Origin of the sequence: Pseudomonas poae RE*1-1-14 (genome assembly GCF_000336465.1) — a bacterium.
GTDB lineage: Bacteria > Pseudomonadota > Gammaproteobacteria > Pseudomonadales > Pseudomonadaceae > Aquipseudomonas > Aquipseudomonas poae.
Genome location: NC_020209.1, coordinates 1 through 115,343 on the forward strand (window position 1 = coordinate 1; position 115,343 = coordinate 115,343).

The 115,343-nt window shown below is 58.3% G+C and carries 100 protein-coding genes, 2 tRNA genes and 6 pseudogenes (1 of these 108 running past the window's edge); 53 read left to right on the top strand and 55 right to left on the bottom strand.

What is annotated here, in order from left to right:
- Nucleotides 1-5 precede the first annotated feature (5 nt).
- The 3 genes from H045_RS00005 to H045_RS00015 are packed head-to-tail and all read left to right on the top strand — an operon-like array spanning nucleotide 6 to nucleotide 3,571.
- On the top strand, nucleotides 6-665 hold the full coding sequence (locus H045_RS00005; protein ID WP_015371053.1) for a paraquat-inducible protein A: 660 nt from the start codon (nucleotides 6-8) through the stop codon (nucleotides 663-665).
- Nucleotides 652-1,275: a paraquat-inducible protein A gene (locus tag H045_RS00010; protein ID WP_003232853.1), complete on the top strand. Its 624-nt coding sequence runs from the start codon at nucleotides 652-654 to the stop codon at nucleotides 1,273-1,275. The genes H045_RS00005 and H045_RS00010 overlap by 14 nt, the downstream gene beginning before the upstream one ends.
- Nucleotides 1,268-3,571 carry a PqiB family protein gene (locus H045_RS00015; protein ID WP_015371054.1) on the top strand — a complete coding sequence of 768 codons (2,304 nt, stop codon included), beginning with the start codon at nucleotides 1,268-1,270 and terminating at the stop codon, nucleotides 3,569-3,571. Before H045_RS00010 ends, H045_RS00015 begins: the two co-directional genes overlap by 8 nt.
- A gap of 156 nt (nucleotides 3,572-3,727) precedes the next feature.
- Here H045_RS00015 and mksF read toward each other — a convergent pair whose 3' ends face one another.
- The 3 genes from mksF to mksB are packed head-to-tail and all read right to left on the bottom strand — an operon-like array spanning nucleotide 3,728 to nucleotide 8,530.
- Nucleotides 3,728-6,559 carry an Mks condensin complex protein MksF gene (mksF, locus tag H045_RS00020; RefSeq protein ID WP_003232856.1) on the bottom strand — a complete coding sequence of 944 codons (2,832 nt, stop codon included), beginning with the start codon at nucleotides 6,557-6,559 and terminating at the stop codon, nucleotides 3,728-3,730.
- Nucleotides 6,556-7,263 (bottom strand): Mks condensin complex protein MksE, encoded by a 708-nt coding sequence (mksE, locus tag H045_RS00025; protein WP_003232858.1) that lies wholly within the window; start codon nucleotides 7,261-7,263, stop codon nucleotides 6,556-6,558. Before mksE ends, mksF begins: the two co-directional genes overlap by 4 nt.
- Entirely contained in the window at nucleotides 7,253-8,530 is a 1,278-nt protein-coding gene (gene mksB, locus H045_RS00030; RefSeq protein WP_015371055.1) for an Mks condensin complex protein MksB, read from the bottom strand. The genes mksE and mksB overlap by 11 nt, the downstream gene beginning before the upstream one ends.
- 187 nt (nucleotides 8,531-8,717) lie before the next feature.
- Here mksB and H045_RS00035 point away from each other — a divergent pair, with 187 nt between their 5' ends.
- Nucleotides 8,718-9,461, top strand: a complete 744-nt coding sequence (locus H045_RS00035) for a hypothetical protein (RefSeq protein ID WP_049818449.1) — start codon at nucleotides 8,718-8,720, stop codon at nucleotides 9,459-9,461.
- Nucleotides 9,454-9,906: a ribosomal protein S18-alanine N-acetyltransferase gene (gene rimI, locus H045_RS00040; protein WP_003188286.1), complete on the top strand. Its 453-nt coding sequence runs from the start codon at nucleotides 9,454-9,456 to the stop codon at nucleotides 9,904-9,906. Before H045_RS00035 ends, rimI begins: the two co-directional genes overlap by 8 nt.
- Nucleotides 9,907-9,962: 56 nt before the next feature.
- On the opposite strand, the gene H045_RS00045 is transcribed toward rimI, so the two are convergent.
- Entirely contained in the window at nucleotides 9,963-10,367 is a 405-nt protein-coding gene (locus tag H045_RS00045; protein WP_003232865.1) for a hypothetical protein, read from the bottom strand.
- A gap of 139 nt (nucleotides 10,368-10,506) precedes the next feature.
- Here H045_RS00045 and can point away from each other — a divergent pair, with 139 nt between their 5' ends.
- Complete coding sequence (can, locus tag H045_RS00050) at nucleotides 10,507-11,151, top strand: carbonate dehydratase (protein WP_003232867.1); 645 nt, start codon at nucleotides 10,507-10,509, stop codon at nucleotides 11,149-11,151.
- A 2-nt stretch (nucleotides 11,152-11,153) separates the two neighbouring features.
- Here the strand turns inward: can and H045_RS00055 are convergent, their stop codons facing one another.
- The 4 genes from H045_RS00055 to H045_RS00070 form a co-directional block, all read right to left on the bottom strand.
- Complete coding sequence (locus tag H045_RS00055) at nucleotides 11,154-11,678, bottom strand: SET domain-containing protein (protein ID WP_015371056.1); 525 nt, start codon at nucleotides 11,676-11,678, stop codon at nucleotides 11,154-11,156.
- Nucleotides 11,679-11,825: 147 nt separating this feature from the next.
- Nucleotides 11,826-12,995, bottom strand: a complete 1,170-nt coding sequence (locus H045_RS00060) for a P-loop NTPase family protein (RefSeq protein ID WP_003232871.1) — start codon at nucleotides 12,993-12,995, stop codon at nucleotides 11,826-11,828.
- A gap of 121 nt (nucleotides 12,996-13,116) precedes the next feature.
- Nucleotides 13,117-14,817 (bottom strand): acid phosphatase, encoded by a 1,701-nt coding sequence (locus tag H045_RS00065; protein WP_015371057.1) that lies wholly within the window; start codon nucleotides 14,815-14,817, stop codon nucleotides 13,117-13,119.
- 137 nt (nucleotides 14,818-14,954) lie between these two features.
- Nucleotides 14,955-16,373 carry a short-chain fatty acid transporter gene (locus H045_RS00070; protein WP_015371058.1) on the bottom strand — a complete coding sequence of 473 codons (1,419 nt, stop codon included), beginning with the start codon at nucleotides 16,371-16,373 and terminating at the stop codon, nucleotides 14,955-14,957.
- A 184-nt stretch (nucleotides 16,374-16,557) separates the two neighbouring features.
- On the opposite strand from H045_RS00070, the gene H045_RS00075 reads away from it, so the two are divergent.
- Nucleotides 16,558-17,847, top strand: coding sequence for an MFS transporter (locus H045_RS00075; RefSeq protein ID WP_003232876.1), 1,290 nt, complete (start codon nucleotides 16,558-16,560; stop codon nucleotides 17,845-17,847).
- 3 nt (nucleotides 17,848-17,850) lie between these two features.
- Here the strand turns inward: H045_RS00075 and H045_RS00080 are convergent, their stop codons facing one another.
- Nucleotides 17,851-19,221, bottom strand: a complete 1,371-nt coding sequence (locus H045_RS00080) for a GntT/GntP/DsdX family permease (RefSeq protein WP_015371059.1) — start codon at nucleotides 19,219-19,221, stop codon at nucleotides 17,851-17,853.
- A 213-nt stretch (nucleotides 19,222-19,434) separates the two neighbouring features.
- On the opposite strand from H045_RS00080, the gene H045_RS00085 reads away from it, so the two are divergent.
- The 4 genes from H045_RS00085 (at nucleotide 19,435) to H045_RS00100 (ending at nucleotide 25,976) form a co-directional block, all read left to right on the top strand.
- The gene (locus H045_RS00085) at nucleotides 19,435-20,340 is read left to right on the top strand and encodes a cation diffusion facilitator family transporter (RefSeq protein WP_015371060.1); all 906 of its coding nucleotides are present in this window, start codon (nucleotides 19,435-19,437) and stop codon (nucleotides 20,338-20,340) included.
- Between the two features lie 111 nt (nucleotides 20,341-20,451).
- Nucleotides 20,452-21,672, top strand: a complete 1,221-nt coding sequence (locus H045_RS00090) for a TolC family protein (protein ID WP_032870248.1) — start codon at nucleotides 20,452-20,454, stop codon at nucleotides 21,670-21,672.
- A 17-nt stretch (nucleotides 21,673-21,689) separates the two neighbouring features.
- Nucleotides 21,690-22,802: an efflux RND transporter periplasmic adaptor subunit gene (locus H045_RS00095; protein ID WP_015371061.1), complete on the top strand. Its 1,113-nt coding sequence runs from the start codon at nucleotides 21,690-21,692 to the stop codon at nucleotides 22,800-22,802.
- A gap of 18 nt (nucleotides 22,803-22,820) precedes the next feature.
- On the top strand, nucleotides 22,821-25,976 hold the full coding sequence (locus H045_RS00100; protein ID WP_015371062.1) for a CusA/CzcA family heavy metal efflux RND transporter: 3,156 nt from the start codon (nucleotides 22,821-22,823) through the stop codon (nucleotides 25,974-25,976).
- Here H045_RS00100 and H045_RS00105 read toward each other — a convergent pair.
- The 3 genes from H045_RS00105 to H045_RS00115 form a co-directional block, all read right to left on the bottom strand.
- Nucleotides 25,882-27,327, bottom strand: coding sequence for a heavy metal sensor histidine kinase (locus H045_RS00105; RefSeq protein ID WP_003232887.1), 1,446 nt, complete (start codon nucleotides 27,325-27,327; stop codon nucleotides 25,882-25,884). The genes H045_RS00100 and H045_RS00105 overlap by 95 nt on opposite strands.
- Entirely contained in the window at nucleotides 27,324-27,998 is a 675-nt protein-coding gene (locus tag H045_RS00110) for a heavy metal response regulator transcription factor (protein WP_003232889.1), read from the bottom strand. Before H045_RS00110 ends, H045_RS00105 begins: the two co-directional genes overlap by 4 nt.
- Nucleotides 27,999-28,341: 343 nt before the next feature.
- Nucleotides 28,342-29,661, bottom strand: coding sequence for an OprD family porin (locus tag H045_RS00115; RefSeq protein ID WP_015371063.1), 1,320 nt, complete (start codon nucleotides 29,659-29,661; stop codon nucleotides 28,342-28,344).
- A 221-nt stretch (nucleotides 29,662-29,882) separates the two neighbouring features.
- On the opposite strand from H045_RS00115, the gene H045_RS00120 reads away from it, so the two are divergent.
- A complete protein-coding gene (locus H045_RS00120; RefSeq protein ID WP_003232893.1) occupies nucleotides 29,883-30,203 on the top strand; it encodes a DUF2790 domain-containing protein in 321 nt (106 codons plus the stop codon).
- A gap of 12 nt (nucleotides 30,204-30,215) precedes the next feature.
- Here H045_RS00120 and H045_RS00125 read toward each other — a convergent pair whose 3' ends face one another.
- Nucleotides 30,216-31,025 (bottom strand): AraC family transcriptional regulator, encoded by an 810-nt coding sequence (locus H045_RS00125; RefSeq protein ID WP_015371064.1) that lies wholly within the window; start codon nucleotides 31,023-31,025, stop codon nucleotides 30,216-30,218.
- 133 nt (nucleotides 31,026-31,158) lie between these two features.
- Here H045_RS00125 and H045_RS00130 point away from each other — a divergent pair, with 133 nt between their 5' ends.
- The gene (locus tag H045_RS00130; protein WP_015371065.1) at nucleotides 31,159-31,797 is read left to right on the top strand and encodes a LysE family translocator; all 639 of its coding nucleotides are present in this window, start codon (nucleotides 31,159-31,161) and stop codon (nucleotides 31,795-31,797) included.
- Between the two features lie 44 nt (nucleotides 31,798-31,841).
- Entirely contained in the window at nucleotides 31,842-32,936 is a 1,095-nt protein-coding gene (gene ddlA / locus H045_RS00135; protein ID WP_003232899.1) for a D-alanine--D-alanine ligase, read from the top strand.
- 179 nt (nucleotides 32,937-33,115) lie between these two features.
- On the opposite strand, the gene ggt is transcribed toward ddlA, so the two are convergent.
- The 4 genes from ggt to H045_RS00155 form a co-directional block, all read right to left on the bottom strand.
- Nucleotides 33,116-34,945 (bottom strand): gamma-glutamyltransferase, encoded by a 1,830-nt coding sequence (ggt, locus tag H045_RS00140; RefSeq protein WP_049818453.1) that lies wholly within the window; start codon nucleotides 34,943-34,945, stop codon nucleotides 33,116-33,118.
- 36 nt (nucleotides 34,946-34,981) lie between these two features.
- On the bottom strand, nucleotides 34,982-35,761 hold the full coding sequence (locus H045_RS00145) for a PhzF family phenazine biosynthesis protein (RefSeq protein ID WP_015371066.1): 780 nt from the start codon (nucleotides 35,759-35,761) through the stop codon (nucleotides 34,982-34,984).
- Between the two features lie 146 nt (nucleotides 35,762-35,907).
- Nucleotides 35,908-35,984: transfer RNA gene (locus H045_RS00150), tRNA-Met, on the bottom strand.
- A 299-nt stretch (nucleotides 35,985-36,283) separates the two neighbouring features.
- Nucleotides 36,284-36,835 carry an RNA polymerase sigma factor gene (locus tag H045_RS00155; protein ID WP_015371067.1) on the bottom strand — a complete coding sequence of 184 codons (552 nt, stop codon included), beginning with the start codon at nucleotides 36,833-36,835 and terminating at the stop codon, nucleotides 36,284-36,286.
- A gap of 263 nt (nucleotides 36,836-37,098) precedes the next feature.
- Here H045_RS00155 and H045_RS00160 point away from each other — a divergent pair, with 263 nt between their 5' ends.
- Genes H045_RS00160 through sctU form a run of 11 tightly spaced genes read left to right on the top strand, consistent with a single transcriptional unit; the run spans nucleotide 37,099 to nucleotide 47,220 of the window.
- Nucleotides 37,099-38,154, top strand: coding sequence for a TyeA family type III secretion system gatekeeper subunit (locus H045_RS00160; protein WP_041931405.1), 1,056 nt, complete (start codon nucleotides 37,099-37,101; stop codon nucleotides 38,152-38,154).
- Entirely contained in the window at nucleotides 38,151-40,244 is a 2,094-nt protein-coding gene (gene sctV / locus H045_RS00165) for a type III secretion system export apparatus subunit SctV (RefSeq protein ID WP_003232925.1), read from the top strand. Before H045_RS00160 ends, sctV begins: the two co-directional genes overlap by 4 nt.
- A 36-nt stretch (nucleotides 40,245-40,280) precedes the next feature.
- Nucleotides 40,281-41,186 carry an FHA domain-containing protein gene (locus H045_RS00170; RefSeq protein WP_032870263.1) on the top strand — a complete coding sequence of 302 codons (906 nt, stop codon included), beginning with the start codon at nucleotides 40,281-40,283 and terminating at the stop codon, nucleotides 41,184-41,186.
- A complete protein-coding gene (locus H045_RS00175; RefSeq protein ID WP_015371069.1) occupies nucleotides 41,183-42,541 on the top strand; it encodes a FliI/YscN family ATPase in 1,359 nt (452 codons plus the stop codon). The genes H045_RS00170 and H045_RS00175 overlap by 4 nt, the downstream gene beginning before the upstream one ends.
- On the top strand, nucleotides 42,528-42,941 hold the full coding sequence (gene sctO / locus H045_RS00180) for a type III secretion system stalk subunit SctO (RefSeq protein WP_003232930.1): 414 nt from the start codon (nucleotides 42,528-42,530) through the stop codon (nucleotides 42,939-42,941). The genes H045_RS00175 and sctO overlap by 14 nt, the downstream gene beginning before the upstream one ends.
- Complete coding sequence (locus tag H045_RS00185) at nucleotides 42,938-43,396, top strand: type III secretion system HrpP C-terminal domain-containing protein (protein ID WP_015371070.1); 459 nt, start codon at nucleotides 42,938-42,940, stop codon at nucleotides 43,394-43,396. The genes sctO and H045_RS00185 overlap by 4 nt, the downstream gene beginning before the upstream one ends.
- On the top strand, nucleotides 43,393-44,406 hold the full coding sequence (locus H045_RS00190; RefSeq protein WP_015371071.1) for a FliM/FliN family flagellar motor switch protein: 1,014 nt from the start codon (nucleotides 43,393-43,395) through the stop codon (nucleotides 44,404-44,406). The genes H045_RS00185 and H045_RS00190 overlap by 4 nt, the downstream gene beginning before the upstream one ends.
- Nucleotides 44,403-45,056 carry a type III secretion system export apparatus subunit SctR gene (gene sctR, locus H045_RS00195; protein WP_003232937.1) on the top strand — a complete coding sequence of 218 codons (654 nt, stop codon included), beginning with the start codon at nucleotides 44,403-44,405 and terminating at the stop codon, nucleotides 45,054-45,056. The genes H045_RS00190 and sctR overlap by 4 nt, the downstream gene beginning before the upstream one ends.
- 7 nt (nucleotides 45,057-45,063) lie before the next feature.
- Nucleotides 45,064-45,327 (top strand): type III secretion system export apparatus subunit SctS, encoded by a 264-nt coding sequence (sctS, locus tag H045_RS00200; protein WP_015371072.1) that lies wholly within the window; start codon nucleotides 45,064-45,066, stop codon nucleotides 45,325-45,327.
- A 10-nt stretch (nucleotides 45,328-45,337) separates the two neighbouring features.
- Complete coding sequence (sctT, locus tag H045_RS00205; RefSeq protein ID WP_015371073.1) at nucleotides 45,338-46,126, top strand: type III secretion system export apparatus subunit SctT; 789 nt, start codon at nucleotides 45,338-45,340, stop codon at nucleotides 46,124-46,126.
- On the top strand, nucleotides 46,123-47,220 hold the full coding sequence (sctU, locus tag H045_RS00210; RefSeq protein WP_003232943.1) for a type III secretion system export apparatus subunit SctU: 1,098 nt from the start codon (nucleotides 46,123-46,125) through the stop codon (nucleotides 47,218-47,220). The genes sctT and sctU overlap by 4 nt, the downstream gene beginning before the upstream one ends.
- Nucleotides 47,221-47,303: 83 nt before the next feature.
- On the opposite strand, the gene hrpT is transcribed toward sctU, so the two are convergent.
- From hrpT to H045_RS24180, 7 genes and pseudogenes are all read right to left on the bottom strand, one after another.
- A complete protein-coding gene (gene hrpT / locus H045_RS00215) occupies nucleotides 47,304-47,507 on the bottom strand; it encodes an HrpT family type III secretion system protein (protein WP_003232945.1) in 204 nt (67 codons plus the stop codon).
- Nucleotides 47,504-49,636: a type III secretion system outer membrane ring subunit SctC gene (sctC, locus tag H045_RS00220; protein WP_003232947.1), complete on the bottom strand. Its 2,133-nt coding sequence runs from the start codon at nucleotides 49,634-49,636 to the stop codon at nucleotides 47,504-47,506. Before sctC ends, hrpT begins: the two co-directional genes overlap by 4 nt.
- Before the next feature lie 266 nt (nucleotides 49,637-49,902).
- On the bottom strand, nucleotides 49,903-50,136 hold the full coding sequence (locus H045_RS00225; protein ID WP_003232948.1) for a hypothetical protein: 234 nt from the start codon (nucleotides 50,134-50,136) through the stop codon (nucleotides 49,903-49,905).
- Between the two features lie 89 nt (nucleotides 50,137-50,225).
- Nucleotides 50,226-50,816, bottom strand: coding sequence for a type III secretion system stator protein SctL (sctL, locus tag H045_RS00230; protein WP_003232950.1), 591 nt, complete (start codon nucleotides 50,814-50,816; stop codon nucleotides 50,226-50,228).
- Nucleotides 50,794-51,375 carry a hypothetical protein gene (locus H045_RS00235; protein WP_003232953.1) on the bottom strand — a complete coding sequence of 194 codons (582 nt, stop codon included), beginning with the start codon at nucleotides 51,373-51,375 and terminating at the stop codon, nucleotides 50,794-50,796. Before H045_RS00235 ends, sctL begins: the two co-directional genes overlap by 23 nt.
- Nucleotides 51,368-51,772: pseudogene (locus H045_RS00240) on the bottom strand (type III secretion system inner membrane ring lipoprotein SctJ); the annotation flags it as partial. The pseudogene H045_RS00240 and the gene H045_RS00235, both read right to left, overlap by 8 nt.
- A gap of 605 nt (nucleotides 51,773-52,377) precedes the next feature.
- On the bottom strand, nucleotides 52,378-53,157 hold the full coding sequence (locus tag H045_RS24180) for an AraC family transcriptional regulator (protein WP_236277616.1): 780 nt from the start codon (nucleotides 53,155-53,157) through the stop codon (nucleotides 52,378-52,380).
- 87 nt (nucleotides 53,158-53,244) lie between these two features.
- On the opposite strand from H045_RS24180, the gene H045_RS00245 reads away from it, so the two are divergent.
- Nucleotides 53,245-53,850, top strand: coding sequence for a VOC family protein (locus tag H045_RS00245; protein WP_236277617.1), 606 nt, complete (start codon nucleotides 53,245-53,247; stop codon nucleotides 53,848-53,850).
- Between the two features lie 224 nt (nucleotides 53,851-54,074).
- Here the strand turns inward: H045_RS00245 and H045_RS00250 are convergent, their stop codons facing one another.
- A complete protein-coding gene (locus H045_RS00250) occupies nucleotides 54,075-54,845 on the bottom strand; it encodes an ArsR/SmtB family transcription factor (RefSeq protein WP_015371077.1) in 771 nt (256 codons plus the stop codon).
- Nucleotides 54,846-54,919: 74 nt separating this feature from the next.
- On the opposite strand from H045_RS00250, the gene H045_RS00255 reads away from it, so the two are divergent.
- The 4 genes from H045_RS00255 (at nucleotide 54,920) to H045_RS00270 (ending at nucleotide 60,255) form a co-directional block, all read left to right on the top strand.
- On the top strand, nucleotides 54,920-56,080 hold the full coding sequence (locus H045_RS00255; protein ID WP_167325113.1) for a cytochrome P450: 1,161 nt from the start codon (nucleotides 54,920-54,922) through the stop codon (nucleotides 56,078-56,080).
- On the top strand, nucleotides 56,077-56,421 hold the full coding sequence (locus H045_RS00260) for an antibiotic biosynthesis monooxygenase family protein (protein ID WP_015371079.1): 345 nt from the start codon (nucleotides 56,077-56,079) through the stop codon (nucleotides 56,419-56,421). Before H045_RS00255 ends, H045_RS00260 begins: the two co-directional genes overlap by 4 nt.
- A 253-nt stretch (nucleotides 56,422-56,674) precedes the next feature.
- On the top strand, nucleotides 56,675-58,546 hold the full coding sequence (locus H045_RS00265) for an ATP-dependent nuclease (protein ID WP_015371080.1): 1,872 nt from the start codon (nucleotides 56,675-56,677) through the stop codon (nucleotides 58,544-58,546).
- Nucleotides 58,543-60,255, top strand: a complete 1,713-nt coding sequence (locus H045_RS00270) for a UvrD-helicase domain-containing protein (RefSeq protein ID WP_015371081.1) — start codon at nucleotides 58,543-58,545, stop codon at nucleotides 60,253-60,255. Before H045_RS00265 ends, H045_RS00270 begins: the two co-directional genes overlap by 4 nt.
- A 181-nt stretch (nucleotides 60,256-60,436) precedes the next feature.
- On the opposite strand, the gene H045_RS00275 is transcribed toward H045_RS00270, so the two are convergent.
- Nucleotides 60,437-61,057 (bottom strand): tyrosine-type recombinase/integrase, encoded by a 621-nt coding sequence (locus H045_RS00275; protein ID WP_015371082.1) that lies wholly within the window; start codon nucleotides 61,055-61,057, stop codon nucleotides 60,437-60,439.
- 353 nt (nucleotides 61,058-61,410) lie between these two features.
- On the opposite strand from H045_RS00275, the gene H045_RS00280 reads away from it, so the two are divergent.
- From H045_RS00280 to H045_RS00305, 6 genes are all read left to right on the top strand, one after another.
- Nucleotides 61,411-63,087 carry a ShlB/FhaC/HecB family hemolysin secretion/activation protein gene (locus H045_RS00280; RefSeq protein ID WP_236277619.1) on the top strand — a complete coding sequence of 559 codons (1,677 nt, stop codon included), beginning with the start codon at nucleotides 61,411-61,413 and terminating at the stop codon, nucleotides 63,085-63,087.
- A 9-nt stretch (nucleotides 63,088-63,096) separates the two neighbouring features.
- On the top strand, nucleotides 63,097-63,603 hold the full coding sequence (locus tag H045_RS00285) for a toxin-activating lysine-acyltransferase (protein ID WP_015371084.1): 507 nt from the start codon (nucleotides 63,097-63,099) through the stop codon (nucleotides 63,601-63,603).
- Nucleotides 63,604-63,645: 42 nt separating this feature from the next.
- Nucleotides 63,646-71,880 (top strand): two-partner secretion domain-containing protein, encoded by an 8,235-nt coding sequence (locus H045_RS00290; protein ID WP_015371085.1) that lies wholly within the window; start codon nucleotides 63,646-63,648, stop codon nucleotides 71,878-71,880.
- Between the two features lie 11 nt (nucleotides 71,881-71,891).
- Complete coding sequence (locus H045_RS00295) at nucleotides 71,892-72,206, top strand: hypothetical protein (protein ID WP_015371086.1); 315 nt, start codon at nucleotides 71,892-71,894, stop codon at nucleotides 72,204-72,206.
- A 62-nt stretch (nucleotides 72,207-72,268) separates the two neighbouring features.
- On the top strand, nucleotides 72,269-72,523 hold the full coding sequence (locus H045_RS00300; protein ID WP_015371087.1) for a hypothetical protein: 255 nt from the start codon (nucleotides 72,269-72,271) through the stop codon (nucleotides 72,521-72,523).
- A gap of 19 nt (nucleotides 72,524-72,542) precedes the next feature.
- Nucleotides 72,543-73,091 carry a hypothetical protein gene (locus H045_RS00305; protein ID WP_015371088.1) on the top strand — a complete coding sequence of 183 codons (549 nt, stop codon included), beginning with the start codon at nucleotides 72,543-72,545 and terminating at the stop codon, nucleotides 73,089-73,091.
- A gap of 271 nt (nucleotides 73,092-73,362) precedes the next feature.
- Here the strand turns inward: H045_RS00305 and H045_RS25680 are convergent, their stop codons facing one another.
- The 4 genes from H045_RS25680 to H045_RS00325 are packed head-to-tail and all read right to left on the bottom strand — an operon-like array spanning nucleotide 73,363 to nucleotide 76,645.
- Entirely contained in the window at nucleotides 73,363-73,854 is a 492-nt protein-coding gene (locus tag H045_RS25680; protein ID WP_081602861.1) for an NUDIX domain-containing protein, read from the bottom strand.
- Complete coding sequence (locus tag H045_RS00315; protein ID WP_015371090.1) at nucleotides 73,775-74,425, bottom strand: DUF7002 family protein; 651 nt, start codon at nucleotides 74,423-74,425, stop codon at nucleotides 73,775-73,777. Before H045_RS00315 ends, H045_RS25680 begins: the two co-directional genes overlap by 80 nt.
- 3 nt (nucleotides 74,426-74,428) lie before the next feature.
- The gene (locus tag H045_RS00320; RefSeq protein ID WP_015371091.1) at nucleotides 74,429-76,102 is read right to left on the bottom strand and encodes an adenylosuccinate synthetase; all 1,674 of its coding nucleotides are present in this window, start codon (nucleotides 76,100-76,102) and stop codon (nucleotides 74,429-74,431) included.
- Nucleotides 76,103-76,105: 3 nt separating this feature from the next.
- Nucleotides 76,106-76,645 (bottom strand): AAA family ATPase, encoded by a 540-nt coding sequence (locus H045_RS00325; RefSeq protein ID WP_015371092.1) that lies wholly within the window; start codon nucleotides 76,643-76,645, stop codon nucleotides 76,106-76,108.
- Nucleotides 76,646-76,919: 274 nt separating this feature from the next.
- Between H045_RS00325 and H045_RS00330 the strand changes: the two genes are divergently transcribed.
- From H045_RS00330 to H045_RS00345, 4 genes and pseudogenes are all read left to right on the top strand, one after another.
- Nucleotides 76,920-77,315: a hypothetical protein gene (locus H045_RS00330; protein WP_015371093.1), complete on the top strand. Its 396-nt coding sequence runs from the start codon at nucleotides 76,920-76,922 to the stop codon at nucleotides 77,313-77,315.
- A 117-nt stretch (nucleotides 77,316-77,432) separates the two neighbouring features.
- Nucleotides 77,433-77,614, top strand: a pseudogene (locus tag H045_RS00335) (hypothetical protein).
- A 475-nt stretch (nucleotides 77,615-78,089) separates the two neighbouring features.
- Nucleotides 78,090-78,737, top strand: coding sequence for a hypothetical protein (locus H045_RS00340; RefSeq protein ID WP_015371095.1), 648 nt, complete (start codon nucleotides 78,090-78,092; stop codon nucleotides 78,735-78,737).
- Nucleotides 78,734-79,213 carry a surface-adhesin E family protein gene (locus H045_RS00345; RefSeq protein WP_015371096.1) on the top strand — a complete coding sequence of 160 codons (480 nt, stop codon included), beginning with the start codon at nucleotides 78,734-78,736 and terminating at the stop codon, nucleotides 79,211-79,213. The genes H045_RS00340 and H045_RS00345 overlap by 4 nt, the downstream gene beginning before the upstream one ends.
- A gap of 415 nt (nucleotides 79,214-79,628) precedes the next feature.
- Here H045_RS00345 and H045_RS00350 read toward each other — a convergent pair whose 3' ends face one another.
- A complete protein-coding gene (locus H045_RS00350) occupies nucleotides 79,629-80,636 on the bottom strand; it encodes an AraC family transcriptional regulator (RefSeq protein ID WP_015371097.1) in 1,008 nt (335 codons plus the stop codon).
- Between the two features lie 209 nt (nucleotides 80,637-80,845).
- Here H045_RS00350 and H045_RS00355 point away from each other — a divergent pair, with 209 nt between their 5' ends.
- Genes H045_RS00355 through H045_RS00365 form a run of 3 tightly spaced genes read left to right on the top strand, consistent with a single transcriptional unit; the run spans nucleotide 80,846 to nucleotide 85,768 of the window.
- Complete coding sequence (locus tag H045_RS00355; protein WP_003192627.1) at nucleotides 80,846-82,507, top strand: GMC family oxidoreductase; 1,662 nt, start codon at nucleotides 80,846-80,848, stop codon at nucleotides 82,505-82,507.
- Nucleotides 82,494-84,926 carry a flavin-containing monooxygenase gene (locus tag H045_RS00360; protein WP_015371098.1) on the top strand — a complete coding sequence of 811 codons (2,433 nt, stop codon included), beginning with the start codon at nucleotides 82,494-82,496 and terminating at the stop codon, nucleotides 84,924-84,926. The genes H045_RS00355 and H045_RS00360 overlap by 14 nt, the downstream gene beginning before the upstream one ends.
- The gene (locus H045_RS00365; protein WP_015371099.1) at nucleotides 84,923-85,768 is read left to right on the top strand and encodes an SDR family NAD(P)-dependent oxidoreductase; all 846 of its coding nucleotides are present in this window, start codon (nucleotides 84,923-84,925) and stop codon (nucleotides 85,766-85,768) included. The genes H045_RS00360 and H045_RS00365 overlap by 4 nt, the downstream gene beginning before the upstream one ends.
- Nucleotides 85,769-85,867: 99 nt before the next feature.
- Here H045_RS00365 and H045_RS00370 read toward each other — a convergent pair whose 3' ends face one another.
- The 4 genes and pseudogenes from H045_RS00370 to H045_RS00385 form a co-directional block, all read right to left on the bottom strand.
- Nucleotides 85,868-86,488, bottom strand: coding sequence for a tyrosine-type recombinase/integrase (locus H045_RS00370; RefSeq protein WP_015371100.1), 621 nt, complete (start codon nucleotides 86,486-86,488; stop codon nucleotides 85,868-85,870).
- Between the two features lie 132 nt (nucleotides 86,489-86,620).
- Nucleotides 86,621-87,480: pseudogene (locus H045_RS00375) on the bottom strand (SMP-30/gluconolactonase/LRE family protein).
- 39 nt (nucleotides 87,481-87,519) lie between these two features.
- Nucleotides 87,520-87,993 carry a DMT family transporter gene (locus H045_RS00380; protein ID WP_015371102.1) on the bottom strand — a complete coding sequence of 158 codons (474 nt, stop codon included), beginning with the start codon at nucleotides 87,991-87,993 and terminating at the stop codon, nucleotides 87,520-87,522.
- Nucleotides 87,994-88,004: 11 nt separating this feature from the next.
- Complete coding sequence (locus H045_RS00385; protein WP_015371103.1) at nucleotides 88,005-89,402, bottom strand: amidohydrolase family protein; 1,398 nt, start codon at nucleotides 89,400-89,402, stop codon at nucleotides 88,005-88,007.
- 145 nt (nucleotides 89,403-89,547) lie between these two features.
- Between H045_RS00385 and H045_RS00390 the strand changes: the two genes are divergently transcribed.
- A complete protein-coding gene (locus tag H045_RS00390) occupies nucleotides 89,548-90,459 on the top strand; it encodes a LysR family transcriptional regulator (protein WP_015371104.1) in 912 nt (303 codons plus the stop codon).
- Here the strand turns inward: H045_RS00390 and H045_RS00395 are convergent.
- On the bottom strand, nucleotides 90,372-91,619 hold the full coding sequence (locus H045_RS00395) for an MFS transporter (protein WP_015371105.1): 1,248 nt from the start codon (nucleotides 91,617-91,619) through the stop codon (nucleotides 90,372-90,374). The two genes, H045_RS00390 and H045_RS00395, sit on opposite strands and share 88 nt — an antisense overlap.
- Nucleotides 91,620-91,707: 88 nt before the next feature.
- On the opposite strand from H045_RS00395, the gene H045_RS00400 reads away from it, so the two are divergent.
- From H045_RS00400 to H045_RS00430, 7 genes are all read left to right on the top strand, one after another.
- Nucleotides 91,708-92,502, top strand: coding sequence for an AraC family transcriptional regulator (locus H045_RS00400; RefSeq protein WP_041931406.1), 795 nt, complete (start codon nucleotides 91,708-91,710; stop codon nucleotides 92,500-92,502).
- A 222-nt stretch (nucleotides 92,503-92,724) separates the two neighbouring features.
- Nucleotides 92,725-93,327 (top strand): hypothetical protein, encoded by a 603-nt coding sequence (locus H045_RS00405; RefSeq protein ID WP_015371108.1) that lies wholly within the window; start codon nucleotides 92,725-92,727, stop codon nucleotides 93,325-93,327.
- A 29-nt stretch (nucleotides 93,328-93,356) separates the two neighbouring features.
- A complete protein-coding gene (locus tag H045_RS00410; protein WP_015371109.1) occupies nucleotides 93,357-93,671 on the top strand; it encodes a hypothetical protein in 315 nt (104 codons plus the stop codon).
- Between the two features lie 99 nt (nucleotides 93,672-93,770).
- Nucleotides 93,771-93,977 carry a hypothetical protein gene (locus H045_RS00415; RefSeq protein WP_032883549.1) on the top strand — a complete coding sequence of 69 codons (207 nt, stop codon included), beginning with the start codon at nucleotides 93,771-93,773 and terminating at the stop codon, nucleotides 93,975-93,977.
- Between the two features lie 413 nt (nucleotides 93,978-94,390).
- The gene (locus tag H045_RS00420; protein ID WP_174556999.1) at nucleotides 94,391-94,846 is read left to right on the top strand and encodes a hypothetical protein; all 456 of its coding nucleotides are present in this window, start codon (nucleotides 94,391-94,393) and stop codon (nucleotides 94,844-94,846) included.
- 144 nt (nucleotides 94,847-94,990) lie between these two features.
- A complete protein-coding gene (locus H045_RS00425) occupies nucleotides 94,991-95,389 on the top strand; it encodes a hypothetical protein (RefSeq protein ID WP_015371112.1) in 399 nt (132 codons plus the stop codon).
- Between the two features lie 738 nt (nucleotides 95,390-96,127).
- A complete protein-coding gene (locus tag H045_RS00430; protein WP_081602916.1) occupies nucleotides 96,128-97,171 on the top strand; it encodes a DUF4062 domain-containing protein in 1,044 nt (347 codons plus the stop codon).
- Between the two features lie 67 nt (nucleotides 97,172-97,238).
- Here the strand turns inward: H045_RS00430 and H045_RS24190 are convergent, their stop codons facing one another.
- From H045_RS24190 to H045_RS00505, 19 genes and pseudogenes are all read right to left on the bottom strand, one after another.
- On the bottom strand, nucleotides 97,239-97,556 hold the full coding sequence (locus H045_RS24190) for a hypothetical protein (RefSeq protein ID WP_236277624.1): 318 nt from the start codon (nucleotides 97,554-97,556) through the stop codon (nucleotides 97,239-97,241).
- A gap of 196 nt (nucleotides 97,557-97,752) precedes the next feature.
- Nucleotides 97,753-98,628, bottom strand: coding sequence for a methyl-accepting chemotaxis protein (locus tag H045_RS25685; protein WP_370661146.1), 876 nt, complete (start codon nucleotides 98,626-98,628; stop codon nucleotides 97,753-97,755).
- Between the two features lie 45 nt (nucleotides 98,629-98,673).
- Nucleotides 98,674-99,789: pseudogene (locus tag H045_RS25690) on the bottom strand (methyl-accepting chemotaxis protein); the annotation flags it as partial.
- 286 nt (nucleotides 99,790-100,075) lie between these two features.
- Nucleotides 100,076-100,927 (bottom strand): annotated as a pseudogene (locus H045_RS00440) (IS66-like element ISPsy43 family transposase); the annotation flags it as partial.
- Entirely contained in the window at nucleotides 100,876-101,535 is a 660-nt protein-coding gene (locus tag H045_RS24195; protein ID WP_244159687.1) for a hypothetical protein, read from the bottom strand. The pseudogene H045_RS00440 and the gene H045_RS24195, both read right to left, overlap by 52 nt.
- A gap of 98 nt (nucleotides 101,536-101,633) precedes the next feature.
- Nucleotides 101,634-103,244: a hypothetical protein gene (locus H045_RS00445; RefSeq protein WP_041931407.1), complete on the bottom strand. Its 1,611-nt coding sequence runs from the start codon at nucleotides 103,242-103,244 to the stop codon at nucleotides 101,634-101,636.
- Between the two features lie 10 nt (nucleotides 103,245-103,254).
- Nucleotides 103,255-104,412 carry a tyrosine-type recombinase/integrase gene (locus tag H045_RS00450; RefSeq protein WP_041931408.1) on the bottom strand — a complete coding sequence of 386 codons (1,158 nt, stop codon included), beginning with the start codon at nucleotides 104,410-104,412 and terminating at the stop codon, nucleotides 103,255-103,257.
- A gap of 119 nt (nucleotides 104,413-104,531) precedes the next feature.
- Nucleotides 104,532-104,900 (bottom strand): annotated as a pseudogene (locus tag H045_RS24200) (type III secretion system inner membrane ring lipoprotein SctJ); the annotation flags it as partial.
- A gap of 4 nt (nucleotides 104,901-104,904) precedes the next feature.
- Nucleotides 104,905-105,270 carry a hypothetical protein gene (locus tag H045_RS00460; protein WP_015371118.1) on the bottom strand — a complete coding sequence of 122 codons (366 nt, stop codon included), beginning with the start codon at nucleotides 105,268-105,270 and terminating at the stop codon, nucleotides 104,905-104,907.
- Nucleotides 105,271-105,356: 86 nt separating this feature from the next.
- The gene (locus tag H045_RS24960; RefSeq protein WP_157169944.1) at nucleotides 105,357-105,512 is read right to left on the bottom strand and encodes a hypothetical protein; all 156 of its coding nucleotides are present in this window, start codon (nucleotides 105,510-105,512) and stop codon (nucleotides 105,357-105,359) included.
- 212 nt (nucleotides 105,513-105,724) lie between these two features.
- On the bottom strand, nucleotides 105,725-106,639 hold the full coding sequence (locus tag H045_RS00465) for a sigma 54-interacting transcriptional regulator (RefSeq protein ID WP_081602863.1): 915 nt from the start codon (nucleotides 106,637-106,639) through the stop codon (nucleotides 105,725-105,727).
- 256 nt (nucleotides 106,640-106,895) lie between these two features.
- The gene (gene ychF / locus H045_RS00470) at nucleotides 106,896-107,996 is read right to left on the bottom strand and encodes a redox-regulated ATPase YchF (RefSeq protein ID WP_004372498.1); all 1,101 of its coding nucleotides are present in this window, start codon (nucleotides 107,994-107,996) and stop codon (nucleotides 106,896-106,898) included.
- A gap of 21 nt (nucleotides 107,997-108,017) precedes the next feature.
- Nucleotides 108,018-108,602, bottom strand: a complete 585-nt coding sequence (gene pth / locus H045_RS00475; protein WP_003171596.1) for an aminoacyl-tRNA hydrolase — start codon at nucleotides 108,600-108,602, stop codon at nucleotides 108,018-108,020.
- Between the two features lie 168 nt (nucleotides 108,603-108,770).
- Nucleotides 108,771-109,382 carry a 50S ribosomal protein L25/general stress protein Ctc gene (locus H045_RS00480; RefSeq protein ID WP_004372493.1) on the bottom strand — a complete coding sequence of 204 codons (612 nt, stop codon included), beginning with the start codon at nucleotides 109,380-109,382 and terminating at the stop codon, nucleotides 108,771-108,773.
- 138 nt (nucleotides 109,383-109,520) lie between these two features.
- A complete protein-coding gene (locus H045_RS00485; protein WP_003171603.1) occupies nucleotides 109,521-110,462 on the bottom strand; it encodes a ribose-phosphate pyrophosphokinase in 942 nt (313 codons plus the stop codon).
- 46 nt (nucleotides 110,463-110,508) lie between these two features.
- A tRNA-Gln gene (locus H045_RS00490) sits at nucleotides 110,509-110,583 on the bottom strand.
- A gap of 37 nt (nucleotides 110,584-110,620) precedes the next feature.
- Entirely contained in the window at nucleotides 110,621-111,469 is an 849-nt protein-coding gene (gene ispE / locus H045_RS00495) for a 4-(cytidine 5'-diphospho)-2-C-methyl-D-erythritol kinase (RefSeq protein WP_015371120.1), read from the bottom strand.
- A gap of 1 nt (nucleotide 111,470) precedes the next feature.
- Entirely contained in the window at nucleotides 111,471-112,088 is a 618-nt protein-coding gene (gene lolB, locus H045_RS00500; RefSeq protein ID WP_015371121.1) for a lipoprotein insertase outer membrane protein LolB, read from the bottom strand.
- A gap of 4 nt (nucleotides 112,089-112,092) precedes the next feature.
- Nucleotides 112,093-113,817, bottom strand: coding sequence for a tetratricopeptide repeat protein (locus tag H045_RS00505; RefSeq protein WP_015371122.1), 1,725 nt, complete (start codon nucleotides 113,815-113,817; stop codon nucleotides 112,093-112,095).
- 182 nt (nucleotides 113,818-113,999) lie between these two features.
- Between H045_RS00505 and hemA the strand changes: the two genes are divergently transcribed.
- A complete protein-coding gene (hemA, locus tag H045_RS00510) occupies nucleotides 114,000-115,289 on the top strand; it encodes a glutamyl-tRNA reductase (protein ID WP_015371123.1) in 1,290 nt (429 codons plus the stop codon).
- Nucleotides 115,286-115,343, top strand: the 5' end (the start) of a protein-coding gene (gene prfA, locus H045_RS00515; protein WP_004372454.1) for a peptide chain release factor 1. It continues 1,025 nt past the right edge of the window; 58 of the gene's 1,083 nt are visible here — the first part of the coding sequence; it begins with the start codon at nucleotides 115,286-115,288; its stop codon lies beyond the right edge, outside the window. Before hemA ends, prfA begins: the two co-directional genes overlap by 4 nt.

Below are 115,343 nucleotides of genomic sequence, written 5' to 3' on the forward strand. Positions count from 1 at the left end.
TATCCATGCCCGAGCCGGTTGATGCCCCACAGGTGTCTGACTTACCACTGGACGATCTGGTGGCATGCCATGAGTGCGACTTGCTGATGCGCAAACCTGTGCTCGCCCGAGGCGAAAAAGCCCAATGCCCACGCTGCGGTTATGAGCTGTACGCTCATCGCCACAATGTCATTGAGCGCAGCCTCGCGTTGGTGATCGCCGCACTATTGCTGTACATCCCCGCGAACTTTCTGCCCATCATGCAGCTCAATCTACTCGGGCAGACCTCAGAGGACACCGTGTGGACTGGTGTCGTCGGCCTGTTCGATACGGGCATGCAAGGCGTCGCAATCGTGGTCTTCCTGTGCAGCATGGGCATTCCGTTGCTCAAGCTGCTCTGCCAATTGACCGTGCTGCTCAGCATCCGCTGGAAGATCGGCCGCAATTACGGCCTGCTGCTGTATCGCATCTACCATCACATGAAAGATTGGGGGATGTTGGAGGTCTATCTGATGGGCGTGCTGGTTGCGATCGTCAAGCTCGCCGACATGGCTTCCATCACGGTTGGCGTGGGTCTCGTTTGTTTTATCAGTTTATTAGTGGTTCAGGTTCTGCTTGAGGTGGTGATGTCGCCCCACCAGATCTGGCAGGCGTTGTCAGGAGAGGATGATCATGCGGGCGATTGATGCGGGCATTCTGGTGTGTACCGAATGCCATGAGCTGAACACACAAGAGCCGGACACCGATGAGCAAACGTGCACCCGCTGCGGTGCGTTGATTCATCCACGTCGGCCCAACAGCCTCACCCGTACATGGGCACTGCTTGTCACGGCGGCGATCCTCTATATCCCCGCCAACCTGTTGCCCATCATGACCGTCAACTCACTCGGCCAGGGCGAGCCCAGTACCATCATGGCCGGTGTAATCCAACTGGTGCAGCATGGGATGTTTCCTATTGCTGCGGTGGTGTTCATTGCCAGTATTCTGGTGCCGACGTTCAAGCTCGTGGGCATTGGTCTGCTACTGTTCTCGGTGCAGCGCCACCAACCGCTGTCCGCGCAACAACGTATTGTCATGTACCGCTTTATCGAATTCATTGGCCGCTGGTCCATGCTGGATATCTTCGTGATCGCCATCCTGGTGGCAGTCGTAAACTTTGGACGGCTCGCCAGCGTCGAGGCCAATATCGGCGCTGCGGCGTTCGCCAGTGTGGTGATTTTGACGATGCTTGCCGCTGTAACTTTCGATCCCCGACTGATTTGGGATAACACGGAGTCGGACGACGACCATGAGTGATTTGCCTAAAGCTAAAACCCGCCCTGCCTCCAACTGGTCGGCCATTTGGGTGTTGCCCCTGATTGCGCTGATCATCGGCGGCTGGCTCGGATGGCGCGCCTATTCCCAGCAGGGCATCGAGATCCAGGTGCGCTTTGAAAGCGGTGAAGGCATCCAGGTCAACAAGACCGAGGTGGTCTACAAAGGCATGCCTGTGGGCAAGGTCAAAGCCTTGGCGCTCGATGACGAGGGCAACAATCGCGGGGTGATCGCCACCATCGAGATGGGCAAGGATGTCGAGCAGTACCTCAAAACCAACACCCGCTTCTGGCTGGTCAAACCCAGCGTAACGCTGGCCGGCATCACCGGTCTGGAAACCCTGGTGTCGGGCAACTACATAGCCGCCAGCCCCGGTGACGGCGAGCCCACACGCAAATTCAAGGCGCTCTCCGAAGAGCCGCCGCTGTCCGACGCCAAGCCCGGCCTGCACATCACCGTCAAGGCTGATCGCCTCGGCTCGCTCAACCGTGGCAGCCCGGTGTTCTACAAGCAGATCCAGGTCGGCCAGGTTAAAAGCTACCTGTTGTCCGAAGACCAGAGCACCGTCGAGATCAAACTCTATATCGAACCGACCTACGCCCATCTGGTGCGCAAACACACGCGTTTCTGGAACGCCAGCGGCATCAGCATCGACGCCAATCTGTCCGGCGTGAAGGTGCGCAGCGAGTCGCTTTCCAGCATCGTCGCCGGTGGCATCGCTTTTGCCACCCCCGAGAATCGCAAGGACAGTCCGCCCACCGATCCTAGCCTGCCATTCCGGTTGTACGAAGATTTCGATGCCGCCGCTGCTGGCATCCGAGTCAAGGTCAAGCTCACCGACTTCGAAGGCCTGCAGGCCGGCCGCACGCCGGTGATGTACAAAGGCATCCAGGTCGGCAGCCTGAAAACCCTGAAGATCGACCCGGACCTGTCCAGTGCCAGCGCCGAGCTGACCCTCGACCCATTGGCCGAAGACTATCTGGTCCAGGACACTCAGTTCTGGGTGGTCAAGCCGTCCATCTCCCTCGCCGGCATCACCGGCCTGGAAGCTCTGGTCAAAGGTAACTACATCGCCATCCGTCCAGGCGACAAAGGCACTGCGCCCCAGCGCGAATATGTCGCCCGTGCGAAAGCGCCCCCCCTGGACCTGCGTTCTCCCGGTTTGCACATGGTGTTGTTCACCGACAACCTCGGCTCCCTGGATGTCGGCAGCCCGATTCTCTACAAACAGGTCAAGGTTGGCTCGGTGCAGAGCTACCAGTTCTCGCGCAAGAACAAGCAGTTGGTGATTGGCGTACACATCGAGAAAGAATACGAAAACCTGGTCAACGGCTCGACGCGTTTCTGGAATGCCAGCGGCGTCACCCTGACCGGTGGCCTCACCAGCGGCATCCAGGTCAAGAGCGAATCCCTGGCCAGCCTGATGGCCGGCGGTATTGCCTTCGAAACACCTGAGCCGAATGTACCGCTGAAAAAACACATCCCGCGTTTCCGTCTGTACCCTGATCGCGATGCCGCCAATCAGCACGGCACCTTGGTGACCATCAAGGTTGATCGCGCCGATGGTCTGCGTCCTGGCACGGCGGTGCGTTTCAAAGGGTTGGACGTGGGCAAGATCGAAAGCGTAGACCTGAGTGCCGACATGCAGTCGGTGCTGCTCAGCGCCCGCATCACCCAAGTGGCCGACCGTATCGCGCGCGCTGGCAGCCAGTTCTGGGTGGTCAAGCCGGAGCTGGGCCTGATGAAAACCGCCAATCTGGAAACCCTGGTGACCGGGCAATACATCGAAGTGCAGCCAGCCGCCAAAAACACTGGCCCGCAAAAAAGCTTCGTCGCCCTGGCACAGCCGCCGGAAGCTGCGCGCCAGGAGCAAGGCTTGAGTCTGGTACTCAGTGCCGCGCGCCGTGGCTCGCTGAAGGAAGGCGTGCCAGTGACCTATCGCGAAGTCACCGTGGGCAAGGTCACCGGCTACGAGCTGGGCCAGACCGCCGACCGCGTGCTGGTGCACATCCTGATCGAGCCCAAGTACGCACCGTTGGTCCGCAGCGGCAGCCGCTTCTGGAACACCAGTGGTTTTGGTGTGGATTTCGGCTTGTTCAAGGGCGCTACAGTGCGCACCGAATCCCTGGAGACGCTGGTCGCCGGCGGTATCGCCTTCGCTACGCCAGACGGCGAGCGGATGGGCAATGCAGCTCGGCCGCAGCAGACGTTTCCGTTGTTCGACAAGTTTGAGGATGAGTGGCTGACCTGGGCGCCCAAGATTCCATTGGGCAAGTAGACCGAGGCGCGGCTATCGAGAGCAAGTCCCTCCCACATTAGAAAGTGTCACAGTTCAAATGCGGGAGGCAGCTTGTCCCCGATCAGGCCCTCTGCAGCACCACAAAAAAGGCCGCGATCCATGGGTCGCGGCCTTTTTGCATTTCAACGCAACAGATCAGACCTCATCCAGCTCCGCCTGCGCATTCACCGTCGCCTTCACCTGATCATGGCGCCGAATGTACTTCCAGTCCGCCTCATCGATGTAGATCCCGTTCGGCCCGCTGCCGCCTTCCAGGTCGATCGCCACCTGGGCAGACACCTGCGGCTTAACACTCGCCAGGATCGGCACAAAGCCCAATTGCAAACTGGTCTCCAGCAACGCCGCCTGGTTCTTCTCATCGATATCCGCTGCCTCGTCGAGGTAGTACGGCAAGCGCACGCGTCCGGCCTGGTCGCGGTCCATCAGGTGCAGCAACAGGTACATGTTGGTCAGCGCCTTGATGGTCATGGTGGTGCCGTTGGACGCGGCGCCATCAATGTCGGTGTGAATCACCGGCTGGCCGTTCACCTTGGTGATCTCGAACGCCAGCTCGAACAAGTCCTTGAGGCCCAGCTGGTTATGGTTGGCCGCCACCAGGCGCGCCAGGTATTCCTTGGCCTCTTCGTTCTTGTTGTCTTGCTCGGCGCTCTGGCTGAGGTCGAACACCGACAGGGTTTCGCCTTCCTCATACTGACCGGCGCTGTGGATGATCTGGTCAATATGCTTGAGCGCTTCCTTGTTCGGTGCCAGCACGATGCGGAAACTTTGCAGGTTGGAGACCTGGCGCTTGTTGATCTCGCGGTTGAACAGCGCCAACTGGTGTTCCAGGCTGTCGTAGTCACTGCGGATATTGCGCAGGGTGCGCGCGATATCGGTCACTGCCGCCCGCCGCGCCTTGCCCAGCGTCAGAGCCTCATCGGTGCGGTGCGCATAGGCGTTGATCAGCAGTTGCAGGCGGCGCTCGACGTCATCCTCGCTGTCGAACTTGGCCACGCCCTTGAGGCGCACCTGAGCGTACAAGGCTTCAATCTGGCCATCGGCACGCAGCAAACCCTGCCAGCTGTCCTGGTAGTCATTGAGCAGCGGCAGCAGGTTATCCATGGAGTCGTCGACCGGGTCCATGAACGGTGTGCCAAACGGCAGGTCCGCCGGCAACAGCTGGCGACGGCGCAACGCGTCATCCAGCGTGCGCTGCTTGGCTTCCATGTCGCCAATCTGGCGGCCCACCAGTTGCAGCTTGGCCGACAATTGCTGGACGCGCTCGGTGAACGCATCGCTGGAGCGCTTCAACTCGTCCTGCGCCGCTTCCATCTGCGCCAGCTGTTCCAGCTTCTCGCCTTCTTCGGCGCTCAGGGTCTGCGCGCGACGGAAGTCTTCCAGGGCCTTTTGCGCATCCAGCACCTGCTGGTAAAGCGCCTCCGTCTGAGTCTTGCTGGCTGCGCGATCGGAAGCCACAGCCTGTTGGGTCTTCAGTTGCTTGAGTTCTTTTTCCAGACGCTCTTTCTGATCACGCAGTGCCGCGCGATCCGCCAAGGCCTGCAATGCCGGTGGCTCGATGTGCGAGATGTCGATGGACAACCCCGGCACCTCAAAACGCTCGCCCTTGAAGCCATCGAGGATGTGCTCCAGGGATTTGACCCACTGACCGTCCTCATCCAGCGTGATGCCGTGTTCACCCAATGGCAGGCTGAACAGCGAACTGTTGAACAGGCGCATCAGACGCTCGACATCCTGCTGTGAGAATTCTTCACGCAGTTTGGCGTAGCTGTTGTTGTCGGCGTGATCAAGCTGCTGCTTGACCGACTTCAGGCGTTTTTCCAGATCACGCAGACGCTCGTCCAAATCCTCGGCACTGAACTGCCGCGACTGTGCCAGCGCACCCGCCAATTCATCGTGAGCGTCCTTGGCCGCGAGCAACTGCTGCTCCAGCGTCTTCACGTCGTCCACCAGCGCAAAGCGATGCTTGAGCACTGACAGCTCGCCCAGCCAGCGCTGAATGCCGCTGATTTCACGCTCCAGGCGCATCAGCTCCTGGGTGCCGCCGCGCTGGTCATGCTGCAGCGCGTCCTGTTCATTGCGGTAGTGCTCGGCCTGGATGGTCAGCTCTTCCTTGCGTGCACTGGCGTAATCCGACCAGGTGCCCAGCAGCGAATCCAGCAGCGGTGACAGGCGATGCAACTTGCCGCGCAACACGTCGCGCACGCGCACACCATTGGCCAACGCTTCGACCAGCGGCCCGGCAGCCACCAATGAGTTGTAGTCCTGCTCCATGCGTCGCACGTCGCGGAAGGCTTCTTCGCACGCCGCGATGTAATCCACGCTGCCGGAACGCAGACTATGTTCGAAGGCATCGAGGAACAGTTGCTTGAGTTTGGCCGCGGTGATTTCGCGCATGTGCAGCAGGTTGATAAACAGCGCGCGGAACGTCTTCAGGCTCTGCTCGCTGGTGGAGCGCAGCGGGATCAGGGTCAGGTCCAGCGGGATCGACGTGTGACCGCCCACCAGCAAACGCCGCAGTTCATCCGGCTTGAGTTCGTAGGCCTTGAGGCCCTCTTTCTCAAGGTTGGTAAACAGCTCTTTCTGCCGCAGGCAGGTGTCGTTCTTCTGGTAGTGGGCCAGGTCCAGCTTGCCGGCATAGGCGAAGAACTGGTGACCAAAGCCGCCCCCCGGGCCGCGTCCGACCACACCGATCACATGCGGGCCATGGGGCAGCGAGACTTCCACGAGGATGTAACTGGTGTCAGTGGCGAAATAGAAGCGCCGCGATTGCTCCAGGGTGTACTTGCCGAAACTCATGTCCGACATGCGCGCCAGAATCGGAAACTGCAAAGCGTTGATTGAAGCGGATTTGCCCAGGTTGTTCGCGCCGTACACCGACAGCGGCTCTTCCAGCGGGAACAAGCCCAGGCTGTAGCCAGCGGTGTTCAATAGGGCGAAGCGGCGGATGCCGTAGCGTTCCTTGCTCATGCATCGGTCTCCTGTTCTTCGGCAATGGCACGCGCCAGGGCGTCTTCTTCGCTTTCTTCCTCGAAGTCGCTCAAATCGAGCGGGTCATCGGTCTTCAGCAGTTTTTCATCGCTGTCTTCGTCGATGATCACCGGCGCCGGCAATGGCAACACGCTGTGCACGCTGGCGGCGAGGTCACGGTCCTGCTGCACTGACAGGCACACGTCAAGGAAGCGGTGCATGGGCGGTAGGAAACGATAGATGCCGTTGTCTTCGCTGGCAAAACCCAGCTGGGTCATGCGGCGCATGATTTTTTCTTCGAGTTCTTCCTGGGTCTGCACTTCGGCCTGGATAAACAGGTCGCGGTATTTATCCAGCAGCGACGGCAGTTCATCGCGGCCCAGGCTGCCACCGTCCAGCACGGCGATCGGGTCACGGCCCTGGTCGGCCAGGTGCTCGACGATGATGAAGGTGAACAGCGCCAGACGCTGGGCGGTCTTGTTGACCTGCGCACTGGCGATGGCGGAGTCCGGCACGAAGTAATAGAAACCACGGGTGTCGCACACCAGCTCAAAGCCCAGGGCCTTGAACAGCGTGCGGTACTGGTCCTGGAAGTTCGACAGCTGCGCGTACAGCTCCGGGTCGCGGCGGCTGACGTGGTAACCCTTGAACAGCTCGCGAAAGATCGGCGCCAGTTGGGACAGTTCGGATAGATCAAGATGCATAAGGTGTACTCGCAGGTTGCTCGGCGGCGTCTGTGCCGGCCGGGAGCAGGGCGAATGAGCGCAGGCTGACCTGGTGCTCGTGTGTGTGGTAATCGCGGCGTTCCAGGCGTTCGCGCTTGAAGCGCTTTTCGCGCGAGAGCCGGGAGAACCAGTACAACAATTCGTCGGTGGCGCCGTCCGGTTCCTGCTCCAGCAGCCAGGTCATCAGGTCGGGCATCGGCAGCGCATCTTCGCAGCGTTCGAGCATTTCCTTGACCGTACGCGGCGCACGCTGGGCCTGGCCCTTGTGGGATTTGTGCGCCTTGGGGAAGCGCGCCGGTTTCGGCTCGAAATTCGCCAGGGCATACACGTAGGCCTCGACCTGGCTGGCACTGCCGAGAAAGGTGCTTTGCGGCCGAGTGAACAGCGGCATCGCCGCCTGCGGCACCGCGTCCAGGCCTTTGCGGCGGATCGCCGACAGCGCCAGCGCCGCGCCTCGGGTGACGGCATTGTGCCGACGTGCTTCTTCACGCAACGGCAACAGCAGCTCACGCGCATGACGCAAGGTCAGCTGGGCGCTGGTCTGCATTTCGAGGATGCGCGCGTGGGTGCGCAGCAGCATGTCATCGTCCACCAGGTGGCCGAGGCGCTGTTGCTCGGTGAGCAGGCGCAGCAGCACATTCTCGACCTTGCGCACGCCTTGCTCGAAGGCACCGTCAGCGTTCACCAGTTGGATCATCGGTTCGACGTATTCGTCCCAGGTGGCGAGTACTTCGGCGTAACGCTGGCGCAACGGGATCTGCCGGTCGCTGGTCTTGGCGCGATCGGCCACGGCGGCGAGGGCCTGTTCGTCGTTGGCGAGTTTTTTCAGCACGTCGCGCACGCGCATGTCCAGCAAGCGCAATTGCCGGGCAAGGTCGTGGCCGTCACGGATGTCGAAGGCGTCCTGGATATAACCGGCCAGGCGCTCGAGGTGGCGCAGGTAGGCTTCGATTTCCAGGCACAGGCCGAGCCGGTGCTCCTTGCGCAGGTAGGCGAGGAAGTCGTGGATCTGTGCGTTGAGCTCGAAACGGTTCGGGCTCTTGGCCACAGGCACCAGGATGTCCAGGCGAATCCACACGTCCAGCAGGCTGGTGATGTCCTGGGGTGTACTGTCCAGTTGTTGGGCGGCCAGTTGCGCGCGCAGCTCGCCCAGGCTCAGGGTGCCTTGGTCGAAGTGTTCGCACAGTGGCTCAAGCAAGGCCCAGTGTTCGGCGAGGGCGCGCAGGACGCGCTTGGGTTCGATCATGGGAATGGCCGGCTGGTTGGCGATTAAAGGTCGCGATTGTACTGCATTGGGGGTGGGATTTATCCACAGCCGGTCAGCGCGCAGTGGGCGATTGTTGCCGAACAGCGGTAGAATCCCCGCTCTTTACTTATCCACAAGTGGCCGAGCTGTGCTTATCGAGTCCCGACGTCGCGCTTACTTGACCGCCATGCAGGTGGTCAACTGGCTGCCCCGCACCGAACTGCCGTTTGCCGCACCGTCGCGGCCCGAGCTGTTGCAGGCGCCTGAGCCCTATGAGGCGTTCGAAGCCTCGGGCGAGGAGGCCGCTGCGCCGGTGGCGGTGGTCAAGCCTGTGCCTGAAGTGCGACCGGTGGTCGAGCGGGCCAAAATCGAAGTGCCGCGCCCCTCGCCAGTGACCAAACCGGCGGTGGCCGAAGACACGGCGCCGGTAGCCAAGGCGCCGGTGGTGCCGCCGCCGCGTTTCGCCCTGCAACTGCTGCGGGCCGGACGTTGCCTGCTGCTGGTGGAGTTGCCCACCGGCGAACGCTTCCAGACCCGCGACCCGGCCTACATGCTGCTCAAGGACATGCTGCGCGCTGCCGGCCTGCCCGACAGCCCGCAGATCGTCGGCGACCCAGTGCGCTGGCCGTTGCTGGTGCGCGGCACCATGGACCAGGGCCCGGAAGCCGCGCGGGATTTTGTGCAAGGATTTGTCTCTGCGCGACTGGAAGACGAACCCTGCGTATGCCTGTGGCTGATTGGCCTGCCCGCCGTGCGTTTTGCCGGTGAAGCAAATGCCGAAGCCTGGTACCGCGAGCTGCAGGTCGAAAGCCTGGGCTCGGTGTGGGCCCTGCCGGGCCTGGAGTTATTAATGGAAGAGCCACAGCGTAAGGCTGATGTCTGGCAAGCCATGCGCCGGCTGATGGCGCGCTGGAAAACAACCGATGAGTGAGGCTTTATCCTTCCGCCCGATGACCGAGGCCGACCTCGACGCCGTGCTGAAAATTGAATACGCAGCGTTCAGCCATCCCTGGACGCGTGGCATTTTTCTCGATGGGCTGGGCAAGTATCAGATCTGGTTGATGTTCGAGGGTGAGCAGCAAGTGGGGCACGGAGTGGTTCAGATCATTCTCGATGAGGCCCATTTGCTGAACATCACCGTCAAGCCGGAGAACCAGGGGCGTGGCCTGGGCCTGGCGTTGCTGGAGCATTTAATGTCCCGCGCTTACGCTGCAAACGCTCGGGAATGCTTTCTGGAAGTGCGTGACAGCAACACCGGCGCGTTCCGCCTCTATGAGCGTTACGGTTTCAACGAGATCGGCCGTCGGCGCGATTACTACCCAGCTGTCGGTGGCCGCGAAGACGCAGTCGTCATGGCCTGTACCCTCGTCGACTGAACACATGGATCAGTGCGGGAGGGGGCAAGCCCTCCCACATTTCTAGCAGTGTCGTGTCAGCGCTTGCCATTGAGCGGGTCGAGATCCGCCAGTTCGGCCTCGTCCAAGCCATTCCCACCGCCGATATCGCTTTCACCGACAACGCTCAAGTCGTAGTCCGCAGCGCTGTCTTCACCTTCCTCCCGCGCATCCCGCGCGCCGTCTTCCTGAATCAGTGTCTCAGGGCTCATGTCGTCGTCGGTCGGTTGGTGATCGTCGGTCGACGCACCGGTCATCCCGGCTTCGCGCACACGTTCTTCGGGCATCAGATGCTCGCGCTCGCCGCGCGGAATCTCATCGCCGATTTCCGCCGTCTGATCGTCCTGGTCAAAATCCAGCTCACGCACTGAACCCATGCGGTCTTCGTTATCGTCAATCGGTTCGGGTTGTGTAGCGCCGTAGGGACGTCGTGATTCAGTCATGGCCAATCCTCATACTGTGGGGCTTATAGTGTGTGGACAGGCGCTGCGCCCCAAAGATTCAAGCTAATTTGCGCCAGGCGTGACCTGCACGAGGTGTTGACAGTCACACAGCTGCGCATCATTCCCGAGGCTTTCCCTGATGAACGAACTACAAGACCTGCTTGATAACAACGAACGCTGGGCGGATGCGATCAAACAGGAAGATCCCGAATTCTTCGCCAAGCTCGCCCGCCAGCAAACCCCGGAATACCTGTGGATCGGCTGTTCCGATGCGCGTGTACCGGCCAACGAGATCGTCGGCATGCTGCCGGGTGATCTGTTCGTGCACCGCAACGTGGCCAATGTGGTGCTGCACACTGACCTCAATTGCCTGTCGGTGATCCAGTACGCGGTCGATGTGCTCAAGGTCAAACACATCCTCGTCACAGGCCACTATGGCTGCGGCGGCGTGCGCGCGTCGATGCAGGACCGTCAGTTCGGCCTGATCGATGGCTGGCTGCGCACCATTCGTGACCTCTACTATGAAAATCGCGAAGTGCTGGCGCAGTTGCCCACCGAAGAAGAACAGGTCGACCGCCTGTGCGAGCTGAACGTGATCCAGCAAGTGGCCAACGTCGGCCATACCAGCATTGTGCAAAACGCCTGGCACCGTGGGCAGAGCCTGTCGATTCATGGCTGCATCTACGGCATCAAGGATGGCCGCTGGAAAAGCCTGAACACCACCATCAGCGGCTTCGAGCAGTTGCCGCCGCAATATCGCCTGCGCCCGCTGGGTGACGCCTAGGGTTAATTGGCGCGTTCGCGCAGCTCCAGGAACGCCCGGCCTTCTGCGCTGAGTTGTTCCTGCGGGCCTTTGATCCAGCCCCGACAGTCCGGCGCGCTGCAGGTGCAGGCAAACTGGCGCGGTAGGGCATTGCCGGTGGTGGCGTAGTCGATGGTCAGCCAGGTGCCGGCCGCAATAGGCATCACCGACCAAAGCTCCAGATAGGACGTGTCGACATACGTATTCGGGTGGCAGGCGTGCTGCAGTTGGCCGCACACCCACGGGTCATACAGCCAGATACGTCCCGAGATCTGCAGCGTGTGCTGACGGCATTCGCCCAGGGCATAGCCGAATACGCGGGCGATGAGGGTGCGGTTGTCGAACGCGACGCGGGATTTGATACCGATGATTTCGCCGGTGGTGTCGCACACCACTTCAAATTCGCGTGTGGAGGGGTAGCCAAACGCCGTCAGCGTCGTCGTAAAGGGATACAGGCAGTCGTCATCAGGGGTGGCGCGAATCGCCTTATCCATGGCACGAGTTTTCATCACGCTCCTTGAATGGGCTGCATCGACCTGCCGGTAATGGCTGACTGCCAGTCTTGCAGCAAATGGGCCCGTCTCAAGGTTCAACGATGGGGCGACCGATTTCTACTGTCATATTCGACAGTAGAAATCGGCCCGCCTGTGTGCAATCTACAGTGCGGGCGCAGGCAGCAGAGTCGCTGGCGCGGGGTTCTTCAGCTGTTTCAGCTGTGCCTTGATCGGTGCAGTGGCGCATTTGGCATTTGCCTGTTCCGCGTTCAGCTTGCGCACTGAGGTGTAGAACAGTTCGCAGGTCTGCTCCTTGCGCGTCACCTGCCAGGTGGTGTTGCACGCCTGCAGCAGCACGTTGGGATCACTGGCCGGCTTGCGGCCCATGCCGGCTTGCCAGCAGGCCGCGCTCAGGTCCTGCGCCATTACCTTCAGGCCGGCGTCGTCGGCTTTCTGCTCATTGCCGCCATAACTTGCCGGGTCCGCCGCGTACCAGATGTAACTGGGGTGGTTGGCGCCCAATACCGAAACGCTTTTGCCGTCCGCCGGGCTGATCTGCGCCAGGCCCATTACATCAACGGTCTGCCCGTATTGTTGCTTGATCCAGCTGCGCACCGGCGCGCCGAACGCCACCATGGGCAGCGCACCGTCGGGCCGCAGGCTCAGTTCCTTGACCATGCGCGTCTGGTAGTCGGTGAAATAGCCGTAGACGTTTTCCAGATCTTTGCCCGCGTTGGACGGTGCGGCAATCGGGGCGATGTCGATGATGGTCTGGTAAGCCGGCGTTTCGCCGGCCGGCACGCCATTGTCGGTCAGCAATGCGGCCCAGCGGTCGGTGGTGGCCGATTCCAGATAGTCCTGGAAATGGGTCAGCGAATAATCCGGCGGAAAGTGCAGCAACTCGATGCTTTTGCGGTTCTCCAGCGCCATGCCCAGCGGCAGGAACAGGTACCAGTTGTAGGCCCATTTACCGTCGCTGTTAAGCTTGCTGGCGCCCTGATAGGCCAGGTCTGCGGTGTTGAGCAGTTGGGTCAGGGGCTGGCCGTAAGTGTCCGGTACACCGCTGAACGTGGCAGTCAGTTGGTCGCCGTCGGTTTTGACACTGACCTTGGCGCGGCTGTAGCCGTCACGTTGCAGGCTCTGGTTGAGGTAGTGCTCGGCAGTCTGCTCCAGCGTCCACGGCTTGAAGCAGATGACGTTGCAATTATTGGGGAAGGCGAATAGTTGAGTGACGCGCTGGGTGCTTCCCAGCGGTACGTTGATGTCGGCCTGTACGACCGCACTGGCCAGCAGTGCGATCAGGGTGCAGGACAGCCTGGTCTGTTTAAACATAGTCGATTCCTTGTCAGCGAGAGCCCGTCTGCGCGGGGTGAAAGCCCACTTGCACACAGTAGCGGCTGACCAGGAAAACCGCGTGTTAATTCGCTGCGGGTGTCGCTATTGGATAAGCGCGTTACAGATCCAGGCGCAATGCGTTGGTCAGATCCCCCATCGGCGTCTGGCCGCGGGCACTCATTGCATCATCCCGCTGCTTGAGGCCGTCCAGTGTCTCCAGCTGGAATACCCGCGTGATCAGCCGCAGGATCGAGGCCGTGTCGTACACCGTATGGTCGACCGTGCCCTTGCGCGCAAACGGCGACACCACCAGCGCCGGCACTCGCGTGCCGGGGCCCCAGCGGTCGCCCTTGGGCGGCGCCACATGGTCCCACCAGCCGCCGTTTTCATCGACGGTCACCACCACCACCATGTTTTTCCATTGCGGGCTTTCCTGCAGCACTTTCAAGGCGCGGGCGATATGACGGTCGCCCGAGGCCACGTCCGCATAGCCAGCGTGCATGTTGAGGTTGCCCTGGGGCTTGTAGAAGGTCACCGCAGGCAGTTTGCCGGCGTCGGCATCGGCGAAGAATTTATTGGTGCTGGACTCATCGCCCAGCCCGCCATCACGCAGGCGCTTGTCGCGCTCGGCGCGATTTTCCGGCCCCTGTTGCTTGAAGTAGTTGAAGGGCTGGTGGTGGTATTGAAAGTTCGGGATTTTCGGGATGCCGCCCGAATCCTTGAACTGATCCAGGGTCGCCTGCCACGCACCGGCGTACCAGGCCCAGTCGACGTTCTTCTTCGACAGCTTGTCGCCAATGTGTTCGTGGGTTTGCGGCACCAGCACATTGGGCAGGTCGGGCTTGGAGTAGTCCGGGTTCTGCGGGTCGCGAATCCAGGTCGGCCAATAGGGCGGGGCCAGGGTGTTTACGCCGTAGCCATCCGGGGTCAGGGCGCTGGGGCCGAACTGCGGCGGGCCGGTCATGGCGCTGGCCGGGGAAGCGTCCAGCGGTTTGAGGCGCGGGTCGGCAGGGTCATCGCTTTGCAGCGTGGCGATCTGCGCCTTGGCCACCGATTGGGCGGCGTTCGGGTAAAACGGCGCGGTGGCGCTGATCAGGTATTGGTGGTTGAGGAACGAGCCACCGAACGCGCCCTGGAAGAAGTTATCGCAGAGCACGAACTCCTTGGCCACGTCCCACAGACGCAGGGCATAACGGCTCTGGGCGTAATGACCCATCACCAGGCCGCCGGAATCGGCCCAGGCGACGAAACCGTCGTTCTTGCCGCCGTTTATCTGCATCTGGTTCTGGTAGAACACGTGCCACAGGTCGCGAGTGACCAGGCTCAAAGGCAGGTCCGCGCCATTGGGACCTTTGAGGGCGAAGGGCGCGTTGGGCAGGTTTTCCTGGAATTGCACTTCGCTGGGATAGGTTACGCCGTCCACGCTTTGCGGACCGACCTGCAACACGCCGCCCCAGGTCGGCGGCAGGCTGTTCAGCACACTGCCGTCGCGATCAAGCTGCCGGGTCTGGGCGGCCGACAGTGCAGACAGCGGTTTTTCCACGCCGGGGAAGTCCGCAAACAGGTTATTGAAACTGCGGTTTTCGGCGTAGATCACCACCACTGTCTTCACCTGCTCGCGCAATGCCTTGTCCAACTCTTGCGGCGTGAGCGGTCGATCCACAGGCTTGCCCGGCGCTTCGCTGGTATTGCCGCAGGCACTCAAGGTGGCGCCTACCCCCAGCACCGCCGCCCCGCCAAGGAAGCGCCGGCGGCTGGTATCTATCGCCGGTTTTGACGCGGAATCGGGGGAGGAGCGGTCTTCGTACTCGTCACTCATTGCGGAAGTCCCTGGCGAGATGTTGCAAGATATTTCGCAGGACGGTAGCAACGCAATGTGACGGAATTAAGGCAGCTGCTGGTTCCTGGTATCAAGCCGCACGCTTGAAGCTGAACGCTCGCAGCCCATAACGGCTCCTATGGCATCACTGGCGGCAAATACGCCAATGTCGTCCCCAGCGCCCACAGCAAAAACAGCACCAGCGGCGTGTGCACCAGCAATTGCACAAACGAAAAGCCGATCAAATCCCGTGCCTTCAGGCCCAGCACCCCCAGCAGCGGCAGCATGTAAAACGGATTGATCAGGTTCGGCAGCGCCTCGGCCGCGTTGTAGATCTGCACCGCCCAGCCCAGGTGGTATTGCAGGTCATTGGCCACTTGCATCACGTAAGGCGCTTCAATGATCCACTTGCCGCCGCCCGACGGGATAAAGAAGCCCAGCACCGCCGAGTACACGCCCATCAACAGCGCGTAGGTGTCGTGGGAGGCGATGGAGGTGAAGAACAGCGAGATATGGTGCGCCAGGGTCTGGCCGTCGCCGCCCTTGACCACCGTCATCAGCGCGGCGATCGAGCCGTACAGCGGAAACTGGATCAACACGCCGGTGGTGGTCGGCACGGCGCGGGCCACCGCATCCAGGAAGCTGCGCGGGCGCCAGTGCAACAGCGCACCGACCATGATGAACAGGAAGTTATAGGTATTGAGCCCCGAGATCGCACTGATCGCAGGCTTGGTCGAGAACTCGTGGAACAGCCAACCGGCCGCCAGTATTGCCAACAGGATGGTCAGCAGCGGACTGTGCTCCAGCCATTCGCCGGGGCGGGTGGGCGCCTGGACCTTGGGCAGGTTGAACGCCGGGTCGACCCCACAGGCCTTGGCATCGCGGGCGCTGTTCGGGCCGGGCGCGGTGGCGTAGGCGATGATCAGCGACACCACGATCAGCGCCAGCAGCATCACGCCCGATTGCCACAGAAAGATAGTCTCGGTGAACGGGATCATCCCGGTGATCGCGAGGATCGACGGCGGCAGGCTAGCCGGATTGGCCTGTAACTGCGCGGCCGACGACGACAGCCCCAGCGCCCACACCGCGCCAAGCCCCAGATAAGCCGCAGCACCGGCCGCGCGGTAGTCCATGCGTAAATCCGTGCGCCGGGCCAACGCCCGCACCAGCAAGCCGCCAAACACCAGGGACAGGCCCCAGTTGAGCAATGAGGCGACCATGGAAATCAAGGCCACCCAGGCCACGGCGGAGCGGCCGTTTTTGGGAATGCGCGCCAGGCGGTCGATCAGCTTGACCGCTGGCGGCGAACTGGCGACCACATAACCGCCGATTACCACGAAGGCCATCTGCATGGTGAACGGAATCAGGCTCCAGAACCCATCGCCAAAGGCCTTGGCGGCGTCGGTCGGCGCGGCGCCCATGCCCAGGGTCGCCACGGCGACAATAATCACCGCAAGCGCGGCAAACACCCAGGAGTCCGGAAACCAGCGTTCGGCGAAGTTGGAACAGCGCAGGGCAAAACGGGCATAGCGACTTTCTTCAAGGGCATCGGCCATGGGTGTTTCCTTTTGTATTTATTATGGGGGGCAGTTTTGCGGCATGTTGCTCCACGGCCATTGATTTGGGAATGCAGTTATCTTCATCGATCCATGAGCAAAACAAATATATCTGTCGTGATTGCCATGATCCGGTTCAGCTCCTAACCTGCACGCCATTTTTGTCTGTCTGCCGAGCTTGCATATGACTGCCAACTTTCCTGCACAGGCGCAGCGATTTACCCGCTCCGACTACAAGACCCTCGGCCTGGCCGCGCTGGGCGGGGCTCTGGAAATCTACGATTTCATCATCTTCGTGTTTTTCGCGCTGACCCTCAGCCAATTGTTCTTCCCGCCGCAAATGCCCGAGTGGCTGCGCCTGCTGCAGAGCTTCGGTATCTTCGTCACCGGCTATCTTGCGCGCCCGCTGGGCGGCATCCTGATGGCGCATTTCGCCGATCATCTGGGGCGCAAACGCGTGTTCAGCCTGAGCATCCTGATGATGGCCTTGCCCTGTCTGCTGATCGGGATCATGCCCACTTATGCACAGATCGGCTATTTCGCACCCTTGATCCTGCTGGCGCTGCGTGTGCTGCAAGGCGCTGCCGTGGGCGGCGAAGTGCCCAGCGCCTGGACCTTCGTTGCCGAACACGCGCCGCCCACTCATCGCGGGTATGCCTTGGGCTTTCTACAGGCCGGCCTGACCTTCGGCTACCTGCTCGGCGCGCTCACCGCGACGCTGCTGGCGCAGGTCTTTACGCCGGCGGAAATCCTCGACTACGCCTGGCGCCTGCCGTTTTTGCTTGGCGGCGTATTCGGTGTGATCGGCGTGTGGCTGCGCCGCTGGCTCAACGAAACCCCGGTGTTCCTCGACATGCAGGCGCGCCGCCAGGCCGCTGCCGAACTGCCATTGCGCAGCGTACTGCGCGACCACCGCGCCGCGTTGCTGCCAGCGATGATCCTCACCTGCGTGCTTACCTCGGCGGTGGTGGTGCTGGTGGTCATCACGCCAACGATGATGCAGAAAACCTTCGGCATGAGCCCCGGCCACACGTTTGCCCTGAGCGCGTTGGGCATCGTGTTCCTGAACATCGGCTGCGTGTTGGCCGGCCTGCTGGTCGACCGCATCGGCGCCTGGCGTGCGGTGCTGGTGTACAGCCTGTTGCTGCCGGCGGGAATCGCGATTTTGTACACCAGCCTGATCAACGGCGGCATTTGGCTCGGCGCGGCGTATGCGGTGGCCGGCCTGTGCTGCGGCGTGGTGGGTGCGGTGCCTTCGGTGATGGTCGGGCTGTTTCCGGCGCCGGTGCGGGTGTCGGGGATTTCCTTCACCTACAACATCGCTTATGCGCTGTGGGCGAGCACCACGCCGCTGTTGCTGATCGCGCTGATGCCGACCAGCCCTTGGGTGTGCGTGGGCTACGGTGTGGTGATGGGGGCTGTGGGGGCGGTGAGTGTGGCGTTGTTTGGCAAGCGCCACACCCTGGCGGGTTGAGGCTCAGGTCAAAAAGTGCCAAAGCACCAGCGTACCCACCAGCCCCACCACCGAAACAATCGTTTGCAGCACCGACCATACCCAGATGGTCTGCTTCAACTGCAGGCCGAAATACTCGCGCACCATCCAGAAGCCAGCGTCATTGACGTGACAGAAGAACACCGAGCCTGCGCCAATCGCCAGCGCTACCAGTGAGCTTTGTGTGGCGGCCAGTCCCGCCATCATCGGCGCGAGGATCCCTGCCGTGGTGGTGGTCGCGACCGTCGCCGAACCGGTGGCCTGACGCAGCGCCACGGCGATCAACCACGCCAGCAGCAGATAAGGCATGTGTGCGCCTTCGGCGACCTTGCTGATGGTCTGGCTGACGCCCGCGTCCAGCAGGGTCTGCTTGAGGCCGCCACCGGCGCCGATGGTCAACAGCAGCACTGCGATGGGGGCGATGGCTTTGCGCAAGGTGTTGCCGACGTCGGCGCGCGGCATGCCGGCGGCCCAGCCCAGACAGATCACCGCGGCGATCACCGCCAGGGCGAGGGCGATCAGCGGTTCGCCGAGGAACTTCAACGTCAGGCCCAGGGTGCTTTCCGTCGGCAGGGCGACTTTGGCCAGTGTGCTGCCCAGCATCAGAATCACTGGCAACAGAATGATCAGCAACGACACCGCAAAGCTGGGTTGGCGCGGCGCCTTGGGCGGTGCGCTGAACAACGCGCCGATGTCGGCCGGGGCATCCACGTGCAGGCGCCTGGACAGCCAGTTGCCATAGATCGGGCCGGCGAGTATTACCGCGGGCACGGCCAGGCAAAAACCCAGCAACATGGTCAGGCCCAGGTCGGCATGCAGCGCACCCACTGCGATCAGCGGCCCCGGATGCGGCGGCATCAGGGCGTGCAGGGTGGTCATGCCGGCCAGGGCTGGAATGGCGATTTTCAGCAACGGCTGATTCGAACGCTTGGCCATCACAAAGATGATCGGCACCATCATCACCAGACCCACTTCGAAAAACAGCGGCAAGCCGATCACCATCGCCACCAGCGCCATCACCCACGGCAGTGACTTGCCTTTGCCCAGCCCGAGCAGGGTGGTGGCGATACGGTCGGCCGCGCCGGATTCGGCCATCAGCGCGCCGAGCATCGCGCCCAGCGCAATAATGATCCCGGCCTCGCCGAGAATCGCCCCGGCGCCTTTGCTGAAGGCCTTGGCGACTTCCTCCGGCGGCAGCCCGGCTCCGACGCCTGCGATGAATGTACCGATCAGAATCGATAGAAACGGCGGCAGCCTGGTCGCGCTGATCAACACGATGATGCTGGCGATGGCCAGCAGGACGCAGAGCATGAGGCGTGTGTCGTGAAACATCCACGCGGCAGTCGATAACTCCAAAACAAGACTCCTTGGCGAGCGGCTTGATTAATATGTTTCTTTATATTTCTTCGAAAAAGCATACCTGATAAGGCAGCGGTAGAGCGCTGATGGGCATTTTTGGTGCGATCAAAATTGCGGGCGGTTGGCGCCAGGATGACAATTTTGCAACCCATGCCGAGGATTTGGCCTATAGCTCTATGATCAGCCGCACCGACATCGCGAGGACATTCAATGAGCGCAGGACATCAGCATGCCCAGGTACGCGCTGGTCACGAACGCAAGTTATGGATTGCCTTGTGCCTGACCAGCAGCTTCATGATTGCCGAGGTCATCGGCGCCTTTGTCACCGGCAGCCTGGCGCTGCTGTCTGACGCTGCACACATGATGACCGACGCCCTGGCCCTGGCGATTGCACTGGTGGCCATTCAGGTCGCCAAGCGCGCGGCCGACCGCAAGCGTACCTTTGGCTACGCGCGGTTCGAGATTCTCGCGGCGGCATTCAATGCGCTGCTGTTGTTTGCCGTGGCGTTCTACATTCTCTACGAGGCCTGGCAACGGTTGCGGGCGCCCGCCGAGATCCAGTCCACCGGCATGCTGGTGATCGCGCTGCTGGGGCTGATCGTCAATCTGGTTTCGATGCGCCTGCTCAGTTCGGCCAGCGACGAAAGCCTCAACGTCAAGGGTGCCTACCTGGAAGTGTGGAGCGACATGCTTGGGTCCATCGGCGTGATCATCGCGGCACTGGTGATCATGTTCACCGGCTGGGGCTGGGTCGACTCGGTGGTGGCGGCGGCCATCGGTTTCTGGGTGCTGCCGCGTACCTGGACGCTGCTAAAGGAGAGCATGAACGTGCTGCTGCAGGGCGTGCCGCATGGCATTGATATCGATCAGGTCGAGCAGGGCATCCGCCGTGTGCCCGGCGTCGAGGACGTGCATGACCTGCACATCTGGGCCCTGACCAGCGGCAAGAATGTGCTGAGTGCCCACTTGGTGGCGGCGCCGACATCGGGCAGCGAACAGCAGATCCTCAGCCTGGTGACGCAATTGCTGCACGAACAATTCGATATTTCCCACGTCACCTTGCAGGTCGAAAACGCCGGGTTCCATCACGATGAGCATGACGACGTGCATGCCTGATCGTTTGCCTGTCAGATTTGTAATTTTGCCTCCACGACCCTGATAACTCGCGATAGCTACATTGCCCTCGCTGGGAACCCTCAGCGACTTCATGGGCGTGGAACTTTCGTTATGCACATTACCGTTAGATCACTGTTGGGGGCGACGGCGTTGTGGATGGCCGCAAGCGTTGCCCAGGCACAAACCCTCACCCTCGATGCAGCGCTGCGGACCGCCTTTGCCAACAACCCGGACCTGGCGGCTGCGCAATGGGAAATCGATATCGCCCAGGGCGGCCGTCAGCAGGCCGGGTTGATCCCCAACCCGGTCGCCTCCTGGGATGCCGAAGACACCCGTCGCAATGCCCGTACCACCACTGTCAAACTCAGTCAGACCCTTGAACTGGGAGGCAAGCGCGATGCGCGAATTGACCTGGCCACCCAGGCCCAGGTCGCCGCGGCGCTGACGTTGGAGCAGCAGCGCAACAGCCTGCGCGCCGATGTAATCGACAGCTACTACGGCGCCCTGCGTGCTCAGGAGCGTCTGGCTTTGGCGCAGCGCTCACTGGCGCTTGCCGAGCGTGGACTGGTAATTGCCAAGGGGCGGGTGAGCGCCGGCAAATCGTCGCCAGTGGAAGCCACCCGAGCACAGGTGCAACTGTCGGAGATTCGCCTGGAGATGAACCGCGCGCAGGTCGGCCTTACCGATGCCTACCGCCGACTCGCCGCCAGCACCGGCAGCACCGCCCCGGACTTCGACACTGTCGCCGCGCAAAAACAAGCCGCGCCGTCCCTGCCGCCCTGCGCGCAACTGCTGGCACGGGTCGAGCAAACCACGCAATTGCGACTGGCCGAACTGCGCATCCGCCAGGGCGAAGCCAGCGTGAACCTGGAGAAAGCCCAGCGTATTCCTGACCTCGATGTGTCCATCGGTAGCCAGTACGACGCCAGTACCCGCGAGCGCATAAACCTTGTTGGTGTCTCGATACCGATCCCCTTGTTCAACCGCAACCAGGGCAACGTGCTCGCCGCCAACCGTCGCGCCGATCAGGCGCGCGACCTGCGCAACGCCGTCGAACTGCGTCTGCGCGCCGAAACCCTTCAGGCCCTGGCCTTGTGGCGAACCGCCAATACCGAAGTGCAGACCTTCAACCAACAGATCCTTCCCGCCGCGCAGAGCGCCGTGGACAGCGCGACCCGTGGCTTTGAAATGGGCAAGTTCAACTTCCTCGACGTACTCGACGCCCAACGCACCCTGATTGCCGCCCGCACCCAATACCTCACGGCCACCGCTCAGGCGACCGACGCCTGGGTGCGCCTCGAGCGGATATACGGCGATCTCGTCCAGTTTTGATTTTTCAGGAGCAACCCATGAACACACCACACCGCGTGGCACTTGCCATCGCGCTGATGTTGGCCTGGCCGGTGGCCGGCTTTGCCGATGGCGATGAAGAAGAAGGCAAGCTTGAACTGACCGAACAGCAGGTCCAGGCCGCCGGTATTCAGCTTGCCAAGGCCCAGCCCCGACCGATCAGCACGCTGCTGACGCTGCCGGGCGAAGTGCGCTTTGACGAAGACCGTACCTCGCACATTATTCCGCGCGCGCCGGGCGTGGTGGAGTCGGTCAGCGTCAACCTGGGCCAATCGGTGAAGCAGGGCCAATTGCTGGCGGTGATCGCCAGCCAGCAGATTTCCGATCAGCGTAGCGAGCTGGCCGCCAGCGAGCGGCGGGTCGAACTGGCGCGCATCACCTTCCAGCGCGAACGCCAGTTGTGGCAGGACAAAATTTCTGCCGAGCAGGACTATCTGCTGGCACGGCAGACGTTGCAAGAGGCCGAAATCGCGCGCAACAACGCCCGCCAGAAGATGACCGCCCTCAGCGGCAGCGCCGGCTCGGCTGGCGGCAATCGCTATGAACTGCGTGCGCCATTCGCCGGGGTAGTGGTGGAAAAACACCTGGGGGTCGGCGAGGTGGTCAGCGAGGCCAGCAACGCCTTCACCCTTTCGGACCTGTCCCAGGTGTGGGTCACGTTCGGGGTATTTCCCAAGGACCTGAACAAGGTCCGCGTCGGCAAGCCGGTGATTGTCAGCTCCACGGAAATGGGCACTCAGGTGCAAGGCACGGTGGCCTACGTGGGCAACCTGTTGGGCGAACAAACGCGGACCGCCACCGTGCGCGTCAGCGTGCCCAACCCCGACGATGCCTGGCGTCCGGGCCTGTTTGTGAACGTGCAACTGGCCACCGATACCGCGCAGGCCAGGGTCACCGTGCCGCAGGAGGCGATTCAGACGGTCGAGGACAAACCCTCGGTATTCGAGCGTACCTCGAGCGGCTTCATCACCCGCCACGTGGAGCTGGGCATGCGTGAAAACGGCTACGTCGAGGTGCGCCAGGGACTCGACGCAGGGGTGCAGGTGGCCACCGTCGGCAGTTTTATCCTCAAGTCCGAACTGGGCAAAAGTTCGGCTGAGCACGGCCATTGATTTCGCGAGTGATTTTTCATGTTTGAGCGCCTTATTCAATTCGCCATCGAGCAGCGCGTCATTGTGCTGCTGGCGGTGCTGCTGATGGCCGGTGTCGGTATCGCCAGCTATCAGAAATTGCCCATCGACGCCGTGCCCGATATCACCAACGTGCAGGTGCAGATCAACTCGGCGGCGGCGGGGTTCTCGCCGCTGGAAACCGAGCAGCGCATCACCTTTCCCATCGAAACCGCCATGGCCGGGTTGCCCGGCCTGCAGCAGACGCGTTCGTTGTCGCGTTCGGGGTTGTCGCAGGTGACGGTGATTTTCAAGGACGGCACCGATCTGTTCTTTGCCCGGCAATTGGTCAACGAGCGCCTGCAAGTGGCCCGCGAGCAATTGCCCGAGGGCATCGAGAGCGCCATGGGGCCGATTTCCACCGGGCTTGGGGAGATTTTCCTGTGGACCGTGGAGGCCGGGGAGGGCGCCCGCAAGGACGATGGCACGCCCTACACGCCGACGGACCTGCGCGTGATCCAGGACTGGATCATCAAGCCGCAATTGCGCAACGTGCCGGGCGTGGCGGAGATCAATACCATTGGCGGCTTCGCCAAGGAATACCAGATCGCCCCGGACCCCAAGCGCCTGGCGGCCTACAACCTCACGTTGAATGACCTGGTCACGGCGCTGGAGCGCAACAATGCCAACGTCGGTGCCGGCTATATCGAGCGCAGCGGCGAGCAGTTGTTGATCCGCGCACCGGGGCAGGTGGCGTCGATCGACGATATTGCCAATATCGTCATCACCTCGGCGGACGGCACGCCGATTCGCGTGCGCAATGTGGCGCAGGTCGAGATCGGCCGCGAGCTGCGCACCGGCGCGGCCACCGAGAACGGCCGCGAAGCAGTGCTGGGCACGGTGTTCATGCTGATCGGCGAGAACAGCCGCAGCGTGTCCCAGGCCGTGGCGAAGAAGCTCGAGGAAGTCAATCGTTCGCTGCCTGCAGGGGTGGTGGCGGTTACCGTCTACGACCGTACCAACCTGGTCGAAAAAGCCATCGCTACGGTCAAGCGCAACCTCTTCGAGGGGGCGTTGCTGGTGGTGGCGGTGCTGTTCCTGTTCCTGGGCAATATCCGTGCGGCGCTGATCACGGCGATGGTTATTCCGCTGGCGATGCTGTTCACCTTTACCGGCATGTTTACCAACAAAGTCAGCGCCAACCTCATGAGCCTTGGCGCGCTGGACTTCGGCATCATCGTTGATGGCGCGGTGGTGATCGTCGAGAACTCGATCCGCCGCCTGGCCCATGCGCAACATCGACATGGCCGTCTGCTGACCCGCAGCGAGCGCCTGCATGAGGTATTCGCCGCCGCCAGGGAGGCGCGGCGGGCGCTGATCTACGGGCAGTTGATCATCATGGTGGTGTACCTGCCGATCTTTGCGCTTACCGGTGTCGCCGGGAAGATGTTCCACCCCATGGCCTTCACCGTGGTAACCGCATTGCTGGGGGCGATGATCCTGTCGGTGACCTTCGTACCGGCGGCGATTGCGCTGTTTGTTACCGGCAAGGTCAAGGAAGAGGAGAACCTGGTGATGCGCAGCGCGCGTCGGGTGTATGCGCCAGTACTGGATTGGGTGATGGCGCGTCGGCCGCTGGTGTTCGGCCTGGCCGTGCTGACCATCATCGGCACGGGGCTGGTGGCCAGCCGCATGGGCAGCGAATTCATCCCCAGTCTCAGTGAAGGCGACTTCGCCCAGCAGGCCTTGCGCGTACCTGGCACCAGCCTCACGCAATCGGTGCAGATGCAGCAGCGGCTGGAAAAAACCTTGCTGGCCCAAGTGCCGGAAATCGAGCGAGTGTTCGCGCGTACGGGCACGGCTGAGATTGCGTCCGACCCGATGCCGCCGAATATTTCCGACAGCTACCTGATGCTCAAACCGAAGGAGCAATGGCCCGACCCGAACAAATCTCGCGAGGAGGTGATCGCCGATATCCAGCGCGCCAGTGCGATAGTGCCGGGCAGCGCGTATGAACTGTCGCAACCTATCCAGCTGCGCTTCAACGAGTTGATCTCAGGGGTGCGCAGCGATGTGGCGGTGAAAGTATTTGGTGATGACATGGCGGTGCTCAACAGCACCGCCAGCGAGATCGCTGAGACCTTGCGCAGGATTGACGGCGCCTCGGAGGTCAAGGTGGAGCAGACGTCCGGCCTGCCCGTGCTGACGATCAATATTGACCGCGAAAAGGCGGCGCGTTTTGGTATCAATGCTGGCGATGTGCAGGACACCATTGCCGTTGCGGTCGGTGGACGCAAGGCCGGTACGCTGTATGAAGGTGACCGTCGATTTGACATGGTGGTGCGTTTGTCCGACACGCTGCGCACCGATATCGACGGACTGTCACGCCTGTTGATTCCCGTGCCGGCATTGGCGGGCAACCCTTCGGGGCAGTTGGGCTTCATCGCGTTGTCCCAGGTCGCCAGCCTCGATCTGGTGCTGGGCCCCAATCAGGTCAGTCGCGAGAACGGCAAGCGCCTGGTTATCGTCAGCGCCAACGTGCGCGGACGGGATATCGGCTCGTTCGTGGAAGAAGCCGAGGCCTCGATCAGCAGCGGTGTGAAAGTGCCCGCAGGTTACTGGACCAACTGGGGTGGTCAGTTCGAGCAATTGAGGGAAGCCTCCGAGCGCCTGCGCATCGTGGTGCCAGTGGCGTTGCTGTTGGTGTTCGGCTTGTTGTTCATGATGTTCAACAACATCAAGGACGGCTTGCTGGTGTTCACCGGCATTCCGTTCGCGCTGACCGGCGGAATCATGGCCTTGTGGCTGCGCGATATCCCGTTGTCGATCTCGGCGGGCGTGGGCTTTATCGCGTTGTCCGGTGTGGCGGTGCTCAACGGGCTGGTGATGATCGCCTTCATCCGCAACCTGCGCGAGGAAGGGCATTCGCTGTCGCTGGCGATCAACGAAGGCGCCCTGACCCGACTGCGCCCGGTGTTGATGACAGCGCTGGTGGCGTCTCTTGGGTTTATCCCCATGGCCCTGGCCACCGGCACCGGTGCCGAGGTGCAGCGGCCGTTGGCCACGGTGGTCATCGGCGGGATCATTTCTTCGACATTGCTGACCTTGCTGGTGTTGCCGGCGTTGTATCAGTGGGCGCACCGCAAGGACGAGGAAACACCAGTCGAAACAGCGTAAAACCACCGGGCTGGCTGTGCACGTCGGCCAGCCCCTGGTGCAGGGTCATGATCGACTGCACGATGGCCAGGCCCAGGCCGGTGCCGCCCTCGGTACGCGCACGGCTGCTGTCGGCCCGGTAGAAACGCTCGAACACGTGCGGCAGGTGATGGGCGTCTATACCCGGCCCGGCGTTGCTCACCGACAGGGATACGGTGTTGGCACAGGCCTCTACGCGCAGAGGAATGCATCCACCCTCCGGGCTATGGCGAATGGCGTTGGACAGCAGGTTGGAGAGTGCACGTTGAATCATCAGGCGGTCGCCCTGTACCTGGGCGTTCCCGCTCAGGGTGAGGCTCAGGTGTTTTTCTTCGGCGCTCAGGGCGAACAGTTCCATCACCCGCTCGGCCTCCTGCGCCAGCGACACCGTGGTAAACGACGCGCGGGCGGATGGGTGGCCTACCTGAGCCAGAAAAAGCATGTCATAGACGATGCGTGCCAGGCGCTCGAATTCTTCGATGTTGGACTCCAACACCGCCTTGTAGTCCTCTGGAGGGCGCGCACGCGAGAGTGTCACTTGGGTCTTGCCCATCAGGTTGGTAAGGGGCGCGCGCAATTCGTGGGCAAGATCGTCGGAAAACTGCGACAGCTGCTGCACCCCCGCGTCCAGCCGGTCGAGCATCACGTTGAAGGACTGCGCCAGTTCTGCCAGTTCCTTTGGCAGGTTGTTCACGGCCAGACGATGGGTCAGGTCCTGGGTGGTGACCTTGGCCGCGACATGGCTGAACTGTTTCAACGGGGCCAGCCCGCGTTGCACCAGCCACCAGGCGCCCAGGCCGATCAGCAGCAGCAACAAGGGCAGGACGAACAGGGTGGAGCGCAGGTAGGCACTGAGCAACGCTTGATCATCGGTACGGTCTCGTGTCAGCAGCACTCGCACATTTTCACCACTGCGCAGGCGCATCAGCCGCGAGGCGCCGAGCTGCTGGTTGCCGCGCCCGTCGGCCCAGGTCAGATAGGCCAGGGTTTCACTGGCGGTAAAGTCGGTCATCAGCGGTTCCTGAACTTTGGTGCCGATACTGAGCAACACCTCGGCGGTCGGCGATGGTCCGACGATGGTCAGGTAGAAATTATCGTGACCCATTACCAGGTCCGGCAGAGGATGGTTGCGAGTCGCAATCTCGCGCGTGTTGAGGTTCATGGTCAGGCTGTGCTGAATCAACTCCATCTTGTTTTCCAGGCTCTTGCGCGCCATTTTTTCCAGTTCGTGGTCGAGCACCAGGAAGGCCAGAGTTGCCAGCAGCAGCACCAGGCCCGCGCCCATCAGGCTGACCATCAGCCCCAGGCGCGTCGACAGGCTGCTGGTTTTCATTGGCGCGCCTCCAACACATAGCCCACGCCGCGTATGGTGTGGATCAGCTTGACCTCGCTCTGGTCATCGACCTTGGCGCGCAGACGGCTGATGGACACTTCCACCACGTTGGTGTCGCAATCGAAGTTCATGTCCCACACCAGGGAAATGATCTGCGTGCGGGTCATCACCTCGCCGCTCTGGCGCATCAACACATGCAGCAGCGCGAACTCCTTGGTGGTCAGGTCGATACGTCGGTTGCCGCGGTAGGCTCGATGCCGGCGCGGGTCCAACTCCAGGTCCGAAACGCGCAGCACCTCCGGCAGCGGGATATGTTCGCTGCGACGCAACAGGGTGCGCACGCGGGCCAGTAATTCGGGGAATTCAAAGGGCTTGACCAGGTAATCGTCGGCGCCCATGTCCAGGCCTTTGATCTTGTCGGCCAGGCGACCGCGTGCCGTCAGCATCATCACGCGTTGGTTGCCATCGCGGCGTAATTGCTCGAGCACGCCCCAACCATCGGTGTTGGGCAAATTGACATCGAGGATCACCAGTTCATAGCTGTGTTGCCGCGCCAAGTGCAAGCCATCGATGCCGCTGGCGGCGCAGTCGACGACGTAACCGCTTTCGGTCAGGCCTTGCTGCAGGTAGTCGGCGGTTTTCTGCTCGTCCTCAACAACCAGGATGCGCATAGGGATTTTCCTTCAAGAATAGGGAAATGATATGGCCTCACAGAAGGCTCTGAGTTAGCTGTAGGGGAAGTCTCAAACGTGAAGAGGCTTTAGGGTCAAGTGATGTAAGGCCAGTGCGACATTTGGCCGCTGAAGTTCAACGCAAAAAAAACGCCCCCGCGGGGGCGTAAATATTCATCTCTGTTCCAAAGGAGCTATACAAAAGCCGCAGAGATGAAGGGTATCGAGTAAGCGAGTTTAAAAATTGCAACTTAACGAGAAGGTGAGTTTGTTATTACAGTTCTGACAGGCTTGAATGTGTCAGCCGATGAAAGGCATCGCTACATGCATGTAAGGCGCGGGTTCAGAGTATGGCCAGCGGGTATTCGACGATAAGGCGGACCTCTTCCAGGTCCGCGTCGAACGCACTTGAACGGATGGTCGCCTGACGCAGCCTGAGGGACAAGTCCTTCAAATTACCGGTTTGCACCACGTACCGTGCTTCCACATCTCGCTCCCAACGGCTTTGCCCGGTCAGCGGGTTGCCTGCGGCATCATTGCGCACATACACCGAATTGGCGTTGCTGTAGTCGGCACCCGAGCCTCTGCCGTAGCGGGTCATGAACGACAGGCCGGGGATGCCGAAGGACTGCATGTCCAGGTCGTAGCGCACCATCCATGAGCGCTCCTTGGGCGAGTTGAAGTCGCTGTACTGCATGGAGTTTTCGAGGACGTTGGAGTCCGACTGGCGCAGGTAGTCGAAGTCGTTGTTGCCGTTGTTGCGCTGGTGCGAAACGGCCACGCGATGGGCGCCGACCTCCACCCCCAGGCGCGCGCTCCAGATGTTGTTGTTCAATTCACCTCGCAGTTTGCGGCCTTCGTCTTTCACGTTGTAATAGTTGAAATTGCCAAACAGCGACACGTCCTCGCTCAGTGGATAGCTGGCGGTAGTGCCGAAGTAGTACTGGTCCCAGGCATCCTTCAGGCGACTGCCATAGACGCTAGCGCTCAAGTGCGGGTTGAACTGGTAATCGCCGCCGAAATAACCGACCCAGGGTGAATCGACCTTGCCCGCGTAAAACGTGGCGAACTCTTTGTTCCTGCCGCTCTGGGAGGGCTGGCTCATCCCGCTCAATTGCCCGCCCTGCAGGCTCAGGCCTTCAAAACTGGTGTTCTGTACGGTGACGCCGCGAAAGCTTTCCGGCAACACGCGCGAGTCGCCAGCCGCCACGACGGGCGTGGCAGGGAACACATCGCCGGCCTTGATCACCGTGTCCAGAAAGCGCAACTTCGCCGCGCCACCCACTTTGTTGTAGGTGCTTTCCGGTCTGTTGTTACTGTCTACCGGCATCACGCTGAATGAGCCCTTGCCGCCACTGCGGCCCCTGCCCGAATCGAGCCTGAGGCCATGCATGGCAAACGCGTCCAGGCCAAAGCCCACGGTGCCCTGGGTAAAGCCGGATTCGAATTTGCCGATCAGGCCCTGCGCCCAGGCTTCGGAATAACCATTGCCGGTAGGGCTGGATCGACCATTGCGCTCATCGCGATTGAAGTAAAAATTGCGCATCAACAGCTTGACGCTGCTGCCCTCGATAAAGCCCTCGGGATGCTCCTGTGCCGCCCCCGCTGCCAGCGGCAACGCGGCGCATAACGAGAGAGGCAGAGTCATTTTGCGGATATTCATGTTCGCTCCTGAGTCTGGCAATAACCAGCTTCTTATTTATGAAGGTGGGCGTTGAAGTGCCCAGGGCGATAGTTGCAAACGGTGAATAACGACTGAGTGGCGCGAACATTACGATCCTGGAAAGTTACTGTTATCTATCAAATAAGTAATCTTGCGGTGACCCTGTCGTCAGGGTGGTTTGGATAGTCTCGACGCTGAACTTTTCAGTCGAGGAACGTGTAATGAACTTACAGACAGTTGGCCTGGGTTTACTCGCTGCACTGCTGTCATCCGGCGCATTGGCGCAGGGGGAGCGCACTTATGCGGCGCTTCTGGAGGGGAATGAAAGAGCCATGGCGGCATACGCCGAGAAGAGAGGCCTGCCGGCACCTCAGGTGCAGGTGTATCGCTACGGCATGAATCTGGACATTGCCAAGGTGGTCAACATTTCGCCGCCGATCCGCTCGTGCAACGCGGTGCCGTCACGCATGACCTATTGGGATTCGGCAGGAAAGCTCAACACCCTGGAGTATCAAGTGATGGGCGTATGCCGCATGAAGTGATGCGTCTGGGCCTCAGCGGCCCTGCATCTTCACCCAGCGCGAGGGGGGCATGCCGTAGGTGCTGCGAAATTGCCGGGTCATGTGGCTCTGGTCGGTGAAGCCCGCAGTCAGCGCCGCATCCACCAGCGACTGGCCCTGGGCAAGCAGGTTGCGCACCAGGTCCAGTCGACGCATGGTCAGGTAGCGATAGGGGCTGGTACCGAACAGCAGACGAAAATCCCGCGACAGGGCCCAGCGGTCGCGGTCGGCGTGGTCGGCCATTTCATCCAGGGTAATGCTGCGGCCCAGGGCGCTGTGGATAAACTCCCGGGCCCGCTCGGCGGCGACATAGTCGAAGGATTTGCGGCTGATGATCGCGCCCGAGGCAGCGTTCAACGCGTGCGCCAGGTCGAACAGGGCATCTTGCTCCTGCATCGGGTCAATCGGGCAATCCAAGCTTTGCAGCAGCACTTCGCTGGCACGGAACAGGCGCGGGTCAGTCGACAGGCCGCTGTGGATAAACGGCAGTGGACGGCCGCCGAGAATCTGCTGGATCAGCGCCGGCTCCACGTAAATCATGCGGTACTTGAAGCCTTCCACACTGCTGGCGCGGCCGTCATGGGTTTCATCGGGATGAATGACCATCGTCGCACCGGGCAGGCTGTGGGTCATGCAGCCGCGGTAGTGATAACTCTGCACGCCAAACAGCGTACGCCCGATGGCGTAGGTGTCATGGCGATGGGGGTCGAACGCAAAGCCGGCGAAGTACGCTTCGATACGGTCCAGGCCGCTGGCGTGCGGCGCGCGGTGGAGCCAGTCCAGGGGGGTGGTTGATTTACCCATGATGATTGCCACAAAAGGAAGTGGAATGACGTTACCCCAGTGTGCCGGTGCTTGTCTGCGCGGGTCTTGAACGATTGTGCGTTGCCAGGGCCAGGCCTATGATCTGCACTCGTGCACGCGCTGGAGCTGCCCCATGGAGTCGTTCAATTTCGCTTACGTGGCCCCACTGGTTTCGCTGGCGCTGCTATGGACCGTCGCGGTGATCACGCCCGGTCCCAATTTCTTCAACGCGGCACAGTTGGCCGCCAGCTGTTCGCGTCGTCATGGTGTCGTGGTTTCGGCAGGCGTGGCTACTGGCACGGTCATCTGGGGATTGGCAGGTGGCCTGGGGATCAAGTCATTGTTTACCGCTGCGCCGATGTTGTACGTGGCGTTCAAGCTTATCGGCGGTTGCTACCTGATTTACCTTGCACTAAAACTCTTCAAGCGCTCGGCACCGACCATGGGCCAGAACCTTTTGCCGGATGAGCCCAGGCGCTCGTTGTTTTCCGCCTGGCGCCTGGGGCTGCTGGGTAATCTGTCGAACCCCAAGGCGGCACTCTTTGTGACCACTATCTTCGCCTCTACTATGCCACCGTCTCCCTCTGCGGTTTTGCTGACCCTGGCCGTGGTGATCATGGCCACTTTATCGTTCAGTTGGTATGCCTGCGTGGCGCTGGTGTTTTCCAGCGAGCGCATGGCTGATCTCTACACTCGTTCGCGCAAGTGGCTGGATCGTCTTGCCGGCAGTTGCTATCTGTTATTTGGTATACATCTGGTGGCGAATCGTTGACGGCCCATGGTAAGAAGCCTCACGTTCAACAGTGAGGCCGTGTCATGAGCAAGTTGCGTGTAGGTATTATTTTTGGTGGCCGGTCGGCTGAGCATGAGGTGTCGTTGCAATCGGCGCGCAACATTGTCGATGCATTGGACCGTTCGCGCTTCGAGCCGATTCTGATGGGTATCGACAAGGCCGGGCACTGGCACTTGAACGACACCTCGGACTTTCTGATCAATCAGGAAAACCCGGCCCTGATCGCCCTCAACCAATCCAATCGTGAGCTGGCGGTAGTGCCGGGCAAGGCCAGCCAGCAAGTGGTGGAAACCTCCGGCCAGGCTCTGCTGGAACATATCGATGTGATTTTCCCCATCGTTCACGGTTCCCTTGGCGAGGACGGCTGCCTGCAAGGCTTGCTGCGCATGGCGGACCTGCCCTTCGTTGGCTCCGACGTGCTCGGTTCGGCGGTGTGCATGGACAAGGACATCAGCAAGCGTCTGCTGCGCGACGCAGGCATTGCCGTCACTCCGTTCATCACTCTCACCCGACGTACCGTCGCGCGTACATCCTTTGACATGGCGGTGAACACACTGGGCCTGCCGATGTTCGTCAAACCCGCCAACCAGGGCTCATCGGTGGGCGTCAGCAAAGTCGCCGACGAAGCCGAGTACCACGCCGCTGTAGAACTGGCGCTCGGGTTTGATGAAAAAGTGCTGGTGGAGTCCGCCGTCAGCGGCCGTGAAATCGAATGCGCGGTGCTGGGTAACGAGCGCCCGATTGCCAGCGGTTGCGGCGAGATCGTGGTGAGCAGCGGCTTCTACTCCTACGACAGCAAATACATCGACGACCAGGCCGCCCAGGTGGTGGTGCCAGCGGATATCAGCATGCAGGCCTGCGAGCGTATTCGCAGCCTGGCCGTTGAGGCGTTCGAGGTGCTGGGTTGCGCCGGTCTGGCGCGGGTTGATGTGTTTCTCACGGACGACGGCGAAGTGCTGATCAACGAAATCAACTCGTTGCCCGGCTTCACCCGCATCAGCATGTACCCCAAGCTGTGGCAGGCTGCGGGGATGAGCTACAGCGAACTGGTGAGCCGGCTGATCGACCTTGCGCTGGAGCGGCATGCGGGGCGCAAGGGGTTGAAGACCAGTCGCTGACAGCTATGTGGCGAGCGGGCTTGCCCCGCGTTGGGGGTGCGTAGCGCCCCCAAATCCAGCAAAACGCGGTGTACCTGATACGGCTCAGCGCCTGGTTTTGGGGCTGCTGCGCACCACAACGCAGGACAAGCCTGCTCGCCACATAGGGGAGCAGGTTTTGAACAGTTTATGGCATCAGGTCAGTCACCCAACGCTTCACCCTCGCGCCGAGGATCCGCGCCGCCGCTCAGTGACACCTTGCCCTGGGCATCGCGCACGCGAACAATCGCCTGCACGCCGCTGGTCATGTCGATCTCGCTCAGCGCATGGCCTTTTTCCTTCAGCGCCTTTTTCATGCCCGCGCTGAACAATCCAGCCTCCAGTTCCGTCGGGCCATTTCGGCTGCCGAAATTGGGCAGGTTGATGGCGGCTTGCGGGTCGAGGTGCCAGTCGAGCATCGCCACCAGCGTCTTGCTCACATATTCAATGATCTGCGAGCCGCCGGGGGAGCCTAGCGTGGCCAGCAACTCACCGCTCTGGCGGTCGAATACCAGTGTGGGCGCCATGGCCGAGCGCGGGCGTTTGCCCGGCTGCACACGGTTGGCAACCGGCTGACCGTTTTCTTCGGGGATGAACGAAAAGTCGGTCATCTGGTTATTCAGCAAGAAGCCCTGGACCATCACATGGGAGCCAAAGGCCGCTTCCACTGTGGTGGTCATCGATACGGCGCCGCCCAGGTCATCCACGGCCACCACCTGTGAGGTGGAAATGCGCAGCGGCGATCGGTCCGGTGCATAGGCCACCTGGATGCCCGCGGGCTGTCCCGGTTTGGCGATCCCCATGCTGCGCTCGCCGATCAGGTCGGCACGCCGCGCCAGATACTCCGGTGCAACGAGACCGGCAACCGGCACCGGCACGAAGTCCGCATCGGCCACATACTGCGCGCGGTCGGCAAACGCCAGGCGGCCAGCTTCGGCGAGCAGGTGCACAGCCTGCGGCGTGGGTTCGAACCCGGCCGGGGTGGCATTCTTGACCGGGGTCATCGACGCGAGGGCCTGGCGCGGGTCGCGGGTTTCCAGTGCCTGCAATGTGCCGAGGATCTGCGCCACTGCAATCGCGCCGGACGACGGCGGCGGCATGCCACAGATTTTCCAGCGCTTGTAGTCGGTACACAGCGGCGCGCGCTCTTTGGCGACGTAAGCCGCGAGGTCGGACTTGGACAGGCCACCCGCATTACCGTGGCTCTGCACCTTGCGTGCGATCTCTTCGGCAATCGGACCACGGTACAGTGCGTCCGGGCCCTCTTGGGCAATGCGCTTGAACACGGCGGCCAGTGCCGGGTTTTTCAGCACTGTGCCGGTGTCTTTCGGCGTGCCATCGGCCTTCAGGAAATAAGCAGCCATGTCCGGTGACTGCGCGATAAAACGGTCAGCCGCGATCAGGCTGTGCAACCGTGGGGAGATCGCAAAACCCTGTTCCGACAAGCGAATCGCCGGCTCGAACAACTTGGCCCATTGCAGGTGACCGGTCTTTTTATGCGCCATCTCCAGCGCGCGTAACACACCGGGTGTACCGACGGAGCGCCCGCCGATCTGTGCATCGGTGAAGGCCATCGGAGTGCCGTCGGCGTTCAGGAACAAACGCTCGGTCGCTGCGGCTGGTGCGGTTTCACGACCGTCATAGGCGTGCACATTTTCGCCGTCCCACAGCATGATGAAGGCGCCGCCGCCGATGCCGGAAGACTGCGGCTCCACCAGGGTCAGCACGGCTTGCATGGCTATCGCCGCATCGATCGCCGAGCCGCCCTGGCGCAGCATCTCCCGTCCGGCTTCGGCAGCCAGCGGGTTCGCCGCAGCCGCCATGTGGCGTTCGGCATGGCGCAGGGTGAGGTCGGTGCGATAACCCGACCCCAGCTCCGGCGCGGGTGGCGGTTCGTTGAGCGTGGTGTGACAGGCCGACAGGGCCAGGGCTGCGGCAATGACCGACAAAGGGCGGCGGGAAATTGAAAACACGCACTGAACTCCTTTCATGTTGAGAATGATCTGCTGTCCGTGAGGCGTTGCGTTCTACAGGTAAATCGTGCCTTGCATGTACAGCACGGCCTTGCCGGAAATAATCACGCGGTCACCCTGAAGCTCGCAGCGCAACTGGCCCTTGCGCGTGCCGCCCTGCTCGGCAGTCAATTGCGATTTGCCCAGGCGTGCCGCCCAGAATGGCGCCAGTGACGTGTGCGCGGAACCCGTGACCGGGTCTTCATTGACCCCCACATTGGGCCCGAACCAGCGCGAGATAAAATCAAACTGCGTGCTTCTGGCCGTCACGGCAATGCCGCGCTTGGGCAAGCCCTTAAGGCATGCAAAATCCGGCGTCAGTGCAGCGACCTGGGCCTCGTTGTCCACCACGACGATGTAGTCATCGGTGCCGAATACCTCGGCGTGCTCAATCCCCAAGGCGCTCAACAGTTCGGCGGGCGGCTCGCAGCGTTCGGGGTGCCGGGCCGGGAAGTCCATGGCTAACTCGTCGCCATGGTGCGTCACCCGCAGCTCGCCGCTGCGGGTGGCAAAGCGCAGCACCTGCGGCGCATCCGCCAGCGCATGGAACAACACCCAGGCCGCCGCCAGCGTGGCATGGCCGCACAGGTCCACTTCAACTTGGGGGGTAAACCAGCGCAACTCATAGTGCTCGCCACGGGGCACAAAGTACGCGGTTTCCGAGAGGTTGTTCTCGGCGGCGATGTTCTGCAACTGCTCGTCGGGCAACCACTCGGTGAGCGGGCAGACGGCTGCGGGGTTGCCGCCGAACGGATGTTGGCTGAAGGCGTCGACTTGATAGATGTCCAGTTTCACCGCAGGGCGCTCCATGTGGGGAGGCTGGACACTAACAGTGGGGTTGGGGGGCGTCAAAATACAGTTGGGAAGTTTTTGTGCGATTCAGACACTTTTCTCAAGGCATAAAAAAACGGCCTACCTTTCGGTAAGCCGTTTTTAGTACTTGGTGGCTACGCAGGGACTTGAACCCCGGACCCCAGCATTATGAATGCTATGCTCTAACCAACTGAGCTACGTAGCCAAGTGGCGCGCATTATTCGCGCAGAACGAGAATGCGTCAAGCACTTTTGTTGAGATTTTTTCTACGCTTTCAATTGTTTAACCGGAGCTGCCGGTGTTGAAGACGGGCGATCGGGTGTTCGCGATGATCAAGCAGGGTGGCTGACGCGCGGTAACCGGCCAGGCGTTGCTAGTCAGGCGTCTTCGAAGACGAGGCGAGGGCGGGGAGAATTGGAGGGGCGTTCTGAAAGAAGTCTGTCCTGTGCTCTAAACATTCGGTTGGGCAGATATCCCTGCCGCCCAACGCTTGCTCCCAGGCGTTTATGGTTGAAGCGGGTTATGCGTGACGCGCTTAAGCTGTTCGCGCGCTCGCGACAGGCGCGAACGAACGGTGCCGATAGGGATGTCCAACACGTTGGCAGTATCCTGATAGCTGCCGTCGGTCTCCAGTGAGGCGTACAACGTCTTGCGCATTTCTGCAGGCAGGTGGTCGATGGCGCTCAGGGTTTTCTCCAGTCTGCGGTTGATCTCGAACTCCCAATCCAGGTTCTTGTTTTCCTCCTGTCCATGCCACAGCGATTCATCGAATTCGCAATGCACCGGTTTGGCATAGAGGCGTCGGAAGTGGTTGCGGACAAGGTTCTGTGCAATCCCGCACATCCAGGTGCTGAGGCTCGCCTGGCCACTGAAGCGTTCCCTGTTGCGCCAGGCCTCAAGATAGGTGAGTTGCAGAATATCGTCGGCATCTTCGGGGTTGAGTACGCGTTTGTGGATAAAACGTCGGAGTTTTTTCTGCTGGTCGTCCGTCAGTTGGAGCATGAATTGAGGCGAGTTGCCAACGAGCTGCGCTAAAGCTTCAATAGGGATATTCACGATTTTTTCCTCAGGGTAGACGCTATCGAAAAAATTTCGACGGAAACCCCTTTAGCACTGGCTGTGCCAAGCGAAAAAAATCCTCAACCTTATGATTTATATAGATAAATATATTGAAATACGGCGATTTTGCGCAGTAATTTGCAAAACGCGCCGATGGTTTGTGCCGGTATTGTCAAAGGTTTCGATGTACACATTTTGATGGAACCGCATGGGCGAGCGTCGCCACACAGGGGGCACACTCTTCCTGTATTGGCATGCCCATGAAAGTCGAATTTCCCAAAGATGTGTCCTCCGCCCGGCATCTTGATCAATCCGCCACTGCGGCGGTTTCTGCGCCCGCACCGGCCAAGGTCGATGAGCTTGCTCAAATCTTTGACCGGGAAGTGCTCGCTGGCAACGCCGCCATGCGGGCGACGGCGATACGCATTCCTCCCTCCGAACAGCTGACGCAGCTTTACGATCAGTTGGGTTATCCGGCCCAGGAGTCGTTGGCGGCCATTTCGCGGCGGTTCAGGCACCAGTTGCAGCACAACGTCAGTGTCGACAAGTGGGTGGAGCTTGCCGAAGGAGACCCCGCCCGTGCGTTCGTGGTGCTCAAGCACTTGGAAGTCCAGTTGGACAGTGAGGCGCGTCCTTCCGAGGCCGCCAAGGCGCGCGACGCCATTGCGCTGTTGTCGGTCGGTTTCAAAGGGGAAATCCAGGCGGGCCTTGCATTCGCCGGTACGCTGCTGGAGTCAGGGGGTGATCCACAAGAGCGCCAGGCCCTGCGCGCGCTCTACTATGCCAGCATCGCCACACGCCAATCGCTGGCCACGATCATGCAGGCCCTGCTGGGGGCATACGGTGGCGATACGTTTTCCGCCCGGCTCGGCAATATCCGCAAAGCCCTGGCTGACGACATCGCGGCCCTGGTTTCATCAATGACCACACCACGGCTACGCACCTTGTTGCTGGCCCTGCAAAGTTGTGGGCAACTGGGCACGGTATTAGCCAGTTGCCATGCGTTGATCGAGCGACTGGGCATCGATCACGACGCCGTAAGCCTTCTGCAGCGTCTGCTGGGATACGCCGGCAGCGGTATCGATGCGGGTGAAATCCTGCGGCTTGGGCATGATCTTGGCCATAACCCGAGCCTGCGGCAGGTGGTGCTTCTCAATGCACTGTATCCGCTGATGCGCGATTTGCCCTTGGCGCTGTGGCCGGACAGTCGAGTGCGGCAGAACGCCCTGGACTGCTTTATCGCAGTGATGGGCGAGCTGGAGCGCAGTGAGCGCAAACCCTCACGTTTTGCCGGTGATCTGGGGGCGCTGGCGTGACGCTACTGTCTGCCATCAACCTGGCGCTGCTTAAAGTGGCGCAGCGTGCCGAAGTGCTGGGTGCCGTGGTGGTCCTGGGCATCGTATTCATTTTTATCGTGCCGCTGCCCACCTGGCTGGTAGACATCCTGATTGCAATCAACATCTGCATATCGTGCCTGTTGATCGTGCTGGCGCTGTATTTGCCAGGGCCTTTGGCGTTCTCCTCGTTTCCTTCGATTCTGCTGCTGACCACCATGTTTCGCCTGGCGCTGTCGATCGCCACGACACGTTTGATTTTACTGGAGCAGGACGCCGGCGATATCGTCGAGGCGTTCGGCAACTTCGTGGTCGGGGGGAATCTGGCCGTCGGCATGGTGATCTTTCTGATCCTCACCCTGGTCAACTTTCTGGTGATCACCAAGGGCTCCGAGCGGGTTGCCGAGGTCGCCGCGCGGTTCAGCCTGGACGCGATGCCGGGTAAGCAGATGTCCATCGACAGTGACCTGCGTGCCGGACTTATCGACGGCCTGCAGGCACGGGAAAAACGCGAGCAGTTGTCCCGCGAGAGCCAGTTGTTCGGTGCCATGGACGGAGCCATGAAGTTCGTCAAGGGTGATGCCATCGCCGGTTTGATTATCGTTGTGGTCAACCTGCTGGGCGGCTTCACCACGGGTATGTTTCAACACGGGTTGAGTGCGGCCGAATCGATACAGCTGTATTCGGTACTGACCATCGGCGACGGTCTGATTGCGCAGATTCCAGCCCTGCTGATCTCCCTGACGGCCGGCATGATCATCACCCGTGTGGCGCCGGACGGTCGCAAGGGGGTGAGCAACATGGGCGCCGAAATTGCGCGGCAAATGACCAGTGAACCCAAGAGCTGGATGATTGCATCGGTGGGCATGCTCGCGTTTGCAGTGGTGCCCGGCATGCCTACCCTGGTGTTTATCCTGATCTCGGCGGCAACCGGCTTCCTCGGTTATTACTTGATGCGTCAGCGTCAACGCGAGGAGAAGCCCAAGGAGGAAGCTGCCAATGTGGTGCGCCCTGAAGAGAACGGTAATGAAGACTTGCGAGGGTTCGATCCATCGCGGCCTTATCTGTTGCAGTTTCCTCCTTCCTTACGGGGGACGCCTGAGGTTACGGACCTTATTCACGGTATTCGTCAGGCACGAAATTCGCTGGTCGCCAATATCGGCCTGACATTGCCGCCGTTCGAAGTCGAGCTCGACGACGCGCTGGCCGCTGATGAAATGCGCTTCTGTGTGCACGAGGTGCCGATGGTCAAGGCGTCGGTGGTCACGCTTGTCGCCGTTGACCGTAAGGCGCTGGCGGTTGAGCCGGAGCATGCAGTGCCGGGACTGGCCGAGCGTGATGAACAGGATTGGCTCTGGTTGCCACCTGATGATCCGCTGCTCGCCGACCCCGCACTTGAGCGCTTTACCGCGACCAGCCTGATCATCGAGCGCATGAGGCAGGCAATGATGCTCAGCGGGCCGCAGTTCCTGGGTATTCAGGAGAGCAAGGCAATCCTCAGCTGGCTCGAGCACAACCAGTCGGAGCTGGTGCAGGAACTGCAACGCATCATGCCGCTGTCGCGGTTTTCAGCGGTTCTGCAGCGCTTGGCCAGCGAAGGTGTACCGCTGCGTGCGGTGCGGCTGATTGTCGAGTCGCTGATCGAGCACGGTCAGCATGAGCGCGAACCCGATGCACTCGCCGACTATGCGCGCATTGCCCTCAAGGCGCAGATCTTCCAGCAGTACAGCGAGGACGATGGCCTGCATGCGTGGTTGTTGTCTCCCCATACCGAAAACATCCTGCGCGAGGCGTTGCGCCAGACCCAGACCGGGGTGTTCTTTGCCCTTGATAACGAAAGCAGCGCCGCGTTGGTCAACCTCCTCAACCAGGCATTTACCTTACGCGCCAGGAGCAAGAGCGTGATGTTGGTGGCACAGGACCTGCGCAGCCCCTTACGCGCTTTGTTGCTGGAAGAATTCAACCATGTGCCCGTGCTGTCTTTTGCCGAGTTGGCAAGCACGTCCAAGGTAAAAGTCCTGGGGCGTTTTGATCTGGGGCAAGACGAATTGATGCGCGGTGCGGCGGCATGATTTTTCACCGGGTTCAACGCATGGGAGCGCTCGATGATGTTTGAGCTGCGAGTGCTTAATGGCCAGCGCCAGGGCGCTGCGTTACCGCTATTTGGCGAGCAGTGGAGCATCGGTGCTCACCCTGACGCTGACCTGATGCTTAACGACCCCGGTATTGCCGAGCAGCATGCGCGGCTGCGGTTGGCTGACTCGCAATGGTCGGTGCAGGCTGAAGCCGGGCTGCTGCATGATGATCAGGGACAGGTGCTGGCACAGATTGCGAGCCTGGCGTTGAACATGCCGTTTTCGCTAGGGGCCATTCGACTCTATGTGTGCCTGGCCGATCAACCCTGGCCTGAGGTGCCCGGCCCGTCACCTGCTCCCGCGCCCGCGCCGCAAGCGAACGAGCCATCGCCGGGTCTGCAGTTATCGTCCATCTCCAACAAGCAGCAAAAACGCCTCATCAGCGCAGTGTTGTTGGTGGCGGTTATCGCCGTGGTGGTGAGCATGGTGTCCTCGGGAGAACGTGATGCCCAGGCTTCCTTGATGCCTCCCGTGGCGGTTAAACAACAACTGGCCTCGCCGTTTGAAGTCCGTCAGCAACTGTTGAAAATGCTCAGCGAGCGCGAGTTGAGCCAAAGGGTCAGCCTGGAGGTGATCAATGGCCAGATTGCGCTTAATGGCGCCGTGTCCCCGGACGATATGGAGCTGGTAGCGCGCATGCTCAGCCGCTTTGGCGAGCTGTTCGACAGTGCGGTACCGGTGATCAGCCGTGTGCGCGCGCGCGATGGAGCGCTGCCGTTCAAGATCGTGCAGATCGTCGGCGGGCCGAACGGCCACGTCGTGTTGGAAGAAGGCAGCCGGCTGTTCGTGGGTGACGAGGTAGACGGTTTGCGCCTGGTGCTGATCGACAACACCAAGGTGGTTTTCGACGGCACGCAGCGCTATGAGGTGCGCTGGTGAGTACGGACCTGCAGGCGCGCCTGGAGGCCTGGGAGCAGCGCCAGACTCGGTCGCTGGCCAACTTCATGCCGGTGACGATGCGCGGTCGAGTGCAGCGCGTGAATGGCATGCTGTTGCAATGCCGTTTGCCCAACGCGCGTATCGGTGACCTGTGCCAGGTTGAGAAGTCTGTCGACGACCACATGCTGGCTGAGATCATCGGTTTCGATCAGCAGGACGCCGTACTCAGTGCTCTGGGCAATCTCGAAGGGGTACGCGTGGGCGCCAGCGTGCAGCGTCTGGGGGTGTCGCATCGAGTGCTGGTCGGTGATGAGCTTCTGGGTCAGGTGCTGGATGGTTTTGGACGGCCGATCAGCGGCGTTGGCCCCAGTGCGTTTGTCGAGGTCGACAGTCCCGATGCAAGCATGGTGTTGTGCGAGGCGCCGCTGCCTACCGAACGGCCCAGGATCCATCGCGCACTGGCGACCGGGGTGCGCTCGATCGATGGCCTGCTGACGCTTGGCGAGGGGCAGCGTGTGGGGCTGTTTGCCGGTGCCGGCTGTGGCAAGACCACCTTGCTGGCGGAGATTGCCCGTAACGTCGAGTGCGATGTGATTGTGTTTGGCTTGATCGGCGAGCGGGGACGCGAACTGCGCGAGTTTCTCGACCACGAGCTGGATGACCAGTTGCGCGCCAAGGCCGTGCTGGTGTGCGCGACATCCGATCGTTCAAGCATGGAGCGCGCCCGCGCAGCCTTCACCGCGACCGCGCTGGCTGAGGGCTATCGGCGCAAGGGCAAGCGGGTGCTGCTGCTGATCGACTCCCTGACCCGGTTTGCGCGGGCCCAGCGCGAAATCGGTCTGGCGGCCGGTGAGCCGTTGGGGCGAGGTGGCCTGCCACCCTCGGTTTACAGCTTGCTGCCGCGACTGGTGGAGCGCGCCGGGCTGACCCAGAACGGCGTTATAACGGCGATCTACACCGTGCTTATCGAGCAGGACTCCATGAGCGATCCCGTGGCGGACGAAGTCCGCTCGCTGCTCGATGGCCACATTGTTCTGTCCCGCAAGCTGGCCGAGCGTGGTCACTACCCGGCCGTTGATGTGCTGGCCAGCCTGTCGCGAATTTTGAGCAACGTCGCCACGCCCGAACATATTCAGGCCGGTACGGCACTGCGGCGCTTGTTGTCGGCGTACCAGCAGATCGAGCTGATGCTGAAGTTGGGCGAGTACCAGCCTGGCAGTGACGCCCTGACCGACATGGCGGTGGACACCCGTTCGCGGGTCGATGGTTTTCTGCGTCAGGACTTGCGCGAGCCCGCGCTGATGGACTCGACCCTGGATCAATTGACGGAGCTTACTGCCCATGTCCCTTTCTGAATTGGAAACCTTGCGGCGTCTGCGCAAGCACCGGGCGGACCGGGCCGAGCGTGCGCTGGGCAAGGCCAAAAGGCATCAGCGATCCCTGCAGTTGCAAGTTGAACAGGCACAGCAAGTCCTTGAGCAAACCCGCCTGCAGGAAGCCCAGGCAGGTGCGCAGCTGCTGAGCCAGCATCAAGGGCAGGTGATCTCGTTGCAGGCGCTCAAGTCGTGGAATAACCAGGAGCGCTCCTTGTCCGCCACGACGCAGCGCGAAGAAGCACAGTTGCGCGGGTTGCACGGACAGCAGGAGCAGCAAGTGACCGAGGTCGACATAGCGCAGAGGCAGGTCACCCAGTGTTTGCGTGAGGTTGAAAAGATTCTGGAATTGTCCCGTTTACTGGCGCAGGAAGAGACATGAAAGACATACCTGCAAGCAAGCCCGAGCGACCGCGTACGCGCGAGTACGGACGAGACGACGAATCGGCTGGCGAAGGGGTGTTGCCTCTGGATTACGCAAGCCTGTTCGCCCGCCTGTTTACCCATGAGCAGAGCGAAGGCGGTTATGTGTCCAGCCTGCCAGGCTCAATCACGGCGACGAATAAATTGATGCTCGAAGCCTTGGCTGGGCAGTTGGCGCCGCGACTACAGGCCTCTGCGCAATGGCCCTTGCTGGCCGTGCTTTACCTTCCGCGGCTAGGGCGGATCAACGCCCGTGTACAGAGGCCGCCGGGTAGCTGGGGCATCGAATTGCACGCCGAAGAGGCACACACGGCGCAGTGGCTTGGCACGGTGCAGAAAAGTTTTCAAAGCCGGCTGGTGGAGTCGCTGGGGCAGCCTGTCGACCTCCAACTCGCGCGCGTGAGCCCGGCATGATCATGTCGGCGTTGACACTGCCAGTGGTCGAGGCGGGAAGGGCGGCCGCGTTGCATCAGTTGGGACGCGGCTTGCGCCTGCCGTTTCAAGTGGGTGATCAGCGTGGTGCTTTTTTGCTTGAGCCCGGCCTCACGCCTGCGGGGATGAACCCTTTGTGTTTCGAGAGCGCCCTGGGGGTGCTGGCGTTTTCTGATCCAGAGGCGATGTTCAGCTTGATGGGCGAATGCCCGGTAACCCTGGCGCAGGTCGGCAACGACCCCAAATCCTGGTTCTGGGAATTGTTCCAGCTTCACCTCGCCCCGCAGTTGTCGTCGTTGTTTGGCTACCTGCGCTTGCTGCCCGCACCCAGGAAGCTGGACTTTGGTTGTCGCTTTACCGTGACGCTGGGGCTCTCCAGGGTTGCAGGTCACCTGTGGCTGGCCCCTGAAAGCTTGCTCGCTGCGTATGCGGCCGGACCCTGGGAGCAGATGGCCGCTGCGCTGCCCGTCTCTTTTCCATTGTCAATCAGCGTGAAGCTGGGCGGCTTGAGCCTGCCTGTCGCGCAAGTACGCGGTCTGCGTGCAGGTGATGTGTTGATGCTCGAACAGGCCTTTTTCGATGTGCAGGGCCTTGGCCACCTGCCAATTGGAAGTCGTCGGCTGCAAGGGCGTATTGAAGATGAATCCGGGCGCTTATGCCTGAACCTTACTGCGATCGAGGACACGTGCGTGGACGAAGAGTTTGTCATACAAGAATACCCGGGGCCTGAGTTTGACCACCCGGTGGAGGACGCCTTCGGCCGGGAGCCCTTTGACGAGTTGAGCATGGCGTTGACCGTGCGCTGTGGTGTCCTGACCCTGACCCTGGGCGAGTTGCGCAACCTGGCTCCCGGTACCGTACTGGGCATCACCGGGTACGCACCCGGCGTCGCCGGCCTGTATTACGGCGACCGTCCCATTGGGCAAGGGCAGTTGGTGGAAGTGGAGGGGCGACTCGGTTTGCAACTGACGCGCGTGGTGTTCTCCCGATGATGTTCCAGGGCGTTGATCCGGTTGTACTCGCGCTGTTCTTCGGTGCGATGTCGTTGCTGCCGATGCTGTTGGTCGTCTGTACGGCGTTCCTCAAGATTGTCATTGTGCTGATGATTACGCGTAACGCCATTGGCGTGCAGCAGGTGCCTCCGAGCATGGCGATCAATGGCATTGCGTTGGCCGCCACGCTTTTTGTCATGGCCCCCGTGGGCTATCAGATCGCCGAGAACCTCAAGACTTCGCCTCTGGACATGAGCAATGTACAGACGCTTCAGGCAACGGGTCTTGTGGCCATACAACCGCTGCGTACCTTCATGACGCGTAACACCGACCCGGATGTACTCACCCATCTGCAGGAAAACAGCGCGCGCATGTGGCCGCCGGAAATGGCGCAAAGCACCCAGCGAGAGGACTGGGTCCTGTTGATTCCGGCGTTTGTGGTGTCGCAGTTGCAGGCGGGGTTCGAGATCGGCTTCCTGATCTATATCCCGTTTATCGTCATCGATCTGATCGTGTCCAACCTGCTGCTGGCGCTGGGGATGCAAATGGTCTCGCCCATGACCATTTCCCTGCCACTCAAGCTGCTGCTGTTCGTCATGGTCTCCGGCTGGTCGCGGTTGCTCGACAGCCTTTTCCTTTCTTATCTCTGAGTGTCCTATGGAACCGATTGTGCTGTTCAAGCAGGGCATGCTGTTGGTTGTGGTGCTGACGGCACCGCCGCTGATCGTGGCGGTGGTCGTCGGCGTACTGACATCGCTGGTTCAAGCGCTGATGCAGATTCAGGATCAGACATTGCCCTTTGGCATCAAGCTGGTCGCGGTGGGTATCACACTGATACTGACCGGGCGCTGGATTGGCGTGGAGTTGATTCAACTGATCAACCTGATGTTCGACATGATCGCTCGCTCGGCATTGAACTGAGGGCAGGTCCGTGCTGCTTTATCTCGATTTATTGACAAGCCTGCTGATTGGCATGGCACGTATCTATCCCTGTGCTCTCCTGGTGCCGGCGTTCTGTTTCCAACACATACGCGGCGTGCCCCGGCACGCCATCGTGGCGGTCATGGCCTTCATTCCGGCGCCGGCTATCCATGCGGTACTCGCGGGCCAGGACTACTCCGCACTCATGATCATCGGCCTCATAGGCAAAGAGGCGGCCCTTGGCATCTTGCTGGGTGTGTTGTTGGCGATGCCCTTCTGGATGTTCGAGTCGGTTGGCGCACTGCTGGACAACCAGCGCGGCGCCCTGGCCGGCGGTCAGCTCAACCCTTCGCTGGGGCCGGATGCGACGCCCGTCGGGCATTTGTTCAAGCAGTTGGTGATCTACCTGCTGATCGCTGTGCTGGGGCTGAGTGTCCTCATGCAAGTGATATGGGACAGCTATCGGATCTGGCCGGCCACGGCCTGGATACCGCTGCCGGCAGTCAACGGCTTCGGTATTTTCCTGGGGATACTCGGCGATACCTTCACCCACATGATGCTCTACGCCGCGCCCTTCATTGCCGTGCTGTTGTTTATGGAATTCGGCATCGCGCTGCTGGGGGTCTACAGCCAACAACTGCAGGTGAGCACGTTGGCGCCACCGGTGAAGTGCCTCGCGGGCATTGGTATTTTGTTGCTGTACTTTGCGTTGCTGCAGGACTTGATGGTCGGACGCCTGAACCTGCTGGGCGATCTCAAACATTCACTCGGGCTGATGTTCCAGGGCTCGCCATCATGAGTGACTCAGGTGAAAAGAAACACCCGGCGTCAGCCAAGAAACTGCGTGATCAGCGCAAGAAAGGTCAGGTTTCCCAAAGTCAGGACATCGGTAAGTTACTGGCGCTGACCGCCATCAGCGAGATCGCGTTGTTCACCGCCGAAACCAGTTTGCAACGGTTTCAGCAACTGATGAGGTTGCCCCTGTCGAGCATGGCCCAGCCTTTCACGCGTGCGTTGGAGGAAGTGCTGTTCGAGGGGTTGACGGTGTTTTTCTCGTTCGCCCTGCTGATGGTTGCGACGGCCATTCTCATGAAGCTGATCAGCAGCTGGATGCAGTTCGGATTGTTGTTCGCGCCGGAGACGTTGAAGCTCGACTTCAACCGCCTCAACCCGCTCAAGCAGCTCAAGCAGATGTTCTCCGCTCAATCGGTCATGAATCTGTTGATGAGCATCGCCAAGGCGCTGCTGCTGGGCATGGTTGTGTATCTGGTGATCAGACCTTCATTGGGCACGCTGATCAACCTGGCCAGCAGTGACCTGCAAACCTATATCCTCGCGTTGATCGCGCTGTTCCGCTACTTGCTGCACGCCTGCCTGGCCCTGCTGCTGGTGCTGGCACTCATTGACCTGGTTCTGCAAAAGCACTTTTTCGCCAAACGCATGCGCATGACCCAGGTCGAGGTCGTCAAGGAATACAAGGACATGGAAGGCGACCCGCATGTGAAGGGCAAGCGCCGCGCGTTGGCACAGGAATTGGCCCAGGAGGAACCGAAGGTCAAGCTGCCCAAGCTGGAGGAATCCGACATGCTTGTGGTCAACCCGACGCACTTTGCCGTGGCCCTGTATTACCGACCCGGCAAGACTCCGCTGCCGGTGCTGGTCAACAAGGGAACGGACGACGAGGCTCGCGAGTTGATCCGGCAGGCGAAGGCGGCCGAGGTGCCGGTGATCCAGTGTGTCTGGCTGGCACGCACGCTCTATACGCATAAACTGGGCGCCGGTATCCCCCGCGAAACCTTGCAGGCTGTGGCGTTGATCTATCGCACCTTGCGCGAGCTGGATGATGACGCCAAGCGCGAAACCCTGGAGTTGCCTGCACTGGAGTTGCGCTGATCAGCTTCTTGCGGGTTGTCAGGCCGCGCCCTTATCCACCAGCAGATCAGACTCCCGGTAACGCCGGGCGTTGATCATTGGACTTAGCGCTCCAGCGAGATCGTCTGGTAGTCCGCACGTTCGCCGGAAGGGCCGGGCTCGACGCGCATCTGCGGTGGCCACCAGATCACCAGCTTGTCTTTGGTCGATTGCGGACGCGAGCAGGAGTCGCCTCTACACGTGGGGCTGCAGCCGGTGATGAGCAGCGCTGCGCTGATCAGTGTGACGCACAACAAGCGGTGTTTCATGGCGTGGCCTTTTTAGCTGGAGTGAGCAAGGAGGGGCGCGGCACGCTGAGGTGTTCATCTTTCACCACCGGTCGCATGGCAATGAATACCTCGGCTTCTTCACCCGGCTTGAGCCAGGCCCGTGGCCACACTGTCACGGCCAGGGTTTGCGAGGTGCTGCATTCCTTTTCGTCGATACGCACATTGCGCTTGAGCTGGTTGCGCAGCACGACCACGGCTACATTGAACTGCGGGCCGGCGTACCACTGGCTGCGTTCGGTATTCATTGCCAGTAAATCGCGGGTGCTGCACAAGGTGGCCAGGCCCAGTGGCATGGGGGCCGCCTTGAAGGCCAGCGGCACTCGGCCGGTCACCAGGTTCGCCAGCGTGCCGGTGATGTCACTGCGCTTGATGACGGGCGCGTGTTCGGCATAACGCCTGGCCAGCGGCTTGAGGGCTGCCTGCAGTTCCGCCTGATCGTCCTGCGGCAGGTAACGTGAAGGGTCGGCCTGGTCACCGATCACGCGCGGGGTGAGGATGAACAGGCGTTCGCGACGATTGTTCTTGCGCTCGCTGGAGGAGAACAACGCCTTGCCCAGCAGCGGTATATCCCCCAGCAAGGGGATTTTGTTGCGTTTGTCGATGCTTTCGGTGACATGGAAACCGCCGACCACCAGCGAGCGCTTTTCCGCCATCACCGCCTGGGTGCTGACATTGCCCCGGCGTACATCCGGGCCCAGACGATTGGGATCGGATTCGTCGAAGTTGCCGTCCTCGATATCCACCAGCAGGTGCACCTGATGAGTGCCGCGGGTGGTAATCACCCTGGGCACCACTTGCAGGCTGGTGCCCACAGTGATGGGCAGCACCGTTGCGACTTCGGTACCTGCCGTCAGGTATTGGGTGCGATTGAAGTCAATCACCGAAGGCTGGTTTTCCAGGGTGAGAACCGACGGGTTGGAGACCATGGTCGCCAGGCCGCGTTGCTCCAGGGCACGTATCTTGGCAAAGAAACGGTCACGGTTTTCGATCGACAGCTGCGATGAGCTTCCCGGTGCCAGCCGCATATCGCTGCTGAAACGACTGTTGCCCCAGTTGACCCCGAATTCGCGCAATTGACTGCGCTCTATATCAAGGATGATGGCGTCGATTTCCACCATTTTTCGCGCGACGTCGAGCTGGGTAATCAGCTCGCGGTACATCGCTTGCCGCTCCGGCAGGTCATAGATCAGCACAGCGTTGTTACGCACATCGGCTTCCACGCGGATTCTGCCGGCCGACACGGGGGCTCGCGGGGTAAGCGTTGCGCCGGTTTCCAACTGTCCAGCGTTTGCTGTCTGGCCGAGCATCTGCCCCAGTATCGGGTTGTTCAGTCTTGGATAATTCGGCGTGATGGGCGAAGGCTGGGATGCAGAGGGGCGTGGACTCATCGTTGACAGTGTGGAAGGCGACCGAGGCTCCAGCAACCCGCGCAACATGCTGGCGACGCCTGGAATGGCTATTTTCTCGCCGCGATAATCGATCTGGCGATCTCCTGCGTTGGCGAATTTCAGCGGGTAGCTGAGCACGCTCTGTTTTTCGTCGGCTGATTTGCGCTGGCTGCTGAATTGCTTGATCTGGTCGATGTAACGCTTGGGACCCGAGACCAGTACCACACCATCATCGGGTAGTTCGCCCCAGCCGAAACGGCTGTCGAGCAGGCCGATATCGGTCAGGGCTCGCTTGAGGTCTGCGACGGTTTCGGCGGAGACTTCCAGGCGTGCGGACTCTTGCAGGTCCAGGGTGCTGATATAAAGCGTGTTGTTGTACAGGTACCACTGGAAGCGGTGTTCCACCCCCAGTCTGTCGAGTAATGACTGCGGCGTATTGGCGCGTATCTTGCCATTTACGACGCCGTCCAGGAGGCCATCGATCTGCAACTGTGTGCCAAATGTCTGAGCGAAATCTTCCAGCACGTCCCGCAGAGGCTTATGTTCGGCCTCGTACGCGTAGGCTGTGTTTTTCCAGTCGGAGGGAATGGCGGCGACGACGCTGTGAAGCGGTGCCAACAAAAAGGGCAGGGCGAGCAGGAGGCGCCACTGAGGGCGTTTTGCTTGAAGTGCGGGCGAGTTCAAACGCAAGCGGGTGTGCTTGTGGGTCTTGCTATGCATGACAGGATCTCTGTTTCAGTGCGCAAGGGCACTTGATGAAGTAGGCGTTAATCCGCCCCGGCCTTTGTCAGGCGCGCTGTTGCCCTGCGCCTGATCTCGCGTTGGTTGAGTCGCGATTAAAGGGGGGCAACCGCTGTAGCTGACTGCAACCACGTAGCGGATGACTGCAGCAACCAGAGGTGACCGGCGTCGGCGAAAAAACCGGCGCGCCGTGCAGGTGCCAGGCTGGATTGCCCCGCAGGCTTGCGGGACGTTGCTGCCACTCACTAAGCGACATTGATGGCGTTTTTCAGGGTTTCGTGTTTGTAATTGACATAGACCGAGGTCACGGCATAGCTGTTGGCGATGACGATTTTCTCCTGCATAAGCTGGTCGAAGACTCTTGAGAGTTCTTCGTCGTCACCTCCAGCGGAAATATCCTCATCGATTTGTCCAAGTGCCTTATCGGAACGGCTTCGCTGCCGGTAGAGGCTGTCGAGTATGCGGGCGTCGTTAGTCATTGCTTTAACTCCGGTGGGGGGCTACTCCTGTGTGGCCACTGATGGGCGGCCAGTTCCTTCGGCTGATCCATTTGTTAACAAAAGAGTGGTCATCTGATTTGGCCTTGAGGCGGGATCGGTACCAGGCCGTCCACGGCATCCGTCCAGTTGATATGAAAGCCGCCGTCGTCTGTTTCAACAATCAGCGACTGGGCGGCGAGCCCGGCCTCAACCCGGAGCGTCCAAGGCACATCACAGTGCTGGATGAGCCACTGTTCGACAGATTCGCGATCCTGCGGATTGCACAGCAGGTTGGCCTCGACCGGAGGCAATCCGGCTGCCAGTAACTTATCGAGCAGGGCACTGAGGCGTTGGGCAGGTGGGGCCTCATTGAGAAAACTTCTAATCGCGGTGTTGATGACTGAGGTGGCAACACGCTCAAGATTCTCGGCCATCGCCAGGCGTTCTGACTCCCAACGATGAAGTTGGGCATTGGCGCGCTGCCAGAACTCATTGCTGGCGTTGTCCAGCAGCTGTTTGCAATGGGCTTCGGCTTGATTTATGAGCGCCTGTGCCTGAGTTTCGGCGTGCTCAAGCAGCTGACGGGCCTGGGTATGTTCGACGAGCATTTCCCTGGAGATCAGCGCTGTCGGCAGGTCGTCAGGGCGGGTGTGCAGCTCAATCTTGTGGGCGCAAAACATGCTGGGCGTTCTCCGGGGGCGCGTGTAGCGCGTCATCGGTGGGGGTCGAGGTCGCACGCCAAATGGCGGCTTGCCATAAAATACCCAGCCGGCCTTGAGTGTCCTCAAGCCTTGGGTGCTGCTCCAGTTCAAGTACCCTCTGGCAGGCAAAGCTCAAGCGCAGCCGCTGCCATATCGGCGGTGAGACCCACGCTCGCAGGTAGTGCAACGGGTCGTCGATGCTTGCCGGTGTTGGGTCAGGTGGCAGTGCCTTGGCCAGGCGCTGGCACCAAAGGAGCTGTTCTTGATTGAGCCGGCGGTGGTGAGGCGCGTTGTAAACCTCATTGACGAGTAGGAGTATGAGGTCTCGTGGTTGCGCGTCGATTTGCACCAGTTGCAGCAGGGCCGGACTCATGGGCGGGGGAAGCTCGGGTTGAATGTCGAACATCCTGCTCACCCGACCATGGTGGCTGCGTGAAAGCGCTGCCGTGTCGACAAAGCCGGTCTGGGTGAGCCAGTCGATGTGGGCGTGCTTCCAGGGGAAGGCCCACCACCTGACCCAATTGAGATCATCACTCATAGGCGTCTTTTATCGCAGGAGCGAGCCTTTTTCTTCGCCATAGCAGCCAACCAACACCTCCTGTAAAGAGCAAGACCAGCGGCATGAGCAGGCTGATGCGCCAGAATCCGAGGTCTTGCTCGGGTATCAGGAAAGGGCCGAGGTAGGTGAGTTGTTGTTTCTCCTGATAGGCCGTGGCCGGTACGAAAACGACGGTCAGCTTTACCGTGTTGTCGATCGCCGAGGCCATGCCGGGGAGGCTGCTGGCGACCATCCTGCGCACCCGCGCATTGATGTTGTCAGGGTCCAGCCGCGGGTCGTGCTTGATGAATACGGAGGCGGATGCAGGTTGTACGGGCTCACCTGGGGCTATGCGTTCCGGCAACACCACATGCACCCGTGCGACGACCACACCGTCGTTATATCTGAATGACCCTAACAGTTATTAGGGTGTAAGATACTGATTTTTATAAGTTTTATATTGCTAACATTTTTCCGTGTTTTTGGCCTTGATTTCGTAATTGCGCTCCACCTAGCCACACATTTGCATTCGACTTGACCGGCACACTAGGTGGCCTCGACCGGCAGTGGTCGGCCAGCAGCGGACGTTTAGAACAGAGAAATAAATCTGCTCTCTTTTCCCAATGGACATCATTGCGGCGTACGCAAGGCTATCGCGTGGTGCGCGCAGCGCTCTCTACAAAAGCACCTTAGCACTTGGCGCCGCACAATTAGGCGAGCATGGACTTCGCGTACACTAACGTTATGCCTGAGCCAGTGCACTAACGAACAGCTCGTAGAGTGCTTGTGGTGGTATTGGAGGGAAATACGCAACTAGCACGGTTAAAGTTACAAGCGCCAGCTGAGTGCAGCGTGAGTGCCCCACCAGTTAAAAGAAAACTGATGCTCTGGCGACTCCTGAAGTGGCTGGCATTTCTTTCTTCATCTGTTCCGGCACATGGTTGAAGGTCTAGCCTGTAGCGTGCTGGATCGGGTTGGATGGTACAGCGGTTCTTACACCCATCAACTTGATCTAGAAATTGCCTCTTTGCTAATCAGTGTCTGCGCTCGCACATATTGTCCTGGCGTAACACCCATTATCCGACGGAACATGGCAATGAAAGCACTAATATTTTCGTAGCCAAGCTCAATCGCCGTTGTCGTCACTGACATCCCCTCGACCAATAGTTGAATAGCGCGCAACGTGCGTGCACGTTGTCGCCATTCAGAAAAACTAAAACCGGTTTCAGCGACTAGACGCCGGGCAAGTGTTCTAGGTGCCATACCTGACCAAGCAGCCCAATCCTCAAGTGATCTATTGTCATCAAGCTGAGCAAGTATCGCATCGGTGATACGCCTCAAGCGCGGGTCATTAGGGTGCGTCAGACCGATGGGTTCAGCGGGTGAGGTAGCAATTTCATCCAAGATGACTGCTGCAACCCGCGACTCCATTTCGTTGCGGGGTGGTTGTCCCCACGACGCAGCGCGGCTTACCGCTTCGCGCAGCAAACTGCTGATCCTAAATGTGCATGGCATTTGATGCAGGATCCCGCACTCTTGCTCCGCGATATAGACCATCGCTCCTGCAAAAGCGCCATGTGACATCATCGCGTGTGCGACACGGGGAGGTATCCAAATGGCATGGCTAGCCGGCACTACCCATGAGCCGCCGTCAGTGCTGACAGAAAGCAGGCCGGCAAGGCTTGCGATTAGTTGGCCTGTCGTATGAGTGTGGGGCGCCGTTTCGCGGATCGCCCGGTCGCGTTGCTCTATCGCCAACAGTGGCATAAGCGCGCGGTTCATGGCTGGTTTACGTTATCCAATGTCATATCCGAGGTAGCCATATCCTGAATTCCTAATGGAGAATAAGACCGGTCAGAGGAATACTCAATGTCTAAAAATCGCAAATTTTGCTTCTCTTGGATGGGCCTGATTATGCGTACCTCTCACACATTTATTTTCTGTGTTTTGGCCGTAACAGCTGGATGCGCAAGCTCACCTCCCTATTTGGCCCGTGAACCTTTAAAGGATCATTTGATGAATTCTAACCACATGGTGCATGCCGTCGATCATATTGGCTTCGCAGTCAGTTCATTGGAAGAAGCCATTCGCTTCTGGACAATTGGACTTGGGTTCACTCTTGAACGTCAGTCGGAAATGGGCGGATCATTCATTTTGCAAGTAACCGGCACCGCCGATCCGAGCGTGCGAACGGCGATAGTCAAAGGCCCGGATGGCAGCCGAGTAGAGTTGCTGGAATATTCGCAGGGTGACCGCCACGGTATCACCCCACCTACGGCATCAGCGATTGGTTCAGCGCATTTGGCATTGAGAGTGCAAGACATATACGCCGTACTCGAACGCATTAAGCAAGCAGGCTGGAAAGCAAGAGGCAAGCCTCAAGCGATTCCCGCAGGCCCACGCAAGGGAACTCTAGTTGTATATGTGACCGGGCCAGATCATATCACTCTGGAACTGATGCAGGCTAATGAGTAGCTTCCTGTCGAAGGCTGTTAAGCTTATTTCCCTAAAGCAATTACTTAAGTCGCGTATGACGTCTCATGGCAAACATAAAGATCATCACCTTCAAGTATACAACTGGCGTAATCATTCACTTCGCCGGCCACATGTAAGCGTCCCGCTAATACACGTTGATTCTAGATATGGCACGCGAAGCAATGCCCGCTTCTTGATAGATGCTTAGTTGAAGGGATTAGTAATTATCGTGCCGGCAAAGCCGGCTCGGCGGGACGTGTCGCATTCCGCACCACTGATCTATCCATCTCTTTGTTTTCCAGCATGATCCCGAATCGGCCAGACAGCTCCTTTCGTCCCTTGGATGTCAATGCGAGTGCCCGACTATCAAGGTCTTGGATAACCCAGTTGCGGCTTATGACCGCCTGTAGAAAAGCCGCTCCGAGTGCTCCGGCAAGATGAGGGCGCCGCATGCTCCAGTCCAGGCAGGAGCACGCGAAACGACGCCGTTGTGCCCTTACTTTTTCTATCTCGATACCGAGATCGGTCATGGCTTTTTCGCCGCTCATCGTGAGCTGATACATAGGCTCCCCAGAAACCGGCACGGTTAACCAGCCTGACTCCATGAAATGGTCGTGCAGTTGTACAGCCAGTGTTCCTGCCATGTGGTCATAACAGGTACGCGCGAACTGCAGTCGGGTTGGGGTCGTGGACACATATCGTGTATCTGCGTTTTGGCTGATCACCATGAGGGCCTCAATAGCCTGGGCCACTTGCGCGTCAGCCAGACTGTAGTAGCGATGCCTGCTCTGCGTGTGCAACTTTACCAACCCGTCCTCTTTTAGTCTTGCCAAATGCGCGCTCGCCGTGGATGCACTCACGTCGGCGATGACGGCCATTTCGGTACTGGTACGGGCGTGGCCGTCCATCAGCGAACAGAGCATTTTCGTCCTCGCTGGTTCGGCAATAGCGCCGGCTACCCGAGAAATCGCGGTGTCATTGCTTCGAGCATCCATATTTCGTTCCTGAGCGAATCGTCACCATGGAGGATGTTCGATAGTAGCCGTTCTTTGTGAACAGGACTTCCGGAATGACGCCTTTTGAAGCAGCTACCCATGCTGATCCCTACGTTTATTACTCAGGTCTCAGGCGACAAAATGGCCTGCTATTCGATGCAGATCTTCGTTTATGGATTGCAAGTAGTGCCAAAGCTGTCGAAGCCATTCTGGGGCATCCCGACTGTCGGGTGCGTCCGCTAAACGAGCCGATACCTCCTGCCATTGCGCAAGGCGTGGCAGGAATGATTTTCGGTCGTTTGATGCGCATGAACGAGGGCCCGCAGCACCTGTGCCCCAGGATGGCTATCGAACCTGCCTTGGCCTCTGTCGAGACAGATAGCATCGCGGACATCGTGTCTCGCGTGGTCGAGACCCTCGATAACCTGGTCGAGAACCTAGATGAGTTGATGTTCACGTTGCCGGTTTCCGTTATTGCCGCCTTGATAGGCCTTCCATCCAGCCGGCTACAGGAAGTAGCGAGGCTGACACGGAATTTTGTCGCCTGCCTGTCGCCGTTAAGCGACGAAACTCAACTCGATCAAGCTAATTCCGGGGCTACTCGGCTTAGTCAATTATTCAGCGCGCTGCTGAGTAACGACGATGAAAGTAGCCGCTTCTTGAGCCATATCTGGAGCGGATGCGAAGCCACCGGCTGGACAGATCATGATGCATTGATCGCTAACCTGATCGGCCTTTTGTCACAGACCTGCGAAGCCACCGCAGGCCTGATCGGCAATACCCTTGTAGCGTTGCATCGTAACCCTGATCTGATTAAAGACATGCAACCTACGCCGATGCTCGTTGCAGACTTGGTGGAAGAGGTAGCGCGCTACGACTCGCCCGTGCAAAACACCCGGCGATTCGTTGCGAAGCGATGCACTATCGGGAGCAGCGTCTTGGAGGCCGGTGATACCGTTCTAGTGTTGCTCGCTTCAGCCAATAGGGATCCCTACGCGAACCCAGACCCCGATAGCCTCTTGGTCAAACGAACGCAACGACGAATCTTCAGCTTCGGCTCAGGAAGACATGAATGTCCAGGCCAGCGACTTGCATTGACTATCGCTTCTGAGGCGATTTTGGCATGGCTGCAACGACAACCAGCATCATCTGCTCATCCTTATCGTTGGAGTTATTTGCCCTCCCTTAATGGTCGCATCCCTCAGTTTTATCGTGATCAGGAAACTCAGCAATGATCGCAGTTATCTTTGAAGCATGGCCTCATGAGGAGCAATACCAGCGGTATCTTAAACTTGCCGCTGAACTGAAACCATTGCTAGCAGAGCTGGATGGTTTCATCTCAGTTGAGCGTTTCCAAAGCCTAAGTGAACCAGGAAAGGTTCTCTCACTGTCATTTTGGCGTGACGAGGAAGCTATTAAGCGGTGGCGCGGCCTTGAGCTACATCGTGCGGCCCAATTAGCTGGCCGGAGGCAGGTTTTCGATGACTATCACCTGCGTATAGCCCAAGTAGTTCGAGATTATAGTCTTGAGGATCGTGATCAAGCGCCGAGCGATAGCAAACAAGCTCATGAATAAAAGAACTGCCTACGCGAAATCCGAGTCCTGAACCTTCTGCCAAAAATTCAGATTTCAATCTCAGGCGCGTACTTTTCTGGCGCGGAATTCGAAGCCGACTTTTTCAACAGAATCGGCCAATAGCGGCCCTTTGTTGCGCGCGCGGTAAGCAAATCGACCCGAAGGAGCTCTCAAGTGGCGATACAGTCGAATCGCATCTACCATGAGGCACTAGAATCAGTAAATTGGTTTCCGCTAGACAAGGAGGGTCGAAGTGCATCTTGTGCGTGTTCGCGTCCGGAACTTCAGAGGCATTGCCTACGGTGAGGTCCATCTCAATGGACACACTGCTTTTATTGGTGACAACAACGCCGGCAAGTCCACATTGCTGGAAGCGGTGGATCTGGTACTTGGCCCGGAGCGCCTGAGTCGCCGTCCTGTAATTGATGAGCACGATTTCTATGCAGGTACGTACGTAGATCCGGCCAAGAACGAGGTCGTCCCGATCCAGATCGAAGTTATTGTCGCTGGACTCTCCGATGAGCAGCTGCGGCATTTCCGCGACCATATCGAGTGGTGGGATTCACAGGCCAAGACATTGCTTGTGGGGGCACCCCCAGAGGGAACAGACGCCCCCCATGTTGGCGCAGCAATACGCGTCTTCTTCAACGGCTGGTATGACGTAGAAGAGGACGACTTCGCTGGGGATACCTTTTACGCCACTCCCGAAATGCCGGATGGCTCCTACCTGCGGTTCTCTGCGCCCGACAAACGAAAGTGCGGTTTTCTTTATCTTCGCACCCTACGAACCGGCGCCCGCGCACTCAGCCTAGAGCGAGGCTCTTTGTTGGACGTAATCCTTCGGCTGAAGGAGACACGACTGACAATGTGGGAAGACTTGCTCGACCAACTGAGGGCGTTGCCAGTTGGAGAGACCGAGGATATCGGCGAGTTACTTGTCGCAGTCCAGGATGCAGTACGGCACTACGTACCATCCGACTGGGCAGAGCAACCCCACATGCGGGTTTCGGACCTCACCCGGGACATGCTCCGTCGAACCCTGACTGTCTTCATGGGCACTGGAGCGAAAAGGCCGGACGGCTCCGTCTATTCCGCCCCATATCAGCACCAAGGCACTGGCACGATTAACACGCTGGTATTGGCTCTACTGTCTATCATCGCCGAACTCAAGCAAAGCGTGATCTTCGCGATGGAAGAGCCAGAGATCGCGCTTCCGCCGCACACCCAGAAACGAATTATCAATTCGCTACGCCAGAAGTCGGCACAGGCCATCTTCACCTCCCACTCACCCTACGTGCTGGAGGAGTTTGATCCTGCCCAGGTGGTGGTTCTCAAGCGCACGGCCGGTGTTATGACCGGAGTTCCTGCAACATACCCACCAGCAGTCAAGCCCAAGGCTTATCGCACAGAGTTTAAAGCTCGGTTCTGCGAAGCTCTACTTGCTCGCTACGTACTTGTGCTTGAGGGCCGCACGGAGTTCGACGCATTGCCTGCCGCCGCCCGCCGGCTCGCCGAGCTGGATCCCACGCGATTCAAATCTCTCGAAAACCTTGGAATGGCTATCGTCGATGCTCGCGGCGAGACCAATGTCGCTCCTCTGGGTGCATTCTTCCGGTCTCTCGGCAAGATCGTGTTCGCGGTGTTCGACAAGCAATCACAGGAGGCGCTCGCAACCATCACTGCCTCGGTCGATCATGCCTATGAGTCCGCGACTAAGGGCTTCGAAAACCTTGTGTTGTATGGCGTGTCTGAGGTCGCACTCCGCAGCTATGCTGCTGTTGTAGTTGCTGGCGGCGATTGGCCGCAGCATCTCGCGGCATGGACGCCAACGCCCGCAACGCCGCTGGCCGATCTGCAGGCGGCTCTGTCGAGCTATTTCAGCTGGGCCAAGGGTGGTGGCGACGCCGGCGACTTGCTCGCCTCCTGCCCAACCGCCAATGACATGCCTGAATACGTGAGAACCACGCTGGCAGCCATCAAGAACGTCATTGAGCCACCTCCGCTGCCTCCACTACCTCCCCAGCTAGCCGGCGTGCCCCCTCTCCCAGAGGCGGCAGCCAAGCCGCCGCCATTGGCAGCCGCCTATGGGAAGTTCCAACCGTCCCCGCCCCAGCCTCTGCCATGACGGAAGTGTGGAGCGATCAGAAGCGCGACTTTCTGGAGTGCGCCAGGCACGCCTTGGCGCTAGGTGGCCCTGGTGCCGGCAAAACACACGTCGCGCTGGTCAAAGCTCGCAATGAGATTCGCTCAGGAATACTCAAGCCAGGCCAGAAGGTCCTCTTCTTGAGCTTCGCCAGACCGACCGTAGCGCGCATCATCGAAAAGGCTTCTGAGCTGATCTCTCGCGAGGATCTGAAGCAACTAGAGGTCAGCACGTACCACGGTTTCGCGTGGAGCATTCTCCGAAGCCATGCCTATCTGTTGAATGGCAGACCGAACCTGCAGCTTCTGCCACCGCCCGAAGCAGCAGCGCATTTGGCAGATATCGATAAGGCCCAGCACGAAAATGAGAAGCGACGCCTTTTCGAACAGGAGGGCCGCCTGCATTTCGACCTGTTCGCAAGCTTGGCCAGCGAACTGCTGAGCCGCAGTGATCGGTTAGGCGCCATCTTCTCAGACACCTATCCCATCATCATCCTTGACGAGTTTCAGGACACAAACAGTGATGAATGGGCGCTGATCCAGCAGCTTGGAAAGTGCAGTCGCCTCATTGCACTGGCCGATCCCGAACAGCGGATCTATGAGTTTCGAGGTGCTGATCCCAGGCGGGTGGGAGACTTTCTGGAGAACTTCGGCGGCGCCCATTTCGATTTCGCGGGTGAAAATCATCGCAGCAGCGGTACCGATATCACGGCCTATGGGAATGACCTGCTCACTGGCGCAAACAAGGGCAAGGCCTACCAGCAGGTCAAAATCACGCGTTACGACTTCATGTATGGCAAGAGCCTGCACTTCACCGCCAAGGCCGCGGTGTTCTCGGCGTTGGATCGCCTCAAGAAAGTACCTGACAAATCGATCGCGATCCTGGTGCCATCCAGGCGGTTGATGCTCGAGTTTTCTGACTATCTTTCTTCTGCCGCTGACGGTCTGCCAGCGCTACACCACGACGTCGCAATGGATGCTGAACCGCCGGCTCTAGCCGCTGGCGTTATCGCCACGTTACTGGCGGGAGGTACCGCTGGCGATGTGGCGAGCCGCATGCTCGGCGCACTTCACTCGCACATTCGCGGGCGGCGCGGGGTCAGGCCTACCCCACAGACCGAACTTGACCTGGCGGGTGCTCTTAGCGGGTTCCTCTCCTCGGGAAAGATCCGCGGCTCCAAGCGCCTGTTGATTGTCAGCGAAGTTCAGCGCATATCAGAATTGCGGCGGCAACTGCAATTAACGGGCGACCCTGCGGAAGACTGGTTACACCTGCGCGACCTGTTGGCATCGTCCACTGCGGAAGCCTTGAAGCAAGTAGCAACAGATGCTCGCTACCTACGACTGCTGCACCGAGGCTCGGTATTGCGAACCAATTTGGGTGCGTTGTGGCGCGCCCAGGGAGAGTACATGGGGGCTGAAGAGGCAGTCCGGAGTGCCTTGATGCAGGAGCATTTCGCTGCAGCTCAAAAGGACTGGCGTGGCATCCATCTGATGACGATACATAAGTCTAAAGGGAAGGAGTTCGACGAGGTCATCATCTATGACGGCCTTTACCAGCGCATTGCCAAAGCCCCGCAGGATCCAAAAATCTGCGCCCAGGATCTTTTAGTACTGCGGGTGGGCGTGACTCGGGCGATACGTCGGACCACCATTGTGACTCCGAAGCGCGATCCCTGCCCTTTATTGTGAATCAAGACTTCCGCTGCTTACACCTCTCCCTACTAATCCGGCCGCAGCTGAGCGTCATAGGCGCACCTATCCTAAGACGTAAAGAGCTCCTCAGTCCCAAATTGCTGGCACAGAATGGTTCACGTTAAGTCCGCTTTTGGCCGGTTAGCGACGGCCTGACTTCGACCGTCGCTATGCATGATCAAACCTCAGTCTGTTCCGCCATCTCCAGTGCGTCATCAACCTCAATCCCCAGATATCGAACAGTGCTCTCCAGCTTCGTATGGCCGAGCAGCAACTGAACAGCCCGTAGGTTCTTCGTTCTGCGATAGATTAGTGATGCCTTCGTACGTCTCATTGTGTGAGTGCCATACATGGCTGGATCAAGGCCTACGGCTTTCACCCAGCCTTTGACGATACGAGCGTATTGACGAGTGGATAGATGGTCTGAGGTATGCAGCCGGCTAGGAAAAAGGCAGTCCTCGCTGCGTAGTTGTGCCTGATGTATCCAGGCCACGAGAGCTGACCGTGTTTGCTCAGTGATCTCAAACTGCACTGGCCGCTGCGTTTTCTGCTGCATAACCATGGCCCGTGATGATACGTGCTCGCCATGGGCGACATCGCGCACGCGGAGCTTGGTTAAGTCGCAGGCTCGAAGCTTACTGTCGATGGCCAGATCGAAGAGGGCCAGATCTCGGGTTCTTTCCGCAATTTGAAGTCTTACTCGGATGGCCCAGATATCTCTCAGTCGGAGTGGGGCTTTCTGCCCGACTAGTTTTCCTTTGTTCCAGGGCTGACAGCTGCGGGTAGCGATGATGTTCATGACAAGTCCTCCACGTGTGAAAAGACAAGGATGGCTAGTCAGAGCGACGGTCGCTCACCGGCCAAGAGTAGTCTCTTAGAGGGGGCTAAGAAGCCAGGGGGAAATTAAGTGTAGGAAATTTCTCACGCGCCCTTGAACTTTAATGAGCAACAGTTGTTCATAGGGGAGTTGCCTGTCAGAGGCAATTCTCGCAGATCACGTGCCGTTCTGGTGCATGCTGCACCCGCAGGAAGATTTCACAGGGATGCGAAATGAAAGTATGTCTTCGGCCTACGGAGTACTTGGCCCGTTTCGGTACGTTGTATTTGCCTGTTAGAAAACTGTCACCGTCTCTTCATTTGGTGGCCGTATTGTTGTTCGGTTTGATCAGCAGTTTCGGCGTGCAGGCCGCTGACCCTCCCGCACCTGCCCAACAGTTGCTATTGCAGCAGGACCGCGAGCGAGCGTTGCGCGAGCAACTTGAGCCGTCGCCGGATGTGCGCCTTGAGGCGCCGCCCTCATCCTCCGCCGGGGTTTTGCTCGAGAAGCGCGAATCACCCTGTTTCCTGATTCGTCAGGTCGTCTTGAACGGCGAGTTGGCTGAAGATTTTCAATGGGCACTGCGCAGCGCCGATCCCAAAAATGATCCGGCCACCGGTCAATGTCTGGGTGCCCGAGGCATCAACCTGACGATGAAGCGAATCCAGAATGCAATCATCGAGCGCGGGTTTGTCACGACACGCGTGCTTGCACCGCCTCAGGATTTAAACAGCGGTGTGCTGCAACTGACCCTGATTCCGGGGCGCATTCATTCCATCCGCTTCGCCGAAGGCACCTCTCCCCGAGCCAATGCCTGGAACGCGGTGCCTGCCAAAACAGGTGACCTGCTGAACCTGCGTGATCTTGAGCAAGCGTTGGAAAACTTCAAACGCGTGCCCACGGCTGAGGCGGATATCCAAATCGCCGCGGCCCAGGGGATGGACGCAAAGCCGGGCGACAGTGACTTGGTTATCGCGTGGAAACAGGCACTTCCCGTGCGTTTGAGCGTGTCGGTAGATGATTCGGGAACCGACGCCACAGGTAAATACCTGGGTTCGGCTTCGGTGTCGTTGGACAACCTGCTGAGCCTGAACGATTTGTTCTACGCCAGCTTCAACCACGACTTGGGCGGGGGGGACGCGGGTAATCGTGGTTCCAAGGGCCATACCTTGCACTACTCTGTCCCCTACGGTTATTGGCTGTTTGGCGTCACGTCCAACGAGTATGACTATCACCAGACGGTCGCTGGGGCCAACCAGACTTACAAGTACACCGGAGAAAGCAAAAACAATGAGATCAGCGCGTCTCGCTTGCTGTATCGCGATGCCGTGCGCAAAACCACGCTCAAGCTCAGTGGCTGGACGCGCACTTCGCAAAACTATATCGACGATACCGAGATCGAAATTCAGCGCCGACGCATGGCAGGCTGGGCGCTGGGGCTGAGTCATCGGGAGTTCATCGGTACCGCCACGCTCGATCTGGGCACCAGCTATCGCCGGGGCACAGGTGCGCGCAACGCAATCGCTGCGCCTGAGGAGGCGTTTGACGAAGGGACCTCGCGTTCGCAGATCATCAACGCCGACGCGCAATTTTCCGTACCGTTTGGCCTTGCCACGCAGCGCTTGCGTTACACCGCGGCCTGGCGTGCGCAGTGGAACCGCACGGCGTTGGTGCCGCAGGATCGTTTCTCGATCGGCGGGCGCTACAGCGTGCGCGGGTTTGACGGTGAAAACATTTTGTCGGCCGACCGTGGTTGGCTGGTGCGTAACGACCTCGGCCTGGCGCTGGGCAACTCCGGGCAGGAAACCTACCTGGGTGTTGACTACGGCAAGGTGGGCGGGCCTTCAAGCCAATACCTCATTGGTGATCATCTGGCCGGGTACGTGGTGGGGTTGCGCGGTGGCTACCGGCAAGTGTCTTACGACGTGTTTGTCGGTCAACCGATCAGCAAACCCAAAGGCTTCGAGACTGCCAGTACCACGGCAGGTTTCAGCCTGACGTGGTCGATGTGAGGATTTGCCATGCAACTCGATAACCTTGAGCTGATCGCGCCGGCGTTCAGCGAAAAGCCATGGAACGAGGCCCAGGCGCTGGGTGCCGCCGTATGGCTGTGGATGCACTCGGCGAGCCATCGCGATGTGCCGCTGCACACCCTGAACGCGCTGCTGTTGCCAGCTATTGCCAACCGCCAGTTCATCATCGGCTACGAATCGGGGCGCCCGGTGTTTTACGCCGCCTGGTGTTGGTTCAGCGTCGAGGCCGAGCAGCGCTACCTGCAAAACCCGGCCATCAGCCTGCCCGCACCCGACTGGAACAGCGGCGAACGCTTGTGGTTCCTGGACTGGGTCGCGCCGTTTGGCCACAGCGCACGCCTCGCACGCTTGGTACAGCGCCATTTATTTGCCGACAGCCGCTTCAGCGCGCTTTACCACCGGGGCGATGAGCGCGGGTTGCGAATCAAGCGCTTTCAAGGTGCCGGCCTGGCGCGCACGTCGCCGCCTATTCCGGCGATTGCTCGCCATCCGTAGTGCTCGTCACGTTTTTACGCTTTTCAAGACACAGGGATCGTCATGAACAAAAACCTCTACAGGATCGTTTTCAATAAAGCCCGTGGCCTGCTGATGGTAGTGGCCGAAAACGTGTTGGGGAGCAAAAAAGCCTCAGGTCGTGGCGCAGCCGTTGCCCCAGTGGTCTTGAGCGCTGAATCGACCTTGCGCCCCCTGCGGTTTGCATTGATGGCGGCACTGGGCTTGATCACGCTGGCTTCACCCCTGGCCTGGGGCGACATCGTCGCCGACCGTGGCGCCCCCGTCGGCCAGCAGCCGGTGATCATCAATGCTGCCAATGGTGTGCCCCAAGTCAACATCCAGGCCCCGAGTGCGGCGGGGGTGTCGCGTAACACCTACAGCCAATTCGACGTCAATGCCCAAGGTGCGATCCTCAATAACGCGCGCACCAATACCCAGACTCAACTCGGCGGCTGGATCGAGGGCAATGCACACCTGGCCGGCGGCACGGCGCGGGTGATCCTCAATGAGGTCAACAGCAGCAACCCCAGCCAACTGCGCGGTTACATCGAAGTGGCCGGCGACCGTGCCCAGGTGGTGATCGCCAACCCGTCGGGTATCGCCTGTGACGGTTGTGGTTTTATCAACGCCAACCGCGCCACCTTGACCAGTGGCAGTGCGCAAATGCAGGACGGCCAACTGCAAGGTTACCGGGTCGAAAGCGGCAAGGTGGTGATCTCCGGCAAGGGCCTGGACGCCTCAGAGACCGACTTTACCGATGTGATCGCACGGTCGGTCGAGGTTAACGCCGGGGTCTGGGCCAAGGACCTACGGGTCACCACTGGCGCCAATCAGGTGAATGCCGACAACACCCAGGCGACGGCCATCAACGGTACCGGCGACAAGCCCCAGGTCGCGATCGATGTGGCGCAATTGGGCGGCATGTACGCCGGTAAAATCAAGCTGGTGGGCACCGAAGCCGGGCTGGGCGTGCGTAATGCCGGGCAAATCGGTTCAGGTGCCGGCGACGTGGTCATCAGCGCCGACGGCCGGCTGGGCAACAGCGGGCAAATCAGCAGCAGCCAGAACCTGCAGGTGCACAGCCAGTTGGGCATCGACAACAGCGGCTCGCTGTACAGCAAGGGCGCTGCGACGTTGACCAGTGGTGGCGATATCAACAACCAGGGTGTAGTCGCGGCGCAGCAGGACTTGGCGCTGACGGCACGTACCATTAACAACGCCAGCAAATCTGTGCTGGGGGCCGGCGTGGCGGCCGACGGCAAGGTCAGCGGCAATGGTGCGCTGCACGTCAGTGCCAGCCAGAGCCTCAAGCATCAAGGTTCGGCCATTGCCGCTGGCGATCTGCGCCTGGACGCGGCGAGCCTCGACCTCAAGGCGAGTGAGACGGCCGGGCGCAATGTCACGCTCACTGCCCGCGCGGGTGGCGCTGACTTGAGCGGTGCGGCATTGGATGCCACGGCAACGTTGAACACGTCGGTACAGCAGGCGCTGACCACCGACAACGCCAAGGTCAATGCTGAAGGCATTCAACTGGCGGCCGGCAGCCTGTCCAACCATCAAGGTGAAATCGTACAGGTGGGCAAGGGCACCACCGTGATCGACGTAACCGGCAGCCTCGATAATGCCGACGGGCGCATTGCCAGTAACGCGACCGACGCGAGCCTGTCGGGTGCGGCCCTGTCCAATGCCAAGGGCCGGATCGAACACGCCGGAGCGGGCACCTTGACCCTTCAGGGCCAGTCGCTCACGGGGGCCCAAGGCAGCCTGCAGAGCAATGGTCTACTGCAAGTCACCGTCGCCGACGCGGTACTGGACGGCGCCACCACTGTGGCCCGGCAGATTCAAATCGACGCCAACCAACTGTCCAACCGCCAGGGCAACATCCTGCAGACCGGCGCGGGCACGTTGCGCATCAACACCCAGGGCCTGCTGGACAACACCGGCGCCACAGTGGCCAGTGACAGTGATATCAGCCTGACGGCTGATCGCTTGCTCAATCAAGGCGGCACGGTTCAGGCGGCGGTGGCCGGTAACCTCAAGGTCGCCGCGCATACGCTGTTGGACAACAGTGCAGGCACCCTGGCCGCCGCCAAGGGCGCACAGTTGAGTACCGGGCAGTTGCTCAACGCGCAAGGCAAGATCACAGCAGGCGACAGCCTCACGCTGTCCGGCGCGCAGGTGAACAATGACCACGGCACGCTGGCGGCCATTGGTTCACTCAGTGTCAGCGCCAACGCACTGAGTAACCGGCAGGGCACCGTGGGTTCGGTCGGCGGGCCGCTGGTGCTGACGGTGAGCCAGGGCGCGTTCGATAACATCGGCGGTGTGGTGCAGGCCCGGCAAGGCGTGACAATTACCAGCCTGGGCCTGAATAACGACGATGGGTTGATCAGTGGCGCGGCCCTGTTGCTCGACAGTGCCGGGCAAGGCCTGTCAAACCAGCGCGGCGCCATCATCGGCAGCGGCACCGTGGACCTGCGCAGTGGTGAGCTGAAGAACCAGGCCGGGCTTATCCAGGGTAACGGTGCGATCACACTCGACACCCATGGGCAAACGTTGACCAACACCGATTCGGGCAGTGCCAATGGCATCCTCGGGCAGGCCGATATCACGCTGCGCACCGGCAACCTGAATAACAGCGCCGGCTTTATCGGCAGCAAAGGCGACGTGGCGATCCATGCCGCGCAGGTCGATAACCTCGACGCCGGTGTACTCAGCAGTGAAAAGAGCCTGCTGCTGACGGCGGGCGGTCTGAGCAATAGCGGTGGACAGTTGCAGAGCCTGGGTAACGCGCGGCTGGACATCGGCAGCGGTCGCCTCGATAACGTCGGCGGTCTGCTGCGTGCTGGGGGCACCTTGACGGTCGATGCAGGGCAGTTGGATAACCAGCAGACCCAAGGGAGCAACCAGGGCGTGGAGGGGCAGTCGCTGGCCCTGAACCTGGCGCAGTTGCTTAATCGCTCGGGCGCCCTGCGTGCCGACCAGTTGCTGAGCGTCAACACTACTGGGCAGTTGGATAACAGCGCGGGCCTGATCTCGTCGAGCAAGCAAGTGTCGATCCGCGCCGACCAGGCGCTGCTCAACAGTGCCGGCACAGTGATCGCCGGAGAACGGCTCGGCCTGAACAGCGCCAGCCTCAGTGGCGATGGCCGCGTGTTGAGCCTGGGCGATATCAGCCTCAACCTGGCTTCGGGGTTGGTCAATACCGGCAAAGTGCAAGCCAACGGTAATCTTGAGCTGAGCCTGCAAGGCACGCTCGACAACCAGGGTGGCGTTCAGGCCGGCAAGCAGTTGCGGGTATCGAGCGATGGGGTTGAAAACCGCGCCAATGGCGAGATCAGTGCCGCGCAAGTGACCCTCGATGTGGGGGATACCCTGAACAACCGTGGCGTGATCGATGCCCAGATCAACCGGATCAATACCCAGGTGCTCAACAACCTTGGCAGCGGCCGTATTTATGGTGATCACTTATCCATTGCGGCGGTGCAATTGACCAATGATGTGGAAGATGCCCGCGCGGCCGTGATCGCCGCGCGCGAACGCCTGGACATCGGCGTCGGGACGCTGGTCAACCGGGAGCACGCCATGCTTTTCAGCGCCGGTGACCTGTTGATCGGCGGCGCGCTGGATGCCCAGGGCCAGGCCACCGGCCAGGCCGGGCTGGTGCGTAACGCCAGCGCAAGCATCGAAGCACTTGGTGGGCTGAGCCTCAACAGTGCCGAGTTGCGCAATACCAACGAGCACTTCAGCACGCAAGTGGTGGAGGTCAGCCGCGAAGGCGTTCAGGAGTTCCAGCACACCGGCTCTGCCAATCGCTATCGCCCGGATCAGATCTCACTCTACAACGACGAAGTCAGCCACTTGGTCAGCCCCGAGGGCGTGTCCGATAACTACAACCGCTACGACTACACCCGCACCACCACTCAAACCCAGATCCTCACCTCGGACCCGGGTGAAATCCTTTCCGGCGGCTCAATGCTGTTGACTGCCAATTCGGTGTTGAACGACAAGAGCCGGATCATCGCCGGCGGCACGTTGGTGGGCACTATCGGACAGCTCAACAACACCGAAGTCACCGGGCAGCAGACGGTGACGGACAGTGGCACGTTCAGCCATTTGTATCGCATCCATCGCAAGGGCCGTGACCGTCAGGGCCGTTCGACAGCCGCCTACAACCCGGCCGCCAGCGTCACGGATATTTTCCTGCGGCCAACCCAGTACCTGCAAAACACCGCCCATACCGGCAGTGGCCTGCAACTCGGCACTCGCCTGACCAGTAGCGTCGATCAGGCTGCCGGCGGTGCCAGTGCGGCCAAGGTCAATGTGGGCAATGGCCGAGCGCCTGGCCCGGTGCTGGAAGTGGCGGCGCTGCAAGCGACGGCGGCGGGAGGCGTAGGTGAGTCAATCCGTACCGGCGGGCTTAATGTGCAGGTGCCGGACAACAGCCTGTTCCACCTCAATCCCCAGGCCAACCCGAACTATCTGGTGGAGAGCGACCCGCGTTTCACCAGTTATCGTTCCTGGCTGTCTTCCAACTACATGCTGGATCGGCTGCAACTGGATCCGGGGCTGACCCTTACGCGGCTGGGCGATGGTTTCTATGAGCAAAAACTGATCCGCGAACAGATCGCCCAACTCACCGGCAGACGCTTCCTCGACGGCTACGCCAATGATGAGACCCAGTACCGCGCGTTGCTCGACAGTGCGCTGACCTACGCCGGCAAGTGGAACCTGGTGCCGGGTGTGGCGCTCAGCCCTGAGCAAATGGCCCAGTTGACCAGCGATGTCGTCTGGCTGGTCAAGAAGGACGTGACCCTTGCCGACGGCAGCGTGACCCAGGCGTTGGTGCCGCAGGTGTATGTGCGGGTGCGCGACGGCGACCTGGACGGCTCCGGTGCACTGATGGCGGGCAACGTCGTCGACCTCAAGCTACAAGGCGACCTGGTTAACCGCGGCACGATCGCCGGGCGCAGTGTGCTGGCGATTTCCGCCGACAACCTGCAGAACTTGGGCGGGCGCCTGTCCGGTGGCGAGGTGGAGGTAAAAGCCCGCACTGACTTGAACAACCTCGGCGGGTTGATCGATGCCACCACGCGCTTGAGTACGGTTGCCGGTCGCGATATCAACCTGGTGTCCACCACGCGCAACACCGAAAGTGCCCAGGGCACCGCCACGGGTGTTTCGCGGGTTGCCGGGTTGTTTGTCTCCGATGCCAAGGGCGAACTGGTGGTGAACGCGGCGCGCGATATCAACCTGAGTGCGGCGCAGATCGTCAGTTCCGGCAAGGACGGCAAGACCACGGTGGTTGCTGGCCACGATATCAACCTGGGCACGGTGACCCAGAGCCGTGAACAAAGCGTGCAATGGAACGCCAGTAACTGGCGCAAGGACGCGAGCCGCACCGATGTCGGCAGCGTTATCCAGGGTGAGGGCGAGGTACGCCTGATCGCGGACAATGACCTCAATGCCCGAGGCGCCAAGGTCGTCAGCGAGCAGGGCGGGGTCACCGTTTCGACAGGCCGCGACGTCAATTTAAGCACCAGCCAGAGCTACAACTTTGTCGACGAGGCCCATAAGGTCACCGGCAGTAACAGCCTGTTCTCCAGCAAGACCACCACAACCCGCGACACCGTGAGTGAAACCCGCGCCCAGGCTACCACCCTCAGTGGCGAGACCGCGTGGGTCAAGGCCGACAATGACTTGAATGTGCGCGGCAGTAACGTAGTCTCCACCAGTGGCACCACCCTGGTGGCCGGGCACGATGTGAATGTGGTGGCCGCCACCGACCAGCTCAGCGAACAGCACTTCAAGCAGGTCAAGCAGAGCGGGCTGTTCAGCGGTGGCGCCATCGCGGTGACCATCGGCAGCCAGCAGCGCAGCGACCAAAACCGTACCGACAGTGAAACGGCGGCGGCCAGCACCATCGGCGCCACCGATGGCAACGTGAGTATCCTGGCCGGCAATGCCTACCGTCAGGTCGGCAGCCAAGTGACGGCGCCCAAAGGCGATGTGAACATTGCCGCGCGCTTGGTCGATATCCTTGAGGCCCGTGACCAGCAGCACATCACCCAGGAGACCAAGTTCAAGCAAGGCGGCCTCACGATTACCGTGACCAACCCGGTGATCGAAGCCGTGCAGACCGCCCAGCGCATGAAAACCGCGTCCGACCGCACCGATGATGGCCGCCTCAAAACCCTGGCGCTGGTCAATACCCTGATGGGGGCGGGCAACGGCTATATCCAGTATGACAAGGACCCGTCCATGGCCGGCGGCATCAATATCAGCATTTCGGCCGGCACCAGCAAGAAGGAAAGTAAAACCGAGCAGACCTCCAATTCGGCCGCCAGCTCGTCGGTGTTGGCCGGTGGTGATGTCAACATTACCGCGGCCGGCGCCGGCAAGAACAGCAATCTGACCGTACAGGGCAGCCAGATCACCGCCGGCCATGACGTTAACCTCAAGGCCGACGGCGCTATTGCCTTGCTGGCCGCGCAAAACACGGTGCAACAGCGCACGACCGAAAAGGGCAGCAACGCCAGCCTCGGGATCGGTATTGCCATCGGCAGCGAGACCACCGGCATCAGCTTTAACGCCGGGGCGTCCCAGAGCCGTGGCAAGGCCGATGGCGATGATGTGGTCTGGAGCAATACCCATGTGGACGCCGGTAATAAGGTCTCGCTCGATTCCGGTGGCGATACCCGACTCAAGGGCGCAGTGGTGAGCGGCAAGCAAGTCACGGCCGATGTGGGCGGTGATTTCAGCGTCGAAAGCCTGCAGGACACCAGTACCTACAAGGCCAAACAGACTAGCCTGGGCGTGGGCGTGAGTATTTGCGTGCCGCCATTCTGCATCGGCTCATCGAGCTTCACGTTGAGTCAGAACAAAGGCATTCAGAAATCCAACTTTGAAAGCGTCACTGAGCAGAGCGGCATTCGGGCCGGTGACGGTGGTTTTGATATCCGCGTCAAGGGCAACACCCACTTGGTGGGCGGCGTGATCGCCAGCAACGACAAGGCGATTGCCGATGGCAAGAACAGCTTGAGTACCGGCTCTTTGACCACCGCTGACCTGCACAACAGCGCCAAAGCCAGCGCCGACAGCAGCGGGCTCACCCTCAGCAGCGACTTTGTCGGCCAGGGCATGTACGGCGCCAGCAAGGCCTTGTTCAGCAACTACCTGGATGCAGGCAAGGCTTCGGACTCGTCCGAGGGCAACACGCGGAGCGCGGTGAGTGCCGGCAATATTCTCATTACCGATGCCTACCGCCAGCAGCAATTGACCGGCCGTGATGCCAGCCAGACCGTGGCCAGCCTTAACCGTGACACCGCCCATTCCCATGTCGGCGCCGGGCGTCAGGACCTGGACAAACTGCAGCGTACCGCCGAGGCGGAGCAGTCGATCAAGAATGAGGCCTATCGCCAAGGGGTGCAGTTTACCGATGAGGCGTATCGCACCATGTTCAAAACGCCGCCACAGATGTTGGCGCTGGAGCTGGATGAACAGGGCAATGTGAAGGAAGGCGCGGACCACAAGCCGTTGTTCCGTGTAGTGGGTGATGCAGAAGGGCAACACCTGCAGGCGGATGAAAACAACGTGGTCAACGTAGCCCTCAATGGCATTTTCAACGACGACAAAGCCGCGGCTAAATACGCGGCTCAGCATCGCGACCCTGGCGCGACCGGGCCACAGTATTTCATGTGGTTTCCCAAGGCGGGCAATACCCTGTCGGAGCTGTTGATTGCCGGGTATCAAAAGGCGATGGATAACGACTTTTTCGGCTTGACCAACTACACCGCGGCCTCGCGCCAGCTGCAGCTCGACTATGGAGCCACTGGCTTGCACCTGACTGAACACAGTCGCGGCACTATGACCGGTGGCAACTCCCGACAATCCATTTACAACATGCCTGATGCTGCCGGGTTACTCAGCAAGACTACGGTGTATAACTTCGGTGGAGCGTTCAATGTTTACACCGCCGATGAACAGTTGGCCTTTTTGCAAAACCGTTCGGCCGTCACCGACCCAGTCGAACAGGCGAAGATGGTTCTTAAATACGAAGTTCATAACAACGACCCGGTGGGCAGGTGGTTCTTCATGGGCAATAACCCGGGTACTGGCGGCGTAATACCTGAGGGCAGCAGCTTGCTCAAGGAGTTGGGCAATGTCTTCACCGGTGATACGACCATGCACAGCTGTTATGGCATTGGTGCGCAAGCCTGCGCAAGATATTGGCCGCAAGGCAAGCCGGTGCTGGTGCCTGTCAGCCCGAGAAAATAAGGAGATTGATCATGTGGCTTAAACCTATGGCATTGGCGCTGCTGCTTGCTCCCCTTGTCACCGCCTGTTTCAGCGAGCCCTTTCAGCCCCCGGCGGCTGATGCGGACTTATGGGAGAAACCCGGCGCGAGCAGCAAGGATGTCTTGGCCTCCATGTTGGCTTGCGGTGAGAAGAATGGCTCCGGCATCGATCCCAATGCCAGCTTCCAGGAGCGGGCGCAGCGCTTTGTGTGTATGAAGCGCTCGGGCTACACCCGGCGTGATGGTTTTGACGTCTGTGCGTTGCGCACCCAAGAGCCGTTGAAGGCCTGTGAGTCGGCGCAATGAAACCACAAAAAAACCGCCCTCTTTTCGAGGGTTCGTCACTCAACACGATAGGGACATCACCTGTGAAATATGCAATCTGCGCCACCTTGCTGCTGTTACTGAGCGGCTGTCTGACCATGTCGGGTGAGTACACCGTGACGGCTCAGGACGCCTCCGGCGCCCCGTTAACCAAGCTCGGCACGTTCACCGCCGAGGGCCATAACATTTACCCCATACGCAATGCGTTCTGCCTCAATGCGCCGGGGGCGACGGTCATCATTCGCGATGCCCGGACCGGCGAGGAACTGAGCAGCGAAAGCCCTTATCACTGCCGTTAAGCCTCAAAAAAGGATTTCCATGAGAGCGTTTCTGATAGCCGGCCTGGCCGTGGCCGTGAGTGGCTGCGGCAATATTTCCAATATCCGTGCTTACAACACGCCCTATGTTGAACCCACAGCAGGGGATACCGCACGCTTGCGCGTGATCACCAATGGCATGGCGCGCGGCGTGCCGGGCCGTGACTGCATCGACTGGCGTGTGCCTGGCGCCGGGGTGATGGCCGTGTCCGAGTCCGGCTTTGCGGGGCAGAATAATGGTCGCAGCCTTGGCATGCCCGAGAGCAACCGCCGGGTGGAGGCGCAAGGCTCCGCGCGTAGCGAACTGAAGGTGCCGGCGAACAAGCCTTTTGCCATGAACTTCCAGAGTGAGGGTTATGTTTCTGGCGGCAATTCCTATAGCTGCAGGCAAAGCTTTCACTTCACCCCCAAGGCCGGGCAAGATTACGAACTGATCCTGCTGGACGGTGGCCAATGCCTGGTCGCGTTGCAGCGCTTAAACCCAGCTGGAAAACCTGAAAACGAGCCTGTTGAGAAGGCAGGGCTGTGTAGAGCACTGGATGCCTTTTAGCTCAGCGTATTCAGAATTCCAGCGATAGGTGGCTATCCGGACATTGCGGATAGTTCAAACCTAAACGTGAGCCGAATCAATGCGCATCGTGGGCGTGGCCTTTAGTCGACTTGACATACCAGGCGGATCCAAGAGGCAGAGAAGTGAGCCAGCTTGCACTTGCGGAGGAGGCAAGCTGGGCGAAACCAGAACCGAGTTGGTCGTCCGCTTTTGGCCGATAACTGCCAGTTACAACTGACCGCGTTCGACCCATCCCAACCGTCAGAGGCCTCTACGAAGCCAGGGGCGGTTCACACCACCTGACTTCACATACCGCTTCGCGCTCCCGGTCAGTCCACTGGGCGCAGGAGCACTGCTCGGTACATGTGTGCACCTTAAAGTAATGTTCGAGCGCAAGCACATGCTCGCCATCAGGCATCTGCCACAGAAACTCTCTGTGCGCGATACAGCGTCCTACTAAGGGCACCTCAATGCCAGTTTCCTCGTAGAGTTCACGTACCGCTGCCGCTTCAAACGACTCTCCATCCCTGAGCTTTCCGCTGGGCGTCGCCCAATAGCTCATGCCCGCCAAAACACCAGCCTGATACTGAATCTTAAAAAGCAGCAGTCGATTGCTGGGCTGATTACCAATAAACAAGCGGCTAAACGCTTGCGCGGCATATTTCTCCGCTCCATGGAAGACCCTAACCAATGACGCCCAATACCTCGGTGCCCTGCATCCTGCGAACTTCCACGACATAATCAGCGATGTTGGGAACGGCATAATCGACAACTAGCTCGACAACTTCCTTCACAGGATTGCCAGAACGCTTCACCGGATAATCCGCAATTTTGCAGAATATGCCCGTGCCTCGACGGTGGGGCATGGGCCAGGTATTGCCCGAGTTCATGTGACACAGCCAGATGGTTTCGGCATATGCCGGGATGAAGGTCGACGAGTCGAGCGTCAAGACATCATGTTCTAGCTTTCGATAATCGCGAGCTCCGAGCAGACCGTGGAGGCGCTTTTCCTCGGCCCAGAAAAAAACTTTGCCGTTTATCAATTCATACCACTGGCGTGGTGTTGTTCCACCCGTAAGCGCTCTAACCAACCGGCCCTCAGGCATGGGTTTCTGATCACGAAGCACAATATTGGAGGGGTCACCTGCTTTCACATCCATCTTCTGCCCACGATGCTCGCTCTCATATCGAGCACGGTCACCATCCCCCACTGCGAGGTGATCCAGAACTGCCGTGGCACTCATCAGTCCGCGCGTGCGAATGCTGTCCCAAGCTCCACGTTCGGCCATGTGATAAACGCGAGGGTAAAGCTCGATCAGTTTGTCCAGATCCATCTATTATCTCCTGTCAGAACGTGCAGTCCAGTTACGCCGATCGATCAGAGAGCGCAAATCGCTCGCATCGGCGTCTCGGGAAAAGCGGGTGTTGATAAGTGAAACAGGCGCCTGAGAAACGCGCTCGAGCTCCTCGACGAATTTGATCGTATCCGGATCGAGCTGCTCGAACCTGCGCGCCTTGCTATTGGAGGACTTCAAGTAATCGGCAAACGTCAGAACGATATCCGTCGGAGCGTTCAGGGCGCATGCTTTCCGGAATTGATCCCATTCGAACCATCCGACTCGCCTGCTGCGTTTGGTGGTGGAGGTTTTCTCTGCGGTGTTCAACACCTGGGCTTCAAGGCCCGCAAACGCTGCGATGTCATCAAAGGTCGTCGCATGTTTGAGCGTCCCGGAGGTATGGCCATCCTCACCATCGGGGTCGCCTACACGAATAGGCATGGGACGAATGACCATCAGGATTTTGCGGATCCTGCTGGGCGATATCCCAGCCTCGGCCAAGCATCCCGCAACATTCGTGTCCCTGGACGTCACGTGAGGATAATCTCCGTGGAAAATACTCAGCCCGCTGCCCTGAGTTCCCTCCAGCAAAATGGAATGGCCGCTGCGGTAGGCCTCTTCCAAACGGTCTGACGTGCAGCCGTGATAGTTTCCAGGAGTACCGACGTACGAACGAAGCTCATCAACATCTCGTGCGAGCCGGATCTCTTTACCCCTGCTCAAAATACGCCGAGCAGCGGCGGCTCCGCTACCGCTCCCGGTTGATGCAATGGTTGAGACCAGATGCCCGCCCCTCTCTGTCCCGATATCTTCCTCCTCAATGATGGTGGCCTGGGGATCAATGAACAATCGATCTTTTCGGATACCGCACTCCTCGATTTCTTTCAAAAGCCCTGGCAAATGAATCGTCATGCCAGGGCCGAGAAGCAGTCGTGCCGTCACGTCCCGCGACCCAGAAGGCAGATGGTGGTAAGTGTAAGGGCCGGCAGAACTGGCTACCGTATGTCCTGCATTGGGCCCACCGACGCGAATCATCACGTCGTACTCGCGCGCGAGGTAAGCGACGATGTTGCCCTTTCCCTCGCTGCCATACTGCCCGCCAATCAACACATCCACGCATCTGATTTCAGGCGGTGTGTACAGATGCAAACGGGCGGCAACCCGCACGAGCGTGTCATTTGAGTCCGAGCGTTCGGTGTAAACACGGACGTCGGCATCATCCTTGAGCGCCTGAATCTCTGTCTGATCCTTGAGCTGATTGACCTCGTCATAGGACAAAGGAATGGCTTGCCCCTCCATTCGCTTTGCATAACGTCCATGGAGCGTAGGATCGCTTGCGTAGAGGTGTACATGCACCAGGTTTGCACCGAAGACCTGTCGAAACTGCAGCACCTGCGCAAGAGTATTCAGGTGATCCACAACTAACGGTCGGCCATCCTTCTGCGCCTCACACACTGCCTGGGTTTCCCGGAGCATCCACTGGTCAGCGTCGTTCGCTTCGTGACGACGATCAGGTATGTCGGGTTGCGCCATGCGAAGGCGCCACTCGGAATCATCAATCGCTCGACGATCGTAAACCACGGCGAAGCCAAACTCCTTCTCCAACAAACTGGCCAAACCACTCTTGCCGCTACAGGTCTTGCCACTGATCACTACGATCTGACGAGTTTCCATTAGCTACATCTCCCAAATTCCTAATATTTGATCCGCAATTTGAAACGGGGTGTACGTATATGTATCGAAAACTTCGTCCGCAAAACCTGAGAGCGAACGGGCACTCTGCTCGTTAGGATGCAGCACGCTGGCGTTATATTCGTCGAGATCGGAACCGCCTCGTGCTGTGTACCTCTGTTGCAGGACAGATTCGGGCGCAATGATGTGCAGGTGCCTCACCGCATTGCCGAAACAGAGTCTGAACAATTCAACTTGCCGGGGCTTGCGGACCGCATCCAAGAGCCAGTTTTCGACGTCTGGCCGAGCTTGGATGGCTGGTTTTGCTACAGAGTCTATGAGCCAAGAGAAATCAGTGGCCTTGTCGAGAGAGTCGCCGAGTTCTTGGAGGTTATGACGATCAAGGGGCTCGCCCCGGGTAGCCAGGTGCGCACGCAGAAAGGAGCCGCTACTGATCGGAACAAATCCATGGAGTTTTTGGAGGGCTGCGGAAACCGACGTCTTGCCACTGGCCATCGGGCCACTTAGGAGAAGTAGTCGCTTCATACTTTGACGATCCCTGTCTTGCGAAACCAATATAGCGATGAAGCGTAGTTTAATTGGTTAATTTTGCCGGGATTTTTGTGGAACTGAGCCAGGCACCAACTGGCTGAAATTTGCAGAAAATATCACTGCTGCCGATGATAGATCCCAATGCCATGGCCTAAACCCAGATTGAGCCTATAGACGCGACTGAGTACTGTTAGTGATTACGTTCCCGTACCATTACGATGGACGCCGAACGCAGCTTTTTAAAATTATGTCTGAAGGGGCGGTACCTATGAATGACCAGGCTGTAGTTGCGATCCGCTTCACCCTCTTCAAGCACAGTAGGGATTCTTTTCTTGCGGCGTTGGACGATGCCTCCATTCGCCATTCCAGCGTTATGAAGTTTTCAGGGCGGCCGCAGGCTTCGGGTTTTACCGAAATTATCTCGGCGCTGAGCGATGCTATGCCGTGGAACAGCATTGCTAAAGTGATCGTCTCTTGGGTCGAGGCTCGGAAAAGCCGACGCGTAATGGTCCAAGTGGAAGATGGCACGGTTGTTATTGAAGCCAATGGATACAATGCGAAGGATGTGGAGCGCTTATTAAAAGCATGCGCGAGCGTAACCGTCATCGATACGATGCCGGGGGATGCAGAAACCAAGGCCCTTGAATCAGGTGCTGACGACTAACCCGAACTGTCAGACCGGGGCTTTTGGGCAGATAATTGCACAGCTCCGACCACTCACGTGCCAGTGCTGTTGTTGCCTGCTTGCCCAACTCGCGCTCTGGATCAGTCTGGGCACCCCGTGTCGGATAGGAACCAATCAAAACCGCTGCCCCTCGAGGCTGCCATCATGGAACTGACGCTTTGGGCCGAACAGCGCGGATCTGCTGAAGTCGCCGGCAACGTTCGCGGTGCGCTGGACACAATCAGCAAGCACGAAGAGTTCATCAAATGACAATCGCGGTGCTGATGGAGCCGGAGTGACGTCGTCTGGGGGCACAGGGCGCGGGCCGTTTAATGCCTCGGGTAAAAGTATCCAAACAATACTGTTGGTGACGGATTAAACATTACTGCTGCAACTCGACCGTTGACGGCACCCTCAGATTGCCTTCAGCTGTTGACAACAGGCAGCAATCGGCCAAAGGAGCCGGTCACCGAGAAAAGAACTCCGCCGCGTTTTGATACTATCGGGCGCCCTTACCTTTGGCACGATACCGACATTAGGTTCTTCTGTGTTCGACAGAAGCAACTTTGATCAACTCTCCACTGAGCAACTGACTTTTTGGACCGCGCACAATGATTGCCCTGGTATGGACTCCCGCTGTGCCTTGGGAGGAAGGCTATTTCACCTGCTCTGCATTGATTGACGCCAGCCTCCTTTTCCGGTCCTTTCAATTTGTAACAACGTCCTGACGCAATTACGATAGAGTCTTTCCACACCAACAGGACTCTCCAAGCAATGGACATGCGTCGCCTTTTATCCTTCTCCTGCAGCAAAGCTATACTTCCTCTTTTCCTCGGACTGTGTTCCGGTAATGCACTGGCCAGCGGCCTCAGCGAAAGCCTGGTCTCGTGTGAGCCGTCATTTTTCAAACACCTGTATTCCCAGCGCGCCGATCTGGGGAAAACCGTCAAGCTGGCCCGCAACGATCAGCGCGGCCTGGCCTGGCCGCCAGTGCTGGACCGCCGCAACTTCAACACTGCTTTCCAGCACTTCACCCCCGCTGTCGACGACCAGGGCCTGCGCCTGACTAGCTACTACGACCGGATCATGGACCTGGGCGAGCAAGGCATTTACTACTTCTGGGGTTTCGAAATCGATGCCAGCCGCGAGCAAGTCATGGCCAAGTTGCCGCATGCGGAATGGCAGGAGGCCGGCGAGTACTTCATTTCTAAACCACGGATCAAGGCGGACGCCAATTCCGCCTGGCAGAACAATTCTGCGGCGGCCTCGGGCATCGCTCCGGCGGCGGGTTCCGCGGAAAAGCTCCTGATGCTGAGCGTCGAGGACGGGAAGACCCGCCTGCTCTGTTCGTTGCAGGGCAGCGTCGATGAGCTTCTGTTGCAGCAGGAACGCCCGGACCTGGCACAGGGAACCACACGATGAGGCGCCTGCCATGCCTAGCAGCGGTATTGCTGCTGGGTGGTTGTGCCCACGGCACTGTGCCGCAGAAAGCCGTGGCCGAAGCGCCGGCCACGACGCCTGCTGGCATGTTCAAACTGCTGGAGGACGCCAAACTGGCAACCTACTTCGACGCACACTCCGTCGCCTTGTACCAGGGCAATCCGCATTTGCGCCAGTTCTACCTAATCAACAATTACCTCGGACTCGCCGCCCCTAGCGGTAAACTTCCAGAGATTCGCAGTTCGCGGGCGATCCAGGTGATCAACTGCGAGCGGGACGAAATGGCGCAGTTCGGCCGGGTTTATTTCTCCGAGCCCTTTGCCCTGGGGCATGAAGTGACGCGCAAGAGCGATACTCCGCAATGGGGACCGTTGGAGCGGCAGTCGTTGATCGGGAGGTTGCGCGATTCGGTATGCAAGATCGATGCGGCGCATCTTCGGGCGGGTAATCCGGGGTAGCTGTATCTGAGCATGAGCAGGCGGCTATCACGGCGTGCCTGCTTTCAGGTGGCAGGGGGGGTGTCTTTCCTCTAAACGATGGAACTGGCCGACTGCTGCCTTTCGCAACGGGCAGCTTAGGGTCGATAGCTGCCGGTGACGACTGGCAGTCATCGGCCAAAAGCATCCGGTCAGTCTGGTCCTAGCTGAGGAAGCTGACGCTTGGATCTGTCTATACAGCCATGGGCAGTTCATTATTTTGAGGGGGCCGAGCTTAAGTTTTGTGCAGCGGTGTGCCCAAAAGGTACTTTCAGCGGTTGGTATACCAATAGTTTATAAAACCAAAGTCTTCAACAAAATCGGTCAGAAGTGGGTATTCACTCTCGTGAAAGCGCTCTGGGGTGTTTACAGTTCGTCTGTCTAATAATTACCAAAGTTATTTTTTTTGCTGTGAAAACTGACTTGGCGATATGCCATGCCAGCGCTTGAATGCCTGGGAGAAACTTGACAGGTCGCTGAAACCTAAGCGTTCAGCGATCTCAGTCAGGTTGTGACCGTCCTTTAGCAGATTGATGGCGTTGCGACTGCGGACGTCGGCGAGCAGTTTTCGGAATGTTGTCCCTTCCTCTTTTAATCTGCGTTTGAGTGTGCGCGGGCTCACATGTAGTAGTTCGGAAATGCTGGATAGATCGGGCATGCCATTATCCGGGGTGTTCAGGTAGTGCTGCACCAATGCCGTCATCCCGGCGTGTGCGATGCGACGTTGCATCAGTTGCGTGCACATCTGTTCGCACATCGAAACAGTCACCGCGTTGGCTTGAGGTAAAGGGAGACTGAGAAAAGAGCGATTAAAGGCCAAGCTGTTGCTATTAGCCGCGTACGAAGGGGCACACCCCAGCACTTTCACATTGTCAGGGATAGGCGGCGGCTGCTTGCTCAGGCAGAAGCGTGATAACGAGAAGTCATTGCCGCCCAGTTCCTTTAGCAACAGCGCAGCCGCTGACATGTCGCGGGTCAATAGAAATTCGCGTAGGTCCGGTGCTAATCCTAGAACGGCAAAGGTCAGCACTCCTTCATCGCCTTGTTCCTCATAGGCGACCACCGTGAACGCGTAGGTCAACGGCAAAAAGCGCAGCGCCAGGGCCAGCGCATCGCCGACGGTTGCACTGCTAATCAGACCGTAACCGAATAGGCCGTAGGTCGAGAAGTGATAGCGCGTGCCGACTTCGAAACCTAGCCCCGCAGCATGGCCTGATAAACGCAACAGGTTTTCGGCAACGCGCAGCTCCTGGTCGGCAGTTAACTCCAAATTCGGATCGGTCAATTGAGCCAACGTCAGTCCCGAGCCGAGCAAAATCTTTTCAGCCCGAAAACCTTTTTCATCGCCGAACTCAACCATCAGCAAGGTACTGGTCGGACCCCGAAGAAAATTCCTAAAGCTCATACCGAGGTGCCTTCGATGAAAACATTGGCCCAAATAATAAAGTAGTTGTCCCGTTGCAGCATTCGGATCTTTAACAAGGCGCGTCACCATTGAGTCGCACGGTTCGCCGTTCCAACAACAATAAAAGGTCACCGCAGCGCCTGGTCAAGCCAGGTCGCGCGTTTGCGAAGCCGCAAACGCCGCTCTGCCTTGCCCAAGGAATAACAACCATGAAAAAGACTTTCGATTTCATTGTCGTCGGCGGAGGTTCCGCTGGTTGCGTGGCGGCCGGACGGTTGTCCGAAGATCCGGACACCAGCGTCTGCTTGCTGGAAGCGGGAGGGGAGGGACGGTCCAGTCTGGTCCGTATTCCTGCTGCGACAGTGGCCATGGTACCGACCAAGGTGAACAACTGGGCCTTCGACACTGTTGCGCAGGCCGCGCTGCTAGGACGTACGGGGTATCAGCCGCGAGGCAAGACGTTGGGCGGCTCTTCGTCGATCAACGCCATGATTTACGTGCGTGGGCATCAGTGGGATTACGACCATTGGGCTTCTCTGGGCAATCCTGGCTGGGGGTACAAGGACGTCTTGCCGTATTTCCTGCGCAGTGAGCATAACGAGCGCCTTGATGATGCCTGGCACGGCAGAGACGGGCCGCTATGGGTCAGCGATTTGCGCTCCGACAACCCCTTTCAGCAACGTTTTCTGGAGGCTGCCCGCGAGACCGGGTTGCCGCTCAACGACGACTTTAATGGGGCAGAGCAGGAGGGGGTCGGTGCCTATCAAGTCACGCAAAAACATGGCGAGCGCTACAGTGCGGCACGCGCTTATCTGCTGCCCCACATTGGCGTGCGCGATAACCTGAGCGTTGAAACCCGCGCCCAAGTGCAACGCATTCTGTTCGAAGGTACTCGTGCTGTGGGTGTGGAGGTGTTGCAACACGGACAGGTTTACGTCCTTCGAGCTCGGCGTGAAGTGATCCTTGCCGCAGGTGCGTTCCAGACCCCGCAGTTATTGATGCTCTCCGGCGTGGGGCCGAAGGTGGAGTTGCAGCGCCATGGCATCCCGTTGTTGCACGAACTGCCGGGGGTCGGGCAAAACCTGCAGGATCATCCGGATTTTGTCTTCGTCTACAAGACAAACAGCCTCGACGCCATGGGCGTTTCCCTGGGCGGCTGCCTGAAAATATTGAAGGAGATCTGGAGATTTCGCCAAGAGCGTCGCGGCATGCTCACCTCTAACTTCGCTGAAGGGGGAGCGTTTCTCAAAACCTGCGACACATTAGACAAACCGGATATCCAATTGCATTTTGTCGTTGCCCCGGTCGAAGACCATGCGCGTACCTTGCGCATGGGGCACGGGTTATCGTGCCACGTCTGTCTATTACGCCCGCGTAGTCGCGGCAGCGTTACGTTGGCGAGTAACGATCCACAAGCGGCACCGCTGATCGATCCGGCGTTTCTGAAAGATCCGCAGGATCTCGAAGACATGGTCGCGGCATTCAAACTCACCCGTCGTCTGATGCAGGCTCCTTCACTGGCCAAGTGGATCACACGGACCCTGTACACCGAAGGGGTCGAAACCGATGAGCAGATTCGCACTCTGCTGCGTGAGCGCACCGATAGCGTCTATCACCCCGTGGGCACGTGCCGAATGGGCGATGATCCATTGGCCGTGGTCGACGCTCAACTGCGCGTACACGGCTTGCAAGCTCTGCGCATCGTCGACGCATCAATTATGCCGACCCTGATTGGCGGCAACACCAATGCGCCTACGATCATGATCGCCGAGAAGGCCGTGGACTTGATTCGTGGTCTCCCGCAGACGCATTCGTCCGCACGTTTCGAAAACGCCGTCGCTGCTAAAGAGGTGCCTCATGTCACAGCCTGAAGCGCAAGTCGATAATCAAGCGGACAAGCCCCTGAGCGCCATTATCATCGGTACGGGGTTTGCCGGCATAGGTATGGCCGTGGCCCTTCAAAAGGCAGGGGTGAAGGACTTTCTGATCCTGGAGAAGAAACTCGATGTTGGCGGCGTCTGGAGGGACAACAGTTACCCCGGTGCCGCGTGTGATGTGCCTTCGCATTTGTACTCGTTCTCGTTCGAACCGAACCCGGAATGGAGCCGGGTGTTCGCACCCCAGGCCGAAATTCATGCCTATCTGCGTCGTTGCACAGAGAAGTACGGGTTGCATCCCTCCATTCGTTTTGGCGCTGAAGTGTTGTCCGCTGAATTCGATGAAGCCAACTCGCTCTGGCGTGTGATTCTAAAAGACGGCCAGGTGCTGAGTGCTTCCCTGTTGATCAGTGGTACCGGCCAGCTCAGCCGTCCGGCATTCCCCGCGCTGTCGGGTATGGAGCGCTTCAAGGGCCATGTGTTCCATTCAGCGACCTGGGACCATGATTATCCGTTGGCCGGTAAGCGGGTGGCGGTGGTCGGTACCGGTGCGTCGGCGATTCAGTTCGTACCGGCGATTGCCGCAACTGTCGGGCACCTGAAAGTCTTCCAGCGTTCGCCGGCGCACCTGATGCCACGGCCGGACCGCGCCTACTCCGAAAGGGAAAAGTCGCTTTTTCTCAGAATGCCGGGGTTTATGCGCGCCTACCGCGCTCTAATCTATCTGCGCTACGAATCACGCGCGCTGGCCTTCACCCGTTTCAAAGGCCTGATGAAGTGGGCGGTGGGGGTCCCGTTTCGTCGATTACTGGCCGAGCAAGTGCGCGATCCGTCGTTGCGACAGAAGTTGACGCCGGATTATCCGTACGGCTGCAAACGTATTCTACTGTCCAGCGAGTACTTCAAGACCATGAGCCGGTCCAATGTGGAACTGGTGACGCAGGGAATTGCGCGGGTCAACGAGAGCGGTATTGAGACCGTTGACGGTGAGCGACATGAGGTGGACGCGATCATCTACGGCACCGGTTTTGCGGCAACCAAGTTCCTGGCCCCGATGCGTATCGTCGGACGTGGGGGGGTGGACCTGAACTATGCCTGGCGCAATGGTACGCGTGCCTATCTTGGGTTGACTGTGCCCGAGTTTCCGAACTTCTTCATGTTGTACGGACCGAACACCAATTTGGGGCACAACTCAATCGTTTATATGCTGGAGAGTCAGATTTCTCATGTCATGCGTTGCTGGCGTATGCTCAAGGACACGGGTGCCAATACTGTCGAAGTTGATTCGAGCGTGTATCAACGCTTCCACAGGCGTACTCAGCAGCGCCTGGCCGCTACGGTATGGAGCGGCTGCAAAAGCTGGTACGTCGATGCCTCCGGTAATAACAGCACTAACTGGCCGGGTTTCACACTCAGCTATCGCGGGTTAACTCGTTTTTCAGGCTTGCACACCTATCGTTTCAGCCGTCCGTTCGACGGTGGTTCGACCATAGCAGCCCCCACGGGGCTAAAGGAAAAGCTGAGTGCTGAGTTCTTAAGGCTGTTTTTGCGCACCACATTCCGTTCACTGATCGGTCCGGGCTTGAGCGCTGCGGCGCAGCGTAAAGTGGTGCGCGTGTTGTCGGCATTGATGCCGGGTACGCAAGGTGTGTTTCAGTATCGTCAATTGGTCAATAACGTACCGGTGCAAGTAGTTGCTCCTAAGCAAGGCGAAAACGGTGGGGTGATCCTGTATTTGCACGGTGGGGCGTTTTGTGTGGGGTCGCCGCATACTCACTGGAGCATTACAAGCCGTCTTGCCAGGAGCTCGGGTATGTCGGTGTGGGTGGTTGATTATCGATTGGCACCGGAGAATCCGTGTCCTGCGGGGCTCGATGATGCGTTGCTCTGCTACGAGGCGCTGAGGGCTCAGGGCTATACACCCTCACGGATTTTCCTGGCGGGTGATTCAGCCGGAGCTTCGTTGGCGCTGTGCCTGGCGCTAAAACTACGCGACATATACGTTCGCTTTGCCGGCGCGCTGTTATTGATGTCGCCGATGGTCGACCCACGTCTTAGCGGCACCTCTATGTTCTCGCGCAAAAAGCAAGATCCGATGATCAGTCGAGGCTGGCTGGAGCAGGGGTTGAGGTGGTATGCCGGTGAGCTGATGGAGCAGCCGCTGCAGGTCAGCCTGAAAGGGCTACCGCCGATGATGGTTCAGGTCGGCGACGATGAGTTGCTGCTGTCCGACTCCACTCGCTTAGCCGAGCACGCCATCTGTAGCGGAGTCGATTGTCGTGTGGAGATCTACATGACGCGGTGGCACGTCTTTCAATTGCAAGCGTTCTACCTGCGTTCAGCGGCAAATGCGCTACAGGCCATAGGCAGTTTTGCGCAGGGGCAACTGCCCCGCTCAGGAGAGCAGCAATGAAACCCTACGTGCTCAACGGCCGCGTGGTGGCTATCACGGGCGGTGCCGGCGGCCTTGGGTTGGCTCTGGCCAAGGCGCTTCGCGCCAAAGGCGCCCGGATCGCGCTGCTTGACCTCGATGGCGCGGTTGTAGATGAGAAGGCTCGTGAGCTGGGCGGAACCGATGTCGCAGCTGGCTGGCAAGCAGATGTCTGTTCTCTGGATAGCGTCGAAACAGCCATGGCTTCGGTCGTTCAGCATTTTGGCGGAATCGATGTGGTGATTGCCGGCGCAGGCATCTACGTCGTCGACTCCATGGCCACTATGGAACCTCGTCTATTCGAGCGCCACACCGACATCAACCTCAATGGTGTCTTCCGTACGTTCCGTGCGGTGCTGCCTTACGTGAAGGAGCGTAAGGGCTATCTCATGGCGATCTCATCAATGGCTGCATTCATCCATGGCCCGCTCAGCGGTCACTATGCGGCTAGCAAGGCGGGGGTCTGGGCGCTGTGCGACAGTGTCCGACTTGAGGTACGTCATCTTGGGGTCGGCGTAGGATGCGTGCACCCGACATTTTTCAGGACCCCAATGATGGATGCTGTACAAGCTGATCCAGTCGGGAACAAGGTCTGGGGCGGAAACGAGAGGGGGCTATGGAAAATGATTGGACTCGATGATGTCATCGTCAGCATCGTCAAGGGTATCGAGCGTCGTTGTGACACTGTGATTATTCCCAAGCGCAATACTTTAGTTGCATGGTTGCCAGGCATATTTCGCCGTGTGGTCGAAGCAGTCGGCTTCAAGGATGCGGATATTGTCGAGACCATCCGACTCGCCCAGCAAGCACGCGGCGGAAAATAGGAAAGCTTAATTTCCTCTTGACCCCAACCAATATCTTGATACCAATGACTGCTGATGGCCGGTTAGCGACGGCCTGACTTCGACCGTCGCTATGCATGATCAAACCTCAGTCTGTTCCGCCATCTCCAGGGCGTCATCGACCTCAATACCCAGATATCGAACAGTGCTCTCCAGCTTCGTATGGCCGAGCAGCAACTGAACCGCCCGTAGGTTCTTCGTTCTGCGATAGATTAGTGATGCCTTCGTACGTCTCATTGTGTGAGTGCCATACATGGCTGGATCAAGGCCTACGGCTTTCACCCAGCCTTTGACGATACGAGCGTATTGACGAGTGGATAGATGGTCTGAGGTATGTAGCCGGCTAGGAAAAAGGCAGTCCTCGCTGCGAAGTTGTGCCTGATGTATCCAGGCCACGAGAGCTGACCGTGTTTGCTCAGTGATCTCAAACTGCACTGGTCGCTGCGTTTTCTGCTGCATCACCATGGCTCGTGATGATACGTGCTCGCCATGGGCGACATCACGCACGCGGAGCTTGGTTAAGTCGCAGGCTCGAAGCTTACTGTCGATGGCCAGATCGAAGAGAGCCAGATCCCGGGTTCTTTTCGCAATTTGAAGCCTTACTCGGATGGCCCAGATATCTCTCAGTCGGAGTGGGGCTTTCTGCCCGACTAGTTTTCCTTTGTTCCAGGGCTGACGGCCGCAGGTAGCGATGATGTTCATGACAAGTCCTCCACGTGTGGAAAGACAAGGATGGCTAATCAGAGCGACGGTCGCTAACCGGCCAGAAGCGGTCATTCATACGCGTCTACCAAGTTGGCATTCAGAACGGCGCGACAGGCTAGAACCTACTATTCAGTGCAGTCGTCCTGTAAATCGCTCTTCAGGGGATCCGGCAGCTAAAACGGCTTCGGCTTTTATCAGCGTGCCATCGAAATCTGCCGGCTTATCCAGCCCTATCCGTGCGCTGGTGCAGTAAAGCGTTTCATAACCAAGTCCCGCTAACACCGGACAAGTGGTCTGAATACACGGGGAGTCGATCACGCTGTCAACTTTGCCGTCAGTCGCGTAACGCACGACTCTGCTACCGCCCCATTCCGCATTCCAGAGAAAGCCCTGCGCATCAATACAAGAACCGTCTGGAGCACCCTGACCGTTGACTGTAGTGAATACACGCTGGTTTTCTAGCGACGGGTAATCGCAGCAGAAAATGCATCCTTGCAGGGAGTCCGCGTAATACATGGTGGAACCGTCCGGGCTAAAACAGATGCTGTTCGGGATCGCCACTTCGGGAAGGTCCAGCGTTTCAGTCTTGAGCGTCGCGGCATTGAACCGGTGAAATCGCCCTATAGTTTGCACCGCCTCACCGGCATCCATAGTGCTAAACACAAAGTTGCCCATACGGTCGCAGCGGCCATCATTGACCCGGGTTCCGGGTACTCCTGGCGTGATGGTAATTTTGGTGAAGCGAAGAGTACTCAGGTTGTAATAACCTAGGCAGGAGGCCAATCCCATTAGCAATACGTCTGTATTGGTCGTAAGGGCGAACGACCCCAGCGGCTGGGCACTCGCCAGTGCTGTACTTCACCGCTCACGGGGTCCAGAGCAAGCAGTTCGCAACCAGGGATATCGGTCCAGAACAGGCGTTCCGTTCTTTCACACCAGACAGGGCACTCGCCAAGAAGACTGGTGGTGCCGCTTAGGGTTTTAAACATGGTTGCGTCCTACGAAACAGGATGGGGCAAACAAGGCAGTCAGTTGGAGAAAAGCGCTGACCACCTGTCACCGAACAGGGCGATGGCCAGTCCTGCGAGCATCACCATCGACCCGGCCAACTTGATGAGAGACACCGGCCTTTCCGATGCCCCCATCAATCCGAAATGATCGATAACCAGTGAGGAGATAATCTGACCTGCGATAGCGAGGCCCAGCAGGGCTGACAGGCCGATTTTTGGCGCAAGCACCACATAACTAAGCAAGGCACCGGCACCCAGCAGACCGCCCAGCAGGCTCCACCAGGGCTGGGCAGGTATAGCCGCCAGTGAGGCCACTATCCCGCCACGCATCAATGAAAAGACGCCCAGGCACACCGCTCCGGCAGTAAATGAGAACAGCGCCGCCGCTACGGAATCTCCACCCACACCTTTAGCGAGTTGACCATTCAGCGTGGTCTGCAGGGTAATGCCAAGCCCCGCGGCGATGGCCAGCAGGTAGTAAGCTGCGTTCATTTCGCGCCTCCTTACTTGGCTGACTCAAGCGGCATGAATGTCTCGGCAAAAATATCCGGCTGGTAGCCTGCGGCAGCAAACAGATGCTCACGGGATTCGTCGATTGCTGCACGCAGCCTTTCGCTGTCCACGCCCAGCACCTTGCCGCCGCGCTTGACGATGCGCCCGCCAATCATGACCGTGTCGACATTGCTGCGTTCGGCCGCGTGTACCACGGTGCCGAATGCGTTACCCGACGGGTAAAGGTTGATGTCCTGCGCATTGATAAGGATCAGGTCGGCCTGTTTGCCGGGGGTCAGGGTGCCGACTTTGTCCTGCAATCCTGCACAGGTGGCGCCGTCAAGAGTGGCGGCTTTGAGCAGGCCATGAGCCGACAGGGTCACCGGATGATGCTCTGCGCCGCAGCAGCGCTGCTGGTGCATGCCCATGACGCGTTGCAGGTAGAACGCCACCCGCATCTCCATGAACATGTCACCGCTATAGGAGGTTTCGTTATCGACACTCAGCCCCGGGCTGATGCCGTGACGCTGGGCCGACTGCATGGCGAACATTCCATCTTCAATGCCGTAGTGGGCATCTGAACGCGGGCATACGTTGACCCGCACGCCAGCCTCGCGAATGATTTTCCAGCCGGCGTCCGGCAGCGCTGTGCAGTGGTTGAAGATGTTATCGGGGCGCAGCAGACCCTCGCGATGCAAACCCTCCAACTCAGCTGCCATGTCCCCGCCGAAGAATTCGGTAATGATAGGCAGCCCCAAGCGCCGGGCCTCAGCCCATAGCTCAGGCTCCAGCTGCGCCATTACCGCCAGCGAGAGCAGCGGGTTGTCACCGTTCTTGACGTATTTCCCCTGGAGACGCTCCAGGTTGCCGGGCCAGTGGGCTTTGTCCCACTCACCAGAAACTGGCGCACCGGAGGCGTGTACAGACCGGATACCAGCATCGAGCAGCGCCTCGACCGCGGCGTCGGAGTGCGCGCCGGTGCGGCTGTTGTGCGAGTTATCGACCACGGTCGTGATGCCCGCATCGATGCACCCCAATGCAGTCAGTAGATTGCCAATATACATGTCAGCCGGGCGATAGTATTTGGCGAACGAGAAGTGCGTTGCGTTGCAGTAGTCTTCCAGGGTTTCGGCATTCGGATTGATTCGACGCAGTTGGCCCTCCCAGGAGTGACGATGCGTATCGACCATGCCGGGCATGGCAATCATGCCGGATGCCTCGATAACCATAGCGTCGCCGGCCTCGATGTTTTCACCTATGGCCGTGATGGTGCTGCCTTCGATAAGGATATCGCCGCGCGCCAGATTGCCGATATCACCGTCCATGCTCAGCACAGTGGCGCCGCGGATAAGGGTGCGGGCGGCCTGAGCGGTCGGGGCCTGCACAATGCTGCGGTTATATTCAGCCATTTTCTGTACACCTCTTCAAATTTCGTTGGAAGCAATGTACGCAATGCGATACTGCGGGAAAAAGATGGTTAAACTGTTTTTATTATTCAATATCTACGAATAATAACGACTTTACCCGATCACTGCTTTGAGGCTGCTAACAGTCATGGACCGTATTCAAGCGATGCAGGTTTTCGTACGTGTGGCTGAAGCAGGAAGCTTTATCCAGGCGGCGCAGACGCTCTCTCTGCCGGCCTCCACAGTTACCAGCAGCGTTAAAAATCTTGAGAAGTACTTGCAGGTACGCCTGCTGAACAGAACAACGCGTCGGGTCAGCCTGACCTCTGAGGGCGCACAATATCTGGCGCAATGCCGGGAAATATTGGAGCTGATCGAACACACAGAGACCAGCCTGACGGATTCCGTAAAACGGCCACAGGGGCGTTTGCGTGTCGATATGCCGGGTGGCATTGCACACTTCATCGTCATGCCAAACCTGCAAGACTTCTACAGGCGCTACCCGGATATCTACCTGATGATAGGCGTCAACGATCGGCAGGTTGATCTGGTTCAAGAGGGTGTCGATTGCGTTATTCGTACAGGCGAGCTCGATGACTCAACGCTCGTTGCGCGCCCACTCGGTCGGTTTCGCTGGGTAACCTGTGCGTCTGCCGCCTATCTCGAAGAGAACGGCACTCCGCAAAATCCGCAAGATTTGTCTCACCACCGGGCCATCCATTACTTCTCGGGCCGCGCAAGGCAAGCAGGTGAAATGCGCTTTGCCCGTGGTACCGAAAAAATCTCAGTCCCGGTGAACGGCACAGCGGCCGTCAACGAGACTGGGCTTTACATCAAAATGTGCCTTGAAGGCTTCGGGCTGGTGCAGCTCGCTGAGAACGTGGTCAGCGAGCATCTGCGAGAAGGGCGACTGGTCGAAGTGCTTGCTGACTGGCAGCCCGCATCGGTTCCTGTTCACCTGCTATACCCGCATCAGCGCTTTTTATCGCCAGCTGTGAGCGCATTCGCTGACTGGATTGCTGGGCTTGTTCGCGACGATGATTCAGCAGATTCAAGTTGAACGTTGCGCCCGGCCAGCATGCCGGTGAATGCTCCGGCTACGGAGATTGCGGCTGTGATCAGCAGCGGTCCTGTCCAGCCACCGGTCCAGTCGTGCAGTTGGCCCAGCAGCAAGGGGCCTGCGGCTGCCATCAGGTAGCCGACGCACTGCGCCATTCCTGAAAGTGCCGCCGTGTCACCGGCATTTTTTGTGCGCAAGCCGATGAAGGTCAGGCCGAGCATCATGCTGGCACCAGAGCCGAAGCCCAGGACCGCGGCCCACAACATGGCGTAGTCTGGCGCGTAAATGAGCCCGATCAGGGATGAGGCGGTTAACAGGCTGACGGTAGCGGCTGCCAGTTTCTGGTCTTTGAGACGACGAAGCGTGGCCGCCAGAATCAAGCCGGGAATGGCCGTCGTCAGTTGAAGCGTGCCGTGTACCGTGCCTGCTTGCTCCGGGGATATGCCATGGTCCATCAGAATGGTCGGCAGCCAGCCGACGGCGACATAAAAAGGCATCGCGTTCAGCCCCATGAACAGTGTGACCTGCCATGCCAGCGGCGAACGCCAGACGGCCACGGTTGGCGCTTGTTTCGGACCTGACAGATTTACGTGTTCGTGTTTTTTCAACTGCGGCAGCCACACCACCAGCGCCAACAACGGGGCTGCGACCAACAAACTCAGGGCAATCGGCCATCCCCATGATTGGGTCAGCGGAACTATTACGGCTGAACCGACAGCGCCCGCTGCACCCATGGTGATGGAATAAGCGCCGGTCATGGACGCCATTTTTGTCGAGAAGTCGCGTTTGATCAGGCCGGGCAGCAGCACGTTGCCCAGGGCGATCCCAGTGCCTATCAATATCGTACCGGCGTACAACACCCATGCGCTGCCTGCGGAGCGGAGCAGGATGCCCGCTGAAATGACCAACAGTGCACCGAAAAGCGTGCGCTCGATGCCGAACCTGCGGGCGACCGATGCGCTGAGCGGGGAGAAGGCTGCAAAGGCAAGTAATGGCAGTGAAGTAAGCAGGCCTAGAGCTGAGGCGCTCAAGCCAAAATCATTCTGGATCAGCGGCAAAACGGGCGCGATGCTGGTAAAGGGAACGCGCAGGTTCACGGCGATAAGCAGAATGCCTGCGACGAGCGCGATGGCATGCCACTTGTTTTTTGTATCTGACATATTCTTTATCTGTCCTCTTAAAAGAAGACAACTGTAGAGAACTTCAGAACCGGCTAATATAGATATCAAGACACCTGATATCTAAATTATGCCAAGCTCAAAAAATGTCGTTTCCTCGCCGGAAGATTTCGATTCAGACCTTTTCGCCCAGGCAGCGATTGCCCTCAAGGTTGCGCCTGACCTCAATGATTCGGGTGCCCGTCCGCATGATCATCGCAAAGGCCAGCTCATCCTGTCTTTGCATGGCGCAGTGAGCTGTGAGGTGCAAAATGCACTCTGGCTTGTCCCTCCCCAGCACGCCGTATGGATCCCGGGCGGCACGCCGCACAGTTGCCGAGTGACCGAAAACGCCCGGACCTGCTTTCTGTTCGTTGAGCCCGGTGCGGCAGCCATGCCTGAAGAATGCTGCACGGTTGCCATTACGCCCCTTGTTCGGGAGATGGTCCTGCATCTCGCTGAACAGGAACCTGCTTACCATTCCGAGGGCAAGACAGCTCGGCTGGTTGCAGTGCTGCTTGAGCAGCTTTCCGATGCCCCGCTGAAAGAGCTGCATTTGCCGATATCAGACCACCCCAAGATCAAACAAATCGCGGATACGCTCTTCTCAGATCCAGGCGACCGAACCACGTTGCGCGAGTGGGCCACTCGGCTTGCAACCAGTGAACGAACGCTGGCCAGGCTTGTAGAAAGCACGACCGGGCTGAGCTTCGGACGCTGGCGTCAACAATTGCATTTGATGATCGCACTGAGTCATTTGGCGGAGGGGGTATCCGTGCAACGTGTGGCGGGCATCCTGGGATATGACTCTGTTAATGCATTCATCACTATGTTCAAGAAAGCACTGGGTAAACCGCCTACTCAGTATTTTTCCTCTCTGCGCTAGTGCTCTGCTGGCTGATACAAAGCGCCGAGGCTGTAGAACGATCTGTCTGCTATTGGCCGATTTATGCCTGTTGCGAAGGGCCGCTTTTGGCCGATTTCTGCCTGTCGCGACCGGTTGAAACCGATATCGTCGCGACGATTCAGCCACAAAATTTTCAGCTTTTACGCAATGCGCCTCCTCTTTTGCTGTCTGTAACCCTGACTCCGCAAAAGGAAAGGCTTCATGTCGATACGCCCTCTGCTCTGCCTGCTTGCATTGCCGTTGTTCGCAGGCTGCCAGTTTTTGCCCCATACCAACTACTTTACCGCGCCCGAAAACGAGCCCAACCCTGCCTGGGTACGTATCGTCGACTACACGCAGCACGCCGAAATTTACCAATACGAAAACGGCAAACGTTCGGGCGGCGCCGTTCGCACCGGCCCCCTGCCGTTCACCCACACACAGGACGTGGGCATGCCAAAGGCAGGGCAAGACCTTACATGGGACTATTACGAAACGCAGATCCGACCCGGTATCGAAACGCAAGTGGATCTATTCTGGGAGGGGACACGCACTCGTTCCTGCTATGTCTCGACTAAGTTCACGCCCCAAGCCGGACGCTATTACCAGTTCAGGCTGACATCCGGCTCATCAGGCAACTGTAGGTTATACGCATCACTGATCGAGCGCGACAAGGAAGGAAGCGGTTGGCATCTCACGCCAAACCCGCAGGTGACCTATAACGGCGATGGACCGACGGCCAAAACCCATTACGAGAACAGCCGCTTTGAGAACCCCAATTATCGTCCACCCGCGGATCTCTATCCGGGGATAGACGTTTACTAAACAGGTAAACGACTACAAGGAATCGTTGATTGGCTAGCGCAAAATACTTCCGAATGATCGGTGAGCGAGCCTCAGAGGATCTGTTTGCATGGTCGGCATTTGTCGTGCAAACAGAATTCCTATGGCAAGACACGGCGTCAGTCCAGGACGCCGTCGCTTGGCAGCGTGTTTGGTTCGAGCTGGAAATACTCAACGGGCTTGCATTGGCGCAATGGGAGGATGAGGGAAAGCCTGATAACTGGTCGTGCCGCTGGAACGCCGACTATCGACAAGAAGCGGCGGTCCTGGCGAATGAGTTGTTGGAGCTGCTGTGCGATGCAGTCTGTTCAAAACATGCCGAATAGAAACTCGGCTGCTCAATGAACCTTTGTCTTTGGGGGCTTGTCATTACGAAAATGGGCATGACCCGGTATATCCGGCTAGACCTGTCGCAAGGTGAGTATATGGAAGACATAGATGATTTTAGATTTAGATGCCACGAGCTACTAGTTGAGCTTGATGCCGCCAATACCAAAATGATGATGATGGTGGTCTCGAAGAGAGTTTCAGGGCCTGATTGGGATGAGGAAGTCAAAAAGCATCATGAAGCATACAAGGCCTGGAACTCTTTTCTTCATCCCGTTACCGTCCCTCCAGACGATCAGCATTAGTTCTTATTAAGTGGCCAGAAGGTTCCCGAACAATGGGGCTGGGCACGACCAAGTGTTGTAAATGCTTCTATCGTATCGGGCCGGAATCAGTCTGGGGTATCGCCATTGCCAGCTTTGAGTCGAAAGCGGCTTTTAGTAAATGGCGGCTAATGGCCCAGAGTGTGTAAAAACGCTTCACCAAAATTTAAGTGTCCGCGTCTACGTCAAATCTGAAATTTATCGGTACGTCAGCAGATGTGGATTTTGCGTAGAAACGCGATTTTCGGTTCGGTTTTGAGTACCTGTCGCGCTCAAAAACGTTTTTCCACAGCCTCGGCCAAAAGCAGCCATTCATAATCCCTTAAGGTATAGGGATGCTAACCTCGCTAGGCCAAACTGAGGCAAGGCACCTGAGAGATTCCGGGGATCAAAAAATGGAAGAAACACTCTCCTCTACATTTATGCGCACCAAAGGGAAGCCCATAAGTTTCAATGGAAAAACTATCGTTGCGATAATGGAGATCAAGATCACAGAACCCAGAACCGTCTTTTCAGTTCGTCGATTGGGCGCTACGAACGGTCGAGTGCAAGGATTGGCATTAAAGATGATGGGCGGGCAAATCGTCGTCGAAGGCTCTGGCAACGGCTGTCCCGAAATAGTTTTGTGGTCTGATACCAGTCCCGATGCTTTGGAGATAGAAGTGTTTTCTAAAGGTGGAAACGTTCTAAAAATCTGGAACGTCTGGAAGAGCGCTTTTGGCATGAATGCATGGGTTGGCAATGCTGGAATTCACGTCCACGGGACCGATGGCACGATGACGTTGGAATGTAGCGACGGGGTGGGTGATGTCGACTTCTCCGATTATGTGGTTGTTGTGGAAAAACGATAATGCACGGAGTTATGTCGGCTTTGGGTCGACTCCCGCCCATAGTGAACGGCGGAGGTCGTTCAAACCCCTAGCCAAATACACTGTCGCGAAGATCGCACTCAAAAATTTTGGTGCAAGTGTGCAGCCAAGGAAAAGGGAGGATTCATGAGTCTTGATCTGTGCTTGGAAGCTGATAGTACGCTCACAATTTCGACGCTGAGCAAGGCAGTTGCGAATGCCGGTGCTTGGGAAATAGAGGTCGCAGGAAATGGGCTATACGCTGAATTTACCTCGGGACTTAAATTGAGTACCAATGACGTACTCGATGCCCCTACGATTTATGCTGAGAATACAATGGGTATCGACTTCCCTGTCGCTGTGCGTTGCACCATCAGAATTAAAGGGCCCGAACCAGAGGGGGAGTCGGCTATGGAAGATCTGAATAAAATCGCTCGGTCCACCGATAAAGATAAGCAAAGGTTGTCGTCAATTGCTCTAATTAGTATCCAGCAATCGCGTGTAATAGACCTGAAGTCCCGAAAATCTAAAGCCGACTCTTTGTAGTTATTTGCAGTGGATTCTGGATTTACATAGGCCACTTGTACACCCTCCTTGTGATAGCGAGGAGGGTATCAAGATTTATTTGAGTAATCGCAATCTAGTTTCACGATTCACGTGCGAGTGCTAGCTAGCGGATGTGCTTAAAAGGATTTATCAAAACCAGCTCGGGCTGGAGGCCAGCTTTACTGGAGCTGGACATGAAGCTTCAAGCTCAAAAGCGAGGTTTTACCTAGCAGGGCGACAAAATCCACGGTGCGCTGTGGACGATTGGGGATAACTCTGAGCACATCAAACAGGGTCTGGCAAGAGTGAAATGGAAGGGCGGTAGTTAGGCTGAGGCCTTCAGATGATTTGCAATATCACACTATCGGCCAGCTACCTAACAGATAGGGACGTGTATCTGTTCTCTGCGAAGGGCAGCTTTCGGCCGATTCTGTTGAAAAACTCGGCCTTGGTTTCCACGGCAGAAAATTACGCGTCTGAGATTGAAATCCTTATTTTTGGTTGAGACTTCCGGGCTTAGATTTCACGTAGCAACGTGCAAAGTTTCCATTTTCTCCGGTCAATATCCGGGCAGTTTGAGCGGAGCGACTTTTTCAACACAATCGGCCAAAAGCAGTCAGTATCTACGAAATCAGGGGGCTATTCAGCGGCTAGCTTTTTTCGGCAGCTGTCACTTCGAGTGAAGCGGCCGGTATGATGAGGCGAAACGGATGTGGCCTATTAGTGATGGGGACTGCTATGAACGTGTTTATCAGCTCTGTAGTACGTAATTTTGAGCACTATCGTGCGGCCGCCAAAAAAGCAGTTTCTCTGTTGGGGCACACCCCAGTGATGTGTGAGGATTTTGGTGCAAGACCCTATTCCTCTGAAGTCGCATGCATGACTGAGGTTGACCAGGCCGACGTAGTGGTGCTGATTCTTGGCGCGGACTTCGGCTTCAAAACCCACACAGGTGAGTCCGTCACTCAGCAGGAGTTCCATCGCGCCAAAGCTGCCAATAAACCCATCCTGGCTTTTCTGGAAGAGGTTCCGGTCGAAGATGATCAAAAGCGCTTTCACTGGGAGGTTTCCGATTACGTCGACGGCCTTTTCCGTTCCACCTTCACAGGTGATCGCGATCTCTCAGACAAAATCATCCAGGGGCTAAGCCAACTTGCAGCCAGCCGCAGCGCCATTTCCGAACAGGAGTTCGTTCAGCACCTGCAGAATCGTAGCAACAGCCGAAATTGGAATAGCCGGCCTCGTGAAGATCGCCTAGAGCTCGTGTTTCTGCCGCAGCCCATTCTCTCGGGTACGTTGCGTTCCATGCACACCCAGCATGATGAATTCTTCCTCAAGCTTTCTCAGGCGGGCTTGGTTTCTATCAAGGATGGTTACAAGTCATTTAACGAGGGAGACATCACCGGCCTAGATGCGGAGGAGGCCTCTTGGCGGCATCACGATAATGGGATGAGCTGGCTCTCTATTCCTCTGGCAGCCCCAGGAAAGGGCGGCGAATATTTTGCCTCCTATTACATCTCGCCCAGCCGGCTAAAACGCTTTGCGGAAGAAGCTTTTAGTTTGACTAGCCAAGGTAAGGGAGGCTGGTTCCAGCTGGGGATTTACGGAATTTCTCACCAAGTCTACGCAGAGCCGCCAACCACCCCGACATCGTCGATGTCCATGCCGCACCGCAGTGAGAAAAACATTGAGGAAAGAAAACTTCTGATCCCAGCGTCACAAGGCGTTTTCAACCAGTGGCTGGAAGACGCTTTGTTCCGAATCGGGCGCAAGCTTTCCTAAAGAATTGAGCGTGGCCAGCAGGCGGAAGGGGGATAAGCAACAATGAACCCTTCGACCCCTTCGTGTCTCAGCTTGGCAGTTCTTCTAGCTTGAAGATCCGGTTGTCAGCCTTGAGCGCTGGAAAGGCTTCGCAATATGCATAGGGCTCGCTGAATGAAGTGCTGGGCTCATGAATGTTGAAGACCTTAACCTGGGGAGGGTGACCGCTTTGCCGTTCATGGCGAAGGTCGTTCAGAGACCCAGGTGCCTCACCATTTTGTTCGGCAATCGAAATCACTAGATCTCGAAGGGTTTCGATTTCTGCATCCGATGCTTCTGCATAGGTGGTCAGTCGCTTATGACTTCCAAACCCGCGACGGGTAGAGCCGATTCGATTCAGGTGCACGTGAACCACCGTTACGATCTTCGTAACCGTCCGGGCAAGTCATCTAGCGTAGCTGGCTCTATTGTTTTACGAGATTGCGCAACGATGAAGCTCAGCCCTCAATGTCGATCAGGGACTGCCGGGCATCATCACCCCAGTCAGACCCGATCAAAGCACTTTCTCGTGCTATCAACAATTGAAACGCTTGAGATTCCTTTCAAGCGTTGCTGGATAACTTAAACTTGCCGACTACGCTGCGAAGTTCATTAGCGAGCAATGAAAGCTCGTCAGCCGTTACGGCGTTGTCCTCTACGCCTTCCATGACGATTAAGCTGCTGTTTCGAATGCCGATGACGTTGCGATTGATATCCTCTGAGACCGAATGTTGCTGCACCGCCGCACTTGCAATCTGAGTGTTCATGCCCACAATTCCGTCTACTGCTTCATTGATCTGGTTCAGGCTGCCAGACGCTTGGCTCGCTGCCTGAATGCATTCCCTAGCTCGGGTTTGCCCAGCTTTCATTTGTTGAACAGCGGCATCAGTAGCGCCTTGCAACTGTTGGATGATCCGTCGAATTTCTTCTGTGGAGTTTTGTGTGCGCGAGGCCAGAGTCCGCACTTCGTCAGCCACGACCGCGAAACCACGGCCTTGCTCGCCAGCTCGCGCCGCCTCGATGGCCGCGTTGAGGGCCAGCAGGTTAGTCTGATCCGCGATGGTACTGATGACCTCGATGACACCACCGATTTCTTTGCTGTGTGTCGCTAACGCTTCGACTTTGCTTGCACTGAGCTCCACTTCGTTGGCCAACGCCTCAATAGCGGCACTTGTTTCAATCATAACTTTCAAGCCGTCGTTAGACGCACTGCTTGCAGATTCAGCGGCACGTGCTGCGCCCTCGGTATTCTGGGCCACGTCGGCAACGCTCGCGGTCATTTCGTTGATGGCAGTAGCAACCTGCTCGGTTTCAGCCTGTTGTGAGTTCATTGAGGCTTTGGCTTGGCCTATGGAGATCTCTAGTCGCTTTGCCGCATCTGAGACTGAATGCGAGCTACGCTCCACCTGGCTCAGTGAGCCAGAGAAGGCCGTTACCATGCGGTTAAGTCCCTCGCCTACATCACCGATTTCATCGTGGCTGTTGATTCGGACGCGCGCGCTCAGATCGCCTTGAGCAATACGTGCCGTCACAGCTAGGAGCTCATCAACCCCAATCCGCAGAGCCTTGTAGATGCCGACGAACGCATAGAGCAGCAGTATCGCAATGGCGATAAATAGCTCAGTGCCGAAAGTACGCTCATTACTCAGTGTATTCAGACGCTCATCAATTCGAATTCGCAGCGATTCCTGCATCTGATCCTGAGCTTTGTAAAACTGAGCAACGACGGCGTTTCCACGCTCGCCCAAGGTGTTGGCATTCACGTTTGAGCGCTTGCTCGGATCAAGGTAGTCCACCAGGTCTTTACGCAGATTTTCCAGGTCGGTAATGGCTGTTGTTACAGACGGCTGAACTACACCAGATAATTTCGGCTCTTCTCGGCGAAGCAGGGAAAGGCTCTGCTGCAACTCTTGACGCATTAGCAGCTCCTGTTTCAACAAAGTCTGGGCAAAAATACGAGTGGTGTCGTCCAGAGGACGGTCAGCGCTAAAACCGCTGGCCAGACCGCGAATCTGTCCGACCAGATTTATTTGCCGAGGCAGACGTATAGAGCTTAGATCGATGAGGTACAACGAACCTGCATCTTCGTCCAAAATCATGCCGGAAGTGGCCGTAATGTAGTAAACGAAATTCATTAGATCGGTTAACTGGTCGTTCCACGCGGAAAAGATCACCAAAGGTGCTTCGCCTGCTTTGGCGCGTTCAACCAGCTGCACACTAGCGGTACGCAACGTCTGAACTCGGTCTGTCGTTGCCAGTTGGGTGCTAAATTTTGCGTCCTGCGCAGCAAGAGTCGCATAGGCATCGTTAAGCTTTTCAGCATTGCGTGCTGCATTGGCTACTGCGTTGGTGTCACCGCTGAGCATGCCGTGTGTCAGCGCCCTCTGAATCATGGTTAGACGCAGGATAGGGGTGACGTCCAACAAGTATTGTTGACCCACCTGTTCATGCTTGATGCCCGTGATGCTCGTGTTCAGTGAAAGCATCGCCCGGGTGCCTAGCAGGAGCAGAGGAATCAGGACAATAAATCCCAAAATTGCGAATTTCATGGGGAATCGAACACGGTTGGTAACGAACAGGGCAGGCGCTAATAAATTCATCGGGTTCTCGATCACTCAAGGTCTGTGAGTGCTTTCTTAGGCGTTAAAAAGTGCCCATCTCTCATTTATGGTTATGAGGTAATGAAAGCATTCCAAGAGATCTTCCTCAAAAGCCGCTTACTCTCCTTTGTTACAGGATCGAATTGCCGCGCTTCTCTTGGTACGAAAACTATCGGCTGAACCGGGCGAAGCTGTAGGGAGGAATGCATGGATAACCAGCATAAAGGCTAAGTAGACCGGTAATGGCACCAGTTGGAGGTGCGTCCGGGCATCCCGTCTTGCGCAACTAAACCGGTCGCCACCTATGCGGTAGTAGCTCCGCAATCTCACTTGCCCGCTGCGTCGGCAGGCGCGTGAGGACGTCCTTCAAATAAGCATACGGATCATGGCCGTTGAGTCGCGCCGATTGGATCAAACTCATGATCGCCGCTGCACGTTTACCGCTGCGTAACGATCCCGCGAACAGCCAGTTCGAACGCCCAAGAGCCCACGGCCGGATTTGATTCTCGCACCAGTTATTATCGATGGGCACGGCACCGTCATCGAGATAGCGCGTCAGCGCTATCCAGCGTTTGAGACTGTAATCCAGCGCCTTGGCGATGGCCGAACCCTCAGGCACAAGCTGTCTTTGGGCGATCATCCAGGTATGAAGTGCGTCGGCGATTGGCGCTGCTTTTTCCTGCCGTATTCGCTGCCGATCACCCGGCTCCAGCTCTCGGACTTCTCGTTCAGCTTCGTACAAGGCCGCGATGTAGTTCAGCGCTTTTTCGGCGACCTGGCTCTTGTTGGTCACGTGCAAGTCGAAGAACTTCCGGCGGGCATGGGCCATGCAGCCGATCTCCGTAACGCCCAGTTCAAAGCCTGCCTTGTAGCCGGCAAAGTCATCGCAGACCAGCTTGCCGTTCCAACTGCCCAAGAAGGCTCGGGCATGTTCGCCAGCGCGGCTCGGGCTGAAGTCGTAAACGACCGCCGCCAGGTTGGAGAACTGACTGGTGGCATAGGCCCAGACGTAAGCGCGATGAGTTTTTTTCGCACCAGGCGTCAGCATTTGTACCGGCGTCTCGTCGGCGTGAACGACGTCGTGCGTCAGCACGGCTTGCTGGGGTGATAACCAACGCCGTTGATAGCCAGTTCGGCCCTCATCTCCAGAACAACCCTTTCGCAATAATTGAAAATCCTAGATTGTTCCGCTGAAGGAATGATATCTGTCCGTCCAACATTTTTATTGGTGGCATCCAAGCCTTTTACATTCGCAATTCCGCAAGTCCGCCATAGCGTCGAATTACCCCAAGGATAACTCTGAAGTGGAAAAATTGTATCAGTGGAAAATACCCAAAGAAAATCAATAATCCGTAATCGCCCATAGAGGGGTAGAGGCCTTAGCTTTAACTCATCCCTGCAATGATAAACATAATTGCTGATATGTATTGCACGAACTTCTGCGAAATTTGAAACGCCTAAATCGTTTAACCAACGAACAAAAGGCATCACGCTGGCAACGGCGAACGTAGTGACACCCCGTGCAATAGGAGGTTTAGAGCTAGGCATGCCTCTTTTAAACCAAGCGTAGGCAACTGATTTGCAGTCGTCAATAAGCGCCCGAGGCATATTCATGTCCCAGTTGACGAATTTAAAGCAGTGAGAAACATTAGCTTGCTTAAAAAATGGACGAAAGTCCCACTGTGCATCGCCAAACCTGCTGAGAACCAACGTTTCTCCGTCGTCATTAATGATAGCGCTGATCACGATGGCATCCCGATCCGCGGAGCTTAGACCACTCGCTGTAACTGGTTGCGCGATAAGAACATCATATGCCTTTAATGCCTCGATCGTTTTTTTTATGATCAAAACTCACCGTCCAACTTTTTCTTCATGAATTCAATTTTTTTTGCCCAGAACAAATGCGGGGTTGATTCAGCCTGGGCCTTCGCTTGCAAAACTAATGCAAGATCAAATTTTTTGGATGTGAAATCGTCTATTATTCGGATGTAGGAAAATTGGCGGGTGCGCCATGTATCCCACTCGTCGGAGAGAAAGTATTCAACTTCTGCATAAAGGAATTTTTGGTAACTGAATAATCTGTACAAGTCTTCAAGCGTTCCCACAATTGCATAGCTGGGGCAACCGAGGCAATGGATAAAATCAGCACAGTGATTGACGCCATCCTTCGGTGCTCGACTACCGTAGAGACCGTCTTGGCAACCACCTAGCGGGGTAGGCGTGATGTTGATCCCGCGGAGCCTGTCTGGAAAAATCTCACCGATGAAAGTCGCGCCCTCAGTTTTGATTTCATCGTTGATTTTCAAGTAGTGGTTATCTGCAACCTGTGGTGTATGCCCCATGACAGAGGAAACTTCAAGAATGTCCCCTCCGCTGAGCTTCCACAAACGGCTTTCCATTGTCTTCCGTAGGCGACTAAGCGAGACATGGAGTCGATTACCTTGATCGTCTAGGAGTGCATGACGCTCACAAATATTTTTGGTAGACAAGGATAAAGTGCCGGACGTAAGGACAACAATTTTATTTGCTGCACCCCGCTGACCCGACCGATACAACCACACATACGGACTGATATCTTCGGATGCCAGTGCGACGAGCGGCTTGCTTATCTCAAGAGCCTTATTCAAGACTGCAACTCCGTCGAGTGGAATGGCGCTGTACTTATCTACCAGATTAGTTTGCCGTATCGTTTTAATCTGCGCGCCTGTACCTCGACGCTTGATAGTAGTTATCAATCTGAGATTTGGCACAAACGGGTGAGGCTTTAGGGCGTCCCTCGTCATTTCTAATAGTGGCGTCGTATTAATGCCTGACCTCGCCGCTGTAATTAGTAACATCACTGCCATTGACTCTGCCCCATTGCCAAGGAACATGCCTTTATGGATAGAAACAAGATCTGACTTTAATGCCCTGAGCAGTCTTTGCATTTCTCCCATGGTAAGCGGATCTGCATCTTTTATGTTTTTCGCATTGTCGGGGAATGGGTTCGGTGGCAAGAGTTTATCAGTAGCGGCCTCTATAAAACCATAATCGGCCAACACGACGATCAAAGACTTAAAGCTGGTGTATTGATTCTTAGCTGTCGAGCCGTTGGGGTACTTGATTTTGAGCCAAGAGATATAACGTTCTAAGTCGCGCTTAGTTAGGTCGTTAGGCGTTGCAGGTGGCGATTTAAGTGAGCCTCCACATAGAAAACTCAAAAAGTATCTCAGCCCATTTGCAGAGTAACCAATCAAAGTGGATACAGAAAAATTCCCACTTTTCAGCAACGCTCTGATAACGTGAATACTTTGAGTTGCCCAAGCATCGAAACCCAAGCCTAGGTATTGAGAATGGTCTATCTGCCTATAACTTCGAGGATTTCTCGGCAAATCAATCTTGATGCTGTCTTCAACAGCCTCGAATCCTTTCGTAACTGATTGCAGTGCCGCCGTATAATTTTTTTTCCGAGCCAATGTAACTACCTCAGATGCGCTTAGTGGAATCAGCCATGAACATCATGTCAATTTCGTCTTCATGCGCAAGGACGGATTGAGCCTCAAGCTGATTGATAAGGTGCAAGTAAATCATCGTTGTTTGCACATCTGAATGCCCTAACCTATCTCTGACATACAACAGCGGCTCCCCTTCAAATTCTTTGCTTTTCCGGAGAGCAAGCAAGGTATAAGTCCCATAGGTGTGGCGTAGCATATGGGCCCTAACATAGAAGCCGCACTTTCGCTCATAGGACTTCATAACGTCCACCACGGAATCTTTTGAATAATGCCGACCTTCATTAGTCAGCAGCAATGCGGTAACATTTGCATTGCCATTGGGCTTACGAACCTCTCGCTGATGGAGGGAATAAGACCACATGTTTTCCATCAGCGACCATGGGACGTCAATAGTTCTAGGGCGATCGTATTTGATATGCATGTCTGAAGGGTCAAGAGCAACATTGATCATTTGCCCTTGGCGCAGTCCCTTCTTCAACCTAGGGTTGAATACATATTTGAGTGGAAAAGACCTTGCTTCACAGGAGCGAAGGCCAGTACGCACCATCAGGTGGAACAATATCTGGTGACTTGGATCGGTATCCAGGGCAAGGCATACCTTGACCTCATCCTTGGTCAGGAATTTCGTTAAGCGCTTTCGGTCGCGAACCATCACCGAAACTTTCGTGCTCTCAGCTCCGGGACGAGCGATATGACTGAGAAGACCGGAATGCTTGCCCGCTCTTACCCTTTTCTCACCAAAGGGCAGCATGGTTATCAGGTTGCGCTGCTTTGCCCATCGGTAGAACCTAACGATCAAGGCCAGGCGATTGTTCACCGTGCCGGAATCGAGTGCCAATTCTCCGCTCGACCAATCCCTATACCTCGACAGAACACTCATACCGTGGGCCAGGCTTTCCTCATCCCAAGCCAGACCATTGGCTTCCAGGAATGCAAAGTAATCGTACAGACGCCGTCCATAGGCTTCCCAAGTCAAACCGCTTAGGGCCTCACCTGACTCGATAAGCGTGTGCCAAAGGAAGGATTGAGCTGGCTCGACTGGCAATCCCTCTGATCCAATCAGTAACGGAAAACCTTCAAAGGATCGACCTGCTAGTGCTAGGTCTTTTGTTGCGAATACCAGCCTCATGCCGCTGCCTTAAACCTCTTCCAATGAATTGCCTTGTGAAGCATGGAAGACGCTGTTCCAGAGTGGGTCACAAGGTGGCGCGGACTGTACAGGATTTACTAACGACTTCCACCCCTCAGATCTATGTTGGACAAGGTCGCCTCCAGCTCCTGGGACAACGCATATATATAGCGTGCGCGCTCTTCCAGAGGGGTAGAGATGACCCCCTCCTTGCGAAAGATCTCTCCCAGGGTAGAGCGCGTCACCTTGGGAAGTCCCACAGCGTCCAGTGTCCGAACGGCGCGATTGATGTCACTGGCTTTGACGCGAACGGCGACGCCGTCTTTTCCCTGAATCTTTTGAGCACGGATTTGTTTATCCGCCAGTTCCGCAATGATTTCATTGGCCTCCTGTTCGGAGATATTGCGATGCAGTTCGACACTTTCACCGCAGCCCGACAGCGTCAGTGCCAATAAAATCAATAATAGGGTGCTTAGACGGCGATACATGCCTCTACCCCATGCTTGAGATTTTGTCGCAGGCTTTCGCGATGGCGCCAACGACCTTGATCTGGGACATCACGTTTACGTGCGACTCGGCGAGCAGTTGGGGAAACTTGCTCGCCTCTGTTGTCTGCCTGTTCTGGCTTGCATCACGAAACCCTTTGGACAGTTGTCGCGCTATCGTCGTCGACTCGGTTGCGGGCCAGGTCGATTCGGAAGAAGCGACGGCGCGCAGGGTTCCGTTATCTGGTGTGGCGGTCTGGTGTATTTCGGAGAGAAAAAAATTAACGTCAGACGCCCGATCGTTCAGAGCAGGTATGTCCGAGCGAGTGGTGATTTTTCCGCTTGTTGCGAACTCTGAGGGGGGGATGATCATTCGTTTCTCTCTTGTGGGCATCGAGTGCGGTTAGCACAAATTGAAGGGAAGTCCTCTCAACGCATGCGTTGAGAGGACAGCACTGCTTAAAAACGAATGGATTTGATATTGGCTATCGCGGCAGAGAATTTTTCATTCTCTGCGCCTTCTTTCGCTTTCTTTACCGCTTCCCACTTCTTTTGTTCGTCGATGCCTTTTGCTGCGATATCTTGTGGGCTTGTACCCAGGCCACCTACAGACATAGTTCACCTCTTGAGCAGTAATGAAATTTGATAGTGTTCATTCACTACCGGTAGTTTTTGAGCTGTTTTGAAGTGCTCATTTCCTTCGTGGTGGGGGAGAAGTGAAGCGTTCCAATGGGGCGTGCTGATGATGTGTCTAAAATTATTTCGGCGTAATGGATGACGAGTGGAAAACCAAAAGTACCGTCATAAGGGAAATTACTTACGCTGCTCTAGATGGCAAGCTGCTTCATTCGGTGGTAGAGCGTGCGCTTGGCAATGCCCATCTCAATAGCCACGCGATCCACGCAGCGGTCGTTGCGCTGCATTGATTCTTCGATCAGTGCTTTTTCGATTTCCTGCAGACGCGCTTTCAGGCTCATTTCATTGCCTTGCGGCTTGCTCAGTGGCGGGGAAAGCGGTGGCAGGCCCAGTACGAATCGCTTGGCCGTCGAGCGTAGTTCCCGGATATTGCCCAACCAGGATTGGCACAACAGTTGTTGCAACAGCTCGGCGGTGGGCGTCGGCGCAGGGCATTCGAAAAGCTCGGCTTCTTGCCGGACCATCTGCAAGAACAGTGGAACGATCCTTTCTCGCTGGTCCCGCAGGGCCGGAAGCTGGATAGTCACGACATTCAAGCGAAAGAACAGATCGCGCCTGAAAGTGCCCTGTTCGACCATCGCATGCAGCGAATGCTGGGCGGAAGCGATGACCCGCATGTCCACAGGAATGAAGCGCGTCGAGCCCAGGCGTTCCACGCCGCGCGACTCCAGCACACGCAGCAGTTTGGCCTGCAGGCTCAAAGGCATACTGTCGATCTCATCGAGGTAAAGAGTGCCCAGATGGGCCGCCTCAACAAAGCCGGCTCGCGACTGCATCGCCCCGGTGAACGCGCCGCTGTTGACTCCGAACAGTTGGCTTTCTGCGAGACTTTCGGGAATGGCCGCACAGTTCACGGCAACGAAGTTACCTCGTCGTCCCGACAAGTAATGTATTCGTTGGGCCAGCGTATCCTTGCCTGTGCCGGTTTCCCCGAGTAACAGGATATCTATATTGAGTGGCGCAGTACGATGAAGCGTGCTTTCAATGTCTGAGCCTTCCAGGAATGAGAAATCTTTTTCAATTTCTCCAGGAAAGGAGTCCGGCATCAAAAGGGTACTCCACTATTAATAGGCTATTGAGAAAGCAGTCATCAACTGCATGTCTGTGGCGTGCAAATTATAGTTTCCGCACGCGGGTCTTGAAGTAGGAGCTCGCGCGAATGATGTAGGAGAAACTAGATAGGGATATGTTTTATTCTTACCGCAGGCTCACGCGTTAAATTTTTTACCTGAACAGCCGCGCACAAAAAAGCCGATGCAGTGCATCGGCTTTTTTAGTTGCGGTCAGCACCGCAGGTAATGTTTACACGTTGAAACGGAAGTGCATTACGTCGCCATCCTTGACGATGTATTCCTTGCCTTCCAGGCGCCATTTACCGGCTTCCTTGGTGCCCGCTTCTCCCTTGTACTGGATGAAGTCGTTGTAGGCGATCACTTCGGCGCGGATAAAGCCTTTTTCGAAGTCGGTGTGGATCACGCCGGCAGCCTGTGGCGCGGTGGCGCCAACCTTGACGGTCCACGCGCGCACTTCTTCAACGCCAGCGGTGAAGTAGGTCTGCAGGTTGAGCATTTCGTAGCCGGCACGGATCACACGGTTAAGGCCAGGCTCTTCCAGGCCCAGGGCCTCGAGGAACATGTCTTTTTCTTCGCCGTCATCAAGCTCGGCGATTTCCGCCTCGATCTTGTTGCACACTGGAACGACAATGGCGCCTTCTTCGTCGGCAATAGCCTTGACCACGTCGAGCAGCGGGTTGTTCTCAAAGCCGTCTTCGGCAACGTTGGCAATGTACATCACCGGCTTGGTGGTCAACAGGTGGAAGCCTTTGATCACCGCTTTCTCGTCGACGCCCATGTTTTTCATCAGGCTGCGTGCCGGCTTGCCTTCGGTGAAGTGTGCGATCAACTGCTCCAGCAGGCCTTTCTGCACCACTGCGTCCTTGTCACCACCCTTGGCATTGCGTGCAACTTTCTGCAGTTGCTTCTCGCAGCTGTCGAGGTCGGCAAAGATCAGTTCCAGGTCGATGATCTCGATGTCGCGCTTCGGGTCCACGCTGTTGGAGACGTGAATCACATTCTCGTCTTCAAAGCAGCGGACCACGTGGGCAATGGCATCGGTTTCACGGATGTTGGCCAGAAACTTGTTGCCCAGGCCTTCACCTTTCGACGCGCCTGCCACCAGGCCTGCGATGTCGACGAACTCCATGGTGGTCGGCAAGACGCGCTTGGGGTTGACGATCGCCGCCAGGGCGTCAAGGCGCGGGTCCGGCATCGGCACGATACCGCTATTGGGTTCGATGGTGCAGAAGGGGAAGTTCTCCGCCGCAATACCGGACTTGGTCAAAGCGTTGAACAAGGTGGATTTGCCGACGTTGGGCAGGCCGACGATGCCGCAATTGAATCCCATGGTGTTTCCCCTCGGTAAGAGTCAGGCCTTCTGGCTGTGCAGGTTTTTCATCGCGCGGTTCCATTCACCGGCGAAGATATCCGGCAGCACGCCGAGGGCAAAGTCGATGCTGGCATCGAGTTTTTCCTGTTCGGCGCGTGGCGCACGACCCAGGACGAAATTTGAAACCATACTGGCAACGCCCGGGTGGCCAATGCCGAGCCGCAGGCGGTAGAAATTATTCTGATTCCCCAACTGCGCAATGATGTCGCGCAGACCATTGTGCCCGCCATGCCCGCCACCCAGCTTGAGCTTGGCGACGCCGGGTGGCAGGTCCAGTTCGTCATGGGCCACCAGGATCTCTTCGGGTTTGATCCGAAAGAACCCCGCAAGCGCCGCCACGGCCTGGCCGCTGCGGTTCATGTAGGTGGTGGGAATCAGCAGACGAACATCCTGACCCTGGTGCGAAAAGCGACCGGTCAGGCCAAAATATTTGCGATCAGCCGCAAGGTTGACACCTTGGGCGTGGGCAATACGCTCAACAAAAAGGGCCCCCGCGTTATGCCGGGTCTGTTCGTATTCGGCGCCTGGATTTCCCAGGCCAACGATCAGTTTGATGGCAGTCACGACAGGGGCCCTTCCTTTGGAGTTGTGGATAACATCGCCGCGCCAGGTGTGCGGCGAAAGAGGACGACAGGAGCTCACTTATCCAGAGATAAACTTCGCGTTATCGCCCGCTTTCTCGCTACGTTCCGGTCCGCGATGTTTCCTCAAGCTCCGACGTTGCAGAGTGCATCACTCTGCAGCGGTTTCGCCTTCAGCAGCATCATCTTCTTCTACAACACGTGGCGCGTGGACGTTGGCAACAGCCTTGTCGTCGTTGTGAGCCAGTGCAACGAACTCAACGCCTTTAGGGGCCTTGAGGTCGGACAAGTGAATGATGGTGCCGATTTCAGCAGCCGACAGGTCGACTTCGATGAACTCAGGCAGGTCTTTCGGCAGGCAGGTCACTTCCAGTTCGGTAGTGGTGTGCGATACAACGCCGCCTTTCTTGACCGGAGCTTCTTCACCGATGAAGTGTACAGGCACGATAGCGGTCAGTTTCTGGCCGGCTACAACGCGGATGAAGTCAGCGTGCAGGACGTGACCCTTGGACGGGTGGCGCTGCAGAGCCTTGATGATAACGTTCTGCTTCTTGCCGCCAACGTTCAGTTCGATAACGTGGCTGTAGGCAGCATCGTTTTCGAGCAGTTTGGCAACTTCTTTGGCCAGCATGCTGATGGACTCAGGGGCTTTGTCGCCACCGTAGACTACAGCTGGAACCAGGCTTGCGAGACGACGCAGGCGGCGGCTCGCACCTTTCCCCAGGTCGGAACGCAGTTCAGCATTCAAAGTAAAATCGTTCATGTTGTATCTCCAAATTAACCACATTCGCCCCAGCGTTTGCGACCAGCGCTAAAGGCGATATGGGCAAAAAAGCCCCGCCCCAACAGAGTGCTGGGGCGGGGCGCTTTTCGTCAGGTTGATGTCGCCAAGGCCGGAGCCTTAACGGAACATCGCGCTGATCGATTCTTCATTGCTGATACGGCGAACCGCCTCGGCAACGACCGGTGCGATATCCAGTTGACGGATACGCGCACAGGCTTGAGCGGCGGCGGACAGCGGGATGGTGTTGGTCACCACCAGCTCATCCAGCACGGAATTTTCGATGTTCTCGATCGCCCGGCCCGACAGCACAGGGTGCGTGCAGTAGGCGAAGACTTTGGCCGCACCGTGCTCTTTCAAGGCTTTTGCCGCATGGCACAGAGTGCCGGCGGTGTCGACCATGTCATCAACCAGAATACAGGTACGCCCTTCGACATCACCGATGATATGCATCACTTCAGAGTGATTGGCTTTCTCACGGCGTTTGTCGATGATCCCGAGATCAACGCCCAGGGATTTGGCAACAGCCCGTGCACGCACGACGCCGCCAATGTCCGGGGACACGATCATCAGGTTTTCAAAGCGCTGGTCTTCGATGTCATCCACCAGAACGGGGGAGCCGTAGATGTTATCTACCGGAATATCGAAGAATCCCTGAATCTGGTCGGCGTGCAGGTCAACCGTGAGTACACGGTCGATGCCTACCACGGTCAGCATGTCAGCAACGACTTTCGCGCTGATGGCCACACGTGCGGAACGCGGACGGCGATCCTGACGGGCATAACCAAAATAAGGGATTACAGCTGTAATTCGAGTCGCTGAGGAGCGGCGGAAGGCATCAGCCATCACGACGAGTTCCATCAGGTTATCGTTGGTCGGCGCGCAGGTCGGCTGAATAATGAAGACGTCTTTACCGCGAACGTTTTCATTGATCTCGGCTGTAATTTCGCCGTCGGAGAATTTACCGACAGAGATGTCACCGAGAGGGATATGCAGCTGACGTACGACACGTCGAGCCAGATCGGGGTTGGCGTTCCCCGTAAAGACCATCATCTTGGACACGCGCAGTACCTAGAGGCTGAGGGTAACCTGGATGAGTATAGGAAAATGGCAGGGGCGGCTGGATTCGAACCAACGCATGGCAGGATCAAAACCTGCTGCCTTACCGCTTGGCGACGCCCCTGTATCTGTTGCAACGAGTACCCAGTACTCGGTTCCTTTTAGAGCAGACTTTGCAGCTTGCGATGCAACATCGAAACGTTGCTTCCCTTTGCTACAAACCCTGTAAGGGTCTCTGTAAGAAGGGCCGAGACTTTATCAGCTTCAGCTTTGCTTGGGAAGCCCCCAAACACACAACTTCCAGTGCCGGTTAATTTTGCTTCGGTAAATTTACCTAACAAATTCAAAGCGTTACGTACTTCTGGATAACGCCTTGCTACAACCGGCAAGCAGTCATTTCGACTGTTTCCCTTGGGAACGGGGCGCACTTTAATGGGAGGAGAGTTACGTGTCAACAGCGGATCTGAAAAAATTTCTGCTGTACTTACAGATACTTGCGGAACAAGCACGACATACCACGGCTCGTCGGGGTATTCGGGGCTGAGTTTCTCGCCCACACCCTCGGCAAAAGCCGCGTGCCCACGCACGAAAACCGGCACATCGGCGCCCAGCGTCAGGCCCAGCGCGGCCAGGCGATCCTGGTCCCAGTCCAGTTGCCACAGGTGGTTGAGCCCCAGCAGGGTGGTCGCCGCATTCGAACTGCCGCCACCGATACCGCCGCCCATGGGCAGGATCTTGTCAATCCAGATGTCGATGCCCAGCGCGCAACCGGATTGTTCCTGAAGTGTGCGGGCTGCCTTCACGATCAGGTTGCTGTCGTGAGGCACGCCTTCAAATTCCGTGTGCAGCCGGATCACGCCGTCGCCGCGCACGGCAAAGGTGAGTTCGTCGCCATAGTCGAGAAATTGAAACAGCGTCTGCAGCTCGTGGTAGCCGTCTTCACGGCGACCCAGAATGTGCAACATCAGGTTGAGCTTGGCCGGGGAGGGCAGGGTCAGGCGTTCGCTCACGTCACTGCCCCAGCTTGCGCGGTTGCCAGTCCTTGATCACCAGCGTGACCTCAAGGTCGGTGCCATGCAGCTTGATGCGTTCGGGCAGCCAGTAGCCGCCTTGCTCAACGTAACTCAAGTACTCGACCTTCCAGCCATCCTGCTCCAGCGTGGCCAGTCGGCTGTCACCGTTGAGGCTCAGGCGACTCTTGCTGTCGGGCGCCGGCAACCCACGCACCCACCAGACCAAATGCGACACGGGCAACTTCCAGCCGATCTGCTGTTCCAGCAATTCTTCCGGAGAGGTCGCCTCGTAGCGGCCCTGATTGGCGACCTCAAGGCTCACCTGCCCAGGGCGGCCGGTCAGGCGTGCCGCGCCACGGCCCAGTGGGCCGGACAGGCGGATGTCGTAGTAATCCTGACGTTGCAGCCAGAACAGGGTGCCGCTGCCGGAGTCTTTCGGCGCGCGAACGCCGACTTTGCCCTCGATCTGCCAACCGTCGATGCTGGCGAGCTTATCCTTGTGCTGTTGCCATTGTGCCGGGTCGCCCTGGCCCTCAACGGATTCGCGGCTGCCTGTGCCCGCGCAACCGGCGAGCAGGGCAATAAGACTGAATACAACAATGTGGCGCAAGAACATAAGCTTAAAGGGTCTCGGATCCGGTCAGGCGCTTGATGGTGCCGCGCAAAATAGGGCTTTCGGGTTGTTCCTTGAGGAATTTTTCCCAGACTTGCCGGGCTTCGCGCTGCTTGCCACTGGCCCACAGCACTTCACCCAAGTGAGCAGCGACTTCCTGATCGGGAAAACGCTCCAGCGCCTGGCGCAGCAAGCGTTCGGCCTCGTCCAGGTTGCCCAGGCGATAATTCACCCAGCCCAGGCTGTCGAGCACGGCCGGGTCTTCCGGGTTGAGCTTGTGGGCCTGCTCGATCAGGGTCTTGGCCTCGGCATAGCGCGTGGTGCGGTCGGACAGGGTGTAGCCCAGGGCATTGAGGGCCATGGCGTTGTCCGGGTCGCGCTTGATGATCAGGCGCAGGTCTTTTTCCATCTGCGGCAGGTCATTGCGCTTTTCCGCTTGCATGGCGCGGGTGTATAGCAAGTTGAGGTCGTCGGGGTATTGCAGCAACGCTTGCTGCAGCAATTTCCAGGCGCGTTCGCCCTGCTTGTTGGCCGACAGCGTTTCGGCCTGGATCAGGTACAGCTGAATGGCGTAGTCCGGCTCGGCATCGCGCGCCGCCGCCAAGCGTTTTTCCGCTTCGTCGGTACGACCGTTGCTCATCAGGATGTCGGCCTGGCGCAACTGGGCCGGCAGGTAATCGTTGCCTGGGCCGACCTGGGCATATTCGAGCAGGGCGGCCTGCGGATCGTTGCGCTCTTCAGCGATGCGACCCAGGTTCAGGTGCGCCGAATCCACATGACTCTCACGTTGGATCAGCTCTTCCAGATAGCCCTTGGCTTCATCCCAGGCCTTGGCTTCCAGGCACACCAGTGCCAAGGAATAACGCAATTCGTCATCGTCCGGGTACTGCTGGACCAGATTGGCGAACTGCACTTTGGCGTCCGCCATACGATCCTGCTCCACCAGCATGCGCGCGTAAGTCAGGCGCAGGCGCTTGTCTTCCGGATAGCGCTTGATGCTTTTTTCCAGCAGTGGAATCGCTTCCTTGCCGCGATTGAGGTTCTGCAGTAAGCGCGCACGCAGCAGGATCGGCGCGATTTCACCGTCTTCCGGCGGGTTCTGTTCCAGCAGCTTCAGGGCGGCTTCGGCTTCATCATCCTGTTGCAGCAGCAAGGCCTTGCCGAAAATCAGCTGGCTGTTCTTCGGATGCTTTTGCAGCAGGCGGTCGAAACTTTTCATCAGACCATTGCGCGTGTCCTGATCAGTGTCGGCGGCCGACAGTGCGAGGAAGTCGAAGTGCGTGTCGCCCTGGCCCTGGAGGACTTTTTCCATATAGACCATGGAGTCGTCGTAGCGCCCGGCGCGCGCCAACTGGACAGCAGCGGCTCGTTGCGCTTCGAGGTCATCCGGCGCGTTTTTCGCCCAGATCAGCGAAGTGTCCAGCGCCGCCTGGTCGGCCCCGAGGTACTCGGCGATGCGAAACGCCCGTTCGGAAATCCCCGGGTCCTGGGTGTTGATGGCCTGGGTCACGTAGTTATCCAGCGCAATATCGAAGCGATTGCGCTGCCCGGCCAGTTCAGCGCTGAGCAGGCTGAACACCGTTTCTTCACTGAACGAGGAGTAGACCTTGGGCTTTTCAGGGGCGGGGGCGGTGTCTTCAGCCGGTGGCGTATCGCCCGGCGACACGGGTGCCATGGCCTGGCAGCCGCTGAGGAAGACAAAAGCTAGGAGCAACGCGGAGGATCTATTCATATAGGAAGAGGACGACTAACCTGCGGTCGGATCATCATGACACAAGCCTTCGGCCAAACATAACCGAGTCTCAGTGGGCGCCTTTATAGGCACAAGCTACTAGGACAATAGACGACGGTGGTTGTTCTGGATCTTTCGAAGTAGGACAATTGCCGGCTTCCCGACCTCATCAGCGATATTGAATGGCCTTCCTCGCACTCGGTATTAACCACAAGACTGCCTCTGTAGACGTGCGCGAGCGCGTGGCGTTTACGCCGGAGCAGTTGGTTGAGGCCTTGCAGCAGCTCTGCCGGCTCACCGACAGCCGCGAAGCTGCAATCCTTTCGACCTGCAATCGCAGCGAGCTTTACATAGAGCAGGAGCATCTGTCGGCGGATGGGGTGCTGCGCTGGCTTGCCGATTATCACCATTTAAGCCTCGACGACCTGCGCGCCAGCGCATACGTGCATGAAGAGGATGCGGCTGTTCGTCACATGATGCGCGTCGCCTCCGGGCTCGATTCGCTGGTGCTGGGCGAACCGCAGATTCTCGGCCAGATGAAGTCCGCCTATGCCGTCGCGCGCGAGGCCGGCACGGTCGGCCCACTGCTGGGGCGTCTGTTCCAGGCCACGTTCAATTCCGCCAAGCAGGTACGCACCGATACGGCCATCGGCGAAAACCCAGTGTCCGTCGCCTTTGCGGCCGTCAGCCTGGCCAAACAGATTTTCAGCGACTTGCAGCGCAGCCAGGCCCTGCTGATCGGCGCCGGCGAGACCATCACGCTGGTCGCCCGCCATCTGCACGAACTCGGTGTGCAGCGCATCGTTGTCGCCAACCGCACTCTTGAGCGCGCCAGCAGCCTGGCCGAGCAGTTCGGCGCCCACGCCGTGTTGCTGTCCGAGATTCCAGCCGAACTGGTGCGCAGTGATATCGTGATCAGCTCCACCGCCAGCCAATTGCCGATCCTGGGCAAGGGCGCGGTGGAAAGTGCGCTGAAGCTGCGCAAGCACAAGCCGATTTTTATGGTGGATATTGCCGTTCCCCGGGATATCGAACCCGAAGTCGGCGAGTTGGACGACGTTTACCTCTATAGCGTCGACGATCTGCACGAAGTGGTCGCCGAAAACCTCAAGAGTCGTCAGGGCGCTGCCCAGGCCGCCGAGGAGATGGTCAGCGTCGGCGCCGAAGATTTCATGGTGCGCCTGCGTGAACTGGCGGCAGTGGACGTGCTCAAGGCCTATCGTCAACAGGGCGAACGCCTGCGCGATGAGGAATTGATCAAGGCCCAGCGTCTGCTCGCCAACGGCAGCGGCGCCGACGAAGTGCTGATGCAACTGGCCCGTGGCCTGACCAACAAGCTGCTCCATGCGCCCAGCGTACAGCTTAAAAAATTGACTGCCGAAGGCCGCCTCGATGCGTTGGCCATGGCTCAGGAACTCTTTGCCCTCGGTGAGGGCGCGTCAGACAGCTCTTCGGATAAAAAACCGCAATGAAAGCCTCACTGCTCAATAAACTGGACGTGCTCCAGGACCGTTTCGAAGAACTGA

Coding starts and splice junctions, on each gene's coding strand:
- H045_RS00005 (WP_015371053.1), top strand. CDS start 6: ATGCCCGAGCCGGTTGATGCCCCACAGGTGTCTGACTTACCACTGGAC.
- H045_RS00010 (WP_003232853.1), top strand. CDS start 652: ATGCGGGCGATTGATGCGGGCATTCTGGTGTGTACCGAATGCCATGAG.
- H045_RS00015 (WP_015371054.1), top strand. CDS start 1,268: ATGAGTGATTTGCCTAAAGCTAAAACCCGCCCTGCCTCCAACTGGTCG.
- mksF (WP_003232856.1), bottom strand. CDS start 6,559: ATGAGCAAGGAACGCTACGGCATCCGCCGCTTCGCCCTATTGAACACC.
- mksE (WP_003232858.1), bottom strand. CDS start 7,263: ATGCATCTTGATCTATCCGAACTGTCCCAACTGGCGCCGATCTTTCGC.
- mksB (WP_015371055.1), bottom strand. CDS start 8,530: ATGATCGAACCCAAGCGCGTCCTGCGCGCCCTCGCCGAACACTGGGCC.
- H045_RS00035 (WP_049818449.1), top strand. CDS start 8,718: ATGCAGGTGGTCAACTGGCTGCCCCGCACCGAACTGCCGTTTGCCGCA.
- rimI (WP_003188286.1), top strand. CDS start 9,454: ATGAGTGAGGCTTTATCCTTCCGCCCGATGACCGAGGCCGACCTCGAC.
- H045_RS00045 (WP_003232865.1), bottom strand. CDS start 10,367: ATGACTGAATCACGACGTCCCTACGGCGCTACACAACCCGAACCGATT.
- can (WP_003232867.1), top strand. CDS start 10,507: ATGAACGAACTACAAGACCTGCTTGATAACAACGAACGCTGGGCGGAT.
- H045_RS00055 (WP_015371056.1), bottom strand. CDS start 11,678: ATGAAAACTCGTGCCATGGATAAGGCGATTCGCGCCACCCCTGATGAC.
- H045_RS00060 (WP_003232871.1), bottom strand. CDS start 12,995: ATGTTTAAACAGACCAGGCTGTCCTGCACCCTGATCGCACTGCTGGCC.
- H045_RS00065 (WP_015371057.1), bottom strand. CDS start 14,817: ATGAGTGACGAGTACGAAGACCGCTCCTCCCCCGATTCCGCGTCAAAA.
- H045_RS00070 (WP_015371058.1), bottom strand. CDS start 16,373: ATGGCCGATGCCCTTGAAGAAAGTCGCTATGCCCGTTTTGCCCTGCGC.
- H045_RS00075 (WP_003232876.1), top strand. CDS start 16,558: ATGACTGCCAACTTTCCTGCACAGGCGCAGCGATTTACCCGCTCCGAC.
- H045_RS00085 (WP_015371060.1), top strand. CDS start 19,435: ATGAGCGCAGGACATCAGCATGCCCAGGTACGCGCTGGTCACGAACGC.
- H045_RS00090 (WP_032870248.1), top strand. CDS start 20,452: ATGCACATTACCGTTAGATCACTGTTGGGGGCGACGGCGTTGTGGATG.
- H045_RS00095 (WP_015371061.1), top strand. CDS start 21,690: ATGAACACACCACACCGCGTGGCACTTGCCATCGCGCTGATGTTGGCC.
- H045_RS00100 (WP_015371062.1), top strand. CDS start 22,821: ATGTTTGAGCGCCTTATTCAATTCGCCATCGAGCAGCGCGTCATTGTG.
- H045_RS00105 (WP_003232887.1), bottom strand. CDS start 27,327: ATGAAAACCAGCAGCCTGTCGACGCGCCTGGGGCTGATGGTCAGCCTG.
- H045_RS00110 (WP_003232889.1), bottom strand. CDS start 27,998: ATGCGCATCCTGGTTGTTGAGGACGAGCAGAAAACCGCCGACTACCTG.
- H045_RS00115 (WP_015371063.1), bottom strand. CDS start 29,661: ATGAATATCCGCAAAATGACTCTGCCTCTCTCGTTATGCGCCGCGTTG.
- H045_RS00120 (WP_003232893.1), top strand. CDS start 29,883: ATGAACTTACAGACAGTTGGCCTGGGTTTACTCGCTGCACTGCTGTCA.
- H045_RS00125 (WP_015371064.1), bottom strand. CDS start 31,025: ATGGGTAAATCAACCACCCCCCTGGACTGGCTCCACCGCGCGCCGCAC.
- H045_RS00130 (WP_015371065.1), top strand. CDS start 31,159: ATGGAGTCGTTCAATTTCGCTTACGTGGCCCCACTGGTTTCGCTGGCG.
- ddlA (WP_003232899.1), top strand. CDS start 31,842: ATGAGCAAGTTGCGTGTAGGTATTATTTTTGGTGGCCGGTCGGCTGAG.
- ggt (WP_049818453.1), bottom strand. CDS start 34,945: ATGAAAGGAGTTCAGTGCGTGTTTTCAATTTCCCGCCGCCCTTTGTCG.
- H045_RS00160 (WP_041931405.1), top strand. CDS start 37,099: ATGAAAGTCGAATTTCCCAAAGATGTGTCCTCCGCCCGGCATCTTGAT.
- H045_RS00170 (WP_032870263.1), top strand. CDS start 40,281: ATGTTTGAGCTGCGAGTGCTTAATGGCCAGCGCCAGGGCGCTGCGTTA.
- sctO (WP_003232930.1), top strand. CDS start 42,528: ATGTCCCTTTCTGAATTGGAAACCTTGCGGCGTCTGCGCAAGCACCGG.
- H045_RS00185 (WP_015371070.1), top strand. CDS start 42,938: ATGAAAGACATACCTGCAAGCAAGCCCGAGCGACCGCGTACGCGCGAG.
- H045_RS00190 (WP_015371071.1), top strand. CDS start 43,393: ATGATCATGTCGGCGTTGACACTGCCAGTGGTCGAGGCGGGAAGGGCG.
- sctR (WP_003232937.1), top strand. CDS start 44,403: ATGATGTTCCAGGGCGTTGATCCGGTTGTACTCGCGCTGTTCTTCGGT.
- sctS (WP_015371072.1), top strand. CDS start 45,064: ATGGAACCGATTGTGCTGTTCAAGCAGGGCATGCTGTTGGTTGTGGTG.
- sctU (WP_003232943.1), top strand. CDS start 46,123: ATGAGTGACTCAGGTGAAAAGAAACACCCGGCGTCAGCCAAGAAACTG.
- hrpT (WP_003232945.1), bottom strand. CDS start 47,507: ATGAAACACCGCTTGTTGTGCGTCACACTGATCAGCGCAGCGCTGCTC.
- sctC (WP_003232947.1), bottom strand. CDS start 49,636: ATGCATAGCAAGACCCACAAGCACACCCGCTTGCGTTTGAACTCGCCC.
- H045_RS00225 (WP_003232948.1), bottom strand. CDS start 50,136: ATGACTAACGACGCCCGCATACTCGACAGCCTCTACCGGCAGCGAAGC.
- sctL (WP_003232950.1), bottom strand. CDS start 50,816: ATGTTTTGCGCCCACAAGATTGAGCTGCACACCCGCCCTGACGACCTG.
- H045_RS00235 (WP_003232953.1), bottom strand. CDS start 51,375: ATGAGTGATGATCTCAATTGGGTCAGGTGGTGGGCCTTCCCCTGGAAG.
- H045_RS24180 (WP_236277616.1), bottom strand. CDS start 53,157: ATGAACCGCGCGCTTATGCCACTGTTGGCGATAGAGCAACGCGACCGG.
- H045_RS00245 (WP_236277617.1), top strand. CDS start 53,245: ATGTCTAAAAATCGCAAATTTTGCTTCTCTTGGATGGGCCTGATTATG.
- H045_RS00250 (WP_015371077.1), bottom strand. CDS start 54,845: ATGGATGCTCGAAGCAATGACACCGCGATTTCTCGGGTAGCCGGCGCT.
- H045_RS00255 (WP_167325113.1), top strand. CDS start 54,920: ATGACGCCTTTTGAAGCAGCTACCCATGCTGATCCCTACGTTTATTAC.
- H045_RS00260 (WP_015371079.1), top strand. CDS start 56,077: ATGATCGCAGTTATCTTTGAAGCATGGCCTCATGAGGAGCAATACCAG.
- H045_RS00270 (WP_015371081.1), top strand. CDS start 58,543: ATGACGGAAGTGTGGAGCGATCAGAAGCGCGACTTTCTGGAGTGCGCC.
- H045_RS00275 (WP_015371082.1), bottom strand. CDS start 61,057: ATGAACATCATCGCTACCCGCAGCTGTCAGCCCTGGAACAAAGGAAAA.
- H045_RS00285 (WP_015371084.1), top strand. CDS start 63,097: ATGCAACTCGATAACCTTGAGCTGATCGCGCCGGCGTTCAGCGAAAAG.
- H045_RS00290 (WP_015371085.1), top strand. CDS start 63,646: ATGAACAAAAACCTCTACAGGATCGTTTTCAATAAAGCCCGTGGCCTG.
- H045_RS00295 (WP_015371086.1), top strand. CDS start 71,892: ATGTGGCTTAAACCTATGGCATTGGCGCTGCTGCTTGCTCCCCTTGTC.
- H045_RS00305 (WP_015371088.1), top strand. CDS start 72,543: ATGAGAGCGTTTCTGATAGCCGGCCTGGCCGTGGCCGTGAGTGGCTGC.
- H045_RS25680 (WP_081602861.1), bottom strand. CDS start 73,854: ATGCCGTTCCCAACATCGCTGATTATGTCGTGGAAGTTCGCAGGATGC.
- H045_RS00315 (WP_015371090.1), bottom strand. CDS start 74,425: ATGGATCTGGACAAACTGATCGAGCTTTACCCTCGCGTTTATCACATG.
- H045_RS00320 (WP_015371091.1), bottom strand. CDS start 76,102: ATGGAAACTCGTCAGATCGTAGTGATCAGTGGCAAGACCTGTAGCGGC.
- H045_RS00325 (WP_015371092.1), bottom strand. CDS start 76,645: ATGAAGCGACTACTTCTCCTAAGTGGCCCGATGGCCAGTGGCAAGACG.
- H045_RS00330 (WP_015371093.1), top strand. CDS start 76,920: ATGAATGACCAGGCTGTAGTTGCGATCCGCTTCACCCTCTTCAAGCAC.
- H045_RS00340 (WP_015371095.1), top strand. CDS start 78,090: ATGGACATGCGTCGCCTTTTATCCTTCTCCTGCAGCAAAGCTATACTT.
- H045_RS00345 (WP_015371096.1), top strand. CDS start 78,734: ATGAGGCGCCTGCCATGCCTAGCAGCGGTATTGCTGCTGGGTGGTTGT.
- H045_RS00350 (WP_015371097.1), bottom strand. CDS start 80,636: ATGAGCTTTAGGAATTTTCTTCGGGGTCCGACCAGTACCTTGCTGATG.
- H045_RS00355 (WP_003192627.1), top strand. CDS start 80,846: ATGAAAAAGACTTTCGATTTCATTGTCGTCGGCGGAGGTTCCGCTGGT.
- H045_RS00360 (WP_015371098.1), top strand. CDS start 82,494: ATGTCACAGCCTGAAGCGCAAGTCGATAATCAAGCGGACAAGCCCCTG.
- H045_RS00365 (WP_015371099.1), top strand. CDS start 84,923: ATGAAACCCTACGTGCTCAACGGCCGCGTGGTGGCTATCACGGGCGGT.
- H045_RS00370 (WP_015371100.1), bottom strand. CDS start 86,488: ATGAACATCATCGCTACCTGCGGCCGTCAGCCCTGGAACAAAGGAAAA.
- H045_RS00380 (WP_015371102.1), bottom strand. CDS start 87,993: ATGAACGCAGCTTACTACCTGCTGGCCATCGCCGCGGGGCTTGGCATT.
- H045_RS00385 (WP_015371103.1), bottom strand. CDS start 89,402: ATGGCTGAATATAACCGCAGCATTGTGCAGGCCCCGACCGCTCAGGCC.
- H045_RS00390 (WP_015371104.1), top strand. CDS start 89,548: ATGGACCGTATTCAAGCGATGCAGGTTTTCGTACGTGTGGCTGAAGCA.
- H045_RS00395 (WP_015371105.1), bottom strand. CDS start 91,619: ATGTCAGATACAAAAAACAAGTGGCATGCCATCGCGCTCGTCGCAGGC.
- H045_RS00400 (WP_041931406.1), top strand. CDS start 91,708: ATGCCAAGCTCAAAAAATGTCGTTTCCTCGCCGGAAGATTTCGATTCA.
- H045_RS00405 (WP_015371108.1), top strand. CDS start 92,725: ATGTCGATACGCCCTCTGCTCTGCCTGCTTGCATTGCCGTTGTTCGCA.
- H045_RS00415 (WP_032883549.1), top strand. CDS start 93,771: ATGGAAGACATAGATGATTTTAGATTTAGATGCCACGAGCTACTAGTT.
- H045_RS00420 (WP_174556999.1), top strand. CDS start 94,391: ATGGAAGAAACACTCTCCTCTACATTTATGCGCACCAAAGGGAAGCCC.
- H045_RS00425 (WP_015371112.1), top strand. CDS start 94,991: ATGAGTCTTGATCTGTGCTTGGAAGCTGATAGTACGCTCACAATTTCG.
- H045_RS00430 (WP_081602916.1), top strand. CDS start 96,128: ATGAACGTGTTTATCAGCTCTGTAGTACGTAATTTTGAGCACTATCGT.
- H045_RS25685 (WP_370661146.1), bottom strand. CDS start 98,628: ATGGTAACGGCCTTCTCTGGCTCACTGAGCCAGGTGGAGCGTAGCTCG.
- H045_RS00450 (WP_041931408.1), bottom strand. CDS start 104,412: ATGAGGCTGGTATTCGCAACAAAAGACCTAGCACTAGCAGGTCGATCC.
- H045_RS00460 (WP_015371118.1), bottom strand. CDS start 105,270: ATGATCATCCCCCCCTCAGAGTTCGCAACAAGCGGAAAAATCACCACT.
- H045_RS24960 (WP_157169944.1), bottom strand. CDS start 105,512: ATGTCTGTAGGTGGCCTGGGTACAAGCCCACAAGATATCGCAGCAAAA.
- H045_RS00465 (WP_081602863.1), bottom strand. CDS start 106,639: ATGCCGGACTCCTTTCCTGGAGAAATTGAAAAAGATTTCTCATTCCTG.
- ychF (WP_004372498.1), bottom strand. CDS start 107,996: ATGGGATTCAATTGCGGCATCGTCGGCCTGCCCAACGTCGGCAAATCC.
- H045_RS00480 (WP_004372493.1), bottom strand. CDS start 109,382: ATGAACGATTTTACTTTGAATGCTGAACTGCGTTCCGACCTGGGGAAA.
- lolB (WP_015371121.1), bottom strand. CDS start 112,088: ATGTTCTTGCGCCACATTGTTGTATTCAGTCTTATTGCCCTGCTCGCC.
- H045_RS00505 (WP_015371122.1), bottom strand. CDS start 113,817: ATGAATAGATCCTCCGCGTTGCTCCTAGCTTTTGTCTTCCTCAGCGGC.
- hemA (WP_015371123.1), top strand. CDS start 114,000: ATGGCCTTCCTCGCACTCGGTATTAACCACAAGACTGCCTCTGTAGAC.